Consider the following 115343-nt stretch of genomic DNA (forward strand, 5'->3'; position numbering starts at 1 on the left):
GCCAAAGACAGGGATAAGCTCTTATCAGAAGCCGATGACAGAAAGATATATGATAACCTTAAGAGCTACGATATGGAAGCATTTTCTATGCATGCAGAATAAGAAGTGAGGAATAAAATGAGATTTGAAGGTATCAAGAAGGTTTTAGACGGACATTTTATTAACAGATATGATATTACATATACAACAGAGGATAACAGAACCAAGGTATATGAAATAATAAGCCGTAATGATAATGTGAGTTCATTGGCTGACCTTCATAATGACAGACCTGACGGGGTTGTTATAGTTGCGACAGATATTGATGGCGGGAAAATACTTATCAATAAGGAATACAGAATGTCCGTAGGAGATTATGTATACAATTTCCCGGCGGGACTTATTGATGAGGGCGAAACGGCGGAGGTTGCGGCTAAGAGAGAGCTGAAGGAAGAAACAGGACTTAATCTTATAAGGATTGATGATAAGCTTTATGACAGCTACAGTGCAATAGGTTTTTCAAATGAAACTAATCAGGTAGTCATTGGAAAGGCAGAAGGAACATTTTCTAAAAGTACATCAACTATGGAAGAAATAACAGCTTCGTGGTACACTAAAGAAGAAGTGAAAGAACTTCTTAAGAATTGCAGATTTGCGGCAAGAACACAGGCATTCTGCTATATGTGGGCTAAGGGAGGCTGTTAATGAAGATACATAAGAAAATGTTGGTGGCAGGCTTGATACTTATTATGTTATTAGCAATATCAGGCTGTGGTAGAAAGAATATTAAAATTGCTCTTTACCAGTATACAGAGAATGAAGACGGAACGCTTACAATTACTGCTCTTACAGATAAGGGCAGGTCGGAAGATGAACTTGTTGTTCCAGCAGTTCTTGACGGTAAAAGTGTATCCACAATAGGCGATGGTGCATTCAGGGACGATACGATGATTAAAAAAGTAACTATAGAGCAGGGTATAACCTACATATCTTCAAATGCTTTTTTATCTTGTTATAACCTTGAAGAAATAGTCATACCAGAGTCAGTTGAAGATATAGGCACACACGCATTTACTGAAACCAGATGGAGGGCAGAAAAATTAAAAGATTCTAATGATATAATTGTTAATAATATTCTTTATGAAGCTGACCAGAATAAAGAGAATTACTCTATTAAAGATGGAGTTGTAACAATTGCCTCAGGTGTATTTTATAACAATACCAATCTTAAGAGTGTGACAATACCATCATCAGTTAAGAACATTGGTACATATGCTTTTTCAGGCTGTACTAATCTTACAGAGGTGATACTTCCAGATGGTTTGGAAAATATAGGCTATGCGGCATTTATGTCAAGTGGAATTAAAGAGATAACAGTGCCAAAGAGCGTAAAGAATATCGGACAGGATGCATTTCTTAATATAACGGTTAATAGGTAATTGTCTGTTACAGATATCAGTGGTGGTAGGCAGTTTAATTGATACTAAGAATATTGTTAAATTATTGCGATAATATTTTAAGAACATAAAAACTGCGGGATATATTATATAGATGATATTTGAGTATCATTTATGTATGTCCCGCAGTTTTTATTTAATTATATGGTATATTACATAAAAGACACTATGTGCCGATTATGCGCACCCGCACGAAAAGGGTCTAAAATCCAATACATTAATTGTAATGCGGTTAAGCAAGAAAATCTTTTCGCATAGGATTGAACACATCGACAAGTATGCCGTCTTCAAGTGCAGTAACGCCGTGCTCAACATTAGATGGCATATACACACTGTCGCCTTGATTTACAATCTTGGTTTCGCCACCAATTGTAAATTCAAAGCTTCCCTTGGCAATATAAGTAATCTGTAAATGTTCGTGCTTATGAAAGTTCCCCTTAGAGCCTTTCTTAAAAGTAATCTCGCACATCATAAGGTCATCAGAATAACAGAGAATTTTGCGTGTGACTCCTGGTTCACAATCAGTAGGTATAACATCTTTATTATATTTAAACATAAAAACTCCTTTTCCGCCTGACAAGCCCTAAAAAATTATATTATATAGAGGAAATCAGACATATTAATTGTATTAATTAAAGTGTATAAATCTTTAAAACCAGTGTCAATACAATTAATTATCAAAAAATAGACAAAAAGACAAAATATCTGTATGATTATAACTAATAAATTAATCAGGTATAGCTAATAAGAAATTATTGTGTTTTGACAAAGCAATTTTTATCTTATTTAATTATACCCCGATAGTAAATAGCGAGCAGGCTTTAGAAATCAAAGATTTCTAAAACCTGCAAAGCGGCCCTCCGGATTATTTCCATTAAATACAGCCGCTATCCAGTTATGTAACTTTACTATATTGCAAGCTGGGTGCTTTTGCAGCCGTCGGCACTTAGCGGCTGTCCTTTAGCCGCTTAGTGTCCGCTACGGCTACAAGCAGCGAAAGCGTGCCCAGCGGTAATATAGTAAAGTTACCTAACGTCCGTCCGCCACCAAACATTAAATTAAGAAACAATCCACCAAACAGTAAAGGAGCACTAAGTGAAACCACATATGAGATATATATGCTTAATTTTATCCATAATATGCCTTGCCTACTATATACTATGTGTATCATATGCAGGTCGTAAATCTTCATTTATATGGATATGGCTTTTAGGTACAATTTTCTTTGCAGGCTTATACATAGCAGGAACACTAGATGCCAAAGGAATTATAGATATCCCACAGCTTGTCAAGAATATTGTAAGAGTTGTCATAATAACAGGATTTGTTATATTTGCAATACTTGAGAGCCTTATAGTTATAAGTATGAAGCAAAAGCCAGATTATAATTGTGAATATGTAATAGTGCTTGGCTGTCAGATAAGAGGCGACCGAATAACACGTTCACTTAAAAGAAGACTTGACTCTGCCTATGATTACGCATGTATTAATACAGAATGTAAGATAATAGTATCGGGTGGACAAGGACGTGGCGAGAATAAGACAGAAGCACTTGCAATGTATGAATATCTATGCGAAAGAGGTATAGATAGTGATAGAATAATTATGGAAGATAAGTCAACAGATACTAATGAGAATATGAAATATTCCGTACAATACATTTCAGATTTCAGCTCTCCGGTAGGCATTGCAACGAATAATTTCCATATATTCAGGTCTAAGCTTTTAGCTAAGGGACAAGGCTTGACACATGTAAGTGGAATAGCAAGCGGGAGCGATGATGTGTTGTTTGTTAATTATATGGTCAGGGAAGCGATAGGAATAGTGAAAGACTTTGTATGCGGGAATTATTAAGATGTTAATGTATGCACTCCATTTTCTGAAGAATAAACAGAGTGTATACATTAATAATAAGCGGATTATGTGGAATTATTTAATTCCATAAAATTATTTAATTTCATAGAATTCTTTGATGGTATCCAGCAGTTCATAGCACTGGTTGTAGCCGTCATTGTACATAGAAAGGATTTTGTTCTTATCCTTTTCAAGACGTGAAAAGCCCTTGCTTGTTGTAGGTTGTATAGTTATGATACGTCCCTCTTTAACATATTGGTCAAGACCTTTTAGGCTTTCATTGTAGCGGCTGGCTCTTGTAAGCATAGTTTCTGTAAGCTTAGGGTACTGGTTTCTATAAGAATATGCAATAGCCTTAGTAGAGCGTGAAGTTGTCTTAGTGTAGCCTGACTGTCTTGTAAGAACGACAATTATTCTGTCACAACCATCCTCAATGGCTTTAAGATAAGGTATTGAGTCTGATAAGCCGCCGTCCATATAAGGAACATCGTTAATAATAATTGGCGGAAACAGCATAGGCAGTGCACAGGTAGCTTTAAGCACGGTGTTAGTCCTGTCATCACCGGTGTATTTCATATATTCAGGCTGACCGGTAAGAAGATTAGTAACTACACAGTAGAAATCACCCTTATACTGCTTAAAAGCATCATAATCAAACAGATTAAGTTCATTAGGGATTGTTTCATAGGAGAATTCCAATCCATAGATAGACTTGTTATCTTTATCAATCATATTACTAAGACCGAGATATCTTTTGTCATTGCGGTATTTCATAAGTACATCAAGATTACGGCGGGGCTGTTTTGAAGCCATTGATACGCCGTATGCCGCACCGGCAGATACACCAATCATATAATCTGGCATAATATCATTTTCAACAAGAGCGTCCATAACACCACAAGAAAATATGGTTCTGAATGCGCCGCCCTCAAATACAATTCCTGTTTTCACTTTAGTTACCATCCTTTATAGCATATATTTTCCAATTATCATTTTTATACTAAAATTATGGATTGTCAATAAAATATATGTTAAGATTAATATTAAGATTATAAAAATAAGCATATATGTCTATGATTTTATATGGATTGGTTAAATGCTTTGCAGTTTAATACAATTTTAACATAGCATATTGAATTAAGAGGAAAGGTAAGAGTATATGAAGAAAGTCAGTAATGGATTGAAGCTTATTATGGCGTTTGTTGTTATTGTTGTTGCAGCAGTGTATTACTATATCAAGCTACCGGCAATTAATATACATTCACAGGGATTTTGGGGATTTATTATATTTGTTATGATAATAATTACAATTGCCCAGTGGATAATGAATCATAAGGAGGGAAGCACCAGATATAAAGACATTAATAATAATACAATAAAAGTCCCTCATTTTGAATTTAAGACTAAGGCAGGTAGTATTATATTTAAGGTGCTTCTTAATGTTACGATTGCATTTGTTGTTGTATATGTAGTTGGCAATGTATTATCTTCGCCAATAATTAATGCGGCAAAGTACCGGAATCTCTTAACAGTGGAGAACAGAAGCTTTACAGATGATATCAGGGAAGTTTCGTATGACCAGATTCCACTGCTTGATAAGGAGTCAGCTTCAATAATAGGAACAAGAGTAATGGGAACTATGGTTGATATGGTTTCCCAGTATGAAGTTGCGGATATGTATTCCCAGATTAATTATAAAGAAAAGCCAGTCAGGGTTACACCACTTGAATATGGTAATCTTATTAAATGGTTTGCTAACTATAAGAAGGGTATTCCAGCATATATAAGAATTGATATGACAACACAGGAGGCTGAATGTGTAAGGCTTTCAGAGGGGATTAAGTATTCGGAGTCGGATCATTTTTCAAGATATATATACAGGCATTTAAGATTTGCATATCCAACATATATTTTTGATAGTATTAACTTCGAGATTGATGATGAGGGAACGCCTTACTGGGTATGCCCTGTTAAGAAGTTTAATATAGGACTGTTTGGCGGACAGACAGTAGGCAGGGTTGTGCTTTGTAATGCAGTTACAGGCGAAATGACAGATTATAAGGTGGAAGATGTTCCAACGTGGGTTGATAAAGTGTATTCAGCAGAGCTTCTTATTGATTTGTATGATTATAACGGAAGTCTTAAGCATGGATTTATTAACAGTATTTTAAGCCAGAGGGACTGCCTTAAGACAACGGATGGTTATAATTATATAGCACTTGAGGACGATGTGTGGGTATATACAGGAATCACATCAGTTGGACAGGATAATTCCAATGTAGGATTTGTGCTTATGAACCAGCGTACAATGGAGACACGTTATTATGAGGTTTCGGGAGCTGAGGAATATTCGGCTATGGATTCAGCCAAAGGACGGGTGCAGAATCTTGGATATAAAGCGACATTTCCACTTTTAATTAATGTAAGTGGACAGCCGACATATTTTATGGCATTAAAAGATGATGCAGGGCTTGTAAAATGTTATGCAATGCTTAACATAGAGAAGTACCAGAATGTGGCAATTGGTGATTCTGTTCTTCAATGTGAATCTAATTATATCCAGCTTCTTAAGGATAATGGAATTGTTGATAAATCTACGCAGGAGATTACTAACACAGAAAGTGTAACAGGTGTTATATCAAAGATTATGCCTGTTGTAGCTGATGGCAACACACATATGTATATTATGCTTGACGGACACAATGATATATATGATGTTAATGCTGCGGACAATATTGACATTATAAGATATGAGGCAGGAATGAATATTAAGCTTGAATATATCAAAGCTGGCAATGTCAATACAGTTACTTCAATTATCAGAAATACCGATGGTATGGGAGTATCATATAAAGCTGTTGTTCCTGATAATGCTGTTATCTGCTATTAATTCTTTAGAAAATATTAATCAGTTACCTTTTCTGACAGAATACGACAAGAGAGTTTAGGTATAATAAATCTATAAACAAATTGTATTTTATGACAAAAAATGTTGTAAAATTGGACGGAATTTGATACAATTATAACAAATTGAGAATGTTAAGGAGAAACGTGATGGATATTATTGTAAAGTATATTGATGAATTGCTCGAAAAGAGCACACCAGAAGCACCTATGTGGAATATTGAAAAGATAAGACAGGGTCTTAAGTCTAACTGGAATTATATTGATGGAGTTATGATTAAGGCTGTGCTTCAGATGTATGATGTGACTAAGGATGAGAAGTATCTTAAGTTCGCAGATAATTTTATCGATTACAGAGTTCACGAAGATGGAACAATAGATGGATACAACATTGGAGAGAAGAATATTGATAATGTCAATGCTGGTAAGACTTTATTTGAACTTTATGACCTTACAGGTAAAGAAAAGTATAGAAAGGCAATTGATTTAGTATATTCACAGATTGAGATTATGCCTAGATGTAACAATGAAGCAAGATCTTTCTGGCATAAGGATATATATCCTAATCAGGTATGGCTTGATGGTATGTATATGGGACAGCCATTTTACCTTGAATATGAGACTAAGTTTAATAATAGAAAGAATTATCCAGATATATTTGCACAGTTCAAGTATGTTATTGAGAATATGAAGAATCCTCTTAATGGATTATATTATCATGCTATTGATGTCAGCAGGGAAGCATTCTGGTGTGACAAGGTTACAGGACTTTCACAGCATTGCTGGCTGAGAGCAAGCGGATGGTATGCTATGGCATTACTTGACACTCTTGATAAGGTTGATAATTCAGACCACAAGTATGATGCAGAATGTAAGATGCTTGAGGACGCATTTGTTGAACTTATGGATTCAATGCTTAAGTATCAGGATGAAAGCGGAATGTGGTATCAGGTAGTTAATTATGGTGGTATGGAGAAGAACTATCTTGAGACAAGTGGAAGCTCGATTATGGCATATGCAATTCTTAAGGGTGTAAGATTAGGATATCTTCCAGAAAACTATAGAGAATATGCAGAAAAAGCTATTAATGGAATATGTGATAAATATCTTAACATTAAAGATGGTGAGATGTCACTTGGTGGCATCTGTCTTGTAGCAGGACTTGGTGGCAAGGGTAACAGACCAGGTACATATGATTATTATATGTCAGAGCCAATCGTTGAAGATGATGCTAAGGGTGTTGGACCATTTCTTCTTGCTTATACAGAGATGCTTGCATATAAGAACAGATAATAATTAATTATATAAAGTCAAGTGGGGTCGGTGTTCAGGCATTGACTCCATTTTGTTTAATAGGAGGATTAGATTATGAAGCCATATGTAACTATGGAAGAAGTTATCAGTACACAGGGAGCGGACAGCAGAACACACAGATTCCTTACAGCAGAGAATGGCTGTACTAATGGGTGTGCTTCAGGAACAACAATATATGCTTCTAATGAATTTTCAGATAAACCAGGCGTGCATAATGACCAGGAAGGCTTTTATGTGTTAGAAGGAGAGGGGTATGCCAAGCTTGATGATCTGGTATTTCCGATTAAGGCGGGTGATTCATTTGTTGCACTCGCAGGAGTGGCCCATACGATAAGAACCAAAGAGGGATGTCAGCCTGTTAAGGTGTTCTGGTTTCATAGTGCAAAGTAATTATTAGAGAGGGTTGTTTATGGATGAGAAAAAGTTTGAAACTCTTAGTGAACAACAACAGAAGAAATTTCTGTTCAAAGAGAATATAAGATTGAATGAATTAAGCCAGTCTCTTGAAGAGGACAGACAGCTTATTGATATACAGAAGGGTATGTTAAGAAGCCAGCAGAGAAAGAACCAGCTTATGAAGAAACAGCTTGAGAGCCAGCAGTCTTTATTTGATCAGAAGTGGACTATACTTGAAAAAGAGACAAGACAGCTTGCAATTGACAAGGAGAGGTTTAACAGAGAAAAGCTTATGTACAGGGATAAGGTGTATCGCGAAGCACGAAGAACTATGGCTGATGCAGAAAATGTCAAGATATTCTTTAAAGGTGTTAATGATACTGACTCTGTTAAGAAACGTTACAAAGATTTGTTGAAAATATATCATCCTGATAACACACACGGAGATAATAACATTGTGCTTGCAATTAATGAAGAATATGAAAGATTATTAAGATTTTATCTTGGGACATAGCGGTAAATGTATAGTAACGGTTATTATTATTAGGTTTATTATCCTTTATATTGTTGTTAGAATAATAGTAGTGTATAATACTTGCAAATGATTTATGTATAGGATAAGGAGAGAGAAGAATGTTTAAGATTAATGAGAATTATTTAAAGCTTCCAGGAAGTTATCTGTTTTCAACAATTGCCAAGAAGGTAAGTGCTTACAGTGCAGCTAACCCAGACAAGGAGATTATCCGCCTTGGTATCGGAGATGTTACACTTCCACTTGCACCAGTAGTTATTGATTCATTACATAATGCAGTTGATGAGATGGGTAAGGCAGAGACATTCCACGGATATGCCCCAGATCTTGGTTATGAGTTCTTAAGAAATGCTATTGTAGAGCACGACTATAAGAAGAGAGGTGCAGATATATCTGCTGATGAAATATTCGTAAGTGATGGAGCTAAGTCTGATTCAGGTAATATCGGAGACATCTTCTCGGTTGATAATAAGATTGCAGTATGTGACCCTGTATATCCGGTATATGTAGATACTAATGCTATGGCTGGCAGAACAGGTGATTATATTCCAGAACAGCAGAAGTGGAGCAATGTTATCTATATGCCTTGTACAGCAGAGACTAACTTTGCACCAGAACTTCCCAAGGAAACACCTGATATTATATATCTTTGTTTTCCTAATAACCCAACAGGTTCAACAATAACTAAAGATGAACTTCAAAGATGGGTTGACTATGCTAACAAGGTAGGTGCAGTTATTATATATGATGCAGCTTACGAAGCATATATTTCAGAAGAAAATGTACCACATACAATATATGAATGTGAAGGAGCAAGAACTTGTGCCATAGAACTTCGTTCATTCTCTAAGAATGCAGGATTTACAGGTACAAGACTTGGTTTCACAGTTATTCCTAAGGATTTAAAGAGTGGAGATGTTATGCTTCACAGCCTCTGGGCAAGAAGACATGGCACTAAGTTTAACGGTGCTCCATACATTATCCAGAGAGCAGGAGAGGCTGTATATACAGAAGAAGGACAGAAGCAGACAGGAGAACAGATTGCATATTATATGAATAATGCAAAGACTATTCTTGAAGGCTTAAAGTCAGCGGGTTATACAGTATCAGGTGGTGTTAATGCACCATATATCTGGTTAAAGACTCCGGATAAGATGACATCTTGGGAATTCTTTGATTATCTTTTAGAGAAAGCTAATGTAGTAGGTACACCAGGTTCAGGATTTGGACCAAGCGGTGAAGGATACTTCAGACTTACAGCATTTGGATCTTATGAGAATACTGTTAAGGCACTTGAGAGAATTAAGGCGTTATAATTTTTGTGAAGCTTATACAACTGTGGTGGTATAGGTTTGGGTTATATTTTATTACGGACGGCAGGGGAGCGGGCTTGCTGATGGCGGGGTGCGGTGCTGTGTAATAAGACAATTGGATATTCTTAAGCTATTCTTAATGCAGGTGGTGAGGACGGACGCATACGCTCCTATTCGCCATCGTGGCTCAGTAGTCGCTTGGCAGGACATCGTGTCCTGCCATTGCTGTTTATTGTAAGAATAGCTTGGAATATTCGCCAATTGTCTTATAAAACACAGCACCACACCCCGCTATCAGCAAGCCCCTCCCATGCCTGTATTGCGATAAAATGCAACAGCTGTACAGCCGTAGTTGTATAGAGCTTCATAATTTAGAGGAAAGCCAGAACTATATGTAAGAGTTATGCTGTTCCGATGATAAGTCAGCGTACATAATGATACAACCAGCAAAATGGTGAGCGAATACGCAATGCGATGAGCGAGGCGGGCGGGTGACACAGCTAAAGAGGATGATTTATAAAGACAACTGAGATATTCTTAGCCTTTCTTCCCCATAAACCAGCAATGGCAGGACACGGTGTCCTGCCAAGCGACTACTGAGCCACGATGGCGAATAGGAGCGTATGCGTCCGTCCTCACCACCTAAATAAGAAAGGCTTAGAATATCCAATTGTCTTCATACAATACCGTAGCTGTGTCACCCGTTCGTCCGCTCATCACAGCGTGTATTCACCCACCATTTTACGTCCGTCCGCCACCCAATAAAGGTAGAAATCAATCATCAAATGACACATTATTTATATTTGAAGCCCTCCTAATTAAGCCTCAAATCTATCAAACTTAGGCATAAGTGCAACCCCAAGTGCAGTAGGACCTGTATGGCACGAAGTAACAACACCGATACGTGTCTTGAATTCAACTCCTGACTCTAGAAGCTTAGTGCTTATAGCTTCCTCAACTTCTTTTCTGTATTCACTTGCTTCTTCAGGGTTAGTACAATATCCAACTGTTATATCATAATCATTGATATTAAGTCCTGACTCCTGAAAATGCTTGCATAATAATTCGATAACCTTTGCTTTAGCTTTCTTTCTTGTTCTAAAGAAACCGCCAACGCCTATTTCCCCACCCTTCATAATAATAATAGGGCGAAGATTTAACTTGCTTGTAATCATAGTAGCTGTCTTTACAAGACGTCCACCTTTAGTTAAGTAATCAAGAGATTCTGTTGTGAATATAATTCTTCCAAAAGGACGCATAGCTTCAAGCTTCTTAACTGTATCTTCATAAGAATATCCAGCATCTCTCATACACATAGCTTCATATACGAATAAAGACATAGAAGCTGAATTCTGTAAGGAATTGATAACGGTAATCTTAGCATCCGGATAATCTTCAATAATCATATCCCTTGCAGTGCAGGCTGAGTTGTATGAACCAGAGAAATATGTTGTTATACAACAGCATATAATAGGTACACCAGCCTCAACTGATGGCATAAATGCATCAACATAATCTTGAATAGAAGGAAGAGAAGATTTAGGAAATGCGTTCTCATCTGTCATTTTTCTATAGAATTCATCATAGCTGATTTCAAATTGCTCTTTATAATAAGTCTGTCCGTCAAATGTAGTATATAACGGAACTAATGTAACATTATGTTCTTCTGCGTACTCCTTAATCCAGTCACATGAAGTATCACTTATAAGTTTAAACATATGTGCCTCCAACATTCAAATATTTATTTATATATGATAACACATAGTATTCAAAACCACAAGACATAATGATAAAAATGTTTTCAGCTTGACTAAAAAATAATCAGTTATAATTGAATTAAAGTTGTAATTAAAGTGTTATAAAGTATGGTATGAAATAACAAAAAGTGATATACTATAAAATAAATTGATTTAATTAAAATTTTATAAAAACAATACGCTAATAAATAACATTTTATAAAATATCGGTAGATTAAGACATTTAGTAGAAATGGAGATTAATAAATGAAAGTTTTAGCTTTTTTAACAGATGGATTTGAAACTGTAGAAGCACTTGCAGTTATAGATATATTAAGAAGAGCGAATATAGGTGTTGACACTGTATCAATTACTGGTAATAAATCAGTAAAAAGTGCACAGAATATTATAGTTGAAGCTGATAAGCTTATTGAAGATATTAACTGTAACGATGAAGATGTATGCTTCCTCCCAGGAGGACCGGGACACAAGACATATTATGATTGTGACAAGCTTATTGATATGCTTAAGGTGCATAATGAAGCTGGTGGCAGAATTGCCGCAATATGTGCCGCACCAAGCGTACTTGGAAAGTTAGGCTTCCTTAAAGGAAAGAGAGCAACAGCTTTCCCGGGCTTTGAAGATATGTTAGAAGGGGCTGAGGTTGCACCTAAGACAGAGAGAGTTGTTACAGATGGTAATATAACAACTTCAAGAGGAATGGGAACTTCTGTTGATTTAGGACTTGAACTTGTTACTCTTATTAGGGGTAAAGAATTAGCCGATGAACTTGCTGTCAGTACACAGTATATTAATGATTAATTGTATCTGGGGGCAGTATGAGTGAGTATTTAGATTATGATGAAGCTGTCAGAGCCAATAGAGCAAGAAAGAAGAAGGCTATGGCAATGAAGAGAAAAAGACAGGCACAGATAAGACTTATCAAGAGAAATTTATTTGCAGCTATATTACTGTTAGTAATATCGGTTGTCGTCACCAAGTCAGTTAAAGCAATAAGTTCGCACGCAGATGATGGTAATGCACAACAGCAGGCAGTGCTTACAGATAATGTTATAGAAGATAATAATATAACAGTTATACAGCAGGAACCGGTATTTAAGTATGCTGCAAAGTCACCAGACTATAAGGAAATGCTTGATGGTGATATACAGTCACCTTATGTGGCACTTCTTGATGTTACCAATAACCAGCTTATTGCAGGCAAACAGGCAGATACAAGAATATATCCAGCCTCTATGACAAAGGTAATGTCACTTATAATAGCAGTTGAGAATATACAGGATTTGAATAAAACGTACCGTTTTGGTTTTGAAGAGCTTAATAATCTGTATATACAGCAGGCATCAGTTGCAGGTTTTAGTGTTGATGAAGAAGTGACAGCCAATGATTTATTATATGGACTTGCACTTCCCTCAGGAGCAGATGCGGCATACGGAATAGCACAGATAACTGCTGGTTCAGAAGAAGAATTCGTTAAGCTTATGAATGAGAAATGCGAAGAAATGGGATTGAAGAATACACATTTCTGCAATCCGTCAGGACTTCACGATGTTAATCAGTATACAACGCCGGCAGAGATGGCAATGATTATGGAATATGCTATGAGTAATGAGGTGTGTGCAAAGGTTCTTGGAACATACCAGTATACAACTGCGTCTACACCACAGCACCCTGAGGGAATACATCTTACAAGCACAATGTTCTCAAGAATGGTCGGTAATGAAGTGCCGGGAGTAACCATTAAGGCAGGAAAGACGGGCTATACAGATGAAGCCCATAACTGTCTTGTTAATTTTGCAGAAAAAGATGGAAAAGAATATGTAACAGTTATGGCTGCGGCAGGCAACCGCTGGTATGTAATATTTGACGGTTTTAAGATATATGAAAGATATCTTCCATAAATTGGTATAATAAACAGACGGTATAAGCACATAATAATACCAAGATAAGCAATGAAGCTTATCTAATAAAGAATATGTCTAAGGACATAAGGACGGAGGTTTATTATGGCTAGTTCAAATTCAAGTTCAACTTCATCAAAGACTAAGAAGAATGCACAGGATGCACTCGACAGATTTAAGATGGAAGTAGCATCAGAAATCGGTGTCAACTTAAAGGAAGGCTACAATGGTGACCTTACTTCCGCTGAGGCTGGTTCTGTAGGTGGTAATATGGTTAAGAAAATGATCAGAAAGCAGGAAGAACAGATGTCACAGGGTGGCAACTAGGTAAAAGCCATATATTAGATAAATCTAATAATGACATTTTTAAACTGCTGATACGCTTAACTAAACAGTATCAACCAATTTAATAATAAAAGCCGTCTTGCAGGCAGAAATTTGATAATACAGTAATTGTTATATGATAAATAACAATTGCTGGCTCAGTTAATCAATGAACTACTTGTAAGGCGGCTTTCTTAAATATATTAATATTAATCTAAAAATTTATCTACCCAGCATTTCCAGGAAAAATGCTTATGTGCGTAAGCTCTTGCATTATCAGACAATGAATTAATATTTTCCAGAACACAATCTTTATCGGATAATGAATTAATAATTTCAGGAACACAATTATCATCAGCTGTGTTATTTAGAATATCCATAATGATATCAGGCACAGCTTCGATATTTTCAAGAGAGTATGTGTATACACCTTCATTTTCACCAATATTCAGAATATCAGTTAAATAGGTGCTTGCGTCAGTCAATGAAAGACAGCCATTCATAAGTGCAAGTGGAATTCTGTCGTGCATACCGCCTTTAAACCAGGGCATCTGGTTTAAAGACAGACGTGCATTTGAATATATGGCTGGAAGCCTGTTATAAGTAACTTCCTTTCGTATATCAAGATACTTAGTGTACTCGGGAATTAAGATATCACATTTATCGGCAAAAGCATCCCAGCCGTGTCCGTATATAGTTATTGGAATTCTGTTTTTAATTATTGTGCTTATAATCTCCTCACGGATAATACATTGCAGATATACATCTATTAGGAAATTATTGTGAAGATATTGTATTGTTGAAGAAGAATTGTCTAATATATTAAGGCTTCTAAGATATTGGACGGCTTTCTCCTGCGTAAATGAAGGATTATTAAGAAGTGCATTAAGCAGATAATCGTTATCTATATCCTTAATTAGTGTATTTTTAGTGCTATTATCGTTGATATCTTTATCGTTAATATTATTATTTTGAATATTTAAGCCACTTTTGTTATATAAAAGTGCAACCTTTACAGGGTCAGTGTAAGTGCTTGTAAATAGCAGTTTTACCGCACGTTTACTACATTTATGGTATGATAAAGTGTTGTAGCTGCTGTCTGAATTAGTATCAGCCATATTGTCCTGACAGTATTTTTTAGAAATATTACTGATGGAATATTCATCAGCACTTAACGGAATAACCTTTACTTCCCTGATATGTGGGAAACTTTCCCTGATTAGTTTTGCGTGAAATGTATCAAGGCATATTACATTGTAATTGTTAAGCTGCACTTTAAGAGCCTTATAGTGGTAGAGTGGGTGGTCAAGAATGTAATGCCATACAGGAATATCAAAATTATTAAGAATGTATCCATTGTTATATTTAATACAGGGAATAGTCGTATTAATATCAATTATGGCATCTAAATCTGCGTTAAAATAAGGCTTAAGCAACATATATGCTGTATCAGCTAATGTGCCGCTTAAACCTTTGGCTGGCTTTGGAATATTAAGATGTGTAACTTTAATACCAGCATTGATGAGTTCTTCTGATATACGCTGTTCAAAATATGATGTTGAGTTGTAGCATATATCTTTATAACTTAAGAATAGAATATGTCTGTATTTGCAATTATCCATATTAATCCTCATTATAATTATAAAAGTCTGTGCATTATAAAGTCATATATATCCTGGCTTGAGTCTTTCCATTTGTCACACATATCTTTAGCCTGGTCTTCTAAAGGTACTCCAAGGTTAAGCTCAATAAGTGTGCTGTCCCCTTCTTTAACCAGAAGATGTGCGATATAAGTTCCATTGGTAGTACGATAGTAGTCAGAAGTAGTTCCAACCTCGGATTTTAGTTCGTATTTGTTCCTTGCAAGATATGAATCAATATCTTCACGTATTGCAGGTGAAATCTTAGTATAGAAAAACGCTACAGTATCTTCGCCTTCCTGTGTGAGTTTGTACTGTGTACTGTTTCTGTAATTCATTTGCTGGATAAAGGAATCTTCAACTAATGAATTAATTGTTTCCTGAAATGTAAAATATGAAGTATATTCATTATCGAGCATAAAAGTTGATATCTGTACATTGGAAAGCGGAAAATTGACCTTGCTTAACATATACAAAATCATCAGCTTATAAAGCGTTGTCGAATCGGTATTCATACATAGTTCCGTCCTTGATAAATATTATTATCTTTGAAGTGTTTATTGAGTGAGTTCAATACAAGCTTCTTGTTAGAACTCCATAAAGGAGCTTTAAGTATTGATTTGGGACCATCGCCCGTTATTCTATGGACAACCATATCAGGTGGCAGATGAGTTATTATCTGTCCTGCAATATCCATATATTCTTCTAGTGAAAGCACATTAAAAAGACCTTTATCATAATCCTGGCAAAGGTCAGTACCTTGTAAAATATGTAAAAGCTGTATCTTAATTCCTGATGCACCACAGTGTGCGATGTAGTCAGCAGTATTTAACATATCAGTCATATTTTCATTGGGAAGCCCTGCTATCATATGGACAATTGGACGTATTCCAATAGAACGAAGAGTGCTTACACACTCATCAAATGTCTTAAGAGGATACCCACGCCTTATATAACGGGCAGTGTTCTCGTTGGTAGTCTGTAAGCCTAATTCAACCCATACAGGTTTTATTAAGGAAAGCTCAGCTAATAAATCAAGAACTTTATCATCTATGCAGTCAGGTCTTGTAGCTATAGATAAAATGTCTATGTCATCACGCCTGATAACCGGCATATAAAGATTACGCAGATAATCTATATCAGCATAAGTATTAGTAAAGGACTGGAAATAGGCGATAAAATGACCGCCATTATATTTGTTCTTTATTAATGCTTTGGCATTATCTATCTGTGTGTTAATATCCATATCGGATTTTCTGCCGCCTGCGAAGTCGCCTGAACCTCCGGCACTACAGAATATACATCCTTTTGTATCAATTAGCCCGTCACGGTTAGGGCAAGTCATTCCACCGTTCAGGGCTAATTTGTAAAGCTTATGGCCATATTCTTTTTGAAGAAATTCGTTAAGGGAATAGTAATATGGTAACATATATTACTTAATTAAGTCCATAACGGCTTTGGCAACAACATCGGTTACCTTAGGGTCAAATGCTTCTGGTAAAATATTAGTATCTGAAAGTTCTGAATCTGGAATAAGGTTAGCAATTGCTAAAGCTGCTGCAAGCTTCATCTCCTCAGTTATCTGTGTAGCACGTCCCTGTAATGCACCCTTGAATATACCAGGGAATGCAATAACATTATTAACCTGATTAGGAAAATCTGAACGGCCTGTACCGACAACTCTTGCACCAGCGGCTTTCGCAACATCTGGCATAATCTCTGGAACAGGGTTAGCCATAGCAAATATAATAGCATCCTTATTCATAGTCTTAATCATATCAGCAGTAACGATATTAGGAGCAGATACACCTACGAATACATCAGCGCCGACTAAAGCATCAGCAAGTGAACCAGTCTTACCTTCAAGGTTAGTAACGTCCATCATAGATTTCTGCATCCAGTTAAGACTTTCACTATTCTTAGAAAGAATACCAGATTTGTCGCACATAGTAACATTTTTAAAGCCGTAGGTAAGAAGAAGCTTAGTAATAGCAACACCGGCAGAACCAGCACCATTTATTACAACTTTACATTCTTCCTTGGTCTTTCCTGTAACCTTTAAACCATTGATGATACCAGCTAATACAACGATAGCTGTTCCGTGCTGGTCATCGTGGAATACAGGAATATCAAGAAGCTCTTTTAATCGGCTTTCTATTTCAAAGCATCTTGGAGCCGATATATCTTCAAGATTAATGCCGCCAAATGCAGGTGCAATATTAACAACAGTCTTAATAATCTCCTCTGTATCCTGAGTATCAAGACAGATAGGAACTGCATTAACACCACCAAATGATTTGAATAACACAGCTTTACCCTCCATAACAGGCATAGCGGCGTGTGCACCGATATTTCCAAGACCAAGAACGGCACTTCCGTCAGATACAACAGCAATAGTGTTAGACTTTATTGTATATGTATAAGCGGCTTCTTTATCTTTGGCAATAACCTTACAAGGTTCTGCTACACCAGGAGTATATGCTAAAGCAAGGTCTTCCCTTGTTGTAATACTCATCTTAGGAGTTGTTTCAAATTTACCATTCCATTCTTTATGAAGCTGTAAAGCTTTTTCTGCATTAGTCATAAGATATATGTTCCTTTCATGAATAATATTATAGAATAATCATATAGACTATATAATAACACAAGCTGAAATTATCATCAATATAAGTCTTTTATTTTTGGGAAAAATAATGTATAATAAATTACGAAATCTAAGATACATATTCGTATCGTTTCCCAGATTAATTTGTTATATATAGTTATTTTACAATTGATATTAGATTTAATCATAGTGTATATCCGGTATTTATGGGTAATAGCATTTTTATAATCAATAAATACTGGAATAAGTAAGGAGGTTTAGATGCGTGAGAAATTAGAAACACTTTCAGTAAGCGTATTAAGAGATTTTGCAAAAGATAAGAAGATAAAGAACATATCTGCTATGAGAAAGAGTGAGCTTATTGATGCTATTATTGCAGCAGAGGAAAATGAGAGTACTGTGGGATATACTGATAATGAGGCAACTGTTAATACTGTTACTGAACGGACAGTTAATAATTCTGAAACAGCTAATACTAATAATGAAGCAATAAATAATACTAATAATAATGAAGCGGTGAATAATAATCACAGACAGCACCAGAACGAAAGATATGAGAAACGCCCATATCAGGAGCGTCAATATCAGGAACGTACATATCAGGAGCATACAGTTAATGAAGGTAAGGCTTCTTATGATGAAGCAAAAGAGCCAGAGATGGCGGATGGAATACTTGAAGTATTACAGGAAGGCTACGGATTTATAAGATGTGAGAATTTTCTTCCTGGCGAGAATGATGTGTATGTAGCACCATCACAGATAAGAAGATTTAACTTAAAGACAGGTGATATAATAAGAGGACCTAAGAAAGCCAAGACACAGGCTGAGAAGTTCTCCGCAATAATGTATGTTGAGTCTGTAAATGGACTTAATCCGGTTGTTGCACAGAGAAGAAAGGCGTTTGAAACGCTCACACCAATCTTTCCTAATGAAAGAATTCATCTTGAGAGGAATTCCAATACAATAGCGATGAGAATGGTTGATCTTATATCACCTATAGGCAAGGGGCAGCGTGGTATGATAGTATCACAGCCTAAGTCAGGTAAGACAACACTTCTTAAGCAGATTGCCAATGCGGTTACTAAGAACAACCCGGAAATGCACCTTATGATTCTTCTTATTGATGAAAGACCAGAGGAAGTTACAGATATTAAAGAGTCAATAACAGGTGATAACGTAGAGGTAATATATTCAACATTTGATGAACTTCCGGAAAGACATAAGAGAGTATCTGAGATGGTTATAGAAAGAGCTAAAAGACTTGTAGAACAGAAGCAGGACGTAATTATTCTTCTGGATAGTATTACAAGACTTGCAAGAGCCTATAATATGACAGTTCAGGCAAGTGGACGTACATTATCAGGTGGTCTTGACCCGGCGGCACTCCATATGCCTAAGAGATTTTTTGGTGCAGCACGTAATATGAGAGAAGGCGGAAGTCTTACAATACTTGCAACAGCACTTGTTGAAACAGGAAGTAAAATGGATGACGTAGTATTTGAGGAATTCAAGGGAACAGGTAATATGGAACTTGTACTTGACAGAAAGTTATCCGAGAAGAGAGTATTCCCGGCAATAGACATAGCCAAGTCGGGTACAAGAAGAGAAGACCTTCTTCTTGATAAGGAAGAACTTGAGGCAGTAGACATAATGAGGAAGGCCCTTAACAGCCTTAAGACAGATGAAGCTGCAGAAAGAATACTTGACCTGTTCACCAAGACAAGAAATAATGATGAATTCGTAAAGACAATCATCAAGAACCGTTATGTATAAAAATATTATATATAAAATATAAAAGCTGCGTTTGTTAATTCGTATTAATATATGGAATATATGGAAGTTAAAAAATTGGTAAGTTTTTTGTAAGTTTTTAAAATTAGTACTTGCATTACATATATGTGTATGATACAATAACAAAGCTGTTTATCAAAATGATAAAAAGAAATAAGGATAAATCATATAAAGATATTGTAAAGAGGTGAAAGTAATGAGAGAAGGAATACATCCAGCATACTATCAGGCAAAGGTTGTTTGTAACTGTGGTAACGAATTCGTAACAGGTTCTACAAAGGAAGAAATTCACGTAGAAATTTGCTCAAAGTGCCATCCATTCTATACAGGACAGCAGAAGGCTACATCAGCTCGTGGACGTATTGATAAGTTCAACAGAAAGTATGGTGTTAATAACTAGTTATGAACATAAAGTTGAGGTTGTCAAGACCTCAACTTTTTTTTGCGCGAGTAACGATGAGAATAGGAATATATAATGCTGTGAATCCTGCTTGCAGGAATTCACGGTATTATATATTTCTATTCGAGGAGCACCGCGACAGTGACAGAAGCTTTTGCTTCTGGAACGGCATCGTTACGAGTTAGCCACAACGTAAACCGATCACCTACCGCTATAACAGCCCCAAAGCTCTATAGCGAAGCGCCTAGAGCTTGTCCGACAGGTCAATGAACAGGCACTCTACAGCAAAGCACCTAGAGCTTGTCCGACAGGTCAATGAACAGGCACTCTACAGCGAAGCGCCTAGAGCCCGTCCGTATATCTAAGCCCGTCCGGTTTACACACATTGTCCGCTAACCTCACCAATATTCCATCAAACAAATTGGAGGTCCAAACTATGAAACCATCAGGTATAGGTGGTCAGGCAGTCATCGAGGGGATTATGATGCGCAATAAAGACAAATACTCTATTGCCGTAAGAAAGCCTGACAATGAAATCGAAGTTACCGTTAGAGAAAGTAAGGTTCTTACTGAAAAACATAAATGGATGAGTTACCCTGTAATAAGAGGTGTAGTAAGTTTCATAGACTCACTCATAACAGGAATATCAACAATCAACTACTCAGCATCATTTTATGATGATCCAGATGAGCAGAAGAAGACCAAGGCTGATGAAATCGGCAAATCAATATTCAAAGACAAGTTTGAATCAGTACTTATGGCACTTACAGTTATAGTGTCAGTATTTCTTGCAGTTGGTTTATTTATGCTTCTGCCATACTATGTATCAAGACTTGTTAAAGGATACGTTGCTTCAAAGACACTTCTTAATCTTATAGAAGGCCTAGTCAGAGTTGCAATATTCATACTATATCTTGTTCTTATATCATTGATGAAAGATATTAAAAGGACATTTATGTATCATGGTGCTGAACACAAATGTATCAATTGCATTGAGAATGGTGCAAGGCTTACAGTAGAAAATGTTATGAACAGTTCAAGATACCATAAAAGATGTGGAACAAGCTTTTTATTTATAGTAATGTTTATAAGTGTTGTATTCTTCATTTTCATAAGAGTTGACAATACAGCACTACAGATTGTTATAAGACTGCTTTTAGTTCCTGTAATTGCAGGCGTATCTTATGAATTTATAAGATGGGCAGGACGTAATGATAATGGGTTTACAGTTGCTTTAAGCAGACCGGGAATGTGGCTTCAGAAGCTCACAACAAGAGAACCTGATGAGGATATGGTAGAAGTTGCCATAAAGGCAGTTGAGGAAGTATTCGACTGGGAAGCATTTTTGAAGGAATATTATCAGACTTCACTTGATATGGAAGCTGATATTAAGGCGGCAGAAGCCAAGCTTGCCCTGACAGGTGAATTAATACATAAGCCTAAGAAGACAAGAAAGATTGATGCCAGGGAAGTTGCTATGGCAGAAACTTTGAAATCTGTTGAAAGCAAGTCGCTTGCAGGTTCGGATAAAGCAAAGCCAGCAGATACCAATAAAACCGCTGATAAGCCAGACAATAAAACAGGTGAAACAGATAAGCATAATTGGGATAACAGCAATAATAATAAAGCTGTTAATGAAAATGCAGAGTCTGCTGATAAAGACAGTTATAATTCAGATACAGATACTGTGAAGACTGATACAACTGATACAGGCAATGTTGAAGCTGAGCCAGACACAGTAAATGCTGTTGATGACACAGACAATGGCAATTCAGATGAGGATAATGCTAAGTCAGACGGTGAGGCATTACAGGAAAATGCAGAGTCAGATGATAAAGCACAAGAAAGCACAGAAGCTGATAATGAAACGTCACAGGAAAATGCCGATGATGATTTACCTGAGGGCTTTGAGATAGAAGACCACTACGAAACTGTTGAAAAAATCAAGACAGAAACTGGAAGCAAATATGCTTTTACAACAGAAAACGTTCAGGAAGATATTGACGAGTCTGAGAATATGTCTGTTGAAGAAGTAGAAGCAGCTTTCGAGATAGAAGAGACAGAACAGGAAGAAGAAAATATCAGTGCTGACGAAGTGCCATTATTTAAGCAGAGAGATAGAGAATAAGGTAGATATATGCAGTTAGATAATGTTAAGACTTTAAGGGATGCTGTTAATTATGGAAAACAGTTTCTTGAGGATTTCGGTATAGAAAATGCCCAGTATGATGCAACCGAGCTGCTATTGCTTGTGATGGGCATTAGTAGAACACAATATCTTATTAATTCAATGGATAAGATAGATAGTGGAAAGCTTGCAGAATACGCAGAACTTATTAATAAAAGGGCAGAGCATATTCCTTTACAGCACATTACCGGAATTGTGAATTTCTATGGCAGGGAATATAAGGTTAATGCCAATGTGCTTATTCCAAGGCAGGATACAGAAATTCTTGTAGAAGAAGTTATGAAGCTGACTAACTCTGAAAGCCGTGTGCTTGATATGTGTACAGGTTCAGGCTGTATAATTATATCACTTGCTGCATCAGGGCATACTTCTGAAAATGGAGCTGTTGCCATAGATATATCAGATGATGCACTAAAAGTAGCTGACTATAATAAAAAGTATAATAATGCAGATTATATTAAGCTTATAAAGAGTGATATGTTTAGTTCTTCGGAATGTGAGCAATATAAAAATGAGGATAACAGATTTGATGTTATAGTATCTAATCCACCATATATACCTACTAAAGATATAGATGAATTATCAGAGGAAGTAAGGCTGCACGACCCTGTGCTTGCACTAGATGGTGATACGGACGGCCTTAAATTCTACAAGGCGATAACTAAACAGTCTGTAAATTATTTAAAAGAAAATGGATATTTATGTTATGAAATAGGTTATAATCAGGCAGAAGATGTCCGTAATATAATGGAACAGTGCGGCTATTCTGGCATTAAGGTTATAAAAGATCTTGCAGGACTTGACAGAGTTGTAATTGGCAGGCTTAATAATATTAATTAATACCGTTAAACGGAGAAATGGAGAAATACAGCAATGAGTATGTTTGACAGATTAGAAGATACATTACGCCGTTATGAAGATGTAACAGCGGAACTTGGCAATCCGGATATTGTAACTGATCAGGACAAGTTCAGAAAATATATGAAAGAACAGAGCAATCTTGCACCTATCGTTGAAGCTTACACAGAATATAAGGCAAGCAAGCAGAATATAGAGGACAGTCTTCAGATGATAAGTGAAGAAAGTGATGAGGAACTTTTAGAGATGGCAAGAGAAGAGCTTGCTGACTCTAAGAAGAAGGTTGAAGAATTAGAGAAGAAGCTTAAAATATTACTTCTTCCTAAAGATCCTAATGATGATAAAGATATCGTGGTTGAAATCAGAGCTGGTGCAGGTGGAGAAGAAGCAGCACTTTTTGCCGCAGAACTTTTCCGTATGTACTCACACTATGCAGATACTAAGGGCTGGAAGATAGAAGTAGTTAATGCTGATGAAACTGGTATCGGCGGTATGAAGGAAGTAGAATTTATGGTTAAGGGACAGGGTGCATACTCTGTTATGAAGTACGAAAGTGGTGTACACAGAGTACAGAGAGTTCCTGTAACAGAATCTAACGGAAGAATTCAGACTTCGACAGCTTCTGTAGCAGTTATGCCAGAGGCAGAGGAAGTTGATATCCAGATAGATGATAAGGATATCCGTATTGATGTTATGCGTGCCTCAGGTAATGGTGGACAGTGTGTCAACACAACTGACTCAGCAGTCCGTCTTACTCATTATCCTACAGGTATAGTTATCTACTCACAGACAGAAAAGTCACAGATACAGAACAAAGAAAAGGCTTTCGCACTCTTAAGGGCTAAGTTATATGACCTTGAAACACAGAAAGCACACGATGCAGAAGCAGATGCAAGAAGAAGCCAGATAGGTACTGGAGACAGAGCTGAGAAGATAAGAACTTACAACTTCCCACAGGGACGTGTAACAGACCATAGAATAGGTCTTACACTTTATAAGCTTGATAAGATTATGAATGGTGATATTCAGGAAATTATCGATGCCTGCATAGCAGCCGACCAGGCGGCTAAGCTTGCTAAGATGGGTGAGGAATAAAATATATAATAACAAGTTGTAATATATGCAGTAATTGCAGTTGTGTCTATGGGTGTAATCGTGTTTGTAAAAAGACGTAAGACAGCTTAATTGAAACACATCTATTCACATATATATGAATATATATTTATAAATGTATATCAGACCAGTAAATTCTTAGTAGTTTACTGGTCTTTTTTATATTTAATAAAAAGTAATCATTTTAAAAGGCAGACTCTATTGTAGCTAGTGGAAAGAATACATAGCATAATGTCAGACCTTTTTGCATTATTATATATTAATTATTGTATATTAAATGAGACTTATCGTACAAAGTGGCTATATTAAATAATTACAATATTAGCACAATCCATATCTTCGCCAAGATTGTATACACGACCGCTTGTTATGCCGACTACAGTAGGGCGCAGTATATAGCTGTTGTTGTTGCTTACAACCTTGGCTTTCTCGCCATTGCTTAATTCCACGATTGAGTCAACAGGGTACAGAATAATACTCTCAAGAAAGCTTTTCATAGCCTTGATGTCAAGCTCCTCTGTCATAGACATAATAAGCTCGATTGCATCTTTCTGGGAAAATGCTTTCTTGTAAGGACGTTCTGTGACAAGTGCATCATATATATCGGCAACTGCAAGTATTCTTGCATAAGGAGTTATTCTTGGAGCGTCAAATCCAAGAGGGTATCCATTGCCGTTAATCTTTTCATGGTGCTGTAGGACAGCCATACATATATCGTTATTAAATTCATTACGTTCCTGTAACATATGGTATCCAAATACAGAGTGCTGTTTCATAACAGCGAATTCTTCATCTGTAAGTCTGGCAGGTTTGTTAAGTATTGAAGCTGGTACTTTAGTCTTTCCGATATCGTGTAGAAGTCCGGATACACCAAGCTCATATATCTGCTTATCAGGCAGACACTGTTGTTTGCCGATAATCATAGCCATAGTTGCCACGTCAACACTGTGCTTGAAAGTGTATTCATCACTTGTCTTGAGTGTGCTTATATCAATTGCTATTGCATTGTTGGCATTAATAGCGTCCATCAGGTTAGAAGCGATGCTGTCAGCAGTGTCTGAGAGTTTTTCAGATTCTGTGTTAGCATATATGTATTGAATTCCTTCAGCGACACGGTTCTTGACACTGTCAGAAAGCTTTACCTTGGCAGGGTCATCTTTGTGGAGTCGTTCAATATGTTTCTTAGCCTCAGGAGTTATCATCTGCTCGATATTATCAGGTTCAGGTTCACCCTCCTGTATGTATACGTTCATAATGCCCATTCGTAAAAGAGAGTCAATTACATAATCGTCAAGAATAGAACCTCTCATAACGAGGTTTCGTCCTGTACGGTCCAGAATTGTCTGGTCAAGCTTCATTCCTGGTTTAAGCTGCCTGGTTCTCATAAAATGTCTAGTAATCATATTACTCCCCAATTCCTAATATAAATACTTAATTAAATGTCAAATCTTAGCTTAGTATGAGTTTATTATACAATAGAATACCTGTGTTTTCTATAGAAGCAGTTCATTAATTTTCCACAAATTTTCCATTATTCAATCACAAATTTTAGTTAACATATGTTCAAACAAAAATATCTAAGTAAAAACAAACAATTTTTACATAGAAACGGAGGATTACAATGAGAAAAAAGATTAGTGCAAAAATACTTGTGCTTGTTGGCGTATTGTTCGCGGCAGGTGCGGCAGGAATAATAATGGGAATGATACTTATTAACAGTATGAATGATAAGAGCCAGAATATATCCAATGAGTGTATGCAGGCAGTAACATTGATGGCAGATACACAGACATCAATTGAAAAGGTGCAGAAATATGCCAACAGCTCGGCAGCATTCAGAATGCAGAGCCGTGTTAATGGCGGCAGTAATAACAATGCAGCAGGCAGTAACAGTGATAATAGTGGAAATAATATAACTGATAACAACAGTAATAATGCTGGTGGCAACACACAGCCAGCAGGAGCTGCTGATAACAGTGCAGGACAGTCGGGAACAGATACAGCAAAGCAGGGTATGGCACAACAGTCAGGTGATACTAAGGATAATGCTACAGATATGCAGGAAAATATGGAGAATGTAATTCAGACATTGACAGATACATTTGATGAGCTTGAAGCTGTAATTAATAAGTTCGGCAATGCAGAGGTTCTTGAAGGACTTAGTGAATATAAAGAAGTATATGATGAATACAGCAGTAAAATCCAGTCAATCTTAAGTGGTGACAGTTCAAGTATGGATGATTTCTTTGAGCTTACAGCTGAAGGTAATGATGGCATAACAACTAAGCTTGAAAATGCGGCAGATAACCTTAACGCTTTAATAAGTGCACAGGTAAGCAGTGCCTCAGATGAACTTAACAGCCAGTATTCTTTATCAGTAAAAGCATTTTCTGCAATACTTGTAGTTATGATTATTATGGGTGTGGCAATTACTTTAATGATATTTGCAATTATAAGACCTCTAAAGTCAGCAAGCAGCCAGCTTAATAATATCATAGAAGATATTGAGGATAATAATGGCAACCTTACAGCAAGAATTAATGTTATGTCGGATGATGAAATTGGCATATTGGTAGACGGAATTAATATATTTATTGAGAAGTTACAGCTCATAATGAAGGATATTAATGTACAGTCTGAGGTGCTTAGGACATCATCAGATAATATGAACTTACAGGTGGCAGATGTTAATAACAATGCTAATGAGGTATCAGCGGCAATGCAGCAGATGGCGGCTTCTATGCAGGAAGTGTCTGCAACAGTAGAACAGATTAATGCAGGTGCAGATAATATATTTGAGGCAATTGTCAATGTCAATGAGCAGATAGAACAGGGCAATAAGATAACTGGTGATATACAGAACAAATCCGTTAAATATATGCAGGATACTAATCGTGGCAGGGAAGCAGCTAATGCTATGGTACAGAATATAAGAGAAGGACTTACAGGTTCTATTGAGAACAGCCGTCAGGTTGAAAGAATACAGCAGCTTACTGATGATATTTTAAATATATCATCACAGACTAATATGCTTGCACTTAATGCAAGCATAGAGGCGGCAAGAGCCGGAGAAGCAGGAAGGGGATTTGCGGTTGTTGCAGAGCAGATAAGAAATCTTGCTGATGAGAGCAGAAATATAGCTAATAATATTCAGGAGATAAGTCTTATTGTCACAGAAAGCGTATCAGCACTTACAGGCGATTCACAGCGACTTATAGATTATGTTGATGAAAGCATACTTGCAGATTATGAAAAATTTAGCGGCATTACCAATGATTATAGAAATGATGCTTCAAGAGTTAATGATATATTAAAGAATTTTGCAGAAAATGCCAGAACTTTAAAGAACACAATGGCAGAGATGAATTCAGGAATTAGTGATATTTCAACTACAATAGATGAAAGTACTAAGGGTATTAATGAAGCGGCTGATGGTGTGAGCGGAATTGTCAATTCTATAGATGATATAGAAAAAGAGGCAGAGAATAATATTATTATAGGACAGAAGCTTCAGGGTTATGTCCAGGTATTTAAGAAATTCTAATATATAAATTTAATATATAGCAGCTTCACACTATACTTAATCTTCCAAATGTAATATAATAGTTTAGATTAAGATAATTTAACTATATATTATGTTTGGAGGATTTTTATTTTGAAAAAGTCTAATGCAACAGCATTATTGCCGGTTTTAGTATTTCTGGTGCTATACCTTGGACTTGGCATTATATTTGAATATATATGTAAGATACCAATGGGATTTTATAACATACCTATTATTGTAGCATTTCTTGCGGCAATACTTGTAGCGTGTATACAGAACAGAGATGTATCTTTTGATGAAAAGTTACAGATTATGGCAGGCGGGCTTGCTGATAAGAATATTATAACTATGCTTCTTATATTCCTGACAGCAGGTGTGTTTGTAGGTGTTGTTGGAAGAAGCAGTGCAGAAAGTGTGGCATATTTTATGCTTAATCTTATACCAGCTAAGTTTGCAGTTGCAGTGCTTTTTATTGTTGCATGTTTTGTGTCAACAGCGATGGGTACATCAGTTGGGACGATAACGCTTATAACACCGATTGCGGCTGCGGTATCAGAGGATTCTGGATTTAATATGGCACTATGTGTTGCATCTGTTATGGGCGGTGCGATGTTTGGTGATAACCTATCATTTATATCAGATACAACAATTGCGGCGTGCAATGGACAGGATTGTGCTATGAGAGACAAGTTCAGGGAGAACTTCTGGATTGCATTTCCGGCAGCGGTTGTCACACTTGTAATTATACTTATACTTTCATTTGGAACAGATATTTCAGGAAGAGTAACACACGAGTATAATCTTGTTCAGGTAATACCATATGTATTCGTGCTTATTGGTGGAATAGCAGGAATAAATGTATTCGTTGTGCTGCTGATAGGAATTGTAACAGGAACATTTATTATGCTTGTGACAGGTCATATTGGTGTATTTGAATTAATAACAAGTATGGGTTCGGGCGTATCTGGAATGTTTGAAACCTGTATGGTTGCCATTCTTGTGTCTGCTATGTGTGCCTTAATAAGGGAATATGGCGGATTTACGGCACTTTTAGGCTGGGTTAAAAGAACCTTTAAAGGAAAGAAAGGCGGACAGCTTGGTATGGGGCTTCTGGTCGGGGCTATGGATATTGCAACAGCGAATAATACAGTAGCGATAGTTATGGCTAATCCAATTGCTAAGGAGATGTCAGCAGATTATGGAATATCCAATAGAAAAGCAGCTTCACTTCTTGATACATTTTCGTGTGTATTTCAGGGGATTATTCCTTATGGAGCACAGATGCTTGTTGCTATATCAGCGGTTAATGAGCTTGGTTATGAGATGTCAGCATTTCAGATACTTCCGGTTCTTTTCTATCCGATGATGCTGCTTATAAGCTCGCTTATATGGATATTTATAATTCCTGCAGACAGATAAACTTAACTGGTAACTTTTAACTTCACGCCAATTAATATGGAGGATTTTCTCATGGCTAAAGACACTAAGGATGGTAACAATTTAAACGAAAAAAGCTATGTTAATAAAAAGCTGCTGCAGTGCTACTTGATTATATCAATGGTACTTTTGGCGGCATATATAATGGAACTTGTTAAGGGAAATAGAACGGCAGGATATGTGTTTGTATTTTCGATTATTCTTATTGTGCCGGTTATTATGGCAGTATTCGCATATAAGAAAAATGCTGAGAGTAAAATAGTCAGGTCAATTACGGCAATAGGCTATGGAATATTATATGCCTTTGTATTATGGACATCAGTAAGTATTCTTTCATTTACTTATGCAATTCCTATGATAATTGCAATATCTATGTTTGCAGATAAAAAGTATACCTTAAAGGTTGGTATTGCAAGTGCACTTATTAATATTGTATATATTATTATCCAATATGTTAATGTTGGAATAACAAGCAGTGATATGGTTGATTATGAAATACAGATTGCATTTATGACACTTGTTGTAGCATTTTCTTATATTACAACAGATGTACTTGGACATATATCAGCTTATAAGCTTGAGACAATTGAAGCAGAGAAGGCTAAGACTGATGATATGCTTGATAAGATAATCAAAGCTAATGATAACCTCTGCAAAGAGATTGACAATATCAATGATGAGTCAAAGAATATGCAGGAACAGGCGGAAGGAAGCCAGCTTGCAGTATCACAGATGGTATCAGGTGCTAATGAGCTTGCAGGAACAGTGCAGAACCAGCTTGAGATGACAGAGAGTATTGGGGAGCTTACAGAGAATGCAAGAACGATTATTGAGGATATCAAGAAGCAGTTCGATACAACAACAGATATTACTAAGACAGGCAATATCAATATGGAACAGCTTGAAAATGTATCAAAGAACAGCAGTGATATTGGCAGTGATGTAAGTGGTGCCATGAATGAGCTTACAGCTAAGACAGAAGAAGCTAAAGTGATTCTTGGAATGATTAACGGAATTACAAGACAGACAGCACTCCTTGCACTTAATGCAAGCATAGAAGCTGCGAGAGCAGGTGAGGCAGGAGCTGGTTTTGCAGTAGTTGCACAGCAGATTAAGCAGCTTGCAGAGGAGACACAAAAGTCAACAGAGGAGATAGAGAATATTATCGTAGCACTGGTAGAGCAGGCTGAGAAAGCTGGGTTTAGTGTTAATAATCTTCTTTCGGCCAATGAGAACCAGATGGAATTAGTGAACCAGTCAAAGAAATCATTTGATGCGATAAGAGATGACATAAGGGATATTCAGGTAAAGATAGACGAAGAATACAATTATATGGATAATATCACAACAAGCAACAATGAGATTACACAGCAGATAGAAAGCCTTAGTGCATTCAGTGAAGAGCTTCTTGCCAACACAGAGAATACACGGGAACTCAGTAATAAGACTATTAATGGAAGCAGGAATATTAATAATCTTTTAGATGATGTAATGAAAGAAGTCAGCATTTTGCAGATGATAATAGACAGTAAAGATGAATAGAGAATAGTACTGTAACGCTGCGTTAAGTTGCAGGAAGGAACGAGGAGTAAAATGTCAAAGAACAATATTATACTTATAGGTATGCCGGGAAGCGGTAAAAGCACACTTGGAGTTGTACTTGCCAAGAAGATAGGATATTCATTTATAGACTCTGATATTGTGATTCAGGATACATATAAAAAGACGCTTGAGCAGCTTATAGAAGAAAATGGCGATACTGGCTTTATTAAGATTGAGAATGATGTGAATTGTTTAATATCTCCAGAGCATACAATTATAGCAACAGGTGGAAGTGCTGTATATGGAGATGAGGCTATGGAGCATTTTAAGCAGATAGGAACAGTTATATATTTAAAAGTTTCAGAAAAAGAGCTTGAGAGCAGATTAGGGAGCCTTAAAGAAAGAGGTGTTGTATCCAACGGCAAGTCTACAGTAGAAGAAATCTTTGAGGACAGAAAAAGGCTCTATGAGAAATATGCAGATATAACAATTGTTCAGGAGGGCCGTGATATAAGAATGATTGTTGAGGATATGTATAAGAAGCTTACAAAGCTGATATAAAAGTGAGAAATAATTGAAATAATTATAAAACTATAGAAAAATATCTCCTTTTGTGGTACTATTAAAGATAGTAACATACGGAGGAGGTATTTTTTTAATGCAGGATAAATATAAATACATAGATGTGAGTGAAAGAAACAGAAGAATGAATAGGTTCTATATAGTGGCGACTTCTCTACTTGGTTTGATGTTTCTTTTTTATCTGTGGATGAAGCAGTTTAATCACAATATTCCATCAGTAGTTGTGTATTGTAACACAGCACTTATTGCTGTATTTGTAGCTGTTAATGTCATAGTTTACAGAAAGAATACAGCGACAAGATATTTAAAGGTTATGTCAACTATTGAGATTGGAATAGAATATCTGTTAATTGGTGTGCAGACAGATGCAAGCTTTATCAGTTATGCTATTCTTGGAATATTTATACTTCAGATTCCTTATTATGAGAAGAAGTCGTTGAAAAGAACTGCGGCAGGAATGTTGATTTTATACATAATTGTAACTGCTGTGCAGGCTTCAAAGGGAATATATGGACAGGACGTTAATGCAGTATGTTCAATATTTATGATAGTGCTTATAGGTGTTGTTATATTGGAAGTTGGTAAATTAACAATTCTGTTTAATGATGATGCTGTTAATTCGGCTAAAGATGAACATAGCAGAATAAAAGAGATTTTAGATAATATAATTATGGTATCAGGTGTTGTCAGCAATGAAACTAAGAAGAGTGATAAGCTTATCAATGAACTCGTTGATACAACTAATACAGTAACTAACAGTATGAAAGAGATATCTGCGGCAACTAATATGACAGCGACAAGCATAGAAGAGCAGAGCAGTATGACAACAACTATACAGGAGGCTATTGAACATACAGGAAAGGCTTCTGATCAGATGGTTGAGCTGGCTGTTAATTCTAACGACAGTATACAGAAGAATATTGTTGTTATGGACGAATTAAGAAAGCAGTCTGAGCAGATAACAGATACTAATAAGTCTGTTACTGAGTCTATGCAGAGATTACAGGAAAAGACTAAGAACGTGGAAAATATTGCTGGAATGATACTTAATATATCAAGCCAGACTAACCTTTTAGCACTTAATGCTTCAATTGAAAGTGCAAGAGCTGGTGAAGCAGGAAGAGGCTTTGCGGTTGTTGCTGAGCAGATAAGACAGTTAGCAGAACAGACAAAGAATTTTACAGAAGATATTACTAAGATAACTAATGAACTTAATGATAATGCAGATGAAGTTGTTGTATCTGTTAATTCTTCCGTTGAGGCAACTAAAGAGCAGGGCGAGAGAATAATTGAAGCGGCACATACATTTGAACAGCTTAACAAGAATATAGAAACACTTATAGAGCATATTGATGTTGTTAATAAAGAAATAGCAGGTCTTTCAGACTCTAATAATAAGATTGTAGAGAATATTTCACAGTTATCAGCAGTTACGCAGGAAGTAACAGTCAATGCCGAGCAGGTACATAATATGAGTGAACAGAACCTTGAGTATGCAAAGCAGGTTAAAGAAGCTGTTGGCAATATTAGAATTACATCAGAGAAAATGGAAATAGAAGAATAAAAGTATTTGGATGTACAAAATGATTGTTATAAATTTATCGAAAATTATACGAAAAACGATTAAATTGTTGAAAAAAATATTAAAATGTTGTAAAATATTGATAACATATAATCAATTATTTGATCGGAGGCGTGTAATATGTTGTTTCAGATTTATGGCGAAGGTGCCATTTACCAGTTATTAGGCTGTGTTCTTGTCTTTGCAGGACTCGTTATCTGTAACGAATTTGCAAGACGTTCTAAATTTGGTGGATTGTTATTCTTTATTATAATTCCAATCGCACTTACAATCTATTTTGTGGCTATCCAGATAGGAGCTGCACAGGGTGCTTCATGGGCACTTAATAATACTACATATAGATATATGAATGGATGGTTCCATTATGCTAAGCTTTATGCCGCTACAGCAGGCTGTATCGGATTTATGATGCTTAAGTATAAGTGGAGCATAGGTAAGACAGAATGGTTTAAAGTATTCCCATTCTTAATCGTTGCCATTAATATTCTTATCGCTGTTTGTAGTGATTTTGAATCAGCAATCAAAGGTGGAATTAATGGCGGCTGGTGGTTCTCTAACGAGGGTGTATGGCTTTACGGTGGCTGGTGGAACTGGCTTAACGGTATCGCAGGCTTAATCAATATCTTCTGTATGACAGGCTGGTGGGGGATTTACTCATCAAAGAAGCAGGATGATATGTTATGGCCAGATATGACAATATGGTTCATTGTTGCATATGATATATGGAACTTCACATATACATATAACAACCTTCCAACACATACTTGGTATTGTGGTGTTGCATTACTTCTTGCTCCTACATTTGCTAATGCGTTATGGAACAAGGGTGGCTGGATTCAGAACCGTGCTAATACACTTGCAATATGGTGTATGTTCGCACAGGTAGTTCCATTATTCCAGGTTGACGGAATATTTGCTACACTTCCAGTCCTTTACAAGTACACAGGAGCTAAGTCAGGAATGGAACTTACACATTATACATTAGAGCAGATGAATGCCGCAGGTGCATATCCAGTTGCTCAGGGTGTAATGGCTATTCTTGCAGTAGTAGCTAACGTAATCTGTATCTCAGTTATCATTAAGAGAGCTATTGAACAGAAGAAGAATCCATACAAGAACGAAATCTTTGCAGGAACTAGAGATTTTGAACAGGCTATGGATAGAGCATAATATATGCGGGTTAATATATCAGTATTGTGATAATTATATATAGATATTGATATATATGGATACATTAAGTATCAAAAGATAAAACAACAAAATACAATGATTATATGAAGATAAGAATACCTTTCTGTTGCAGGGACAATCCTTAACAACAGAAAGGTATTTTTGCATTATAATTATTGCCGTAGTTATATAGTAAGTTGCTAAAGAATACTTTGCTGTGCTATACTAATAATATTAATATGCACCTTTGATGGGTGTAGGAATGGAGGCACATTATGATTAAAAAGATTAGGGGAATTAAAATCGAACTTATAATTATATCAATAGCGTTATTTGTGTTAGGTCTTTTCCTTACAATATTTCCTGAGGTATCACAGATTATCATATGCAGGGCAGTAGGAATTGCATTATGCGTATGGGGAGTGTTAAGGCTTATGACATATTTCAGAATGTCAAGGGAAGATGTATTCGTATCATTCGGACTTGTACAGGGTATATCATTACTTGCATTTGGAATATTCTTTGTTATGAGACCAGAAGCTATTGCAGTATTTTTTGGAACAGCTATTGCCATAATAATTATTATTGACGGTATATTAAAGCTTCAGTATGCAATAGAATTCTATCATATGGAAGCACAGCGCTGGTGGATAGAGGCAATTGTTGCAGCATTAATGGTTGTTATGGGTGTTGTTGCATTATTTAACCCATTTGGTTCATCAACTGTACTTATGATGTTTGTTGGAATTGTGCTTATGGTTGAGGGCCTGAGTGACCTTATATCTATTATAAGAATATCTTCGTTTATTAAGAATTTAAGAGGATAGTGTATTGTCGGGAGGCGGAATAGAATTTGTCTCTGGCATAATTAAGATTAATACAATTATTGAAGTGGTAATCGTAACTGCTGTTATTAATGAATTATTATAATGAAATTATATTGCTGTGGCGGCAGCCAGGCCTTATAAATGTAAAAATATGGAGGAAATAATTAAAATGTCGGATAAAGTAATATACGCAGCTATACTTGGAGCAGGAACAGTAGGACTTGGAACATACAAATTATGTGAGGCTATGAGTGATGAGATAAAGCATAAGACAGGAGCAACACTTGTTATTAAGAAGGTTCTTGTAAGAAATTTATCTAAGAAAAGAGAAGGTATTCCAGATGAAATTCTTACAGATAAGTGGGAAGATATAATTAATGACAAGGATATCAGCATTGTTGTTGAGCTTATGGGTGGAATTCATCCAGCTAAGGATTATGTTCTTGAGGCGCTTAAGGCTGGCAGGCAGGTTGTTACAGCTAATAAGGATCTTATTGCTGAGTATGGAGAGGAAGTTGGCAATGCGGCTAATAAAGCAGGAGCAGACCTTCAGTTTGAGGCGGCTGTAGCTGGTGCAATACCAATTATCAGACCATTAAAGCAGAGTATGACTGGTAACCATATCACAGAGATTATGGGTATTGTTAATGGTACGACTAATTATATTCTTACTAAGATGACAGAGAGTGGAATGGACTACAAGGAAGCTTTGGCAAAGGCTACAGAGTTAGGTTATGCAGAAGCAGACCCGACAGCAGATGTGGAAGGATACGATGCAGGAAGAAAGATAGCTATTATGGCTTCTATTGCATTTAACTCAAGAGTAACATTTGCTGATGTATACACAGAAGGTATTACTAAGATTTCCGCAGATGATATTAAGTATGCCAAGGAATTTGGCTATGTAATCAAGCTTTTAGGTGTTGCCAAGAATACAGAGGACGGAATTGAAGTAAAGGTTCACCCAATGCTCATACCTAATAATCATCCTCTTGCAAATGTTAATGATGCTTTTAATGCTGTATTTGTACACGGTAAGGCTATGGATGATGCAATGTTTATGGGACGAGGTGCAGGACAGATGCCGACTGCCAGTGCAGTTGTAGGTGATATAATTGATGTATGCAGAAATATAGTACACGATTCCTGCGGAAGAATTGGCTGTTGCTGTTATAAGAATCTTGAAGTGAAGGATATAACAGATACTAAGAGCAAATTCTTCTTAAGACTTGAAGTTGCAGACAAGCAGGGCGTTCTTGCCAATATTGCAAGCGTTCTTGGTAACAGCGGTGTAAGCATAGCACAGGTAGTTCAGAAGAGCGGCAAAGACGGAGTTGCTGAACTTGTTATTATAACAGCAGAAGTTCTTGAGAAGAACTTTAATGATGCTATGGCTGTATTTAAGGGACTTTCAGCAGTTAAGAATATAGCTGGTGTTATAAGAGTGTATTAAGATTAACAGAAAGGCAGTTAATAATGGCGGCTAAATATTATGCAGTAAGAAAAGGCAGAAATACAGGAATATATAGAACATGGGATGAATGTAAAAGTCAGGTGTTCCAATATGCCGGAGCTGAATATAAAAGCTTTACAACTGAACAGGAAGCTCTTGAATATATTGGCAGGCTTAAGAATAATGATGTCCAGAGTGAGAGCTATGCGTATGTTGATGGTTCTTTTAATATAGTAACGGGTGTCTATGGATATGGCGGATTTCTTGTATATAATAATGAAAAATATATCATTACAGGAAGTGGCAGTGATAGTGAAATGGCTTCGATGCGTAATGTAGCCGGTGAAATTCTTGGAAGTATGGCGGCAGTAGAGAAAGCAATAGAACTTGGCGTTAAAAGTGTAGATATATATTTTGATTATATGGGAATAAGAGCGTGGGCACTTGGAGAGTGGAAGCGTAATAAGAAAGGTACTATAGCTTATTATGATTATATGCAGTCAGTAAAAGATAAGATAGCCATTAATTTTGTTAAAGTTAAGGGACATTCAGGTGTTGAAGGTAATGAGGAAGCCGACAGGCTGGCTAAGAAAGCTGTAGGAATATTATAAATAGATAAAAGATAGACAAAAGATTGTCAGATAATAATTGACATATAACATTAATATATGATATTATTTACTCGTGTGAGTTAGGAAGTATATGATTTCATACAAATATGACCACTTGTATCTTAGGTGTGCAGTAATTATACAGCATATTAGGATAAAGTTAAGCCTAACGGACAGGCGGGTCGGTTGCCGGTGTGGTAGAACCACATTATTATTATTGATTGAGCATTAAGCTCTGTTTTTTAAGTTGATTACTTTATAATCTGTGCCAAGCACATCATCTTGTGAAACGGTCAATAAAGAGTGACGCATATTTGTATGACATAGACAAGTCGTCTATGAAATATATTCGCTGATTTCGTATATATTATGACATTATATTGTATAGTTACAGATATATTTTAATGTAATGATATTGATATTATATTATGACTAATAAGGTGGTAAGTGTGTAAGCACTGCCACCTTTTTTGTGTAATTTAGGAAGCTTTGTGTGATTAAGAAAAACTGCACTGTTTATGAAGTTTAATTATAAGATTTTACATAATTATGGAAATTTTCTGGCAGTGCTTAAAGAAATTATTTTTAATGTATGTGAGGTAAGGGAGATGTCTAATGATCAGACAAGAGCACCAGTATATGAAGCACTGGAAAAGCTTAGAAGAAAAAGAGTAGTACCATTTGATGTTCCGGGTCATAAAAGAGGAAGGGGCAATCCTGAATTAGTGGAATTATTAGGAGAAAAATGTGTTGGAATAGATGTTAATTCTATGAAGCCATTAGATAATCTGTGTCATCCGGTATCAGTTATAAGGGATGCAGAAGAATTAGCGGCCAGGGCATTTGGTGCAGAGAACGCATTTCTTATGGTAGGTGGAACGACATCTGCTGTGCAGGCGATGATATTATCGAATTGTAAGAGAGGAGATAAAATAATACTTCCAAGGAATGTGCATAAAAGTGCCATTAATGCTTTAGTGTTATGCGGTGCAATTCCTGTATATGTTAATCCGGAGGTTAATCATCAGCTTGGTATTTCACTTGGTATGAATCTGGAGTCAGTACGAAAAGCTGTAAAAGAAAATCCTGATGCGGTTGCAGTGCTTGTAAATAACCCTACATATTATGGAATATGCTCTGATATATGTTCAATAGTGAAGCTGGCACACGAACACGGAATGAAAGTGTTAGCTGATGAGGCACACGGAACACATTTATATTTCCAGCCGCAATTACCAGTTTCTGCTATGGCAGCAGGGGCTGATATGGCGGCAGTATCTATGCACAAATCGGGTGGTTCTTTAACACAAAGTTCGATACTTCTTACGAATAAAGGTGTTAATGCTGATTATGTCAGACAGATTATCAATCTTACGCAGACGACAAGTGGTTCATATCTTTTGCTTGCCAGTCTTGATATTTCAAGAAGAAATCTTGCCTTAAGGGGTGAAGAGTCATTTGCAAAGGTAATGGATATGGCAGAATATGCACGCATGGAGATTAATGAAATAGGCGGATACTATGCGTATGGAAAAGAACTTGTTAATGGAACAAGCGTATATGATTATGATGTCACCAAATTGTCAGTTCATACGCTTGGATTGGGACTTGCTGGAATTGAAGTATATGATCTGTTAAGAGATGAATATGATATCCAGATAGAATTCGGAGATGTAAGCAATATCCTTGCTTATATATCTATCGGAGACAGATTACAGGATATAGAAAGACTTGTCGGAGCTCTGGCAGATATAGCCAGAATATATAAAAAAGACAGTACTGGAATGTTAAGCGGAGAATTCATAAGTCCAATAGTAGCCAGATCACCTCAGGAAGCTTTCTATTCTGCCAAGGAGTCCCTGCCAGTTGAGAAGACTGAGGGAAGAATATCAGGAGAATTTGTTATGTGTTATCCTCCGGGAATTCCGATATTAGCACCGGGAGAGATGATTACAGACGAGATTATACAGTATATTCTGTATGTTAAAGAAAAAGGATGTTCAATGCAGGGAACAGAAGACAAGAGCGTTAATAAATTAAAGGTTCTGGTATAGACAGATAATTGTGGAAGAGCCATATGAAAGTATATACAGGAAATGAGGATTATTTAATATGGAGATGTGGTTTTCAGAGCTTCATACAAGCAATGTGAAGCTTTCAATGAGAATAGAAGAACAATTGTGTTCGGTGGAGAGTGACTGTCAGAGGATTGATGTGCTTGTTTCAGATGAATTTGGTAAATTCCTTGCATTAGACGGAGAGATACTATTTTCTGAAAAAGACGAGTTTATATATGATGAGATGGTAACCCATATTCCAATGGCAGTCCACCCTGATGTAAAGAATGTATTAATAATCGGTGGAGCCGATGGCGGAGTTGCAAGAGAACTTATCAATTATAAATGTATAGAAAGAATAGATGTTGTTGAACCGGATGAAATGCTTGTTGAAGTATGTAGAAAGCATTTTCCTGAGCTTACCTGTGGACTGGATGATGACAGGGTTAATGTGTATATTCAGGATGCATTAAGATTTTTAAGAAATAAGACGGGTGATTATGACCTGATAATTAATGATGCGACAGATCCATTTGGATATACAGAAGGTTTATTCACCAAAGAATTTTATGGAAGCTGTTATAAGGCACTTAAAAGCGATGGAATTATGGTATATCAGCATGGAAGTCCGTTTTATTCAGAAGATAAAGAGGAATGTGTGAAAATGCACAGAAAGGCATATCAGGCATTCCCTGTAAGCCGTGTATATCAGGCACATATACCAACTTGTTCATCAGGATATTGGCTGTTTGGATTTGCTTCCAAGAAATATCATCCGCTTGATGATTTCAGACCGGAGGAATGGAAGAAGTTAGGTATAAAGACAAGATATTATACAACTAATCTTCACAGGGGAGCATTTATGCTTCCGGGTTATGTAGAGCAGATGCTTGAAGAAGAAGAAAATGAGAAGAGAGCCTGAAAAGAGTAATAGACAGTGTTTAAAAGGAAAGCCTGAAAAGAATTAATAGACAGTGTTTAAAAAGAAAACGTGAAAAGAATTAATGAACAGGGCTTAAAGAATGGAGGATAATTATGAGCAGAGTATTAATAATAGGTTGTGGTGGAGTTGCAACAGTGGCAATTAACAAGTGCTGTCAGAACAGTGATGTATTTACAGAGATATGTATAGCAAGCAGGACTAAAAGCAAATGTGATGCTTTAAAGGATAAATTACAGCCTGATACAAAGACAGTAATTACAACAGCAAAGGTTGATGCAGATAATGTAGAAGAGCTTGTAAAGCTTATTGAAAGCTATAAACCAGAGGCAGTGCTTAACCTTGCACTTCCATATCAGGATTTAACAATAATGGATGCCTGCCTTAAGACAAAGGTGCATTATATTGATACAGCCAACTATGAAGCTGAAGATACAGAAGATCCTGAGTGGAGAGCTATATATGAAAAAAGATGTAAGGAAGAAGGTTTTTCAGCTTATTTTGATTATTCTTGGCAGTGGAATTATAAGAAGCAATTTGAAGAAGCTGGAATAATGGGACTTTTAGGAACGGGCTTTGATCCTGGTGTAACAAGTGTATTTTCAGCATATGCACTTAAGCACTACTTTGATGAAATAGACACAATTGATATTCTTGACTGCAACGGCGGAGATCACGGCTATCCTTTTGCGACTAATTTTAATCCTGAGATTAATTTAAGAGAAGTATCAGCACCTGGCTCATATTGGGAAGATGGACACTGGGTAGAAGTACCAGCTATGTCTATAAAGAGAGAATATGATTTCCCACAGGTTGGAATGAAGGATATGTATCTTTTACATCACGAGGAGATAGAATCGCTTGCTAAAAACATTCCGGGAGTTAAAAGAATAAGATTTTTTATGACATTTGGACAGAGCTACCTTACACATATGAAATGTCTTGAGAATGTTGGAATGTTAAGAACTGACCCTGTAAAAGTCAATGGTGTTGAAGTTGTTCCTATACAGCTCTTAAAAGAACTTCTTCCAGATCCTGCTACACTTGGAGAAAGAACAGTAGGAAAGACTAACATTGGCTGTATATTCAGGGGAAGAAAAGATGGAAAAGAAAAGACAATATATATTTATAATGTATGTGACCATCAGGAATGTTACAGGGAAGTTGAATCACAGGCAATATCATATACAACAGGAGTTCCTGCAATGATAGGAACAATGATGGTTGTCACAGGAATGTGGAATAAAGCAGGTGTATACAATGTGGAAGAATTTGATCCTGATCCATATATGGAAGCACTTAATAAATGGGGACTTCCTTGGGTAGTTGAGGAAAATCCACAGCTTGTAGAATAGAGGATATAAGAGTTGATGACAATAGATGATATTACAACACCAGCATATATTATAGATGAGAATATTCTGGTTCATAATCTTGAAATTTTAAAATATGTTGAAGACAAAACAGGATGTAAAATATTGCTTGCACAGAAAGCATTTTCAGCATTTTATGAATATCCGTTAATTGGCAGATACATAAGTGGCACAACAGCAAGTGGATTGTATGAGGCAAGGCTTGGCAGGGAAGAGATGAATAAAGAAAATCACGTCTATGCTCCTGCTTACAAAGAAAAGGATATAGATGAACTTGTAAAAATATGTGACCATATAATATTTAATTCCATAGGGCAGCTTATGCGTTATAAGGAAAAATGTATAAGAAGCGGTATCAGCATAGGACTTAGAATTAATCCGGAAATATCTACGCAGGGTGATAATGCAATATATGACCCTTGTGCGTATGGTTCAAGGCTTGGAGTAACTATTGATATGTTAAACAAGGCAGATGAGGAAGTTCTTAATGGAGTTGAGGGACTTCATTTTCATACTCTCTGTGAGCAGAATTCAGATGCACTTGCAATTACACTTAAAGCAGTTGAAGATAAATTCGGGCATATTATGAAGAATATGAAATGGATTAATATGGGCGGTGGACATCATATAACAAGAAAAGATTATGATATAGATACACTTATTGGCTGCGTTAATCACATAAAGAGTGAATATAATGTACAGGTGTATTTAGAGCCGGGCGAAGCTGTCGCACTTAATGCAGGTTATCTTGTTACAGAGGTGTTAGATAAGGTTGATAATGGAATTGAAACACTTATACTTGATGCCTCTGCCGCGTGCCATATGCCAGATGTCCTCGAAATGCCATATACACCACCACTTCGGGGGGCACAGATAATTAAAAATATCAAAGAATATAAAGATGTTACTGCTGGTAAAGATATTCAGGAAAATGAAGATATTAGGAAGCATAAAGATAAAAAAGAATACAGAGAAAATGTATACAGGCTGTCTTCATATACCTGTCTTGCAGGAGATATTATAGGTGATTATAAGTTTGACAGTAAGATTAATATAGGGGACAGGCTTGTATTTGAGGATATGGCGATATACTCAATGGTAAAGAATAATACATTTAATGGAATACCACTTCCGGCTATAGCGGTAATGAAAGATAAAGAAGTGCGGATTATTAAAGAATTTGGTTATGAAGATTTTAAGTGGAGGCTTTCGTGAGAATAACAGATACTACACCTATAGAAGATGGCTATTATATGCCGGCAGAATATGACAGGCACAAGGCTACAATTATGATATGGCCTGTAAGGACAGGCTCGTGGCCTTATAATGCTGTAGCTGCACAGAATGTATTTGTGGATATTGCACATATAATATCCAGACACGAAAAAGTGTATATATTAGCAGATGAGAAGCACTATGCACAGGCAGAAGCAAGATTTATGAAAATAAAAGACGCTGTAACAGGAGAATGTAATAAAGCCAGTGAAGATATTAAAGCTGCCTGGAATATTGAAGTAGTCTGCATCGAAACAGATGATGCGTGGGCAAGAGATGTATGTCCCACGTTTGTAAAAAACGGACATACAGGTGATGTACGTGGGATTAACTGGAAATTCAATGCGTGGGGTGGCGATTATGACGGACTTTACAAGAATTGGGAAAAGGACGATAAAGCAGCTCTGCAATTCTGTAATATGACAGGATATGATTGCTATGATGCCAATCCGTTTGTGCTTGAGGGAGGTTCTATACACAGTGATGGTGAAGGTACGGTTATAGTAACTGACAGCTGTCTTTTAAGCAAGGGAAGAAATCCAGATATGAGCAGGGAACAGATTGAGCATAATCTTAAGAAATATCTGGGGGCAAAGAAAATTATATGGATTCCATATGGAATATATAATGATGAAACTAATGAACACGTTGATAATGTGTGTGCATTTACCTCACCAGCTAATGTAGTTCTTGCGTGGACGGATAATGAGGAAGATCCTCAATATGCAATGTCTTTGGCTGATATGAAGGTGCTTGAAAGAGAAACTGATGCCAGAGGACGTAAGTTTAATGTTCATAAACTGCATATACCGGATGTCCCAGTGTGCATAACTGATAATGATTTAAAGGGTCTTGTGTTTGAAGCAGGAGAAGATATGCGTGAAGCGGGAGAGCGGCTTGCGGCCAGTTATGCTAACTTCTATATAGCCAATGATATTGTGCTTGTTCCACAGTTTGGCGATGTTAAAGATAAGCAGGCAGTAGATCTTATTCAGAATCTTATGCCAGAGTATGAGGTTATTGGTGTGTATGCAAGAGATATAATTGTTGGTGGAGGCAATATACATTGTATTACACAGCAGATACCGCAATAACAGGATATATTAAAGTGGTATATATGTTACAGATTAGTGCTGCTGGCACAATTAAGGTATAAAAAGAAGTCAAAGCGTAATAGGTTATAGATTGGTTTTAGTGTGACAGACACGGAAATGAGGTAATATGAGCAGAAAAGTAAAAGCTGCGGCAATTCAGATGCGGTGCAGTAATAATGTCGGAGATAATATAAAAAAAGCTGATGAAATGACAAGAGAAGCAGTAAAAAAAGGAGCTAATATAATTCTTCTGCCAGAATTATTTGAAAGACAGTATTTCTGTCAGGAGAGAAGATATGAATATTACGCCTATGCCAAAAGCGTACAAGAAAATGATGCTGTCCAGCATTTTACACAGACTGCTAAGGAACTTGGAGTTGTTATAATTGTAAGTTTTTATGAAAAAAACATAAATGTGTTGTATAATACAGTTACGGTTATTGATGCTGATGGAAGCAATCTTGGAATATACAGAAAGACACATATTCCAGATGACCATTACTATCAGGAGAAATTCTATTTTACGCCGGGTAATACAGGATTTAAGGTGTTTAATACAAGGTTTGGCAATATAGGTATAGGAATATGCTGGGATCAGTGGTTCCCTGAAACGGCAAGAGCATTAGCGGTAAAGGGTGCAGAGATATTATTCTATCCTACAGCTATAGGAAGTGAGCCTATACTTGAATGTGACAGTATGCCTCATTGGAGAAGGTGTATGCAGGGACACGCCGGCTGTAATCTTGTTCCTGTGGTGGCAGCTAACAGAATTGGAATAGAAACAGTAGACCCTTGCGAGGCAAATGGTGGACAGAAAAGTTCACTCAAGTTCTATGGTTCATCATTTATAACAGATAATACAGGTGAAGTCATATGTGAAGCAGGAAGAGATACAGAAGAAGTACTTGTTGCACAGTTTGATTTAGATGAATATATGACAGACAGATTATCGTGGGGATTATTCAGAGATAGAAGACCGGAAATATATAACTGAATTGGAGATAAACGTAGTGAAGAAACTTGTTATAGGTATGCTTGCCCACGTTGATGCAGGTAAGACAACATTATCTGAGAGCATATTGTATACATCGGGAGCTATAAGAAAGCTTGGAAGAGTAGATAACAAAGATGCGTTTCTTGATAATAATGATTATGAAAGACAGCGTGGAATAACGATATTTTCCAAGCAGGCAGTATTTACCTACAAAGATTTAGATGTTACATTGCTTGATACACCCGGACACGTTGATTTTTCGGCAGAGATGGAGAGAACGCTCTGGGTGCTTGATTATGCTGTTCTTGTTATTAACGGAATGGATGGGGTTCAGGGACATACAGAGACACTTTGGGGACTTTTAAAGAGATTAAAAGTCCCTGTGTTTATATTTGTCAATAAAATGGACCAGCAGGGAACAGACAGGCATAGAATATTAGAACAATTAAAGAATAAGTTATCATCAGGATGTGTGGATTTTGACAGGCTTGATTATGAAGAGCTTGCTGTGTGCAATGAAGAAGCATTAGAGCAGGTGTTAGAGGAAGGCATTGTTGATGATAAGCTTATAGGAAATATGATAAGCCAAAGAGAAGTATTTCCTGTAATATTCGGCTCTGCATTAAGACTTGATGGAGTGGACAGACTTCTTGATATTATGAATAAATATTGTGAGGTATCTGAAAATGGTGATGATAAGCAGTCGGATATGTCAGCAAGAGTATATAAAATATCAAGAGATGACAAGGGTGAAAGGCTTACACACATTAAGGTTACAGGCGGAAGCCTTAAAGCTAAACAGCTTATTAATGGTGAGAAGATTAACCAGATCAGAATATATTCAGGTGAGAAGTACACTTCGGTAAATGAAGCTGTATGTGGAAGTATATGTGCAATAACAGGGCTGGAGGGCACCTATGCAGGACAGGCATTAGGCAGGGAGAATAATGATAATGCACCGGTGTTATCCCCTGTGCTTAATTATAAGATTAATCTTCCAGCAGGAACAGACCCGCTTATGATGCTTCCTAAACTTAAGATGATTGAGGAGGAAGAACCACAGCTTCACATTGAATGGAATGAGAGCTTTAAAGAAATACATGTGCAGGTTATGGGACCTGTTATGATAGAAGTCCTTCAGAATATTATTAAAGAACGTTTCGATTGTGATGTGACATTTTCTGAAGGAAGCATTGTATACAAGGAAACCATAGCTGATAAAGTTGAAGGAATCGGACATTTTGAGCCTTTAAGACATTATGCGGAGGTGCATCTTATATTAGAGCCGGGTGAAGCTGGGAGCGGTATGCAGTATGAGCTTGATTGTAGTGAGGATATGCTTGCCAAGAACTGGCAGAGGCTTATATATACACATCTGTGTGAAAAGACACATAAGGGTGTGCTTACAGGTTCAGCACTTACTGATGTTAAGATAACGGTTGTTGCAGGCAGGGCACATAACAAGCATACAGAGGGCGGAGATTTCAGGCAGGCTACATACAGGGCAGTAAGAAATGGACTTATGCAGGCAGAGAGTGTACTGCTTGAGCCATTTTATGAATTCACTCTAATACTTGACAGACAGTATATAGGCAGGGCTATGACTGACTTTGAGAGAATGGGTGCACAGTTTGAGATTAACGATAATGGTGATGAAGCAGTAATAAAGGGTGCTGGTCCTGTTGCCACTGTTGGTAACTATCAGGCAGAGGTTAATGCGTACACTAGGGGAAAGGGAGTATTAAGACTTAAAATGTCTGGCTACAGACCTTGTCATAATACAGATGAGGTTATTGAACAAATCGGATATGAAGCCGAGAGAGATACAAGAAATCCAGCAGATTCAGTATTCTGTGCGCACGGTTCAGGTTTTAATGTGCCTTGGTATGAAGTCAAAGATTATGCACACGTTGACAGCGTGCTTAATCCAGTGGGAACTAATGAAAATGTAGTTCTCACACCAAAAGAAGCAGCAAGAACGGTATCTGATGAATGGATTGGAACAGATGAAGTCGACAGAATACTGGCACAGACGTACTTTGCTAACAGCAGGGGTGATAATGAAAGACGTAAGATGTCTAAAAGAAAAGCCTCTGATGAAATGGGAAGATATGTAACAGCCTCTGGCAGTGGAAGCTATAATAATGGACAGTATAAAGCTTCGCAGTCTAAGAAGCAGACAAATTCAATATCGTATCTTCTTGTAGACGGCTATAATATAATACACGCGTGGAGCGAGCTTGAGGAATTGTCAAGAATTAATATGGACAGTGCAAGGGATAAGCTTCTTGATATAATGTGCAATTATCAGGGTATGAAGAAGTGTGAGCTTATCGTTGTATTTGATGCTTACAGGGTATCAGGACATCATGAAGAATATATGGACTATCATAATATTCACGTTGTATACACGAAAGAGGCAGAAACGGCAGACCATTATATAGAAAAGTTTGCACATGAGAATGGAAAGAAATATAATATAACAGTTGCTACATCAGATGGACTTGAGCAGGTTATTATCCGTGGAGCAGGCTGTCTTTTGTATTCAGCAAGAGAATTTGAGAAAGAGGTAAAAGCTATGGAGGAGCATATCCGCAGCGATTACCTTAACAGGACATATTAATTAATGGAAATCGAGGTTATGGATTATGAGTACATTATGGGTTATAGGAGATTCAACAGTAAGCAGTTTTGAGGATAAATACTACTATCCAAGATATGGTTATGGAACAATGCTTGATAAGTACCTTAATGATAATGTCAAGGTTGTCAACATTGCATTATCTGGCAGAAGCAGTAAGAGTTATCTTTCAGAGCCTGAATATAATACGCTTATTAATGGAATGAAGCAGGGTGATTATCTTTTAATAGGTTTTGGACACAATGATGAAAAGACAGAGAAGGAAAGATATACAAGTCCTGTTGGTGACTATATGACAGAAGGAACATTTGCTAATACTTTATATGTTAATTATATCAGGAAAGCAAGGAATGCAGGCTGTTATCCTATACTTTGTACTCCTATTGTAAGAAGAAGTGCATCTGGCGAATGGAAAGCCACAGAACTTCATATTACACAGGACGTTGCACAGTATAAAGGCGGAGATTATGCACTTGCAGTAAGAGAATTAGGAAAAGCCGTTGGCGTTCCGGTTATAGATATGACACAGCTTACCAGGGATGAATATGAAAAGTTAGGATCTGATAATACAATATATCTTCATGCGTGGCCATCTAATAATAAGCTGAGCGTTGATAATACACATACTAACATATGGGGAGCAAGGGTTAATGCTTATATGATAATGTCAGCAGTGAAAGAACTTAATATAAGTGGTCTGTCGGAAAATGTTGTGAACATTGATAACAACCCATTAGATTATAAAGAAAAGTTTCTTGTATCTAATAAAGATTATGTTCCAGTTGTATTCAGCGATAAGCTTCCAGACAGCAGATTGTTTAAGGATTATGGAGAGTACAAGGCGGCTGTATTTGGTGATGTATTAGGAGAAGTTGATGATACAGACTTTACTCTTGGAACAGATGCTAATGGAGATATGAACATAGCTGTCAGAAATAACAGAGGCAAGATATCTGCTGTAACAGACGGCATTGCTATGTATTATAAAAAAGTTGATATAACAGAGCATTTTACTCTTACAGCAACAGTTAAGGTTAATAAAATATTTGCTAATGACCAGGTATCTTTTGGGCTTATGGTAAGAGATGACTGCTATATTGATAAGAATATGCCTGACATATTAGGAGATTATGTTGCCGCCGCACCATTATTTATAACAAAGGGTGAGAAGGCGACAGCTACATTTGCAAGACGAAGCGGACAGCTTGTGCTTGGAAAAGATACGAATGAGGTTATAAAAGAAGGTGGGGAGTATGAGCTTATGCTTTCATCTTCTTCTGACGGATATGCGGCTAAGTTTGGAAAGGGTGATGTTATTACAGGCGGATATGATTTTAAGCTTACTGCAATTGACCCGGCTCATGTATATGTAGGAATGTTCGTATCAAGAAATGCAGATGTTATATTTTCTAATATTAAATATACAAAGAATGAATAAAATGTTATAATAAATCTAACAAAATATAGAACATAGAAGAAGGCTGTGTTTCATATATTAAACAGGATTGTGTTAATTGAATATTGGACTGGGGGTATGCTTATGAGAATAACATTTTTAGGAGCAGATCACGAGGTGACAGGAAGCTGCCATTATCTACAGGTGGCAGACAAGAACATTTTAATTGATTGCGGAATGGAGCAGGGCAATGATGTGTATGAGAATCAGGAGCTTCCAATTCCAGCGTGTGATGTTGATTATGTGCTTCTTACCCACGCACATATTGACCATTCAGGACTTATTCCACTTCTTTATGTGAATGGTTTCAGGGGAAAGATATACTGTACAGAGGCGACAGTACAGCTATGTGACATAATGTTAAGAGATAGTGCACATATACAGATGTTTGAAGCTGAGTGGCGTAACAGAAAGGCTAAGCGTTCTAATGGCACTTTAAAGGAATTTATTCCATTATATGATGCAAAAGCAGTATATGAGGTTATGAAGCAGTTCGTTGGTCTTGAATATGAGAAGATTGTAAAGATTGATGATAATGTGAGCATAAGATTAAGAGATGTAGGACATCTGCTTGGTTCTGCCAGTATTGAAGTATGGGCATCAGAAGATACACCAGAGGGCAGGGTTGAAAGAAAGCTTGTATTCTCTGGAGATATAGGCAATGTTCATAAGCCGATAACCAAGGACCCTGCAACAGTTGCAGATGCAGATTATGTTGTTATGGAGTCAACTTATGGCAACAGAAGTCATAATGGAACACCTGATTATGTGGCTGAGCTTGTCAAAGTATTCAAGCGTACATTTGACAGAGGCGGTAATGTTGTTATACCATCATTTGCGGTTGGAAGAACACAGGAGCTTTTATATCATATAAGAAAGATAAAAGCGGATGGACTTATGGACAGGGATTTTGATGTGTATGTCGACAGCCCTCTTGCAATTGAAGCTACAGAGGTGTTTAGTAAGAATGTAGAGCAGTGCTTTGATGAAGATGCGATTGAACTTGTAAGACAGGGGATTAATCCTTTATCTTTTCCGGGGCTTAAATATGCCATATCAAGTGAAGAGTCCAAGATGATTAATTTTGATACTAATCCTAAGGTAATCATATCAGCATCTGGTATGTGTGAGGCCGGACGAATAAGACATCATTTAAAGCACAATCTGTGGAGACCAGAGTGTACGATACTTTTTGTAGGTTATCAGGCCAATGGTACAACAGGACGAATTATTGTTGACGGAATTGACGAGATTAAGTTATTTGGTGAGCCAATTCAGGTAAAAGCAGAGATTGCACAGCTTCCGGGTTCAAGCGGACACGCTGATAAAGACGGTCTGATTCATTGGGTGAATGCATTTACCAATAAGCCAAGAAAGGTATTCGTTGTACACGGTGAGGACAGTGTGTGTGAAGAATTTACACAATGTCTTAAAGAAGAATATGGTTTTGATGCGTATGCTCCATATACCGGCACTTCATTTGACCTGATTACAGGACAGATGATTGCTGAGGGCAATAAGGAGAAGAAGAGCAGAAGAACAACAGTTAATAAGCGTAATAAGAGCGTATTTGACAGGCTTGTTGCGGCTGGTAAGAGACTTATGAGTGTTATTGCACACAATGAGGGCGGTGCGAATAAGGATCTTGCGAAGTTTACAGACCAGATTAATTCACTTTGCGATAAATGGGACAGATAAGAGAATAATTTAAGATGAAATAATTATAAATATAATAATAGTAAATTATTATTAATAATATAATTATATATAATTTAAGCGATTAGATAAGAATGGAGATTATTATGAAAAAAATGCTTTTTGTATTCAATCCTAATTCTGGTAAGGCTCAGATTAAGAATTCTTTGTTAAAGATTATTCAGATATTCTCCAATGCGGACTATGAGGTTACTGTGTATCCTACGAAAGCAGCACTGGACGGATTTGAGAGAGTTAAAGCTGATGAAGGACGATATGATGTTATTGTATGCAGTGGCGGCGATGGTACTCTTAATGAGATTGTCAGTGCTGTAGCAGGATATAGTACAGTTAAACCACCGATAGGTTATATTCCAAGCGGTTCTACTAATGATTTTGCCAGGAGTCTTGGAATACCGTCAGATAAGATCAGGGCTGCTTGCAATATAATCAATGGTGAAAGCTTTCCATGCGATATAGGAATTGCCAATGACCATAAATATTTTAATTATGTGGCAGCTTTTGGTGCATTTACAGATGTTGCCTACGAAACACCGCAGGATCTTAAGAATGTGTTAGGTCATCAGGCGTATGTTATTGAGGGTGTTAAGAGATTATCTAATCTTAAGGCTTGCAGAATGAAGATTAAGAGCGATGAACTTAATGTGGAAGATTCATTTATATATGGAATGGTTAGCAACGCAAGCTCAATAGGCGGAATGAAAGGCCTTATAGCAGAAGGAGTTGATTATCAGGACGGAATGTTTGAAGTTACCCTTATAAGGGAGATTAAGAATCCTATGGATTTACAGGCAATAGTTAATGCTTTTATAACACAGAAGATAGATGACTGCGATATGGTATATACATTTAAGACCAAGGATATAACATTTGAGTCAAAGGAAGAAGTTAAGTGGACACTTGACGGAGAATTTGGAGGCATACATAATAATGTCAACTTAAAAGTCTGCCAGAAAGCGGTGGATTTCATAGTTAAGAAAAGAAGGAAAAAAGAAGAAAAAGATTTATTAAATTAATAAGCGGATTGATAAAGTTAATTAAATTAATAATTGTTTGTAAAAAATATGTCGAAATATTAAATAATTAAAGTGATAAAAGCTATCAGCAAGGGTATATGGCTTTTATCACTTTATTTTTTTACAACTTTAGTTTTAAGGGCAGAAAATGGAACTTAAAAGATAAACAATTTAGACACAATTTTAAATTTTATGATAAAGTGATGTTGGAATATGGGCTGATAGAAAGATGACTTGATATATAAAATGTATTAATATGTTTGCGTATAATATATTTTAAGTGCTGATTCAATGAAATAGTCAGATAATAATGTATTAAATTACAAATAATTGAATAATCTGATAATTTAACCAAATAAAAAGTTTACAAGATAAAAAAATAGGAGTATATTAAGCACAAGAAAAACAAGTCTACCACATTTGTGGGTTAAATCAGACGATTGTTAATTATACAAATCATACGATAAGACTTGCATTACAGATTATATATGAAAGGATGAGCAGACTATGGAAAATCAAAATAATCAGCCTGGACTTTACAGCCCACAGTTTGAACACGATAACTGTGGCATCGGTGCAGTTGTAAGCATCAAGGGAGTAAAGACACATCAGACAGTATCAGACGCATTAAGCATCGTTGAGAACCTCGAACACAGAGCAGGTAAAGATGCAGAGGGGAAGACTGGTGATGGTGTAGGTATCCTTCTTCAAATATCACATAAATTCTTTAAGAAAGCAGTTAAACCTCTTGGAATTAAGATTGGTGAGGAAAGAGAGTATGGTGTAGGTATGTTCTTCTTCCCACAGGACGAACTTGCAAGAAACCGTGCTAAGAAGATGTTTGAAATCATCGTTGAAAAAGAAGGTCTTGAGTTCTTAGGCTGGAGAGAAGTTCCAACATTTCCTAATGTACTTGGTAAAAAGGCAGTTGACTGTATGCCATACATTATGCAGGGCTTTGTAAAGAAACCTAAGGATGTTAATAAGGGAATTGACTTTGATAGAAAGCTTTATGTTGCAAGACGTGTATTCGAGCAGACAGCAGAAGATACATATGTCTGTTCGCTTTCAAGCAGAACTATTGTATACAAGGGTATGTTCCTTGTTGGACAGTTAAGAACATTCTTTAAGGATCTTGTAGATGAAGATTATGAGTCAGCTATTGCACTTGTTCATTCAAGATTTTCAACTAACACTAACCCAAGCTGGGAACGTGCTCATCCTAATAGATTTATTGTTCATAATGGTGAGATTAATACAATCAAAGGTAACGCAGATAGAATGTTATCAAGAGAAGAAACTATGGTTTCTCCATATCTTGAAGATGAAATGTCTAAGATAACACCAGTTGTTAATACTAACGGTTCAGATTCAGCTATGTTAGATAATACTCTTGAATTCTTTGTAATGAATGGTATGCCACTTCCACTTGCTGTTATGATTACAATTCCAGAGCCTTGGAGCAATAATAAAGCTATGGAGCAGGAGAAGAAAGACTTCTACCAGTATTATGCAACAATGATGGAGCCTTGGGACGGACCTGCTTCAATCCTCTTCTCAGATGGAGATATTATGGGAGCAGTTCTTGATAGAAATGGTCTTCGTCCTTCAAGATACTATATTACTAATGATGGTTATCTTATTCTTTCATCAGAAGTAGGTGCACTTCCAATAGATGAGAGTAGAATTAAAGTTAAGGACAGACTTCATCCAGGAAAAATGCTTCTTGTAGATACAGTTAAGGGAGAGCTTATTGATGATGACAAGCTTAAAGAGCAGTATGCAACTAAGCAGCCTTATGGTGAATGGCTTGATAACAATCTTATAAATCTTTGTGATTTAAAGATTCCTAACAAGAAAGTTCCAACACATACTAAGGAAGAAAGAGCAAGATTACAGAAAGCTTTCGGTTATACATATGAAGATTTCAGAACATCAATACTTCCAATGGCACTTAATGGAGCAGAGTCAATTGGAGCTATGGGTATAGATACACCACTTGCGGTGCTTTCTAACAGACACCAGCCTTTATTTAACTATTTTAAGCAGTTATTTGCACAGGTTACTAATCCACCTATTGATTCGATAAGAGAAAAGATTGTAACTTCAACTACTGTATATCTTGGTAAAGATGGAAATGTGCTTGAGGAAAAGCCAGAGAACTGTAAGAACTTAAAGATTAACAATCCTATTCTTACTAATACAGATCTTTTAAAGATTAAGAATATGAAAGTTGAAGGCTTTAAGGTAGAGACAATTCCTATTACATATTATAAGAATACATCAATTGAAAAGGCTATTGACCATATATTCGTAGAGGTTGACAGGGCACACAGAGAAGGTGCTAACATCATTATCCTTTCAGACAGGGGTGTTGATGAGAATCACGTTGCAATTCCATCACTTCTTGCAGTAGGTGCTGTACAGCATTACCTTGTACAGACTAAGAAGAGAACAAGTATGGCAGTTATACTTGAAAGTGGTGAGCCAAGAGATGTACATCATTTTGCAACACTTTTAGGATATGGTGCATCAGCTATCAACCCATATCTTGCACAGGAGAGCATACAGGAGCTTATCGACCTTAATATGCTTGACAAGGATTACTATGCAGCAGTCGATGACTACAACAATGCTATTATAAGTGGTATTGTTAAGATTGCAGCTAAAATGGGTATTTCAACAATCCAGTCATATCAGGGTGCTAAGATATTTGAGGCAATTGGTATTAACTCAGATGTAATTAATAAGTACTTCACTGGTACTGTATCAAGAATTGAAGGAATCGGACTTAAGGATATTCAGGAAGATGTGGAAACACTTCATTCTAAGGCATTTGATCCACTTGGACTTTCAACAGATACAACTCTTGACAGTGAGGGCGCTCATAAGATGAGAAGTGGAAAAGAAGAACATCTTTACAATCCACAGACAATACATCTTTTACAGCTTGCAGCACGTACAGGTGATTATAATACATTTAAGGAATATACAGCTCTTGTTAATAAAGAAGAGGGCGTTAAGAACTTAAGAGGACTTATGGATATCAAGTTCCCTAAGAAGGGAATAAATATAGATCAGGTAGAGAGTGTTGATTCTATCGTTAAGAGATTTAAGACCGGTGCCATGTCATACGGTTCCATCTCTAAGGAAGCACACGAGACTATGGCTATTGCTATGAATATGCTTCACGGCAAGTCTAACTCAGGTGAAGGTGGAGAAGATGAAGACAGACTTACAGTAGGTGCTGACGGACTTAACAGATGTTCAGCTATCAAGCAGGTAGCTTCAGGACGTTTTGGTGTTACAAGCAAGTATCTTGTAAGTGCTAAGGAAATCCAGATTAAGATGGCACAGGGTGCTAAGCCAGGTGAAGGTGGACATCTTCCAGGAAAGAAGGTATATCCTTGGATTGCAAAGACACGTCTTTCAACACCAGGTGTATCACTTATATCACCACCACCTCATCACGACATTTATTCTATCGAAGATTTAGCACAGCTTATATATGATTTAAAGAATGCCAACAAGAATGCAAGAATATCAGTTAAGCTTGTATCAGAAGCAGGTGTTGGTACTATAGCTTCTGGTGTTGCCAAGGCAGGTGCACAGGTTATCCTTATATCAGGTTATGATGGAGGTACTGGTGCAGCTCCAAGAAGTTCTATACATAATGCAGGACTTCCTTGGGAATTAGGACTTGCAGAAGCTCATCAGACACTTACAATGAACGGACTTCGTAATAAGGTTATAATCGAGACAGATGGTAAGCTTATGAGCGGACGTGATGTTGCAATAGCAGCTATGCTTGGTGCAGAAGAATTCGGTTTTGCAACAGCTCCACTTGTAACAATGGGCTGTGTAATGATGAGAGTATGTAACCTTGATACTTGTCCAGTTGGTATTGCTACACAGAATCCTGAGCTTAGAAAGAGATTTGCAGGCAAGCCTGAATATGTTGTCAACTTTATGAGATTTATCGCACAGGAGCTTCGTGAATATATGGCAAAGCTTGGTGTTAAGACTGTTGATGAACTTGTAGGAAGAACAGATTTCCTTGAAGCAAGAGAAGATGTAGAGGGAAGCGGAAGAGCTTCAAAGGTTGACCTTTCTAATATACTTAACAATCCTTATGTTAAGGAAGCTTCTTCAATTAAGTATGATAAGAAGAATGTATATGACTTTGAACTTGAGAAGACAGTAGATGAGAAGATTCTTATTAAGAAGCTTTCGGATGCTATGGATAAGAAGCAGAAGAGAAGTGTTGAGGTTGATGTAACTAATACAGATAGAGCATTAGGAACACTTCTTGGTGCAGAGATAACAAGAAGATTTGGTGAGAGCCTTGCAGAAGATACTTATACAGTTAAATGTACAGGTGCTGGCGGACAGAGCTTCGGTGCATTTATCCCTAAGGGACTTACACTTGAACTTGTCGGTGACAGCAACGATTACTTCGGAAAAGGTCTTTCAGGTGGTAAGCTTATTGTATATCCACCAACAGGTGTATCTTATAAGGAAGATGAGAATATCATCATCGGTAACGTAGCACTCTATGGAGCAACAAGTGGCAAGGCATTTATCAATGGTGTAGCAGGTGAGAGATTCTGTGTACGTAACTCTGGTGCAACAGCAGTTGTTGAAGGTACTGGCGACCATGGTTGTGAATATATGACAGGCGGAAGGGTTGTTGTACTTGGTAGAACTGGTAAGAACTTCGCAGCAGGTATGAGCGGCGGTGTTGCATATGTTCTTGATGATGACACAACACTTTATAAGAGAGTCAACAAGCAGCTTGTATCACTTGAACCTGTAACTAACAAGTATGATGTACTTGAACTTAAGCAGATGATTACAGAACACGTTGCTTATACTAATTCTAAGAAGGGTAAAGAAGTGTTAGACAACTTTGGCGAATATCTTCCTAAGTTTAAGAAGATTATGCCACATGATTATAAGAAGATGCTTAATATGATTGTTCAGATGGAAGAAAAAGGTCTTAGCAGTGAACAGGCTCAGATTGAAGCATTTTATGCAGCAACTAAGTAAGATAGAAATGTACAATAACAGATATGTATTAGCAGATTATAAGTCTGCTGGTACATATTTGTGAAAATGTGTATTTGAAAGGAGATAATCATGGGAAAACCAACTGGATTTTTAGAATATGAACGTGTGGAAGCTAAAGCAGTTTCACCAAAAGAAAGAATAAAGAATTTTAATGAATTTCATACACCACTTTCAGAAGCTGAGCAGAGATGCCAGAGTGCCCGCTGTATGGATTGTGGCGTGCCATTCTGCCAGTCAGGTATGAATATAAAAGGAATGACAAGTGGCTGTCCTCTTAACAACCTTATTCCTGAATGGAATGACCTTGTATACACGGGCAACTGGGAGCAGGCTTATAACAGATTACATAAGACAAGCAATTTTCCTGAATTTACAAGCCGTGTATGTCCTGCACTTTGCGAGAAGGCTTGTACCTGTGGACTTAATGGTGATCCAGTATGTACTAAGGAAAATGAGATGGCTATAATTGAGCATGCATATGCCAATGGACTTGCTGGTCCTAAGCCACCTAAGGCAAGAACAGGAAAGAGAATTGCTGTAATAGGTTCAGGCCCTTCAGGACTTGCAGTAGCAGACCAGTTAAACCAGAGAGGTCATCTTGTGACAGTATATGAAAGAGCTGACAGGGTAGGCGGTCTTTTAAGATACGGAATACCTAATATGAAGCTTGAAAAGCATATAATTGACAGAAAGATAGATGTTATGAAGGAAGAAGGAATTGAATTCATAACAGAAGCTAATATTGGACAGAATATTAAAGCTAAGAAGATAATGGAAGATTATGATGCTGTTGTGCTTGCTGTAGGTGCTTCTAATCCTAGAGATATCAATGCACCTGGAAGAGATGCCAATGGAATACATTTTGCAGTAGATTTCCTCGCAGCTACAACTAAGAGTCTTCTTGATTCAGATCTTACAGATGGCAAATATATCAATGCCAAAGATAAGAATGTTATTGTAATTGGCGGTGGTGATACAGGTAATGACTGTGTCGGAACTTGTATAAGACACGGCTGTAAGTCGGTAACACAGCTTGAAATGATGCCAAAAGCACCAGATGTAAGAAGAGATACTAATCCTTGGCCACAGTGGCCTTTAGTCTGCAAGACTGATTATGGTCAGGAAGAAGCTATAGCAGTATTTGGACACGACCCAAGAATATATACAACAACAGTTAAGGAATTTAAGAAGGATAAGAAGGGCAATCTTGAAAAGGTTGTAACTGTCCAGCTTGAATCTAGGGTTGATGAGAAGACAGGAAGAAGAATGATGGTTCCGGTTGAGGGAACAGAAAAAGAACTTCCTTGTGAGCTTGTTCTTATAGCTGCTGGTTTCCTTGGAACACAGAAGTATCTTACAGATGCATTTGGTGTTGAGGTTAATGAGAGAACTAACATAAAGACAGATGTAGACAAGTTCGCTACTAATGTAGCAGGAGTATTCGCTGCCGGCGACTGCCACACAGGCCAGTCACTTGTTGTAAAGGCTATCAGACAGGGCAGGGACTGCGCTAGGGAAGTTGATAAGTATCTTATGGGATATACTAATCTGTAATTCTTAGTCTGTAAGTAAAGATTACATTTTATAAAACTATTAAAATAAGTAAGAAGCCCGCAAAGACTAGCGTATGGTCTTTGTGGGCTTTTTGAAGTGAAGTTGTATTGCTATATGTGGGATTTTTTCGTATACTTAATATTGTTTAAATTAAAGCCTGTAATTCGATATATAATTAAATTTATATATTGCAGGGATGAGTGTTGTTCAGGTTATTGGACTAAACTGCGGGTTTGGATACCAGTAATGGAATATGAATAAATAAATAGAAAGGTCAGAGATATATGAAGAACAAAGTAAATGGAATATTCAGAAAAGTATGCAATATACTTGAATGGATAATATCGGCAATTCTTGTGGTTGTCGTTGCAGTTATGTGTGTGAGGTTTGTGTTTGATCTTGGTGGAATGTTTGATAGTGCACCAGTGGAATTCTTTGAAACTTTTGTTGCAGATATAATGACGCTGGCGGTTGGAGTTGAGCTTATTAAGATGTTATCACAGCATACGCCGGCAACAGTTGTTGAAGTGCTTATGTTTGCAATAGCAAGGGAGATGGTTACACATCATGATTCGGCACTTAACACAGCATTAGGTGTATTATCTATATGTGTGTTATTTGCTACAAGAAAGTTCTTCTTCTGCAAGAATGATTATGATGATAATAATGCAAAGGAAGAAGTTGATGCCAAGGACGAAATATTAAAATAAACATAAATAAATATAAATTATAAAAAATATATTGGCAAATTAATACCTGATGTGATACAATTCATTAGTATGTACATTGTACGAATAGAAAAGAGACTTCATATATATATTTAAGGAGGAATTATTAACAATGAGTTTTAAAGTTGAGAATATGGAAGAAAAGAATATGGTCAAGCTTGTAATCGAGGCTACAGCTGAAGAATTCGAAGCAGGTCTTAATACAGCTTTTAATAAGAATAAGAATAAGATTAGTGTTCCTGGTTTCAGAAAAGGCAAGGCTCCAAGAAAGATGGTAGAAAAGCTTTACGGAACAGAAATCTTCTACGAAGATGCAGCTAATGCAATTATTCCTGATGCTTATGCTAAGGCAGCAGATGAAAGCGAATTAGAGATAGTTTCACAGCCTAAGATTAATGTAGTTCAGATTGAAGCTGGAAAGCCTTTCATATTTGAAGCTGTTGTAGCTGTTAAGCCAGAAGTGGAACTTGGACAGTACAAGGGTGTAGAAGTAGAGAAGTGTGATACAGAAGTTACAGATGCTGATGTTGAAGAAGAATTAAAGAAGGTTCAGGATAAGAATTCAAGAGTTGTTACTGTTGAAGACAGAGCTGTTAAAGATGGCGATATGACAACAATTGACTTTGAAGGATTTGTTGATGGTGTAGCATTTGAAGGCGGTAAGGGTGAGAACTATCCACTTACAATCGGTTCACATTCATTCATTGATAATTTCGAAGAGCAGATTATAGGTATGAACATTGGTGATGAGAAAGAAATCAACGTAACATTCCCAGAAGAATACCACGCTGAAGAATTAAAGGGTAAGCCAGCTATGTTCAAGGTAAAGGTTAACGAGATTAAGGAAAAGGTTCTTCCAGAACTTGATGATGATTTCGCTCAGGACGTATCTGACTTTGATACACTTGCAGAATACAAGGATGATTTAAAGAAGACAATAGCAGAACGTAAGGCTAACGAAGCTAAGGCTAAGAAGGAAGACGAAGCAATCGCTAAGATTATCGAATCTTCTAAGATGGATATTCCAGAAGCTATGGTTAACACACAGGTTAACAGAATGTTAGAAGATTTCGCTCAGAGATTACAGATGCAGGGATTATCAGTAGAACAGTACTTCCAGTATACAGGTGTAACTGCTGAGAAGATTATTGAAGATATGAAGCCAGAAGCAGTTAAGAGAATTCAGTCAAGACTTGTTCTTGAAGCAGTTGTTAAGGCAGAAGGTCTTACAGCTTCAGAAGAAGAATTCCAGGATGAGCTTAACAAGATGGCTGAGCAGTACAAGATGGAAATCGAAAAAGTTAAAGAATTTATGGGTGAATACGAAGAAAAGCAGATTAAGGAAGATATCGCAATCCAGAAGGCTGTTGATGTTATCGTTAACTCAGTAGTAGAAAAGTAATTAATACTTAATATACGAAAGCAATATAGACGGATTTAAGTGCAGGCTGCCTGTGTGCTACGGCATATAAGCAGCTATTGCCTGTCTGTATGCGGAATTTGTGTCAGTGCGCACTTGACACAGGTTTATATGCGCAATATGTTATATAATCTGTGCGCAGAAATGAGGATTAAGATGAGTTTTGTACCTTATGTCATTGAACAGAACAGCCGTGGAGAAAGATCTTATGATATTTATTCACGTTTGTTAAAAGACAGAATTATTTTTTTAGGTGAAGAGGTTACAGATGTGTCTGCAAATCTTGTGGTTGCGCAGATGTTATTCCTTGAAGCAGAAGATCCAAGCAAGGATATACATTTTTATATTAACAGCCCAGGTGGTTCTGTGTCTGCAGGTTTTGCAATATATGATACTATGCAGTACATTAAGTGCGATGTGTCTACAATCTGCATTGGTATGGCAGCTAGTATGGGAGCATTTCTTCTTTCAGGCGGAACTAAAGGCAAAAGACTTGCTCTTCCTAATGCTGAGATTATGATTCATCAGCCATCAGGTGGTGCAAGAGGACAGGAAACAGAGATCAGAATAGTTGCAGAGAACATTTTAAAGACAAGAAACAAATTGAATGAAATACTTGCAGCTAATACAGGTAAATCAGTAGAAGAAATCTCTCGAGATACAGAACGTGATAATTATATGACTGCACAGGAAGCTGTTGCATATGGTTTGATTGATAGTGTTGTTGAAAAGAGATAGTTGCTTAACGGGACTGTAGCTTTTCGCACAGTCCCGTTTTTTAAGACAATAATACAGTGGGTACATTTGTTAATCAGGTGTATAAAGCTGTTATAGTAATTGTGGAGGAAGTATGGCAGGCAGAAATGTAGATGAAAAGCTAAGATGCTCATTCTGTAATAAAACACAGGATCAGGTTAAGAAGCTTATAGCTGGCCCTAATGGGGCGTATATATGTGATGAGTGTGTAGGAATATGTGCTGACATTCTTGACGAAGAATTTGAAAATGAGGAAGATGTTCAGGAAGATGCTGAGGGTATGAATATCAACCTTTTAAAACCTAAAGAAATCAAAGAATTTCTTGATGATTATGTGATTGGACAGGATGAGGCCAAAAAGGTATTATCAGTTGCTGTATATAATCATTACAAGAGAATATTATCAGCCAAAGATGTCGATGTAGAGCTTCAGAAGAGTAATATTCTTATGTTAGGACCTACAGGTTCAGGTAAGACATTTCTTGCCCAGAATCTTGCAAGGCTTCTTAATGTACCATTTGCAATTGCAGATGCTACAACACTTACAGAAGCAGGTTATGTAGGTGAGGATGTAGAGAACATTTTATTAAAGCTTATTCAGGCGGCTGATTATGATGTTGAAAAGGCACAATATGGAATTATCTATATTGATGAGATAGATAAGATAACTAAGAAGTCGGAAAATGTATCTATAACAAGAGATGTATCCGGCGAGGGCGTACAGCAGGCACTTCTTAAGATATTAGAGGGAACTGTTGCTTCTGTTCCACCACAGGGAGGAAGAAAGCACCCACAGCAGGAGCTTATTCCGATTGACACAACTAACATTCTCTTTATATGTGGTGGTGCTTTTGACGGACTTGAGAAGATTATAGAAGCAAGAATGGATCAGAGTACAATCGGATTTAATTCACAGATTAAAGATAAGACAGCAACTGAAGATGTTGGAGAGATGTTCCATAAGGCACTTCCACAGGATCTTATTAAGTTCGGTCTTATTCCTGAATTTGTAGGAAGAGTACCTGTTGTTGTTGCACTAGATTCGTTAGATGAGGATTCGCTTGTAAGAATTCTTAGAGAACCTAAGAATGCTATACTTAAGCAGTATAAGGCATTATTAAGCCTTGATGAAGTGGATCTGGAATTCGATGATGATGCAGTTAAAGCTATTGCACATAAGAGCTTTGAAAGGAAGACTGGAGCAAGAGGATTACGTTCTATATTAGAAGCTGTTATGAACGAAGTTATGTATGAAGTGCCATCTGATGAAACGATAGCAAGATGTACAATAACTAAGGATGCAGTTATGGGGACAGGAAAGCCTGTTATAGAGTATAGAACTGATGAAGTTAAGAAAGCACAATAAATTATGAATATGATTACAATACCAGTAATTGCGTTAAGAAGTATGACCGTGTTACCCGACATGGTCATACATTTTGATATAAGCAGAAAAATATCAATTAAAGCAGTAGAAGCTGCTATGGAAAATGATGAGAAGGTACTGCTTTTAACACAGACTGATTCAACAGTTAAAAGTCCTACAGCTAAAGATTTATATATGACAGGAACTATAGCTTCTGTTAAGCGGGTTATAAGAATGCCTAATAAGTTAGTAAGAGTGCAGGTTGAGGGACTTAAGAAGGCTGTAGCCGCAGACATTAATACTGAGGGTGATTACATATATGCAGATGTACAGGAGTGCAGTACATTTATAGAAGAAACGGATAAAGTATCAGATAAAGCTATTGTCATTGGAATGAATGAATTATTAAGACAATATGCGGCTGCTAATCCAAGATGTAATAAGGAGATGCTTAATCACTGGCTGGCGATTGACAATGCCAGAGAACTTATGAGCAGTGTAATCTGTGATTTTCCTATGGAATATACTGACCGTCAGAAGTTCCTTGAGATGAATAATATACTTGATATGTATGAATATATTGCAGGGATACTTATAGAGCTGACGCAAGCGTATAGTATTAAAGAAGAAATATCTGGTAAAGTCAGGGCTAAAGTAGATGAGAACCAGAGAGAATATATATTAAAAGAACAGCTTGAAATTCTTAATAAGGAGCTTGGGCAGGATGAGTATTCTGAAACGAATGAATTAGAAGAAAAGATAGATAAGCTTAATGCTTCTGATGAAGTAAAGGATAAGCTTCATAAGGAGGTAAAAAGGCTTAAGAACTTATCTAAGGGTTCATCAGAGGTCAATGTTGAAAGAACATATATTGAGAATTGTCTTGAACTTCCTTGGAATAATATGTCAGAGGATAACAATGATATTATTAATGCAAGAAAAGTGCTTGATAATGACCATTATGGAATGAAAGATATTAAAGACAGAATAATAGAGGCACTTGCTGTAAGAAATATAACTTCTAATACAGATGCTCCGATATTATGTCTTGCAGGACCTCCGGGAACAGGAAAGACTTCAATAGCACGTTCGGTGGCGGCTGCCCTTAATAAAGAATATGTAAGGATATGTCTTGGCGGAGTAAAAGATGAAGCAGAGATAAGAGGACATAGAAAGACATATGTCGGTGCAATGCCGGGAAGAATAATAGAGGGTTTAAAGAAGGCAGGAACAGCCAATCCATTAATGCTTCTTGATGAGATTGATAAGGTGAGCAATGATTATAAATCAGATACAGCCTCGGCTCTTCTGGAAGTGTTAGACAGCGAGCAGAATTCACATTTTACGGATCATTATATAGAAATGCCTGTAGATTTATCTAAGGTATTATTTATAGCAACGGCTAATGATTTATCAACACTCAGCAGACCGCTGCTTGACAGAATGGAGATTATAGAAGTATCTGGCTATAGTGTTAATGAGAAGCTTCATATAGCAAAGGAACACCTTGTTGGCAAGCAGCTTCGTAAGAACGGGCTTGCCACATCACTTTTAAAGATATCAGACTCAGCATTAAAGCATATAATTCTTGGTTACACTAAAGAGTCAGGTGTGAGGGAGCTTGAAAGACAGATTGCCAAAATATGCAGAAAAGCAGTAACCAAGCTGTATGAGGCAGGAGTTTTTAATGCTGATGGCACAAGAAACAAAGAAGTCAAGGTGTGCATAAGAATAACGGACAAGAATTTGACTGATTATCTTGGCAATATTAAATATAAGACTGACAAAGCATACAAGAAGCCACAGGTAGGAATTGTAAGAGGACTTGCATGGACAAGCGTTGGTGGTGAAACTCTTGAAATAGAAGTTAATGCAATGCCGGGAAGTGATGATTTGAGGCTCACAGGCAATATGGGAGATGTTATGAAAGAGTCTGCTATGATTGCGTATTCTTATGTGAGAGCTATTACTGAGAGTGGAAAATATAAAGTTGATATGAAGTATTTTGATGAACATATGCTTCATCTTCATATACCAGAAGGAGCAGTTCCTAAAGATGGTCCATCAGCAGGAGTGACAATGACAACGGCTATGTTGTCGGCAGTTACAGGTATACCGGTAAGACCAGATGTCGCTATGACAGGCGAGGTGACTCTTAGAGGAAGGGTACTTGCAATAGGCGGGCTTAAGGAAAAGCTTCTTGCGGCCAAGCTTGCTGGTATGAAGAAAGTGCTTGTGCCAGAAGAAAATGTATCTGATGTAGAAGAGTTAGATGCAGAGATAACTGACGGCTTAGAACTTGTATATGTAAAGGATATGTCAGAGGTTCTTAATAATGCACTTGTATTATAGAGCATAGAAATGAGGATAAATATGGTAATTAAAAAGGTTAATCTTGATATAGTAATAGGTGTGACAAGTGCTATACCAGATACAGAGTTTCCAGAGGTAGCATTTGCGGGCAAATCAAATGTTGGTAAGTCATCTTTGATTAATGCTCTTATGAATAGAAAATCATATGCAAGAACATCGTCACAGCCTGGTAAGACACAGACTATTAATTTCTACAATATTAATGATGCGATGTATCTTGTTGACCTTCCGGGATATGGCTATGCTAATGCCAGTCCTGCGGTAAAGGCAAAATGGGGTAAGATGATAGAGAAATATTTAAGACAGTCTGCTAATCTAAAGCAGGTGTTCTTATTAGTTGACATAAGACACGACCCATCAGAGAATGATAAGATGATGTATAACTGGATTGTTGATAACGGCTTCAGACCGGTTATAATTGCAACAAAGCTTGATAAATTAAAGAGAAGCCAGATAGCAAAGCACGTTAAAGCTGTAAGAGCAGGTCTTGGTCTTAAAGAAGATGATATACTCATACCGTTTTCTTCACAGACAAAGCAGGGGCTTGACGAACTGTGGAATACAATAGAGGGCTACATCGGGCAGTAATTATTAAAGATGCACATTATGCAGTAACAACTGGTATGGCATAAAAAGTAACAGCTGGAATATTATAAAAAGTCAGATAATCGCAGTAACAGATATATTAAACTGGTTGTAATTATTTATGAAAAGTAGTATAGTTGTTGGTGTTGTGGGTTGATTAATTACATTTGAAGAATTGTAGGATAATTTACAGGAGGATTATTAGTATATGTTGACAGTAACAATTTTACTTGATTCAGTTGAGAAAGTTCAAAGATTTGTGAGCAAAATAAGCAGATATTCGTGTGGATTCGATGTCGAATGTGGCAATAGCTGTGTTGATGGTAAGTCTCTTGTTGGATTATTCAGCCTTGATATAAGCAGACCACTCCAGCTGACAGTTAATGGCGGCGAGAGTGAGATTGAAGATGTGTTAAGAGATATTAACGAATTTATGCAGTATTAAGGAAGCAGAATTTCTTGGACTGGAATGGAGAAAGAATTGAAGAAGATACTAAGTATATTAATTGCAATGATGTTATCAGTGTCTTTAATGGCCTGTGGAAAAGCTGCTGACAGCCAGACACAGACTAAAGAAGAGGATAATCTTTTATCAGGAAAACATCACGTTACAATTACAGTGCAGGATTATGGTGATATTAATGTGGAATTAGATGCTGACGTGGCACCTATTACAGTGACTAATTTTATTAATCTTGCTAATGATGGATTTTATGATGGACTTACATTTCATAGAATAATCAAAGGTTTTATGATACAGGGTGGTGATCCACTTGGCAATGGAACAGGTGGCTCGGATAATAAGATAAAGGGCGAGTTCAGCAATAATGGAATTGAGAATAATCTCTCGCATACAAGAGGAGCAATCTCAATGGCACGTTCAAGTAATAATGACAGTGCAAGTTCACAGTTCTTTATAGTTCATAAAGACAGTACATACCTTGATGGTAATTATGCCTGTTTTGGTTATGTAACAGATGGTATGGATATTGTAGATAAGATATGTGCAAATGTTAAGGCAACAGATGACAATGGTACGGTTGCTAAGAATAACCAGCCGGTTATAACTAAGATAGCAGTTATTGATTAGGAATAATATCGGATTATAGAAATAACAATGGATTGTAATAACTGGAGTTATAGATTTAGGTAACAATTGTAATAACCTGTGTTACAGGTCTTGATTACAATTGTAAATATGAAATGTAAAAAAAGGTGTGATAGGAATTAATCTTATCACACCTTTAAAAATATTAATTAATGCGGAAAATGGGACTTGAACCCACACGTGGTAACCCACACAAGAATCTGAATCTTGCTCGTCTGCCATTCCGACATTTCCGCTAACTATGTTATTGTATTCTAAGGCAGGGATTTTGTCAAGGCATAAAGAAGTACTAGTTAGCAGACATACTTAATTTAAAAAAGATTAAAAATCAATAGTAAGAATTTGAAGATAGATTTAATATTATTTTTAAAAAGTGACAGTTATACAACAAAATTAAAGACGAATTAAAAAATAATAGAAAAAATTGTAAAAAGCTGTTGACAAAGTGTTACGCAGATGATAATATAATCAAGTCGTTGGGAAACAGCGATTAACTAAATAAGCAGTCGTGGCGGAATTGGCATACGCGCTAGACTAAGGATCTAGTCCATATTGCTTGGGTGCGGGTTCAAGTCCCGCCGACTGCACTTTATTGAGGGAAGCTGGTCAGGCTTCCCTTTTTCTATATCAATATATAGATATAGAAAGTAAATATGTATGCAGATTGTGATTATGAAAATATCTGTTTATGCAAAGGCATCAGTGTCTTATATAAAAGGTTAAGTGTATTTATAGGAAAATAATAATATATTACACAGAATATTAATTGGTAAAATATAAAAAATGATAAATAAGGAAATAAGGATATTATGAAAAAAGTATTGACAATAGCGGGAAGTGATTGTAGCGGAGGTGCTGGAATACAGGCGGATTTAAAGACATTTGCCGCACACGGTGTATATGGAATGAGTGTTATTACATCACTTACAGCACAGAATACAACGGGCGTATATGGAATAATGAATTGTAAGAAAGGCTTTACAGCAAGCCAGATAGATGCGGTATTTGAGGATATAAGACCAGATGCGGTAAAGATTGGAATGGTGTCTGAACCATACATAGTAGAGGAGATAGCAGAAGAATTAAGAAAATACAAAGCGGTTAATATTGTGTTAGATCCGGTTATGGTGTCAACAAGTGGTAAGAAGCTCATCACTAAAGAAGCAGAGGAAGTGCTTATTAAGAAGCTTATGCCGCTTGCAACAGTTATAACACCTAATATTCCAGAAGCTGAAAGTCTGTCAGGCATAACTATTAATGACAGATATGATATGGAAAAAGCGGCAGAAATCATCTATAAAAAGATAAATATTAATGATGAAGGACCGGCAGTTCTTGTAAAAGGCGGACATTCCATTAATTGTGCTAATGATTATCTGTATACAGAGATTGGAACAAGCTGGTTTGAGGCAGAAAGAGTAGATAATCCTAATACACACGGAACAGGCTGTACGCTGTCATCTGCTATTGCATGTAATATAGCAGAGGGGTATAGTGTTAAGGAGTCAGTTGCAAGGGCGAAAGAATACATAACAGGTGCTCTTAAGGCTGGACTTAACATAGGTAAGGGAAGTGGACCTCTTAATCATATGTATGTGCTTGATAAGTAAAATAGTGTGGATAGGAGATTGGTAATGGATAGTTTTATATATAGTATTAATGCAACAGTTCCTATATTTCTTGTGATGATTATAGGGTGGTTTATTAAACAGATAGGCCTTATTGATGACCATTTTGCCAATGTTGCTAACAGATATGTGTTTAAGGTGGCATTGCCAGCATTACTGTTCAGGGATTTGTCAAAGTCTGATTTTAAAGGTAAATTTGACCCGCAGTTTGTATTGTATTGCAGTATAGTAACAATACTTATGTTCTCATTAGTGTGGATAGCAACTGAGATATTAATGAAAGACGATACACAAAAGGGAGCGTTTGTGCAGGGTTCGTGCAGAAGCAGTGCAGCAATTCTTGGAATGGCATTTGTGCAGAATATGTATTCAGATACAGGAATGGCACCGCTTATGATTGTTGCAGCAGTTCCGTTATTTAATATATTTGCAGTCGTTGTACTTACATTTAAGGCACATCCGGCAGACAGCAGTGAAGCTGTTAAGGCTGGAAGAGGTAATAATATAAAAAAAGCATTTGTTAATATATTAAAAAATCCAATTATTATAGGTATAGTTCTTGGTTTTATATCATCAATGCTTAATATGAAGTATCCTGCAATTATTAATAAGACTATAGAAAGCCTTGCACAGACAGCAACACCTATAGCTTTAATATGCATTGGTGCAGGTTTTGAGGGGAGAAAAGCATTAAAGAAGATAAAGCCTACTATTATAGCAACATTTATTAAACTTATAGGACTTGCGGCAGTGTTTATTCCGGTTGCAGTATTTCTTGGCTTTAGAAATCAGGAGCTTGTGGCGGCTCTTATAATGCTTGCATCTCCTACTACAGTTACAAGCTATGTTATGGCAAAGAGTATGGATAATGATGAGGTATTATCATCAAGCATAATTGTTTTGACGACAGTATTATCAAGCATAACATTAACAGGCTGGATATTTATTTTAAGAGCATTAGGCTTGATATAAAGTTGTTGAAAATGTAATAGCTATATGTTATACTTCTAATAGTTATGAACAAAAAGGAGGTATTGTTGTGAAGCATATTAAGACAATCAGCAATCGCGTATTAAAGGATACAATGAAGCACGGTGGATGTGGCGAATGCCAGACATCATGTCAGTCAGCTTGTAAGACATCTTGCACAGTTGGTAACCAGAGCTGTGAGAATAAGAATAACTAATAATTAGTTAATTGGTTAGTGAAGGGTAAGAGAGTGCTAAAGCATTTTAGACACTCTCTTATTTCTGTTAAGACAGTTCATAGTTAGTGTATGTCTGATAGCTACAGGTATATTAGTTAACTGTGATTAAGAATAAATGGCTGTATACAGCCAATAGAAATTGAGGATAATTATGATACATCAGTATAAGAATAATGGATATAACATCGTGTTAGACGTAAATAGTGGTTCTGTACACGTTGTTGATGATATAGTATATGATATAATCGCACTTTATGAGAATTCAAGTGTTGATGATATAGCAGATAAGCTTAAAGATAAATATAAGGAAGAAGATATCAGGGAAGCCTGTCAGGAGATAGAAGAATTAAAAGAAGAAGGACAGCTTTTCACAGAAGATATATATGAGCCATATATAGATTCATTTAAGGACAGACCTACAGTTGTTAAAGCTCTATGCCTTCATATTGCACACGACTGTAACCTTGCCTGCAGATATTGTTTTGCAGAAGAAGGTGAGTATCACGGAAGAAGAGCTCTTATGAGCTTTGAAGTTGGTAAGAAGGCATTGGATTTCCTTGTTGCTAATTCAGGCTCAAGAAGAAATCTTGAGGTTGACTTCTTTGGTGGTGAGCCAACAATGAATTTTGAAGTTGTAAAGCAGCTTGTAGAATATGGAAGAAGCCTTGAAGAAGAGCACAATAAGAAATTCCGTTTTACACTTACAACTAATGGTATACTTCTTAATGATGAGATACTTGATTTTGCCAATAAAGAGATGAGCAATATCGTATTAAGCATAGATGGACGTAAAGAGATTAATGATCTTATGCGACCAACAAGAAATAACCACGGAAGTTCATATGACATTATAATGCCTAAGTTTAAAAAGGTTGCTGAAAGCCGTAACCAGATGAATTATTATGTCAGAGGTACATTTACACATAACAATCTTGATTTTTCAGAAGATGTTCTTCACTTAGCAGACGAAGGTTTTGAGCAGATTTCGGTAGAGCCGGTTGTTGCACAGCCTACAGACTCTTATGCGATAAGAGAAGAAGACCTTCCAATTATATTTGAGCAGTATGATAAGCTTGCCAAGGAAATTATTAAGAGAAAGAAAGCAGGCAATGGGTTTAATTTCTTCCACTTTATGATTGATCTTAACGGCGGTCCTTGCGTGGCTAAGAGATTATCAGGATGTGGCTCAGGATGTGAGTACCTTGCTGTTACTCCTTGGGGTGATTTCTATCCATGTCATCAGTTCGTAGGTAATGAAGATTTCCTTATGGGTAATGTTGATGAAGGCATAACCCGTAATGATATAAGAGATGAATTCAAGAGTTGTAATGTATATTCAAAAGAAAAGTGTAAGAACTGTTTTGCCAAGTTCTACTGTAGTGGTGGGTGTGCCGCTAATTCTTACAACTTCCATGGTAACATCAATGATGCATATGATGTTGGCTGTGAGATGCAGAAGAAGAGAATTGAATGTGCAATTATGATAAGAGCTGCGATGGCAGAAGATTAAAAGGAATGTTGAAGGGAGTATTAATAGTAAAATGAAGTACAATTTAACTAAGAAGATAAGCTATAGCATTATTATTCTTGTATTGCTTGTAGGACTTTCGCTTACAGCTATATTCGGAATGAACGGCAAAGGCTATGGCAGTGCTAAGGACATCAACTTAGGTCTTGACCTTGCAGGTGGTGTCAGTATTACTTATGAGATTAAAGAAGATAACTCAAGTTCCCAGGATATAGAAGATACTATATATAAGCTTGAGAAACGTATCGAGGGAAGAAGTACAGAATCTCAGGTCTACAAAGAGGGCGAGAACAGAATTACAGTAGAAATTCCAGGTGTTACAGATGCTAATGAAATTCTTACAGAATTAGGAACACCAGGTTCACTTGAATTCCTTGATTACACAGGTTATACAGCGTGGTCACAGGGAGAGGATTACACACCACTTCTTACAGGTTCTGACGTAAAGACAGCACAGGCTTACACAGATACATCATCTAAAGACAGCACACCATATGGTGTATCGCTTACATTTACAGATGAAGGTGGAGATAAGTTCGCTGAGGCAACAGCTAACAATATAGGAAGCAGAATATACATAGTATATGATGGTTCGGTTGTAAGTTATCCAACAGTTAATCAGGCTATAACAGGTGGTAATGCTTCAATTACAGGTATGGAAACATTTGATGCGGCAGATAATCTTGCTACATACATAAGAATTGGATCTATTCCTCTTACACTTAATGAAGTAAGCTCTAATATCGTAGGTGCACAGTTAGGACACGATGCAATTCATACAAGTCTTATAGCAGCAGCTATTGGTTTTGCATTGTTATGTGTATTTATGATTGCTATATACAGAGTACCAGGTGTTGTTGCAACACTTTCGCTTATTATATACACAACATTAGTATTATTCCTTGTAAGTGTATATGATCTTACATTAACACTCCCGGGTATTGCCGGTATCATACTTGGTATTGGTATGGCGGTTGATGCCAATGTTATTATCTATACACGTATCAGGGAAGAGATAGCCGCAGGAAAGAGTGTTGAGAATTCTATTCTTGCAGGTTATAACAAAGCTACATCAGCTATCGTTGATGGTAACGTAACAACACTTATTGCAGCTATTGTACTTTATATATTCGGTACTGGTCCTGTTAAGGGATTTGCAACAACTCTTGCAGTAGGTAACATAGTTTCAATATTTACAGCACTTGTGATTACTAAAGTTATTATGAAGCTTCTTTATAACTTTGGTCTTACTAAGCCATCGATGTATGGAAAGACAACACATAGAAGAACTTATGATATTCTTTCAATTAAGAAATGGACTATTACGGTTTCAATTGTTCTTATTGTTATTGGTTTTATAACAATGGGAGTACAGAGTGCACTTGGTAACAGAGCACTTAATTTCAGCCTTGAATTTGTTGGCGGTTCAACAACAAGCTTTACATTTGACAAAGAATATTCACAGTCAGAGATAGAGAATGATATTATTCCTGTAATCAGGGATGCTGCAGGTATAACAGAAGTACAACAGCAGAAGGTTCAGAACTCAACTAAGGTTTCATTTAAGACAACAGACCTTTCACTTGAGCAAAGAGAAGCTGTTGAGGAAGCTGTAACAGCTAAGTTCCCTATTGAAGATGGTTCGATAGTTGAGACAGACACAATCAGCTCATCTGTCAGCAGTACTATGAAGAAGAATGCTATTCTTTCAGTAATTCTTGCTACAATAGCAATGCTTATATATATCTTTGCAAGATTCAGGGATATCAAATTCGCGCTTGCAGCTGTTATGGCTCTTTTACAGGATGTATTAGTAGTTATTACATTCTATGCAGTATTCAGAGTGCCAGTAGGTAACACATTTATTGCCTGTATGCTTACAATAGTAGGTTACTCAATTAATGGTACAATCATTATATTTGACCGTATCAGGGAAATGTTAAAGGGTGCTAACTCTAAGACTAATATTACAGAGCTTGTTAACTCAGCTATAACAAGTACATTAACAAGAAATATTAATACAACAATAACAACTCTTATTATGCTGGTTATGTTATACATACTCGGTGTAACATCAGTTAAGGAATTCTCACTTCCACTTATTGTTGGTATTATCGTAGGTTTCTACTCATCAGTATTCCTTACAAGTTCATTCTGGTATATGCTTGGTGGAAAGAACAGAGGAGTTATTGATGAAGCAGTTAATAAAAGAAAAAAAGCAGAAAGCATAGGTAAAGACGGAGCTCAGGTATAATAAATAATTAATATAATGGCTTTGTAAAGCAGTAAAATGGTGCATCATCAAACGATGCACCATTTTTAATACAAGCAATATTGCCATAAGAATGGAGAACAAACGTGAACAGCAAATGGATGGTATACGCCAAAAAAGCAGATTTTAAGCAGATAGCCTCTGAATACGGAATAGATCAGGTTCTTGCCCGTATAATAAGAAACAGGGATATATGCGGCAGTAAAGATATAGATATGTATCTTAATGGGAATCTTAACGATATACATAATCCTCATAGTATGAAAGATGCCGATAAATTTGTTGATATTATTACTAAGAAAATAGAGGAACATAAGCCTGTAAGAATAATCGGAGATTATGATATTGATGGAATATGTTCTATTTATATATTATTCTGCGGCTTAAAGGCGGCAGGAGCAGATGTGGATTATGTTGTGCCGCATAGGATAAATGATGGTTATGGAATTAATGAGCATTTAATAGACAATGCAATCAATGAAGGGATTGATACAATTGTTACCTGTGATAATGGAATAGCTGCATATAATCAGGTCAGGTATGCAAAGGATAATGGAATTACAATGATAGTGACCGACCACCACGATGTTCCATTTGAGATAAAGGACGATAAAAAGGTATACATTGTACCTCCGGCAGATGCAGTTATTAACCCTAAACAGGCAGATTGTGATTATCCATTTAAGCTGTTATGTGGAGCAGGCGTTGCATATAAGCTTATAAGCCTGTTATATGACAGATTAGGGCTTGATAAGAAAGAGCTTGAAGATTATATTGAATTTATGGCAATAGCCACTGTAGGTGATATAGTCGACCTTATTGACGAGAACAGAATAGTAGTTAAATATGGCCTTAAGCATATTGCACATACAAAAAATACAGGGCTTAGGGCACTTATAGAGGAGTGCCAGCTTGATATTAATAATATAAGCTCATATCATATAGGCTTTGTAATAGGACCATGTCTTAACGCCAGTGGACGTCTTGATACAGCAAGACAGGCAATTGAACTTATGCTTTGCAAGGATAATGAAAAGGCACATAATATGGCAAAAGAGCTTATAGCCCTTAATAATGAAAGAAAGTCAATGACAGAGCAGGAGACGCAGAAGGCAATAGAATTAGTAGAGAATACTGGTCTTCTTAAGGATAGAGTGCTTGTTATATATTTAAAGGACTGCCACGAGAGCATAGCTGGAATAATAGCAGGCAGAATTAAAGAAAGATATTACAGGCCTACATTTGTTATTACTAATGCTGAGGACGGGGCAAAAGGCTCAGGACGTTCAATCGAAGGCTATAATATGTACGAAGAGATTAATAAATGTAAAAATGTTCTCACTAAATATGGTGGACATCCTATGGCGGCTGGTTTATCATTAGCAATATCTGATATTGACATATTCAGAAAAATGCTGAATGATAATGCGATACTTACAGATGAGGATTTAATTCCTAAAATGTGGATTGATGTTCCAATGCCTGTATCGTATGCCAATATCCGGCTGGTTAACCAGTTAAAGCTGCTTGAACCATTCGGAAAGGGTAATGAAAAGCCGGTATTTGCAGATAGGAACTTATATGTAAAGACAGCTTCAGTTATTGGAAAGAATAAAAATGTTCTTAGATGCCAGTTAGAAACAGAGGACGGAACTTATGTACCTGCTGTACAGTTTGGAATTAATAATATAGATGATATTCCAAGGGCAGGAATGAGAATTTCTATAATATATTATCCGGATATCAATACATTTAACGGAATAATGTCATTACAGATAATTATAAAGGAATGGAAGGAAACAATATGAGAGAGAGAATGAGGAAACTGACAGCTGCTATTCTTATGCTTGTAATGGTCAGCGTAATGTTTACAGCCTGTGGCAGTAACAGCAGTGATAAGTCAGACAATGCAACACAGGAAAGTACAAGTGAGTATGTAAGCGAAGACATAAAAGTAGCTGCACTTAAAGGACCTACAGCTATCGGAATGGTTAAGCTTATGAGCGATAATGAGTATAATAAAACAGCTAATAATTATACATTTCAGATAGAGGCGGCAGCAGATGCATTTACAGCAGACCTTATAAAGGGCGATGTCCAGATTGCAGCTATGCCTTGTAATGCGGCGGCAACACTTTATAATAAGAGTAATGGCAAGGTATCTGTTGTAGGAATTAATACACTTGGCGTGTTATATATACTTGATAATAAGGGCGAGGTAACTAATGTAAGCGACCTTAAAGGACGTACAATATACACAACAGGTAAAGGAACTACACCTGAATATACATTAAGATACCTTTTAAATACCAACGGAATTGACCCTGATAAGGATGTACACATTGAATTTAAGTCAGAGGCTTCCGAGGTTGCGGCTATTATGGCATCAGCGAAGGAAGAAACTGTAGCTATGCTTCCACAGCCATTTGCTACAACAGTTCTTATGAATAATAAGGAAGCAAGAATAGCTCTTGATGTTACTAAGGAATGGGAAAATGTATCAAAGGACGGAAGTACAGTAGTAACAGGTGTAATAGTTGTCAATACAGAATATTACAATAACCATAAGGCTGCGGTTGACAAGTTCCTTGAGGAATATAAGCTTTCAGCAGATTATGTTAATGCAAATGTAGATGAGGTTTCAACACTTGTAGAAAAATATGGTATAACAAAAGCCGCAGTTGCAAAGCAGGCAATACCTAAATGCAACATAACAATAATAACAGGCAGTGATGCCAAAGACAAAATAAGCAAATATTTAAATGTTCTTTACGAAGCAAATCCAGCTTCAGTTGGTGGAAAGCTTCCAGAGGACAATTTCTACAAATAAAATATATAAGAATGATGCATAGTTAAAGCAGTAAAAGCGGTAAAAGCAGTAAAAAGGCAATTCATTAGCAGAAAAATCGGTAGATATGATAATTCTGTATGAATTGCCTTTTTTATTATAATTAATGTGAATGTCTGTTAATATATTCTGTCTTGTATTTAGAGTAAACAATCTTCTGGCTGTTATAAAGACTGTAGTAGCCAGAGAGCATATAACTTATTGCTACGCATATAATTACGAATTTCATTGAACCAGCACCAAACATTTCAATTGATAATATGAAAGAAGTGAGTGGGCAGTTAGTTACGCCACAGAATACGCTTACCATACCGCACGCGGCACATAAGCCGATTGGAAGTCCGAATACAGGAGCCAAAAAGCTTCCAAGAGTTGCACCGACAAAAAGTGTAGGGACAATCTCACCGCCTTTAAATCCACCACCTAATGTAATGGCTGTAAACAGCATTTTTAAAATAAAGACATACCACGAACAGCTTGTTATAAAGCTTGCCGCAATCATAGGAGCACCAGCACCAAGATAATCAGTAGTACCGGTTATATATCTTAAAATAATAACAAGCACACCAGCTATTATAATACGGATATATGGGTTGCTTAAGTATTCAGAATATATTTTGGCTGATGAATGAAGCATATAACAGAATACAATGCTTGCGAGGGCAAATATTACTGACATTATCATAAATCTTATTCCGGTAGATATGCTTAGTTCACATATTTCGCTTATTATAAACATAGTTGGTGTTATATTGAATAACCCAGCTACGCCGGAAGCAATAAGTGCGGATATAATACAGGGAACAAGTGCGGCGTAATACATAACCCCCACACTTATAACCTCCATAGAAAATATGGCTGCGGCTATAGGAGTTCCGAAAAGAGCAGAGAAACAGGCACTCATTCCGCACATAATCATAATTCTTGTATCTTTGTCGTCAAAATGTAATATTTTGGCGATAAAATTGCTTAAGGAGCCGCCAACCTGCAGGGCTGCACCTTCTCGTCCTGCTGAACCACCGCAAAGATGTGTAAGCAGTGTTGATATTATAATAAGAGGAGCAACACGGACAGGAACTTCTGCATTGGACTGGATTGCTGTTATTACAAGATTAGTTCCTGTATTCTTGTCTTCGTGCGTAAAATGGTACATAAGAACGATTATTATACCGGCAGCAGGAAGAAAGAATAAAGTGTAAGGGTGTTGGATCCGAAAGCTTGTTACATATTGTAAAGCTTTATAAAATAATGCTCCGATAAGTCCTATAAAGCTTCCTGTAAATAAAGAGCAGAGAAGCCATTTGATAAGTGTTAAGGCTGCCATTCTTGCTCTTTGAAGTGTTTCAAGAGTAATATCAGGACTTATATCTAATATATCAGAGAGTTTTTTCATCAGGTTATCCTCTTTTCTTAGAGTGTTCACGTTAGTCGAACTTCTTTTTACTCATATTGCTGTTGTGATATTCAGGGTTATTAGTTACATCTTCTGTAAAAAACTCTGGCATAATGTAATTGTCAGCTTCTTCTATAGTGTTAAATTCAACTTCTGCAATAACAGTGCCGTTGAATGCTCCTTCAAATATGTCAAGTTCAATAGTGTATCCGTTACCATCTGGAATTTCATAACGCTTTTTGGTTATTATATTACCGTCAGCTTTTTTAATCAAATGTTCATACGAGTCTTTGGTGAGTGGAAGATTGTATTCTTCACGTGCTATCATACCACTGCCTTTGTAAGTAAGATAATAATCATCATTATCACGTCTTACCCTGACTACAGGTTTAGTTGAAAGATAACCCTGTTCAATATATCTGCAATTATAATTGTCCAGATTATCTGGCAATTGTGCAACTAAGAATTTACGTTCTATTTCCATAGTGTGTCTCCGTTTTCTGAATTTCATTGATAATATTTATATGTATCTATAAATACATATAAAAAAGACTGTCACCTAAGTGACAGTCGCAATATCCACTATCGAATATTAATTATTTAGCTGAGTTAACAGTATCCTTTAAAGCCTTACCAGCCTTAAACTTAGGTGCCTTAGAAGCAGGAATTTCAATAGCCTTACCTGTCTGAGGATTCTGACCTGTTCTAGCAGCTCTTTCAGCAACTTCGAAAGTACCGAAACCAACTAACTGAATCTTGTCACCATTCTTTAACTGTTCAGCAACAGTTTCTGTGAAAGCCTTTAAAGCCTTCTCAGCATCCTTCTTTGAAAGTTCAGCCTTCTCTGCGATTGCAGCAACTAACTCTGTCTTATTCATAATAAACTACATCCTCCTTAAATGAAATAAGTAATAATAAGTATAGGTTATTTATACTCCATATAGGTAATTTTGTCAATAAAAAACGCTTAAGAATTGCCTTATTTCGGCATTTTTCGCTGTTTTTGGTATTGGAATTATAATGTTAATTCCCCCCATTTATCATATAGCTCATCAAGCTCTTTGCTAAGAGCTTCCTTCCTGGTGTGTATTTCCATAAGTTTGGCAGTATCACTGCTTATGGCAGGGTCGGCGTACATATTATCAAGTTCCTCAATCTCAGCCTCAATTAAAGCCATGCGTTCTTCAGTACGCTTGATTTCGTTTTTAATCTTCTTTTGCTGTGCCTGCTTTACCTTTTCTTCCTGCCAGTTAAGCTTTGAAATGGCTGAACTGCTGGATTTAGAAGTGTTATTGGTTATTGGTTTTGCTCCTAGTATATCCTTTTTTTCAAGATAATAGTCATAATTACCAATATAATTAACAACCGTTTTATTGGCAAGCTCAATAATTCTTGTTGCAGTAGAATTAATAAAGTATCTGTCGTGTGATACGAACAGGACAGTACCTGTGTAACTATTAAGTGCATTTTCAAGAATTTCCTTTGAAGTGATATCAAGGTGGTTAGTAGGCTCATCTAATATAAGGAAGTTGGCATTAGAGAGCATAAGTTTGGCTAATGATACACGTCCGCGCTCGCCACCGCTTAAGTCTTTTATATACTTAAATACATCTTCATTGGTGAATAAAAATGCTGCAAGGGTATTTCTTATCTGTGTATTATTAAGGTCTGGATAAGCATCCCTGATTTCATCAAAAATGGTCTTGTCAGGGTCAAGAACGTGGTGTTCCTGATCATAATAACCAATATTTACTTTAGCACCAAGATATATCGAGCCTGAATCGGCAGGTATAATTCCATTAATTAATTTTAATATTGTTGTCTTGCCTGTTCCGTTACTTCCGATAAGTGCTACGCGTTCACCACGTTTAATCTGGAAGCATATGTTATCAAAAAGAACAGTTCCGTCAAAACCTTTAGTAAGGTTGTCTACAGTAAGGACATCATTACCGCTTATTACATTAGGTTCAAGCTTAATATCCATTTTGTCGTTTAAAATTTCAGGCTTATCGACAAATTCCATCTTGTTAAGCATTTTTTCACGGCTTTCAGCTCTTTTAATAGATTTCTCACGGTTGAACTGCTTAAGCTTTGTTATAACCTCCTCCTGATGTTTGATTTCACGCTGCTGGTTAAGATATTCCTTTAGCTGCATATTGCGCAGGATAGCTTTCTTTGAAGCGTAATCAGTATAGTTGCCTGAGAATACAGTTGCATTGCCATTGTCTAACTCGATAATCTTGCTTACTATCTTGTCAAGGAAATATCTGTCGTGGGCAACTATAAGTACAGCACCACTGTAGTTAAGCAGATAGTTCTCCAGCCAGCTTATAGACTCCATATCAAGGTGGTTGGTAGGCTCGTCAAGAAGTATAATATCAGGCTTTGATAATAAAAGCCTGCCAAGTGCAACCCGTGTCTTTTGTCCGCCTGATAAAGTATTAACATTAAGTGTGAAATCTTCTTCTGCAAAGCCAAGGCCTTTAAGAACACCAGTTATCTCGCTTTTGTAAGCGTAACCGTTGTTTAATTCAAACTCGTGGTTAAGGTCTGAATATTTCTTCATAAGTGTTTCAAGAGCTGTATCATCTGCTGATTTCATCTGGTTCTCAATACTTCTTAGCTGTGCTTCCATATCAAGGATATATTGCTTCACAGATAAAAGCTCATCATAAATTGTGTTGTCTGAATTAAGATTTTGCTGCTGTGAAAGATAACCTAAAGTCTTGTCCTTAGCTAACGTTACAAGTCCTGTGTCAGCAGGTTCAATTCCGGTTATAATCTTTAAAAGAGTAGACTTTCCAGCACCGTTGATACCAACGATAGCTGCTTTTTCGTGGTCTTCAATATTAAAAGAACAGGATTTGATAATAACATCTGTTCCAAAAGATTTACTTATATTATTACAGGAAAGAATCATAATAACAGTGTTCCTTTCTTTAAATTAATTAGTTGAATTATACTTGCTTTAAGAATAAATTGCAATTTTTTTGACTTATTTCTTCCTATAATGTATTATTAAAAAGTTAGACTAAGATAAGTGTATTAAATTTAAGAAATGAGGAAATGAATGAAATTTGACGAGTTAAACATTGATGAAAGAATATTAAGAGCTATTGAGGATATGGGATTTGAGGAAACTTCACCTATACAGACACAGGCAATTCCAGCTGTATGTGAAGGTATTGATGTTGTCGGACAGGCACAGACAGGTACTGGTAAGACAGCAGCATACACAATTCCTATGCTTATGAAGATAGACCCACAGATAAAAAAGCCTCAGGCAATCGTACTCTGCCCTACAAGAGAGCTTGCTGTACAGGTGGCTGAGGAGATAAGAAAACTTGCCAAATATATGAGTGATATTAAAGTTCTTCCAGTATATGGAGGACAGGAGATAGTAAGACAGATAAAGTCATTAAAGACGGGCGTACAGATTATTGTTGGAACTCCTGGAAGAGTTATGGACCATATGAGAAGAAAGACTGTTAAGTTTGATAATATTAATATGGTTATTCTTGATGAAGCTGATGAAATGCTTGATATGGGATTCAGGGAAGATATGGAAACAATTCTTACAGAAACGCCAGAAGACAGACAGACAGTAATGTTCTCAGCTACTATGCCAAAGGCTATTATGGATATTGCAAGAAATTTCCAGAAAGATGCCAGGATTATAAAGGTAGTAAGAAAAGAACTTACAGTATCTAATATAGAACAGTTCTATTATGAGGTAAGACCTAAGAATAAGACAGAAGTATTGTGCAGGCTTATTGATATATACAATCCAAGACTTTCAGTAGTGTTCTGTAACACTAAAAGACAGGTTGATGAGCTTATATCAGAGCTTAAGGGCAGAGGTTATTTTGCTGATGGAATACATGGTGATATGAAACAGCAGCAGCGTGACAGAGTAATGGATGACTTTAGAAGCGGCAAGGTAGACATACTTATAGCAACTGATGTAGCAGCAAGAGGAATTGATGTTGATGATGTAGATATGGTATTTAACTATGACATTCCTCAGGATGAGGAATATTATGTTCATAGAATTGGAAGAACAGGGCGTGCAGGAAGATCTGGAATGGCACTTTCATTTATAAGTGGCAAGGAAGTGTATAAGTTAAAGGATATCGAGCGTTACTGTAAGACTAAGATACTTGCAAAGCCTGTTCCATCATTGGATGATGTTAAGAACACCAAGCTTGATAATATGTTTGATAAAATCAGACAGACAATCGAAGAGGGTGGACTTACAGATATGGTTAATCTTGTTGAAGAACACGTTAATCAGGAAGAATATACATCTATGGATATGGCAGCAGCACTTTTAAAAATGCTTATAGGTGATACCCTTGACAGAGAAGATGAAGTAGAAGAATTCCATTTTGATACAGATAAAGATGATTCAAGAATGGTAAGACTCTTTATTAATATTGGAAAAAAGGATAAAATAAAGCCAGCTAATATTCTTGGAGCTATTGCAGGTGAATCTGGTATGCCTGGCAAGCTTGTAGGCGCGATAGATATGATGGACAACTATACATTTGTTGATGTACCAGCTATACACGCAGAGAAAATTCTTAAGGCAATGAATGATAACGTGCAGATTAAGGGACGCCGTGTTAATGTTGAGAAGGCTAACCAGTCAAGAGGCAAGGGCAGAGGAAAAGGCAAGCATAAGGACAAAGCAAGAAAGAATAAATAAATGAAAAAACAGGTGACATTAAGCAGTATAAACAGGGCAGAAGTATTAAGGTACTTAGGATACAAGGGAATAGGGGCAGATGAGACAATAAACAGCCTTATAGATGAATGTGAGGCAGAGGTCTTAAAAGCGGCAGTTCCAAGATATGTATACAGGGTAGTGGATGTGACACAGGTCGATGAGGGCGTAAGGCTTGAAGGGACTTCTGTTACATTAAAAGGAAACTCAATTAAAGAACATCTTAAAGGCTGTAATAAAGCGGCACTTATAGCAGTGACAATCTCTGATGGAATAGACAGGATGTTAAGGGTGATGCAGGCCTCAGACCTTGCCAAGGCTGTAATATCAGACAGTATGGCAAGTGCAGCAATTGAACAGGTATGCGATAAGGTTGAGGCTGTTATTAAAGAGGAACTTCCAGAGTATAACCAGACATTCAGGTTTGGAATAGGATATGGTGATCTGCCTTTGTCACAGCAGGGCGAATTCTTAAAAATACTAAATGCACCTAAGCTTATAGGGCTTAATATAGGAAAGACTGATATGATGACACCAACCAAGTCTGTAACAGCAGTTATTGGGCTTACAACCGGAGAGGTCAGTTCAAAGAAAAAAGGCTGTATGTCGTGTAACCTTAAAGGTACATGCAGATTCAGGGAAGCAGGAGGACATTGTAATGAATAAATTAAAAGAACTTTTACAAAAGGATTATGTGATTCTTGATGGTGGAATGGGTACTATGCTTCAGGCGGCAGGAATGAAGATGGGTGAAACACCAGAGATGCTTAATATTACAGAACCGGAACTTCTCATTTCCATACACGAGCAGTATCTAAAGGCAGGTGCAGACATAATATATGCCAATACATTTGGTGGCAACAGATATAAGCTTGAAGAATGTGGGCATTCAGTTGATGAACTTGTAACAGCGGGAATTAAAAATGCAAAGAAGGCGTGTGCCAATGTGAATCCACGAGCACTTGTAGCACTTGATGTAGGACCTATAGGACAGCTTCTAGAGCCAACAGGTACATTAAGCTTTGAGGAAGCTTATGAGATGTATGCTGAGATAGTCAAGGCTGGTGAGGCGGCAGGTGCAGATCTTGTTGTATTTGAGACAATGACAGATCTGTTAGATGTGAAAGCGGCAGTGCTTGCAGCAAAGGAGAATAGCCAGCTTCCAATAATGACGACTATGACATTTGAAGAAAATATGCGTACATTTACAGGATGTCAGATATCTTCATTTGCACTTACAATATCAGGACTTGGAGTTGATGCCTTAGGTGTCAACTGTTCACTTGGACCTAAGGAACTTGAGCCGGTTATTAAGGAACTTACAGGCTGGACTAATCTTCCGGTTATAGTAAAGCCTAATGCAGGACTTCCCGACCCTGTTACTAATGAATATAATGTGACAGCAGAGCAGTTTGCTGAATTTATGAAGGATTTAAGAAAGTATGGCATTAAAATATTCGGTGGTTGTTGTGGAACAACTCCTGAATTCATAAAGTGCTTATCAGATATGTTACATAAAGAAGGCAATTTAGCAAAAGAGCCAGTGAAAATGCCATCGGCTGTATGCTCAGCTACAAGCACAGTTATAGTTGACCAGCCAAGAGTTGTAGGAGAGAGAATTAACCCAACAGGTAAAAAGGTATTTAAGCAGGCACTCTTAGATAATGATATGGATTATATACTTGGACAGGCATTAGAACAGACAGGTGCGGGTGCTGATATTCTTGATGTCAATGTAGGACTTCCGGGAATTGATGAAAGACAGATGATGGTTGATACTGTGAAAGCACTTCAGTCAGTTGTGGATGTGCCTCTCCAGCTTGACTCAACTATACCTGAGGTTCTTGATGCTGCATTAAGAGTATATAATGGTAAGCCGATTGTCAATTCAGTTAATGGAGAAGAAGACTCTCTTAATAACATTCTGCCAATAGTTAAAAAATATGGTGCGGCAGTAATTGGCCTTGCTCTTGATAAAGATGGTATTCCTAAGAAAGCAGAAGACAGAGTTGCCATAGCAAGAAAGATTATGGACAGGGCAATAGCTATAGGAATTCCTAAAGAGGATATATATATAGACTGTCTTACACTTACAGCCTCAGCCGAACAGGAGGGGGTAATGGAAACGCTTAATGCACTTTATGAGGTTAAGCATACTCTTGGCTTAAGGACGGTGCTTGGTGTATCGAATATATCTTTCGGACTTCCTAACAGAGTGCTTGTCAATCACATTTTCTTAACAATGGCTATGCAGAATGGTCTTGATCTTGCGATTATTAACCCTAACATATATGAGATGATGGGGGCAGTAAGGGCATATAAGCTTCTTGCCAATATAGATAAGAATTCTGTTGATTATATTAAGGCTTATGCTTCAATGCCTAATATAAGCAAGATTAATCCAATGAATACAGCGGCAAATGCAGTACAGGGTGGTCAGACAGCACAGGCAGGTGGAAGTGTTAATCTTAAGGATAAGAAGGGCAGTTATACCTGTGATGACTTATTCTATGCAGTAGAGAAAGGTCTAAAAAATGAAGGTGCAGCAATAACAGAAGAACTTCTTGCAGGTATGGATTCTATGGACATTGTTAATAATGCCTTGATTCCTGCACTTGATAAGATAGGTGAGGAGTTCGAGAAGGGAACATTATTCCTGCCACAGCTTATAATGGCGGCTGGCGTTGCACAGGGAGCGTTTGAGGTTATAAGAAAACATATGATTATGAGCAATAATGCACCTGTAAGCAAGGGAAAGATTGTTATTGCGACGGTTAAGGGAGATGTCCACGATATTGGAAAGAATATCGTAAAGGTACTTCTTGAGAATTATGGTTATGAGGTTATTGATCTTGGAAAGGATGTTGAATATCAGGTTGTTGTAGATGCGATTAAAGAAAATGGTGCGAAGCTTTGTGGTCTGTCAGCACTTATGACAACAACACTTGTTTCAATGAAAAAGACAATAGAACTTATACATAAGAACAATCTTGATTGTAAGGTTATGGTAGGAGGAGCAGTGCTTACTCCTGAATATGCTAAGGAAATACATGCGGATTTCTATTCAAAGGATGCAAAGGAGTCTGTGGATATTGCTAAGAGAGTGCTTGGATAGAGTACATTTCTTTACTTTTTAGCAAAATAGTTATATAATTAACATTAATTTTGAAGGCTGATGGGAAGCTGGTAATTACAGGTTTCCCATCTCCTTTTCGTAGCAGTATTGCACAGGAATGGAGAATGTTATGGAAGAGAATAAGAAGATTTCATCGGCTGTTATAAGAAGATTGCCAAGATATTACAGATATCTGGGCGAACTTATAGAAAGTGGTGTTCAGAGGATTTCATCTAAAGATTTAAGTGTGAGAATGAAAGTTACAGCATCACAGATAAGACAGGACCTCAATAATTTCGGAGGTTTTGGACAGCAGGGATATGGATATAATGTGAAGTATCTTTATGATGAGATAGGCAAGATACTTGGAATAGACAGGAAGCATAATATGATAATAATAGGTGCTGGTAACCTTGGACGTGCTATTGTTAATTATACAGACTTTGAGAAGCGTGGTTTTGTTATATGCGGCGTATTTGATAACAATCCAGAGCTTAAAGGTGAAAGCATTCACGGAATAGATATAATGATGATGGATCAACTTGCCGATTTTATACATAAGAACGATATAGAGATAGTTGCACTGACAATACCAAAGCAGGCGGCTAAGGAAATCGGAAAGCAGGTTGCAGATGCAGGAATTAAGGCTATATGGAATTTCGCACATACAGATCTTAATCTGCCAGATGACGTAATAGTTGAGAATGTACATTTATCAGAAAGCCTTATGAGACTTTCTTACACAATTGCCAATAAGCACTCATAAAGATATTAAATCCAAAGGGGGAATTGATGGTGTCTAAGATAACTTATGAATTGTTAAAGAATAGTGATGTATTTAAGAATATTCCGATTCTTACGCTTGATGAGCGATGGTATCACCTTATTAACGAGAAGAATAAGACAGATGAGATTGCGTATTGGGAGAAACAGGTTAATGAACTGCTTAAGAAGCAGGGAAGAATTAATAATGACATTAAAGACATCAAGAAGCTTAAAAAGCAGCTTATCAATGATGTTGTTGAGAATATGGAAGATGATGATTCAAGCAGGCAGAAGCAGAAGCGTATGAGCCAGAACCAAAGACTTATACAGGAGTCTAATGACAAGATAGCTTCGCTTGAAGATGAACTCTTAGAAGTACCAAGAGAATTGGCAAGGGCTAACGAGAAGCTTCTTACAGAGACACTTAAAGCCTGCTATGACAGAATGAATGCCAATACAGAGGATATAGAGGTACTTGATAAGTGGATTAATGCTACAAGAGTCAAGCTTAAGAAGAATATTCTTATAAAACAGGATAAAGAAACTGTTAATAATAATATGTATTCTCTTATACACGATATTATCGGACCTGAGAATTGTAGTGCAGTTGACAGAATTAATGAAGGCAATGTAGGAGATAAGCAGGAATGAGATATGTATTAGATGCGGCTTCTATGAAGAATGTGGATTCTTATTCAATTAATACTCTTGGTATACCATCAGTTGTGCTTATGGAAAGAGCCGCACTCTCAGTGACAGAAGCTATTGAAAGCAAGGTTAAAGGAAATATACATACAGACATTATATGCGTATGTGGACGTGGCAATAATGGGGCAGATGGACTTGCGGTGGCAAGACAGCTTTATCTTAAGGGCTACAATGTGGATGTGTATATAATTAACTCACACGCTTCTACCAAAGAATTCGATATACAATTGAACATAATAAAGAATCTGGGCATAGAATGTATTAATAGCCCGGATTTTTCTAAATATGGGGTTATTGTAGATGCCTTATTTGGCAATGGCTTATCAAGAGAACTGGCAGGAGAGGCCAGAATAGTAGTAGATACAATTAATAAATGCAGTACATCAGTGCGTTCACAGTATACACAGAATAGCGACAATAATGGAAACAGGCTTGTTGTGGCTGTTGACATACCATCAGGTATAAGTGCATCGACAGGTGTGGTTATGGGATCTGCGGTTAATGCTGATATAACAGTTACCTTCGGATTTGAAAAAATCGGACATATATTATATCCAGCAGCTTCATATTGTGGGAAGATTATAAGAAAAGATATAGGTTTTGCACAATATCCGGATATGACAAGGGATATTTTCACATATGATTATAGTGATATATCTGATATGCTTCCGCTAAGAAAGCCTGATGGCAATAAAGGAACATTTGGAAAGGCACTTGTAATAGCTGGTTCAAGGCTTTATGGAGGTGCAGCAGTATTAAGTTCAAGAGCGGCGGCACGTATAGGTTCAGGGCTTGTAAGAACCCTTACGCATATAAGCAACCGTACAGCAGTTATAACGGGCAATATGGAATGTATTGTTGATACATATGATACTGATGAGGAATGTGGCGATTTTGTTAAGAATACAGAGACATTAGTGGATAAATGTATCTGCTGGGCAGATGTTGTGTGCATAGGTCCGGGGCTGTCTATGGAAGAAAGTGCAGTAAAGCTTGTAAGAAGTGTGTCAGCAAAGAAGAATATTAAAAAGCTGTATGATGCAGATGCCCTTAATATAATCGCCCAATATAAAATTGAACTTGATGGCAGTAATGATGATGTAGACTATGAAGCTGGCGGCAATAGTTGTAATGCTTCATATAAAGATGATATGTCAGATAAGAATGTTGTCGTTACACCACACATAGGAGAAATGTCACGTCTTACAGGACTTGATATTGCGGTGATAAAGAATAATCCTATAGATACAGCAAGAACATATTCAAGAGAACATAATTGCGTATGTGTATTAAAAGATGCAAGAACTATTGTTTCTGATGGAGAAAGAGTGTATATTAATATGTCAGGCAATGATGGAATGGCAACAGGAGGTTCGGGAGATGTGCTTTCAGGCATAATAACAGGACTTATGGCACAGGGACTTACTACTTTTGAAGCTTCAGCACTTGGCGTATATATACACGGCTGTGCAGGAGATGAAGCTGCCTTAAGTAATGGTAAGTATTCTATGGTTGCGGGCGATATTATTGACAATATAAAAAATGTGCTTATAAAAGCAAGAGGTGAATAATGAGTAAGTATTACAGAGTATATGCAGATGTAGATCTGGATGCAATCAGGGCTAATTGTATTGAGCTTATGAGCAAGACAGAACCTTCAACAAAGGCACTTGCAGTTGTTAAAGCAGATGGCTATGGACACGGAGATGTGGCTGTATCCAAGGCAGTAAGAGATTTAGTATATGGATATGCAGTTGCTACGCTGGATGAAGCTGTTAATTTAAGAGAAAATGGAATTAATAAGCCAATACTTATATTAGGCTATGTTGAGCCTGAGGAATATGAGGCATTGGTTAAGAATGAAATAGATGCAACAGTATTTGACTATGAGACAGCCAAGGCACTTAATGATGTTGCCTTAAGGCTTGGAAAGGTAGCTTTCTGCCATATCAAGGTTGATACCGGAATGAGAAGAATAGGTCTTGAGCCAGATGAAAGTGGTGTTGAGATAGTTAAAAAGATAAAGAATTTAAAGGCACTCAATGCAAGAGGCCTGTTTACACATCTTGCAACTGCTGATGAGAAGGATAAGACCGCTGCATTAAGACAGATTGCAAAGTATGATGCTTTTGATGATGCGTTGAAGAAAGAAGGTATATCATTTGAGATAAAGCATGTATCCAACAGTGCAGCTATTATAGATATGCCACAGGCTAATCATGGAATGGTGCGACTTGGAATTGCTTTATATGGTATGTATCCATCAGATGAAGTGGATAAGTCAGCAGTAGCACTGAAACCAGCACTACAGCTCAAAAGCCATGTAGCTATGGTAAAGACAGTTCCAGCAGGAGAAAAGATAGGTTACGGCGGAACATTTGAAACTAAGAGAGAAACAGTGCTTGCAACTGTAACAGTGGGATATGGCGATGGATATCCAAGGTCATTATCATCAAAGGGATATGTGCTTATTAATGGTAAGAAAGCTCCTATAACAGGAAGGGTATGTATGGACCAGATGATGGTAGATGTTACAGATATAGGTCCTGTAAATCGTGGTGATGTTGTAACATTAGTAGGAAAAGACAAGGATGCAGAGATTACAGTTGAAGAGATTGCTGCTTTAGCAGGAACATTTAATTATGAATTTGTGTGTGACCTTGGCAAGAGAATTCCAAGAAATTATTATCTTAATGGACAATATATTGGAAGTCATGATTATTTTCATGAGAACTGGAAGTTAATAACAGATTAAGAAGTAGTGTAATATACAGCATTTTCATAAAATTATTAAATAACAAACCTGCAAAATAATTGAATACACGTCCGAAACCTTGGCAATACTTTGAGTATAAACAATTAAGTAAATGCTTTGGGAGTGTGATATAAGTGGTAATTAAACGTGGGGATATATTTTATGCAGATTTAAGACCTGTGGTAGGTTCTGAACAGGGAGGTATAAGACCTGTTCTTATAATTCAGAATGATACAGGCAACAGGCATAGTCCGACAGTTATATGTGCAGCTATAACATCCAAGATGAATAAAGCTAAGCTGCCAACGCACGTTGAGATTGATGCGTGTCATTACGATATCGTAAAAGATTCAGTTATATTGCTGGAACAGTTAAGAACAATAGACAAGAAAAGACTCAAAGATAAAGTATGTCATCTTGATAATGAGATAATTAATCAGGTTGACAAGGCATTGAGGGTTAGTCTTGAGATGAACCTGAAACAAGATTGACGATATAATAGAATATATGGTATTCTATAGGGAATAATTATATAATAATATAATTATCTAAATAACGAAAGGAAATGGATATAACTATGAATGATGGTCATCCCGCGGATGGGAACCAAGGATTGTTTTCTGGCTTATTTAAGAAGCTTACTAAAGGAAAACGCGACGAAGATGTAACAGAAGAGATTATGGATATGGTTAATGAAAGCCATGAACAGGGAGTTATAGCTGAGAATGAAGCTGAGATGATTGGCAATATATTTGAATTTGCCGAGAAGCAGGCATCAGATGTTATGACCCACAGGAAGAACATAGTAGCACTTGATGCCTCACTTACAGTTAAAGAGGCATTTGATATAGTGATGGAAGAAAGCTACTCAAGATATCCTGTATATGATGATGATATTGATAACATAATTGGCATATTACATATCAGAGATCTTCTGAAGGTATACGTTAAAGGCAGTGATAAGGATAAGAAGCTTTATCAGGTTAAAAATCAGGTTATGTTTGACCCATTCTGTATTCCAGAGACAAGAAGCATAAGTGTATTGTTTAAGGAAATGCAGTCAAAGAAGAATCATTTTGCTGTTGTTGTTGATGAGTATGGACAGACAACAGGAATTATTACAATGGAAGATATACTTGAAGAGATAGTAGGTAATATTTTTGATGAATATGACGAGGAAGAGGAGCAGATAAGACAGCTTTCTGATGGAAGTTACGAGATGGACGGCCAGACACCTCTTGAAGATATTGAAGAGAAGCTTGATATTAAGTTTGACTGTGAAGATATTGATACTATCAATGGATATCTTATATATAAGCTTGGTAAGATTCCTGATGAGAATGAAGAGTTTGAAACAGAGTGTGGGGGATATATATTCCGCATATTATCTGTTGGCAATAAGATGATTCAGAAGGTGCTTGTGAGTAAAGCTGATAAGAAGGATAAGGGTAATGAAGCCGGATAAGATTAATAAGCTTATAAAAAGGCTGGCGGCAGTATCTTTGTGGCTGATAATATGGCAGATTGCCAGTGTGATGACAGGACTTGAGCTTTTGCTTGCAAGTCCTGTTACTGTATTAAGGACACTGGCGGGTATGCTTGTTACAAGGCAGTTCTATGGGATACTGTATTTAAGTGTTATGCATATTATGTCGGGTATGCTTGCTGGCTGTCTGATTGGAATATGTGCAGGAATATTGTCTGCACGGTTTGATTTTTTAAAGGAGTGGCTCGGCATTGCCGTACAGTTAATGAAATCACTTCCGGTTGCGGCATTTATAATACTTGTGCTTATGTGGTGGGGTTCTAAAAATGTTACATTTATTATCAGTGCAATGGTTGTAATACCAATGATTACGACAGGTGTAAAAGAAGGCATTGATAATACAGATAACAAGCAGATAGAACTTGCCAGAGTATATGATATGACTGCATTTAACACATTCAGATATGTATATCTTACAGGTGTATATCCGTATATTACAGCACAGTTAAAGGTGGCAGCCGGAATGTGCTTTAAAGCTGGAATATCGGCAGAGATAATAGGGCTTGTGACAGGGACAATCGGTACGCAGATGTACTATGCCAAAATGTATCTGTTATCTGCTGAGTTATTCTCGTGGAGCATAGTTGTAATTGTGGTGAGCCTTGTTATAGAAAAATGTATAATATGGCTTGCGAAGATGCTATATAAGTGCATACAGCATATATAAAATTATTAAATTGGTAAAAATATGAAAACATTAAAATTATCAGATATATCAAAGAAGTACAATGACATCACAGTCCTTGCTAATGCTAATGCAGAATTTACTTCATCTAAGATAATCTGTATCAGGGGACAATCAGGAGCTGGAAAGACTACACTCCTTAATATTATAATGGGAGTTGTTAAAGCGGATAAAGGCATAGTGGAATTCGTTAATGATAATGGACAAAGTGTTAAGCCAGGGTTTTCAGCAGTATTTCAGGATTGCAGGCTTATAGAACACCTGTCACCAGTGATTAATGTAAAAATGGTGCTAAAGAAGAATAAGAAGAATTCTGTGGGAGATGTGGCTTTTGCTGTAAAGAGTGAGCTTTTAAAGCTTCTTGACAAAGAGGCACTAGATAAGCCTTGTAGTGAATTAAGCGGTGGCATGAAGAGGCGTGTTGAGATTGTAAGGGCAGTGATGGCTGAATCGGATATAGTTATTATGGACGAGCCATTTGCAGGTCTTGATGAAGTTACCAAAGATAATGTTATTAATTATATAATTAATAATATCAATAATCGTATTGTGATAATATCCACACACGATGAGGAAGATGTAAAAAAATTAAGAGCTAATGTGCTTTTTGTTGACAATAAAGCTGGCAGTTGCTACAATAATGTGTGATTTTAGATGACTGTCATATATTGGCAGTATGGAGGAAAGAGATATGAGAAGAGCAGTATTTTCAATTCTAGTAGACAATTCATCAGGTGTTCTTAGCCGTGTAGCAGGCTTATTCAGTCGAAGAGGCTATAATATTGACAGTCTTACAGTTGGTGAGACACTTGACCCTAAGCTTTCAAGAATGACAATAACAGTAACAGGTGATGATGATATTCTTGAGCAGATTGAAAAGCAGCTTGCTAAGCTTATTGATGTAAAGGAAATCGTAGAACTTCCTCATGATGAATCTGTATGCAGGGAACTTGTTCTTATCAAGGTATTATGTACAAGAGAGGAAAGACAGCAGATAACAACTATGGCAGATATATACAGGGCTAATATAGTAGATGTTGCTAAGAATTCTCTTATTATTTCGCTTACAGGAAGCCAGAGCAAGATAGATTCATTTATCGCATTACTTGATGGTTTTAAAATTACAGAACTCGCAAGAACTGGAATAACTGGACTTGCTCGTGGTGCTGCAAATTTAAAATAAATTATTTATTACATTCGGAGGTATTTGTAAGATGGCAGAGGCTAAGATTTATTATCAGTCAGATTGTAATTTATCATTACTTGATGGAAAGACAATCGCAATCATCGGTTACGGCAGCCAGGGACATGCACATGCATTAAACTTAAAGGATTCAGGATGCCACGTAATTATCGGTCTTTATGAAGGATCAAAGTCATGGAAGAGAGCTGAAGAGCAGGGCTTTGAAGTATTCACAGCAGCAGAGGCAGCTAAGAAAGCTGATATTATTATGATTCTTATCAACGATGAGAAGCAGGCTAAATTATATAAGGAAGATATTGAACCAAACCTTGAACCAGGCAATATGCTTATGTTTGCTCACGGTTTCAATATTCACTTCGGTTTAATTAAGGCTCCTAAGGGCGTTGATGTTACTATGATCGCTCCTAAGGCACCTGGACATACAGTACGTTCTGAATATCAGGCTGGTAAGGGAACTCCTTGTCTTGTAGCTGTAGAACAGGATGAGACAGGTAAGGCTCTTGATATGGCACTTGCTTATGGTCTTGGTATTGGTGGAGCAAGAGCAGGTCTTCTTGAGACAACATTCAGAACAGAGACAGAAACAGACCTCTTTGGTGAGCAGGCAGTTCTTTGTGGTGGTGTATGTGCACTTATGCAGGCTGGTTTTGAAACACTTTGCGAAGCTGGTTATGATCCACGTAACGCATACTTTGAATGTATCCATGAGATGAAGCTTATCGTAGATCTTATCTACCAGTCAGGCTTTGCAGGTATGAGATATTCTATCTCTAACACAGCTGAATATGGTGATTACATAACAGGTCCTAAGATCATCACAGAGGATACAAAGAAGGCTATGAAGAAGATTCTTTCAGATATCCAGGATGGTACATTTGCTAAGGAATTCTTACTTGATATGAGTGAAGCTGGCGGACAGGTTCACTTCAAGGCTATGAGAAAGCTTGCATCAGAGCATCCATCAGAGCAGGTTGGTGCAGAGATAAGAAAGCTTTATAGCTGGAACAACGAATCAGACAAGCTTATCAACAACTAATAATTATAAGCAGAATATAACCCCTCCTTACTGTATTGGTAAGGAGGGGTATTTTTATGTAATAGGGAATTCTGATGGCTTACTGCTTATTCTCGAATTCGTCCTTGTTCGCATCATATTTTTTCTTATATAAATTCCTGGTTCTATATGCCTGGGCTATAATAACAACTCCGATTATAATAATAGCAATTATTGTAATTGCTGATTGTTTGATATCAGGCTTGGTGTTTGCGGCATTATCGGCAGTATCTTCTTGGTCAATGCCGAATTCAACATCTATAGGTTCGTCCGTCTTGGTAGCAGCCTGTTCTTTGTAAGGTGTAACATTTTCCATCATATTATTAGTTGTATCCAAGCCGACAAAAGTTCTGTAAAGTCCGAATGAACGTGTATCGAATTGTCCATTAAAGGTTATTGCATAACCGCTGTCAAGCATATTAAATGAATAAGATATCTGTGATACATGTTTTTTGAAAGCGTCCTGTAATACCTGTACAGAAGTGCGGCTGCCAAGCTTATCAAGCGGTGTATCTACATCAAGAGTTATTGTATTATCACCATAAAGATGATAATAGGCCTTTGGAACGTCCCATAAGCCATACTTGGAAGCAGAATCAGGATACATATCAGCGTTATTGGAAGCTTCTAATGCTTCCTGTATTGCGGCGGCATATATACGGTGTCCGCCGTGTCCATATTCACCATTGAAATCCTGTGATACACATACTAAAGGCTTGAACTTTCTTATACATTCTGTTGAATATGAGATAATATCATCATATACATACTGTGATTTGGCTTTTTCAAGGCTTAAGGAGTATAAGTCCTCAAATGTTCCTTTAACAGGATAATTCTTAATTCCACATTCCCACAGACCATCAAGTTCCTCGTGCTGTCTTACAGGTTCAGTGAGAAAGAAATCGCACATATAGGCAATCTGTACATTAAGATTTTGCTCACCGCCATAGTTAGTAAGAACTCCACCTAAGAATAATATCTCATCATCAGCGTGTGTTGAGAATACAAGAATATCTGTCATTCCATACAGAGGTGCTTCCCATCTTTGCACATTGTCAGGAAGATTTCCCCTGGAATATGCGTATATGTCTGATATCTGCATACCCTCTGGTACATTTATTGTAATATCACGGCTTCCGTCTTTGATATCCATATAATCGTGAAGAAATCCATTTTCTCCACACTTAACAGTCTGGCTGTTATAAGTAATCGTATAATTAGTGACTTCACTGCTCCATATGATGTAAAGCCCATAAATGTTCTCATCTGCTTTGACATTTACTGTGGCATTAGGGACGAGATTAATAGTTGTGTCATATGAGCCGTCTGTTAAATTCTTAGTGTAATCAGATACACTGCCATTATTATTAACGGATACGGTTATGCCTATATTATGTGCTGTATCATTGTCAGTTGTGGCAGAATTTCCAGATGTGATGTCCGGTGCATTTGCAATATTAGCAGTACTGCTGTCTGCCGCATAGGAAATGGTGTGTGAAGACAACACTATTCCGATGGCGGAAAATGCAATGACAGCAGATTTAAGTAGCAGTTTCATTATTAATCTCCAATCTGTATATATTTAATGTTTATATTGTTTTTACCATATGGTAAAATAACATATTATGCACATACTTTCAAGAAAAGATGCAAAATGGCACGTTTAAATAGATACATTTAATTAGAATAGATATTTTTAATAGATAAATGGATATAAGGAAAGAAGATATTAGTAAAATGAGGCTGAGAGTTGGAATATGTAATAACGAAATAATAAATGCCCAGACAGAGCTTGTCATAAGCCATATTAAAAAGGTACACAAGGATGTGAGCTTTACTAAGTTTGATATAGGCGGTGGCAGGCATTTTAATACATCAGGAATAGCAGGGGTGCCTGAAAATGTATTATGTAATATGAATGATGTTGTGCCGTGGTCAGTAGCTGTATCTGATGCAATATCAGCAGGTTATATAGATGTGGGAGTTACAGGTCTTAATGAACTTTTTGCTAATGATATGTCTGAAATATTAAAACAAGGTGTCACACTTAGTGCAATAACAAAAAGGCGGGACACAAGGGCTGTGCTTATAACTAAGAAGAAACGAAGAAGTGCTGATACAGATAATAAAGTAAAGCTTTATACGGACAATTACGATAAGCTTAAAAGGTGCAGATACATTTATGATAATACCGGGTGCCAGCTTTTAGATACAATAGAGGACTGCATTGATATGCTTATGGAAAATGAGTGTGATGGGGTATTTGCAGGAAGCGATAATATAAGAATGTTAAGGCTCAACCACATAAGAGGCTGTGATTATAATTATGTGGAGAATAATATATATATACCGGATACAGGGGAGGCAGTGTCTGCAATACTTACTGCTGATGATGAGGAAATATGCAGTATTATAGGGAAGGCAAGCGATGAGCAGACTATAAAGATAATAGATATTGAAAGTGCATTAATAGGGCGGATTAAGTCTTACGGAATGGTAGATGATGCAAAGGTGATTGTATCATTTAATGGTAAAAATGCTGTTATTGCAGCCAATATATACAGGGGTGATAAGAGCTTCCGATGTGAGGTGAAAGGCGAAGATGTATATATTGAGAGAATGATGGATAAACTTGTAAGACAGATTTTGCATAAATTAGCGTGATTAATATTGACAGATATGTTATTATTAAAATGTTGAATTATATATAGACTAGATGGGAATGGTAATTTATGGAATTTAAGAAGATAAATGAAGACAAGTTTCAATGCCTGTTATACGAAGAGGATCTTGAATATAATAATATAACACTTGATGATTTCTTTAGAAATGACACAGAAAAGATACATAATCTGTTGGAAGTTATTATGGACGAAGCACATAAGAATATAGGAGTTGAACTTGGTGGCGGCGTTATGTCATTACAGCTTGCACCACAGCCAGACCATTCAATCCTTCTTACTGTATCATCAGGAAAGGAAGATTTTGGTAATATGTTAAAGCAGGCAGGCGAGAGAGCTGCAAAAGCTTTAGGTGACAGGTCAAAGAGTGAGAGTAATGTTATAAAGAATGGCGGTGAGGATCTTAAAGCTCCGGAGTTTGCGGCATTTGATAAGTTGAAGGATATATTTGACCAGATGAAAGACATACCTGAGGCAGAGAAATTTATAAAAGAAGCTAAGAAAGCGAAAGATAATAAGCCAAAGGTCAGTGATGTTGTGACTGTAGGCTATGGCGTATATATTCTTGACAGCTTTGAGGACTTTGAAGATATGTGTATGGTATGCCCTAAGGTATGGGGAGTTGCCAATGGAATATATAAGAAGGACAACCGGTATTATCTTGTGCTTGAGAAGGGAAGATGTGCCAGGGAACGCTATAACTCAATATGTAATGTTATAAGCGAGTATGCACGCCTTGACTCAGAGAAAGAGCAGAGAGTTATATGGGTTAAGGAGAATTGTGAGGCGGTTATAAAAGCCAACGCGATTAATAAAGTTAAGAAGTATTTATAATTAAGGGAGAAGAATATGAGGTATCCGCATTTTCTTGCCTGTAATGGAAATATAGGCTTCGTTGCACCATCATTTGGCTGTGCAACGGAGCCTTATATTACAGGTTTTAAAAAGGCACAGGAGAGATTTAAAAATCTAGGTTATGGAATAGTTAATGGTCCTAATGTATATGAGGCAAATGGAATAGGAATAAGCAATACGCCAGAGCTTTGTGGACAGGAGCTTACTGATATGTACACATCTGACAAGTCTGATGCATTAATATCATGCGGCGGAGGTGAGCTTATGTGTGAAATTCTTGGTTATGTTGACTGGGATAAGATTGTTAAAGCAGAACCTAAGTGGTTTATGGGATATTCAGACAATACGAATTTTACATTTCTGCTTAATACAATAGCTGATACTGCAAGCGTATATGGACCTTGTGCGGCGGCATTTGGTGTAGACAAGCTTCATAATTCCCAGCTTGATGCAATCGGCGTGCTGACGGGAGAAAAGCTTAATATAAGTGGTTATGATATGTGGGAAAAGGAGTCTTTAAAGACAGAGGACAATCCCACGCCAGCGTATAACCTTACTGAGAAAAAGGTGCTTACAGCTTATATAGGAGATAAGAAGCTTGATAATAGTTCAGAAAGCTTTAATAATATAAAGGCATCAGGCAGGCTTATAGGCGGATGTATGGACTGCCTTGTCAACCTTTTAGGAACTAAATACGACAAAGTTAAGGAATTTAATAGTAAATACAGCGATGATGGCATTATATGGTTTCTTGAAAGCTGCGACCTTAATGTATTTTCAATAAGAAGGGCTATGTGGCAGATGGACAATGCTGGCTGGTTTGAGAATGTTAAGGCATTTGTAATTGGAAGGCCACTTGTATATGGACAGGAAATGATGGGACTTGACCAGTACAGTGCTATTATTAAAACAGCAGGAAGATACAATGTTCCGGTAATTATGGATGCAGATCTGGGGCATCTTCCACCAGCAATGCCTGTAATAAGCGGTGCATATGCAGAAGTTTCTGTTAAAGATGATAATATACATTTTTCATATGAGTTAAAGTAATATATAAAATGTATATATTATGATGAAAAGTGTAAAATGTACCAGATATGATGAAATATGTAAAAATTTTATGCTTATAAAACATAAAAACGTATAGAATTCAGATATCTTGCAAATGTATGGAATATACTGTAAAATAAATAAGATTAAGCGTTAAATATATAAGTATATACTTCGCGGATAAAGGAGGATTTATAATGGGAATGACAATGACACAGAAGATTCTTGCGGCTCACGCAGGTCTTTCTGAAGTTAAAGCAGGACAATTAATTGAGGCGGACTTAGACCTCGTACTTGGTAATGATATTACATCTCCAGTTGCCATTCATGAAATGGATAAGATGACTGTTAAGACAGTATTTGATAAGGATAAGATTGCACTTGTTCCAGATCATTTTGTGCCTAATAAGGATATTAAGTCAGCAGAGCACTGCAAATGTGTAAGAGAATTCGCAGCAAAGCATGATATTACTAACTACTTTGAAGTAGGACAGATGGGTATTGAGCACGCTCTTTTACCAGAGCAGGGACTTACAGTAGCTGGCGATGTTATTATCGGTGCTGATTCACATACATGTACATATGGTGCACTTGGTGCATTCTCAACTGGTGTAGGTTCAACAGATATGGCAGCAGGTATGGCAACAGGTAAGGCCTGGTTTAAAGTACCATCAGCTATTAAGTTCAATCTTACAGGAAAGCTTAACCCTTGGGTAAGCGGTAAAGATGTGATTCTTCATATTATCGGAATGATAGGTGTTGACGGAGCTCTTTATAAGTCTATGGAATTTGCTGGTCCGGGAGTATCTACACTTACTATGGATGATAGATTTACTATTGCCAATATGGCTATAGAGGCAGGTGGAAAGAACGGAATATTCCCTGTTGATGATCTTGCAAGAGAGTATATGAAGGAACATTCTAAGAGACCATTTGTTGAATATACAGCAGATGACGATGCAGAATACGATCAGGTGATTGATATTGACCTTAGCACAATTAAGTCAACAGTAGCATTCCCACATCTTCCAGAGAATACACACACAGTTGATTCTATAGATGATATCAAGATTGATCAGGTAGTTATCGGTTCATGTACTAATGGACGTATTGATGATTTAAGATGTGCCGCTAAGATATTAGAAGGCAGAAAGGTAGCAAAGGGCTTAAGAGTAATCGTTATCCCAGCTACACAGAAAATATATATGCAGGCTATAGAAGAAGGTCTTGTACAGACATTTATTAAAGCAGGAGCAGTTGTCAGCACACCAACCTGCGGACCATGTCTTGGTGGATATATGGGTATCCTTGCAGAAGGCGAGAGATGTGTATCAACAACTAACAGAAACTTCGTTGGACGTATGGGACACGTTGATTCAGAAATATATCTTGCAAGCCCTGCTGTTGCAGCAGCAAGTGCAGTTACAGGCAAGATAAGCCAGCCATCTGACCTTGGTTTATAATATATTGTAATCAGCACACTGAATATATTTAGAAGATACATAATTATTATGAATTATAAATGTGTACGAATACACAGGAAATGAGGAGTATATGAAAGCAGAAGGAAGAGTTTTTAAATTCGGCGATAATGTAGATACAGACGTTATTATTCCTGCAAGATATCTTAATTCTTCAGACCCAGCAGAGCTTGCTACTCACTGTATGGAAGATATCGATAAGGATTTTGTGAAAAATGTTAATAAAGGCGACATAATTGTTGCTAATAAGAACTTTGGATGTGGTTCATCAAGAGAGCACGCACCTATAGCTATTAAGGCAGCAGGTGTAAGCTGTGTTATTGCAGAGACATTTGCAAGAATATTCTACAGAAATTCAATTAACATCGGACTTCCTATTATAGAGTGTCCAGAAGCAGCTAAGGCTATCAATGCAGGTGATGATGTAGCCATAGACTTTGACAGCGGCGTTATCACAGATAAGACAACAGGACATACATTCCAGGGACAGGCATTCCCAGAATTTATGCAGAAAATCATAAAGGCTGAGGGACTTGTGAATTATATCAATAATAAATAAAAAATGCATTACACACCGGTGCTGCTTAATGGACAATAATTCTAATTCTATTGAGCTTTGTGGCAGACGGACGAAATACAACAAAATAGCGGCTATATATCAACATCAGGCACGCTCCCGCTACTCTCAAACGCAGCGGATACTAAGGTGCTAAAGGACAGCACCTAAGTACCGGCGTTTTCAAAGTACCTGATTAACGATATATAGCCGCTATTTCGTTGTATTTCTGGGTGCTGGCAGAAGATAGATGCAGAGGGTTTAGTGGCAAGCACAATCTGTATGTCATATAATATGTATTTGCCTATAAGATGGATGTAGAGAGCATTGGCAGGAGACAGGTGCGTATTGTATATGAGAGGTATAGGTGTAGTCGGAACATAGATTATAGAATATATTCTATATGAAGGGGGGTCTGACCGCCTGGATTGCAGTGGATAGTTAGTTGCTGGCGATTGTAGTTCACAGTAGGTAGATTGCACAGATTAGCTGGTTATAATATAGTATTGCAATATAGAATATAGGAATAAAAATAACAGATATAACACAATTACACCAGTTGAAATAATTACAATGTAATTTTGTTATATCTGCTATATCTGTTATCTATTAAGAAGCCAAGTGAATAAGACAAATACCCTTTAAATGAATAGACACCCAGCGGGCGGAATAGCCAATATATCAAAAGTCAGGTGCTTTGAAAACGCCGGTACTTAGGCGGTGTCCTTTACCGCCTTAGTATCCGCTGCGTTTGAGAGTAGCGGGAGCGTGCCTGATGTTGATATATTGGCTATTCCGCCCGCGTCCGTTGTCAATTAAAAGCTATCCGTTGTCAATTGAAAGCTATCCGTTGTCAATTAAATTTATAACCCACTAATTGTCAATTATTTCACTTTTTCCGCCAGCCTCTTAACATACTCAATCACCCTCTTAGAAATCTTCACACTATTATAAGCAGCCGCATAAGTAATGTGCGATATATCCTCAATATAATTCCTTGTATAACTCACCGGAAACACCGGTTCTAGCATATCAGCTGCCTTATTATAAGCAATAGCTGCCTCATATTCCGTCCCATAAGTCCCTATTATAAAATCACCATTAATGTGAATTCTGCTCTGGAACATTATACGTCCGTTTTTTACAATCTGGCTCACGCCATTATATTTATTGACTACACACACATTTTCATATCTGAAATCGTGTTCGTCATTATTCCTGAAAATGTAATCTTTTCCTTTAACGGAATGACTGCGTATTCCAAATCTGGATAAAATGCTTGTCTGCATACCATAATCATTTACGAAATAATAACCGCCGCGGCACATAATTGTGTGGTGCGAATAATAGAAAAGGTCATCAATGGAAAATATAAGAGTATTCCCGGGTTCAAGAAAATACAAAAATGCCTTGTTGCACAGGTATATGGGTGTCTTAATATATATGCCATTGTCGCGGAAATTAATAAGACTTATGAACTTAGAATAAGGAAAATCAATATGACATTCGGCGTATGATGAAGTATGAAGGTCAATATTAACATAATATATATCAGGCTTAAAAAGTATATCGCAAGCAGTACAGTAAACCTGTGAGGCTGTATTTTCATCATCATAACTTCCGATACTTATATGTTTATTCTTATATGTTATTGAAACCCTGTAATATACAGAGCCGTCTTTTTTATTGGTCTTGTAAACACCTTTAGCCAAGTTGTGGTTCTCCTTTAACGTATCTTGATTATTATGCTATCATATATTAGTGATATGTTAATTTGATTTTATAATAAATACATTGCTATCTTAATAATATTGTATATATTACTGTCAGCCGGAAATTGTCTAATATTTATCAATCCTATAAATTATATGATAAAATTAGTAATAATTCAATATACCTATTGTTTTTCGTATCATTCCTGTTGTATAATGGTTTCTGTTTAAAGCATTTTTAACAGGAATCCGGTTAGTGATGATAAAGCTGTTCCATTTACCAGATGTTGTTCTGGCAGGTACATATGTATGTGGGAGACGGTTATGCATCAGATTGACTGTGATTCACCCCAATAAAATAAGAAGGTGGAATAAGAGATGAGTTTATTTTACAGAAGTACAAGGGATGATAGTGTAAGAGTAACAGCCTCACAGGCTATATTAAAGGGACTTGCTCCAGATGGTGGATTATTCGTACCAGAATCTATTCCTTCATTAGATAAGAGCTTAGAAGAACTTTCAAAGATGTCTTATAAGGAAGTTGCTTATGAAGTTATGAAGCTTATGCTTGATGACTTTACAGAAGAAGAGTTAAAGAACTGTATTGACAAAGCTTATGATTCTAAGTTTGATACTGAAGAGATTGCACCATTAGTTAAGGCAGAGGGTGCATATTTCTTAGAGTTATTCCATGGTGCAACTATTGCATTTAAGGATATGGCTTTATCTATATTACCACACTTACTTACAACATCAGCTAAGAAGAATGATGTTAAAAATGAAATAGTAATACTTACAGCAACATCAGGAGATACAGGTAAAGCAGCTCTTGCAGGTTTTGCAGATGTTCCAGGAACAAGAATTGTTGTATTCTATCCTAAGAACGGTGTAAGCCCTATTCAGGAAAAGCAGATGGTTACACAGAAGGGTGCTAATACTCACGTAATTGGAATTAAGGGTAACTTTGATGATGCACAGACAGGTGTTAAGAATATATTTGGTGATAAGGAACTTGAAAAGGTTATGAACAATGCCGGCTTCCAGTTCTCATCAGCTAACTCAATCAATATAGGACGTCTTGTTCCACAGATTGTATACTATGTATATGCATATGCAAGACTTCTTGCTAACGGAGAAATCAAGGCAGGTGAAAAGATTAATGCAGTAGTTCCTACAGGTAACTTTGGTAATATCCTTGCTGCATTTTATGCTAAGAATATGGGACTTCCTATTAATAAGCTTATATGTGCTTCTAATGAGAATAAGGTGTTATACGATTTCTTTACAACGGGTGAGTATGACAGAAACAGAGATTTCGTTCTTACAACATCACCATCTATGGATATTCTTATCTCAAGCAACCTTGAAAGACTTATCTATAGAATAGCAGGCAACAGTGCTGAGAAGAACAGCGAGCTTATGGCTTCACTTAAAGAAACAGGTAAGTATGAGATTACTGCTGATATGAAAGCACAGCTTTCAGATTTCTATGGCAATTATGCTACAGAGGCGGAAGATGCTGCTACTATAAAGGATTTATATGAAACTTGTGGATATGTTATAGATACGCATACAGCAGTAGCTGCTACAGTTTATAACAAGTACAAGGCAGACACTAAGGACGAAACTAAGACAGTTATAGCTTCAACAGCAAGCCCATACAAGTTTACAAGAAGCGTAATGGAAGCAATCGACCCTAAGTATGCTTCAATGGGTGACTTTGAACTTGTAGATAAGTTAAGCGAACTTGCTAAAGTAAAAGTTCCTAACGCTATCGAAGAAATCAGAACAGCTCCAGTCCTCCACAACACAGTATGTGAAGTAAGCGAGATGACCAATGAAGTAAAGAAATTCTTAGGAATATAATCTAATCCTAAGTAATTTCTATTAAGAATAATTTTAACCTCAATAAAACTGCTGTGTAAATCAGGCAAAGCCCCAGATTTACACAGCAGTTTTTTATGTAATAGGAAATTCTGATAGAATTATCGCACACGGATGTGCGATGGAGCGAATACGCAACAGGACGTTGCGTCTGAGCGTTTGTGTCCATCATAACCACAACAAAAGGAAAGTCTTAGAAATATCCAATCAGCTTTCTGGTGCCCGAAGCCCCACCCCCTTCTCCAAACACTTAATAAAGTTTATAATTTATTTATACAAAAAATTAAATTAATTGTTGACATCACCCTTGCAAAGTGATACCTTAATTATGTTGATATTAGCACTCCTAATTATTGAGTGCTAACAACAAAGAAAAGGAGGTATGTCATGGGGCTTGATGAACAGCTTGATGAGCGTAAAGTAAAGATACTTAAAGCAATCATTAAGAACTACTTAGAAACAGGCGAGCCAGTTGGTTCAAGAACGATATCTAAGTTCACAGACATGAAGCTTAGTTCCGCGACAATAAGGAATGAGATGGCAGACCTGGAAGAGCTTGGGTATATAGTTCAGCCACATACATCAGCAGGAAGAATTCCTACAGATAAAGGCTACAGATTATATGTAGACGATATGATGTCTGAGAAAGAACAGAACATAACCAACAGAGAGAACGAGGTTGCTGTTAAAGAACAGGAATTAAGTTCAATGAAGGATATGTTAGGTGAGAAGGTTGAAAAGGTAGAAGAGCTTCTTCAGAATGTTGCCAAGGTTCTTGCCAAAGATACTAATTATGCAACTATGGTAACGACACCTAAGGTAACAGGCAATAAGCTTAAGTTCGTTCAGTTATCACAGCTTGAAGCCAATAAGATATTAGCCGTAATAGTTATGGAAGGCAATCTTATAAGGAATAAGGTGATAACAGTAAGCGAGGATTTGTCACAGGAGAATTTGTTAAAGCTTAACATTCTTATTAATACAACACTTACAGGGCTTACTCTTGAACAGATGAATTTGAGCATTGTTTCAAAGATGGAAAATCAGGCAGGAGAACATATTAATCTTGTCAAAGAAGTTCTTGATGCGATTGTTGATACAATAAGCAGCGCAGATGATTTAAAGATATATACAAGCGGTGCAACCAACATATTCAAGTATCCAGAACTTAGTGATTCAACCAAAGCCAGTGAGCTTATATATGCCTTGGAGGAAAAGCAGAGCCTGTCAGATCTTGTTGTTGATGATGACAATAGTGTTGATGAACAGGATAGTAGTTCCAACAATGGTATTCAGGTATATATAGGAAATGAAACACCGATTGAATCTATGAAAGACTGTAGCGTTGTAACAGCAACATATGAATTACAGGATGGAATGAAGGGTACAATTGGTATTATTGGTCCAAAGCGTATGGATTATGAAAAGGTTGTGGAAACCTTGAAGAATATGAGGACGCAGTTGGATGATGTATTCAAGAAATCATAGAAAGGTGAGGAGATAAGGTGTCTAAGAAAGATAATAACATTAATAATGTTGATGAAGCAGATGTTAATATTAATGATACAGATGTTACATCAGATACAGATAAAGACGCTGATACTGTAGAAGCTCAGGGCTCGTCTGACGCAGATGTGAAGGCAGAGAAATCTGACAACGCAAGTGATGCGCAAGGAGCGGAGGAAACAGTTGATATAAATAATAAAAAGGACCAGAAGGACGCTGTGATTGAGGATTTACAAGATCGTTTGAAGCGTCAGATGGCTGAGTTTGACAACTACAGAAAGCGTACTGACAAAGAAAAGTCAGCAATGTTCGAGATGGGAGCTTCGGATGTAGTAAAGAAACTTCTTCCGATAGTAGATAATTTTGAACGCGGCTTTAAGTCAGTGACAGAGGAAGAGTTACAAACACCATTTGCCAAAGGTATGGATATGGTTTACAAGCAGACAATTAAGATGCTTGAAGACTTACAGGTTAAGCCAATCGAGGCAGTTGGTTCAGAGTTTAATCCTGAATTTCATAATGCAGTTATGCACGTGGAAGATGACTCTCAGGGCGAGAATATTATCGTTGAAGAGTTCGAGAAGGGTTACACATATAGAGATGTGGTTATCCGCCACAGTATGGTAAAGGTTGCTAACTAATACATCAGAATATTTAGTTGATGTATAATGGTATGAGCTTTTACCAGAAGTAAAGTATGTGGGTAGTTGTGATATAGAAAGAAGTCGTTTACAGGCTTAGGGCTTATCAGAACAATACACACACTTGTAACAAATAGAATTGATATTATTAAACAGTATGTCTATATAAGACATAGAAAGGAAGATAATTATGAGCAAGATTATTGGTATAGATTTAGGTACAACTAATTCATGCGTAGCTGTTATGGAAGGTGGTAAGCCAGTTGTTATTACTAACACAGAAGGTATCAGAACTACTCCATCAATAGTTGCATTTACAAAGAACGGAGAAAGATTAGTAGGTGATCCTGCTAAGCGTCAGGCAGTTACTAATGCTGATAAGACAATTTCTTCAATCAAGAGACATATGGGTACAGATTACAAGGTTGATATTGATGGTAAGAAGTACACACCACAGGAAATATCAGCTATGATTCTTCAGAAGTTAAAGGCTGATGCTGAGAGCTATCTTGGTGAGACAGTTTCAGAAGCTGTTATCACAGTTCCAGCTTACTTCAATGATGCACAGAGACAGGCAACTAAGGATGCTGGTAAGATTGCAGGCCTTGATGTTAAGAGAATTATCAACGAGCCTACAGCTGCTGCTTTAGCTTATGGTCTTGATAATGAACACGAGCAGAAGATTATGGTATATGACCTTGGTGGTGGTACATTCGATGTATCTATCATTGAAATCGGTGATGGTGTAATCGAAGTTCTTGCTACTGCTGGTAACAACAGACTTGGTGGTGATGATTTTGATAATGCTATTACACAGTATATGTTAGATGACTTCAAGGCTAAGGAAGGCGTAGATCTTTCTACAGATACAATGGCACTTCAGAGATTAAAGGTTGCTGCTGAGCAGGCTAAGAAGGAATTATCAAGTGCTATGCAGACTAACATCAACCTTCCATACATCACAGCAACAGCAGAAGGTCCAAAGCATTTTGATATGACACTTACAAGAGCTAAGTTCGATGAACTTACACACGACTTAGTAGAAAAGACAGCTGAGCCAGTTAAGAACGCACTTTCAGATGCAGGTCTTACAGCTTCAGAACTTTCAAAGGTATTATTAGTTGGTGGTTCTACAAGAATTCCAGCTGTACAGGATAAAGTAAAGCAGTTAACAGGTCACGAACCTAACAAGTCACTTAACCCAGATGAATGTGTTGCTATCGGTGCTTCTATTCAGGGTGGTAAGCTTGCTGGTGATGCCGGTGCTGGTGATATCCTTCTTCTTGATGTAACACCACTTTCACTTTCAATTGAGACAATGGGTGGTATTGCTACAAGACTTATCGAGAGAAATACAACTATTCCTACAAAGAAGAGCCAGATATTCTCCACAGCTGCTGATAACCAGACAGCCGTTGATATCAACGTAGTACAGGGTGAAAGACAGTTTGCCAAGGATAACAAGTCACTTGGACAGTTCAGACTTGATGGTATACCTCCAGCAAGAAGAGGTGTTCCACAGATTGAAGTTACATTTGATATCGATGCTAATGGTATCGTTAATGTATCTGCTAAGGATCTTGGAACAGGCAAGGAGCAGCATATTACAATAACAGCTGGTTCTAATATGTCTGATGAAGATATCGATAAGGCTGTTAAGGAAGCTGCTGAGTTCGAAGCTCAGGATAAGAAGCGTAAGGAAGCTATCGAAGTTCGTAACGAAGCTGACTCTATGGTATTCCAGACACAGAAGGCTCTTGATGAAGCTGGCGACAAGCTTGATGCTAACGACAAGGCAAATGTTGAGGCAGACCTTAACGCACTTAAGTCACTTGTTGAATCAACAGATGCTGAGAATATGACAGATGCTCAGGTTGATGAGATTAAGGCAGCTAAAGAAAAGCTTATGACATCAGCACAGAACCTCTTTGCTAAGATGTATGAAGCAACTCAGGGTGCAGGCACAGCCGGTGCTGGTTCTGATATGGGAGCTGGCGCAGGTGCTGATAATGCACAGGGAAGCGCACCTTATGGTGATGATGTTGTAGATGGTGACTACAAGGAAGTATAATTAAGTGATATATATGATGTGGTCTATGATTATTGAAGGTTATAATATCAGAGTTAATGCAATTAACAATGATTAATTATGGAGTTATATAAAGACTTCTTAAGACTTGACAATTATAGATGAAATCAGAAAGGAAGTCAGGACTCATATCAGGGTACCTGACTCCTTTCGGGTATAGAAAGGCGGAACCTATATGGCAGAAAAGAGAGATTATTACGAGGTCCTTGGTGTGCCTAAGGACGCAGATGATGCAGCAATTAAAAGAGCATATAGACAGTTAGCTAAGAAGTATCACCCTGATATGAATCCGGGAGATAAAGAGGCTGAGGCTAAGTTTAAGGAAGCATCAGAAGCATATGCAGTTCTTAGTGATGCAGATAAGAGAAGACAGTATGACCAGTTCGGACACGCAGCATTTGAAGGCGGTGCAGGTGGAGCTGGCGGTGGCGGCTTTGATTTTGACTTCGGTGATATGGGCGATATATTTGGTGATATATTCGGTGGCATGTTCGGAGGAGGTTCAAGCAGCAGACGTAACAGCAACGGACCAAGACGTGGTGCAGATATAAGAGTTAATGTAAGAATTACATTTGCTGAGTCAGTTACAGGAACTAAGAAGAAGATAGATGTAACACTTAAGGATGAATGTTCTAAGTGTCACGGAACAGGTGCAAAGCCGGGAACAAGTCCTGAAACTTGTAAGAAATGTGGCGGACGTGGACAGGTAACAGTAACACAGCAGTCATTCCTTGGAATGATGAGAAGCGTACAGCCTTGCCCAGATTGTCACGGAACAGGTAAGATTGTTAAAGAAAAGTGTCCAGACTGCTATGGAACAGGTTATATAAGCAGCAAGAAGACAATTGAAGTTAATATACCTGCTGGTATTGATAATGGACAGTGTGTCCGTATTCAGGGCAAGGGCGAGCCAGGTACTAATGGCGGTCCAAGAGGAGATTTATTAGTAGCTGTAATGATATCAGCAGATCCAGCATTTGAGAGAGATGGATATAACATTTTCTCAGATGTTGTAATAAGCTATCCTACAGCAGTTCTTGGCGGAGAAGTCAAGGTAAAGACTGTTGATGGTGAAGTTATATATGAAGTTAAGCCGGGAACAGCTTCTGGCACAAGAGTAAGGCTCAGAGGCAAAGGTATGCCAACATTAAGAAATCCTCAGACAAGAGGAGATCATTATATTACACTTATTGTTGATATTCCTACAAAGCTTAATAATGAACAGAAAGAAGCACTTATGGAATATGATAAGACACTTACAGGAGAGGAACACAAACATCCAAAGAAGAAGGGCTTCTTTAAATAAATGCATAAAGTTCTTATAAAAATACAAACGAAATATATCATTTCATTGTTGTTTTTAAAGAATTATGATATAATCAAAGACACTGAGAAGTATCAGTCGAATAATTAAAAGAAAGGGGCTATTATTATAATGAGTAATATAGCAGATAAGTTTGAAGAACTTGGAGTAATTCCAGTAGTAGTATTGAATGATACAAAGGACGCACTTCCATTAGCTAAGGCATTAGTAGAAGGTGGTCTTCCATGTGCAGAAGTTACATTCCGTACAGAAGCAGCAGAGGAATCTATCCGTCTTATGCACGAAGCATATCCAGATATGGTACTTGCAGCAGGTACAGTACTTACAACAGAGCAGGTTGACAGAGCTGTAGCAGCTGGTGCTTCAGTTATCGTAAGCCCAGGTTTTGATCCAGAAATCGTTGATTACTGTATCTCTAAGAATATTCCTGTAATGCCAGGTATCGTAACACCATCTGAACTTGCTCAGGCAGTTAAGAGAGGTCTTACAAGAGTTAAATTCTTCCCAGCTACAGCAGCAGGCGGAATTAAGATGATTAAGGCTATGTGTGCAGCTTACACAACAGTAAGAATTATGCCTACAGGTGGTATCAATACATCTAACCTTGAAGAATTCTTATCTTGCGATAAGATCTTCTGCTGTGGTGGTTCTTGGATGGTTAAGGGTGACTTAATCAAGGCTGGAGAATTCGATAAGATTAAGGATATGACAGCTGAGGCAGTTGCTTTAGTTAAGGAAATCCGTTCTAAGTAATTAGTTCAGGCTACATAATTCAGATTATCGCTAAGATGACAATTGAATAATATTATTTAAAAGGGCTTCATATATCTGTGTGACAGGTATATGAAGCCCTTTTGCTCATAATATTAATAAATATTTATTGATAATTAGTTATCTACAGTAACATCAGAATTAAAGGTTTCTTTATTGACAAGGCCTTCCTGATTAGCAACGATAGTTGTACATACAGCATCACCAGTGATATTAACGGCTGTTCTTAACATATCAAGAATTCGGTCAATACCCATAATAAGGGCAATACCTTCTGTTGGAACACCTACGCTCTGGAATACCATTGCAAGTGTTATAAGACCTACAGATGGCACACCACTTGTTCCGATTGAAGCAAGTGTAGCTGTTATAATTACTGTAACAAGGTCAGATGGAGAAAGTGTAATTCCAAATATCTGTGCTACGAATATTACGGCAACACCCTGCATAATTGATGTACCGTCCATATTAACGGTAGCACCAAGTGGTATTGTGAAAGATGATATTTTCTTGCTTACACCAAGCTTTTTATCAAGTGTGTTGATTGAAAGCGGAATTGTTGCATTTGATGTAGCTGTTGTAAATGCGAAGTTCATAACTGGGAAGAACTTCTTTAGAAACTTAAATGGATTAAGTCTTGTAAAGAGAAATAAAAGTAACTGGTATACTACGAAGCACTGGATAGCAAGTGCGAGTATTACGCAGCCCATATATTTAAGCATTGGAACAAATGCGTCAAAACCAATATTAGCAAATGTTCTTGCGATAAGGCAGAATACACCGATAGGAGCTGCCTTCATAACTGCCATAGTCATTTCCATCATAAGGTCATTGAACTGACTGAAAAAGTTAGCTACAGTTGATGCCTTATTACCCATTTTCGCTAAAAGAATACCTACGAATAATGCAAATACGATAATTGGAAGCATATCAGCAGTTGCAAGTGATTCAACAGGATTCTTAGGTATTATGTTAAGAAGTGTTTGTGTAAGTGGTTGTTTCTCAGTGATAGTTACACTGCTTGTAGATACATTTTCAATTGTAACGCCAATACCAGGATTGATGAGCATAGCAACTGATAATGCAACTGATACAGCAACAGCAGTAGTAAGAAGATAGAAAAGAATAGTTTTAATACCTACTTTACCAAGTGTCTTAGTATCACCGATAGCCATACTTCCGCATATAAGTGAGCAGAATACAAGTGGAACTACAAGCATCTGCATAAGGCGGATAAAACCTTGTCCAATTACATAGAGGACACCCTCAACGATAACTGAATCACGGATATAGCCTGCTGGCATAAAATAGTGGATTAAAACACCACTTATTGCACCGGCTATAAGTGCTATGAATATCTTAGTAGAAAGCCCCATAGGCTTTTTTGTGTTTTTTAAAGATTTTTCCATTCTTTAGCAGCCTCCTGATAAATTAATATATTCTTTAAGCGCATCTTTCCAGTTCTTAGGCTGTTCAATGTGTTCAAGTCTTAACATCATATTATCAAGAACTGAATATACTGGTTTATTATTGTTGGCAGGAACAAGTTTTAACTTGTCTGTTGCATTGGCATATTCAAGAATAGTCCTGGCATATTCAAGACGGCTGCAAGAGCCCTGACATACAGCATGGTATATTCCAAGACACTCATTTTTAATGAAATATTCAATAATTCTGGCTAGCTCAGAAGCGCTTGTAGGACACGCATATTCATATTCAGATACAGTGAGTTCATTTACAGAAGGATCTTTAACTGCTGAAAGTACAGTGTTAAGGAAATCCTGTCCTATTCCATATACCCAGCTGCTTCTTAGTATCACATAACGCGAACAGAAAGACTGTATATAAGCTTCGCCGGCAAGCTTACTTTTACCATATATATTTCTAGGATTAGGTGTATCAAATTCATTATAAGAATGATCCTCTGTACCAGAGAATATATCATCTGTAGATATGTGAATTAGCTTTGCACCGATAGACTGTGCCATAACAGCAAGGTTTCGTGTTCCTACAGCATTTACCGCAAATGCTTTGTCAGGATTAGTTTCGCAGCCTGCAACATCACTGTAACCAACGCAGTTGATAATGATATCAGGACGATTAACTCTTGCATAATTGTTGACAGCTTCAAGGTCTGTAACATCGACTTCGTCAACATCAGTAGGGAATATTTCATACTCACGGCAGTCTAAGAGAGCAGAAAGTGCAGTACCAACGTGGCCTTTGGCACCGGTAATCCATATTTTTTCCATATAACCTCCATTCCAGCACTAACGCTTTCGCATAGTGCATTAAATATAATTTGTAATTTAGCTGCATATAATATATGTTAAAGAATAAGTGGGACAGCTTATATTATAATATGTTTATATGCAAACAATTAATTATACAATAAACTTGGTATTTGGCAAGTATTTTAAAAATGAAAATTATGCCATAAGATTTTAACAGGTTATAAATAATTGCTGGTTATAAAAATTATATAAATAGATTACAATATTGGCAAGGTATGGTACAATATATAAGTATATTGATTTTATTGATTAGATGAGGTTATGAGATGAGTTTTGACGTTAAAAAGAAGATAGAAGAATTGAATAAATCAGACATAATAAGTGGCAGTAATGCAAGATATGATATTGTCCATGAAGAAGAATTGAAAGATCTTAATTCAGCAGGTATTATATTAAGACATAAGAAATCAGGAGCGAGGGTTGTCGTTATATCTAATGATGATAATAATAAGGTATTTTCAATAGGTTTTAAGACACCACCTTTTAACGATACAGGAATGCAGCATATAATTGAACATTCAACATTGTGTGGTTCAAGAAAATATCCTGTTAAAGATCCATTTGTTGAATTGTGCAAGGGTTCACTTAATACATTTCTTAATGCTATGACTTATCCAGACAAGACAGTATATCCAGTGGCAAGCTGTAATGATACTGACTTTAAGAATATTATGGATGTATATATGGATGCAGTGTTCTATCCTGCAATGTATGAAAAGCCAGAGATATTTATGCAGGAAGGCTGGCATTATGAACTTGATAATGCAGATGATGATATCAAGTATAATGGCGTTGTATTTAATGAGATGAAGGGGGCATTTTCATCACCAGATGACGTGCTTTCAAGATATACATTTGTATCATTATTCCCAGATACTGTATACAAGAATGAATCGGGCGGTGACCCTGAGATTATAACAGAACTTAAGTATGAGGATTTCCTTAAGTACCACAAGGAATATTATCACCCATCTAACAGCTATATATATATCTATGGCGATATGGACGTTAATGAAAGACTTGAATATCTTGACAGGGAATATCTATCAGACTTTGATGTATCAGATGTTGATATTCATGCCAATATAGAAAGACAGGCAGCATTTGACAAGCCTGTATATGAAACAAAGCCTTATGCCATAACAGAAGATGAGTCATTAGAGGATAATACTTATCTTTCATATAATGCAGTTATTGGAACTTCTGTTGATGCCAAGCTTTATCTTGCATTCCAGATACTTGATTATGCACTTGTTATGACACCGGGAGCACCTGTTAAGCAGGCACTTTTAGATGCAGGTATAAGCACTGATGTATATTCAAGTTATGAGACATCACTTTACCAGCCTGTATATTCAATAGTTGCCAAGAATTCTAATTCTAAGGAGCAGGACAGATTTGTATCAGTTATCAATGACACATTAGAAAAGCTTGTTAAGGACGGAATTAATGAAAGAACAATAGAAGCTGGAATTAATTATTACGAATTCAAATACAGGGAAGCAGATTATGGTCCATATCCAAAGGGACTTATGTATTATCTTACTATGATGGATAGCTGGTTATATGATGAAACAAAGCCATTTATCCATATAGAGGCGGGAGATACATTTGATGAGTTAAAGAAGAATGCCAGAAATGGATATTTTGAGAAGCTTATAAAAGAATATCTTCTTGATAATAACCACAAGTCAATTATAAGCCTTGTGCCTGAATATGGACTTGAGAAGGAAAAGGAACAGAAGGAAGCGGACAAGCTTGCAGAGTATAAGAGCACATTGACTAATGACGAATTAGAAGAGCTTGTTAAAAAGACAAAGGAGTTAAAGGAATATCAGGATACTCCATCAAGTCAGGAAGATCTTGAAAAGATACCAATGCTTGAGCTGTCAGACATTAAAAGAGAGCCTGCTAAGGATTATAATGATGTCAAGAGTGTTGATGGAATTAAGATAGTACACCATAATATATTTACTAATAAGATTGCATATATTAATATGTCATTTGACACTAAGTGTGTTCCAGATGAACTTATACCATATATGGGCTTGTTAGGCTCAACATTAAGTCTTATGGATACTAAGAATTATACTTATCCAGAGCTTACTAACGAGATTAATATTAACTGCGGTGGTCTTGCAACAGGAACAGCTCTATATAGCGATAAGGTTGATTTTAGTAAGAATACAATTGTATATGAGGTTAAGAGTAAGGCATTATATGAGAAAGTTCCATTTGTTCTTGGTATGATGGAAGAGATTATGTATAATACCAGATTTGATGACTATAAGAGATTAAAGGAGATAATTGCAAGAATTAAATCAAGACTAGAAGCTTCTCTTATGGGGCAGGGTCATTCAATTGCTATGTTAGAGTGCTGCGCACAGTTCTCAGAGTCGGCTTATTACTCAGATATATTAAGGGGTTACAAATATTATGAGTTCATTAAGAAGCTTGATGAAGAATTTG

General features: G+C 36.9%; 94 protein-coding genes and 2 tRNA genes (2 of these 96 cut by a window edge). 79 read left to right on the plus strand and 17 right to left on the minus strand.

Annotated elements, in window-relative coordinates:
* The 3 genes in view from C7390_RS05300 to C7390_RS05310 are tightly spaced (at most 15 nt apart) and all read left to right on the plus strand, a layout consistent with a single transcriptional unit that may run on beyond the window.
* Positions 1–102 carry the end of a 4Fe-4S dicluster domain-containing protein gene (locus tag C7390_RS05300; RefSeq protein WP_055174073.1) on the plus strand. It extends 1371 nt beyond the left edge of the window, so only the last 102 of its 1473 coding nucleotides appear in the window; its start codon lies off the left edge, out of view; its stop codon occupies positions 100–102.
* A gap of 15 nt (positions 103–117) precedes the next feature.
* Complete coding sequence (locus tag C7390_RS05305) at positions 118–684, plus strand: NUDIX hydrolase (protein ID WP_055174074.1); 567 nt, start codon at positions 118–120, stop codon at positions 682–684.
* Complete coding sequence (locus tag C7390_RS05310; RefSeq protein WP_055174075.1) at positions 684–1418, plus strand: leucine-rich repeat domain-containing protein; 735 nt, start codon at positions 684–686, stop codon at positions 1416–1418. The genes C7390_RS05305 and C7390_RS05310 overlap by 1 nt, the downstream gene beginning before the upstream one ends.
* A 250-nt stretch (positions 1419–1668) precedes the next feature.
* On the opposite strand, the gene C7390_RS05315 is transcribed toward C7390_RS05310, so the two are convergent.
* On the minus strand, positions 1669–1992 hold the full coding sequence (locus C7390_RS05315; RefSeq protein WP_022502582.1) for a cupin domain-containing protein: 324 nt from the start codon (positions 1990–1992) through the stop codon (positions 1669–1671).
* Positions 1993–2531: 539 nt separating this feature from the next.
* Here C7390_RS05315 and C7390_RS05320 point away from each other — a divergent pair.
* On the plus strand, positions 2532–3290 hold the full coding sequence (locus C7390_RS05320; RefSeq protein ID WP_116443741.1) for a YdcF family protein: 759 nt from the start codon (positions 2532–2534) through the stop codon (positions 3288–3290).
* Positions 3291–3383: 93 nt separating this feature from the next.
* Here C7390_RS05320 and C7390_RS05325 read toward each other — a convergent pair whose 3' ends face one another.
* Entirely contained in the window at positions 3384–4241 is an 858-nt protein-coding gene (locus C7390_RS05325; protein WP_116443841.1) for a patatin-like phospholipase family protein, read from the minus strand.
* Between the two features lie 208 nt (positions 4242–4449).
* Between C7390_RS05325 and C7390_RS05330 the strand changes: the two genes are divergently transcribed.
* From C7390_RS05330 to C7390_RS05350, 5 genes are all read left to right on the plus strand, one after another.
* Complete coding sequence (locus tag C7390_RS05330) at positions 4450–6180, plus strand: hypothetical protein (RefSeq protein ID WP_055174078.1); 1731 nt, start codon at positions 4450–4452, stop codon at positions 6178–6180.
* Between the two features lie 164 nt (positions 6181–6344).
* Positions 6345–7487 (plus strand): glycoside hydrolase family 88/105 protein, encoded by a 1143-nt coding sequence (locus tag C7390_RS05335; protein WP_055174079.1) that lies wholly within the window; start codon positions 6345–6347, stop codon positions 7485–7487.
* 75 nt (positions 7488–7562) lie between these two features.
* Positions 7563–7898: a cupin domain-containing protein gene (locus tag C7390_RS05340; RefSeq protein WP_055174080.1), complete on the plus strand. Its 336-nt coding sequence runs from the start codon at positions 7563–7565 to the stop codon at positions 7896–7898.
* Between the two features lie 19 nt (positions 7899–7917).
* Positions 7918–8418: a hypothetical protein gene (locus C7390_RS05345; RefSeq protein WP_022502588.1), complete on the plus strand. Its 501-nt coding sequence runs from the start codon at positions 7918–7920 to the stop codon at positions 8416–8418.
* Between the two features lie 119 nt (positions 8419–8537).
* Positions 8538–9752: an LL-diaminopimelate aminotransferase gene (locus tag C7390_RS05350; protein WP_022502589.1), complete on the plus strand. Its 1215-nt coding sequence runs from the start codon at positions 8538–8540 to the stop codon at positions 9750–9752.
* Between the two features lie 815 nt (positions 9753–10567).
* Here C7390_RS05350 and C7390_RS05355 read toward each other — a convergent pair.
* The gene (locus tag C7390_RS05355; RefSeq protein WP_055306178.1) at positions 10568–11467 is read right to left on the minus strand and encodes a DegV family protein; all 900 of its coding nucleotides are present in this window, start codon (positions 11465–11467) and stop codon (positions 10568–10570) included.
* 285 nt (positions 11468–11752) lie between these two features.
* Between C7390_RS05355 and C7390_RS05360 the strand changes: the two genes are divergently transcribed.
* From C7390_RS05360 to C7390_RS05370, 3 genes are all read left to right on the plus strand, one after another.
* Positions 11753–12307, plus strand: a complete 555-nt coding sequence (locus C7390_RS05360; RefSeq protein WP_116443742.1) for a DJ-1 family glyoxalase III — start codon at positions 11753–11755, stop codon at positions 12305–12307.
* Between the two features lie 17 nt (positions 12308–12324).
* On the plus strand, positions 12325–13407 hold the full coding sequence (locus C7390_RS05365; RefSeq protein WP_116443743.1) for a D-alanyl-D-alanine carboxypeptidase family protein: 1083 nt from the start codon (positions 12325–12327) through the stop codon (positions 13405–13407).
* Positions 13408–13512: 105 nt separating this feature from the next.
* A complete protein-coding gene (locus C7390_RS05370) occupies positions 13513–13734 on the plus strand; it encodes an alpha/beta-type small acid-soluble spore protein (protein WP_022502593.1) in 222 nt (73 codons plus the stop codon).
* A 206-nt stretch (positions 13735–13940) separates the two neighbouring features.
* Here C7390_RS05370 and C7390_RS05375 read toward each other — a convergent pair whose 3' ends face one another.
* From C7390_RS05375 to C7390_RS05390, 4 genes are read right to left on the minus strand one after another with little or no spacing between them, the layout of a single operon-like run.
* A complete protein-coding gene (locus tag C7390_RS05375; RefSeq protein WP_022502594.1) occupies positions 13941–15353 on the minus strand; it encodes a CgeB family protein in 1413 nt (470 codons plus the stop codon).
* Between the two features lie 17 nt (positions 15354–15370).
* Entirely contained in the window at positions 15371–15886 is a 516-nt protein-coding gene (locus C7390_RS05380) for a DUF4364 family protein (protein ID WP_022502595.1), read from the minus strand.
* Positions 15883–16800 (minus strand): TIGR01212 family radical SAM protein, encoded by a 918-nt coding sequence (locus C7390_RS05385; protein ID WP_055174083.1) that lies wholly within the window; start codon positions 16798–16800, stop codon positions 15883–15885. The genes C7390_RS05380 and C7390_RS05385 overlap by 4 nt, the downstream gene beginning before the upstream one ends.
* Positions 16801–16803: 3 nt before the next feature.
* The gene (locus tag C7390_RS05390) at positions 16804–17955 is read right to left on the minus strand and encodes an NAD(P)-dependent malic enzyme (RefSeq protein ID WP_116443744.1); all 1152 of its coding nucleotides are present in this window, start codon (positions 17953–17955) and stop codon (positions 16804–16806) included.
* Between the two features lie 282 nt (positions 17956–18237).
* Between C7390_RS05390 and rho the strand changes: the two genes are divergently transcribed.
* The 5 genes from rho (at position 18238) to prfA (ending at position 24308) form a co-directional block, all read left to right on the plus strand.
* Positions 18238–19749 carry a transcription termination factor Rho gene (gene rho, locus C7390_RS05395; RefSeq protein ID WP_055174085.1) on the plus strand — a complete coding sequence of 504 codons (1512 nt, stop codon included), beginning with the start codon at positions 18238–18240 and terminating at the stop codon, positions 19747–19749.
* Positions 19750–19963: 214 nt separating this feature from the next.
* Positions 19964–20167, plus strand: coding sequence for a 50S ribosomal protein L31 (gene rpmE, locus C7390_RS05400; protein ID WP_022502599.1), 204 nt, complete (start codon positions 19964–19966; stop codon positions 20165–20167).
* 436 nt (positions 20168–20603) lie between these two features.
* Positions 20604–22295, plus strand: coding sequence for a DUF1385 domain-containing protein (locus C7390_RS05405; protein WP_116443745.1), 1692 nt, complete (start codon positions 20604–20606; stop codon positions 22293–22295).
* A gap of 9 nt (positions 22296–22304) precedes the next feature.
* The gene (prmC, locus tag C7390_RS05410) at positions 22305–23195 is read left to right on the plus strand and encodes a peptide chain release factor N(5)-glutamine methyltransferase (protein ID WP_022502601.1); all 891 of its coding nucleotides are present in this window, start codon (positions 22305–22307) and stop codon (positions 23193–23195) included.
* 33 nt (positions 23196–23228) lie between these two features.
* A complete protein-coding gene (gene prfA / locus C7390_RS05415; protein WP_022502602.1) occupies positions 23229–24308 on the plus strand; it encodes a peptide chain release factor 1 in 1080 nt (359 codons plus the stop codon).
* Between the two features lie 323 nt (positions 24309–24631).
* Here prfA and C7390_RS05420 read toward each other — a convergent pair whose 3' ends face one another.
* The gene (locus C7390_RS05420) at positions 24632–25729 is read right to left on the minus strand and encodes an HD-GYP domain-containing protein (protein ID WP_070101440.1); all 1098 of its coding nucleotides are present in this window, start codon (positions 25727–25729) and stop codon (positions 24632–24634) included.
* 218 nt (positions 25730–25947) lie between these two features.
* Between C7390_RS05420 and C7390_RS05425 the strand changes: the two genes are divergently transcribed.
* From C7390_RS05425 to C7390_RS05565, 29 genes are all read left to right on the plus strand, one after another.
* Complete coding sequence (locus C7390_RS05425; protein WP_116443746.1) at positions 25948–27870, plus strand: methyl-accepting chemotaxis protein; 1923 nt, start codon at positions 25948–25950, stop codon at positions 27868–27870.
* A gap of 111 nt (positions 27871–27981) precedes the next feature.
* The gene (locus C7390_RS05430) at positions 27982–29289 is read left to right on the plus strand and encodes a Na+/H+ antiporter NhaC family protein (RefSeq protein WP_116443747.1); all 1308 of its coding nucleotides are present in this window, start codon (positions 27982–27984) and stop codon (positions 29287–29289) included.
* A gap of 51 nt (positions 29290–29340) precedes the next feature.
* Entirely contained in the window at positions 29341–30849 is a 1509-nt protein-coding gene (locus C7390_RS05435; protein WP_318295575.1) for a methyl-accepting chemotaxis protein, read from the plus strand.
* Positions 30850–30900: 51 nt separating this feature from the next.
* Complete coding sequence (locus C7390_RS05440; protein WP_055174089.1) at positions 30901–31410, plus strand: shikimate kinase; 510 nt, start codon at positions 30901–30903, stop codon at positions 31408–31410.
* Between the two features lie 97 nt (positions 31411–31507).
* A complete protein-coding gene (locus C7390_RS05445) occupies positions 31508–32995 on the plus strand; it encodes a methyl-accepting chemotaxis protein (protein WP_116443749.1) in 1488 nt (495 codons plus the stop codon).
* Positions 32996–33133: 138 nt separating this feature from the next.
* Positions 33134–34183: a DUF5692 family protein gene (locus C7390_RS05450; protein WP_116443750.1), complete on the plus strand. Its 1050-nt coding sequence runs from the start codon at positions 33134–33136 to the stop codon at positions 34181–34183.
* A gap of 275 nt (positions 34184–34458) precedes the next feature.
* Complete coding sequence (locus tag C7390_RS05455; protein WP_022502610.1) at positions 34459–35010, plus strand: HdeD family acid-resistance protein; 552 nt, start codon at positions 34459–34461, stop codon at positions 35008–35010.
* Positions 35011–35179: 169 nt separating this feature from the next.
* Positions 35180–36463: a homoserine dehydrogenase gene (locus tag C7390_RS05460; RefSeq protein WP_022502611.1), complete on the plus strand. Its 1284-nt coding sequence runs from the start codon at positions 35180–35182 to the stop codon at positions 36461–36463.
* A gap of 23 nt (positions 36464–36486) precedes the next feature.
* Positions 36487–37074 carry a ribonuclease H1 domain-containing protein gene (locus tag C7390_RS05465; RefSeq protein ID WP_022502612.1) on the plus strand — a complete coding sequence of 196 codons (588 nt, stop codon included), beginning with the start codon at positions 36487–36489 and terminating at the stop codon, positions 37072–37074.
* Positions 37075–37682: 608 nt separating this feature from the next.
* Positions 37683–39128, plus strand: coding sequence for an aminotransferase class I/II-fold pyridoxal phosphate-dependent enzyme (locus C7390_RS05470; protein WP_116443842.1), 1446 nt, complete (start codon positions 37683–37685; stop codon positions 39126–39128).
* Positions 39129–39186: 58 nt separating this feature from the next.
* Positions 39187–40053, plus strand: a complete 867-nt coding sequence (speE, locus tag C7390_RS05475; RefSeq protein WP_116443751.1) for a polyamine aminopropyltransferase — start codon at positions 39187–39189, stop codon at positions 40051–40053.
* A 113-nt stretch (positions 40054–40166) separates the two neighbouring features.
* On the plus strand, positions 40167–41426 hold the full coding sequence (locus tag C7390_RS05480; protein WP_022502615.1) for a saccharopine dehydrogenase family protein: 1260 nt from the start codon (positions 40167–40169) through the stop codon (positions 41424–41426).
* 15 nt (positions 41427–41441) lie between these two features.
* Positions 41442–42659 carry a carboxynorspermidine decarboxylase gene (gene nspC, locus C7390_RS05485; RefSeq protein WP_116443752.1) on the plus strand — a complete coding sequence of 406 codons (1218 nt, stop codon included), beginning with the start codon at positions 41442–41444 and terminating at the stop codon, positions 42657–42659.
* The gene (gene aguA, locus C7390_RS05490; RefSeq protein ID WP_022502617.1) at positions 42656–43813 is read left to right on the plus strand and encodes an agmatine deiminase; all 1158 of its coding nucleotides are present in this window, start codon (positions 42656–42658) and stop codon (positions 43811–43813) included. The genes nspC and aguA overlap by 4 nt, the downstream gene beginning before the upstream one ends.
* A 127-nt stretch (positions 43814–43940) precedes the next feature.
* Positions 43941–44807: an N-carbamoylputrescine amidase gene (aguB, locus tag C7390_RS05495; protein WP_055306168.1), complete on the plus strand. Its 867-nt coding sequence runs from the start codon at positions 43941–43943 to the stop codon at positions 44805–44807.
* Positions 44808–44823: 16 nt separating this feature from the next.
* Positions 44824–47430, plus strand: coding sequence for a translation factor GTPase family protein (locus tag C7390_RS05500; protein ID WP_318295576.1), 2607 nt, complete (start codon positions 44824–44826; stop codon positions 47428–47430).
* A 25-nt stretch (positions 47431–47455) separates the two neighbouring features.
* The gene (locus tag C7390_RS05505; RefSeq protein ID WP_055174097.1) at positions 47456–48886 is read left to right on the plus strand and encodes a GDSL-type esterase/lipase family protein; all 1431 of its coding nucleotides are present in this window, start codon (positions 47456–47458) and stop codon (positions 48884–48886) included.
* Positions 48887–48988: 102 nt separating this feature from the next.
* Positions 48989–50602: an MBL fold metallo-hydrolase RNA specificity domain-containing protein gene (locus C7390_RS05510; protein WP_055174098.1), complete on the plus strand. Its 1614-nt coding sequence runs from the start codon at positions 48989–48991 to the stop codon at positions 50600–50602.
* Between the two features lie 104 nt (positions 50603–50706).
* The gene (locus C7390_RS05515) at positions 50707–51636 is read left to right on the plus strand and encodes a diacylglycerol/lipid kinase family protein (RefSeq protein WP_242854088.1); all 930 of its coding nucleotides are present in this window, start codon (positions 50707–50709) and stop codon (positions 51634–51636) included.
* 507 nt (positions 51637–52143) lie between these two features.
* Positions 52144–56685, plus strand: coding sequence for a glutamate synthase large subunit (gltB, locus tag C7390_RS05520; RefSeq protein WP_055174100.1), 4542 nt, complete (start codon positions 52144–52146; stop codon positions 56683–56685).
* 90 nt (positions 56686–56775) lie between these two features.
* Positions 56776–58260 (plus strand): glutamate synthase subunit beta, encoded by a 1485-nt coding sequence (locus C7390_RS05525; RefSeq protein ID WP_116443753.1) that lies wholly within the window; start codon positions 56776–56778, stop codon positions 58258–58260.
* A 284-nt stretch (positions 58261–58544) separates the two neighbouring features.
* Positions 58545–58970, plus strand: a complete 426-nt coding sequence (locus C7390_RS05530; RefSeq protein ID WP_055306165.1) for a hypothetical protein — start codon at positions 58545–58547, stop codon at positions 58968–58970.
* Positions 58971–59100: 130 nt separating this feature from the next.
* Complete coding sequence (gene tig / locus C7390_RS05535) at positions 59101–60390, plus strand: trigger factor (protein WP_022502626.1); 1290 nt, start codon at positions 59101–59103, stop codon at positions 60388–60390.
* Between the two features lie 174 nt (positions 60391–60564).
* On the plus strand, positions 60565–61146 hold the full coding sequence (gene clpP / locus C7390_RS05540; RefSeq protein ID WP_022207568.1) for an ATP-dependent Clp endopeptidase proteolytic subunit ClpP: 582 nt from the start codon (positions 60565–60567) through the stop codon (positions 61144–61146).
* A gap of 112 nt (positions 61147–61258) precedes the next feature.
* Positions 61259–62530, plus strand: coding sequence for an ATP-dependent Clp protease ATP-binding subunit ClpX (gene clpX / locus C7390_RS05545; RefSeq protein WP_055174102.1), 1272 nt, complete (start codon positions 61259–61261; stop codon positions 62528–62530).
* A 3-nt stretch (positions 62531–62533) separates the two neighbouring features.
* A complete protein-coding gene (gene lon, locus C7390_RS05550; protein WP_318295577.1) occupies positions 62534–64882 on the plus strand; it encodes an endopeptidase La in 2349 nt (782 codons plus the stop codon).
* Between the two features lie 21 nt (positions 64883–64903).
* On the plus strand, positions 64904–65491 hold the full coding sequence (gene yihA, locus C7390_RS05555; protein ID WP_022502629.1) for a ribosome biogenesis GTP-binding protein YihA/YsxC: 588 nt from the start codon (positions 64904–64906) through the stop codon (positions 65489–65491).
* 205 nt (positions 65492–65696) lie between these two features.
* A complete protein-coding gene (locus tag C7390_RS05560; RefSeq protein WP_022502630.1) occupies positions 65697–65933 on the plus strand; it encodes an HPr family phosphocarrier protein in 237 nt (78 codons plus the stop codon).
* A gap of 36 nt (positions 65934–65969) precedes the next feature.
* Positions 65970–66578, plus strand: coding sequence for a peptidylprolyl isomerase (locus tag C7390_RS05565; protein ID WP_055174104.1), 609 nt, complete (start codon positions 65970–65972; stop codon positions 66576–66578).
* Between the two features lie 171 nt (positions 66579–66749).
* Here the strand turns inward: C7390_RS05565 and C7390_RS05570 are convergent.
* Positions 66750–66832 (minus strand) — tRNA-Leu (locus tag C7390_RS05570).
* Between the two features lie 266 nt (positions 66833–67098).
* Between C7390_RS05570 and C7390_RS05575 the strand changes: the two genes are divergently transcribed.
* The 8 genes from C7390_RS05575 (at position 67099) to C7390_RS05610 (ending at position 76061) form a co-directional block, all read left to right on the plus strand.
* Positions 67099–67183: transfer RNA gene (locus tag C7390_RS05575), tRNA-Leu, on the plus strand.
* Positions 67184–67405: 222 nt separating this feature from the next.
* The gene (thiD, locus tag C7390_RS05580) at positions 67406–68206 is read left to right on the plus strand and encodes a bifunctional hydroxymethylpyrimidine kinase/phosphomethylpyrimidine kinase (RefSeq protein ID WP_055306161.1); all 801 of its coding nucleotides are present in this window, start codon (positions 67406–67408) and stop codon (positions 68204–68206) included.
* A 24-nt stretch (positions 68207–68230) separates the two neighbouring features.
* On the plus strand, positions 68231–69196 hold the full coding sequence (locus tag C7390_RS05585) for an AEC family transporter (RefSeq protein WP_022502633.1): 966 nt from the start codon (positions 68231–68233) through the stop codon (positions 69194–69196).
* A 67-nt stretch (positions 69197–69263) separates the two neighbouring features.
* Positions 69264–69410 carry a six-cysteine ranthipeptide SCIFF gene (gene scfA, locus C7390_RS05590; protein WP_012739622.1) on the plus strand — a complete coding sequence of 49 codons (147 nt, stop codon included), beginning with the start codon at positions 69264–69266 and terminating at the stop codon, positions 69408–69410.
* A 172-nt stretch (positions 69411–69582) separates the two neighbouring features.
* Positions 69583–70941: a thioether cross-link-forming SCIFF peptide maturase gene (scfB, locus tag C7390_RS05595; RefSeq protein ID WP_116443755.1), complete on the plus strand. Its 1359-nt coding sequence runs from the start codon at positions 69583–69585 to the stop codon at positions 70939–70941.
* 31 nt (positions 70942–70972) lie between these two features.
* Positions 70973–73213 carry a protein translocase subunit SecD gene (gene secD / locus C7390_RS05600; protein WP_116443756.1) on the plus strand — a complete coding sequence of 747 codons (2241 nt, stop codon included), beginning with the start codon at positions 70973–70975 and terminating at the stop codon, positions 73211–73213.
* 104 nt (positions 73214–73317) lie between these two features.
* Complete coding sequence (recJ, locus tag C7390_RS05605) at positions 73318–75039, plus strand: single-stranded-DNA-specific exonuclease RecJ (protein WP_318255791.1); 1722 nt, start codon at positions 73318–73320, stop codon at positions 75037–75039.
* Positions 75036–76061, plus strand: a complete 1026-nt coding sequence (locus tag C7390_RS05610; protein ID WP_318295578.1) for an ABC transporter substrate-binding protein — start codon at positions 75036–75038, stop codon at positions 76059–76061. The genes recJ and C7390_RS05610 overlap by 4 nt, the downstream gene beginning before the upstream one ends.
* A 121-nt stretch (positions 76062–76182) precedes the next feature.
* Here the strand turns inward: C7390_RS05610 and C7390_RS05615 are convergent, their stop codons facing one another.
* The 4 genes from C7390_RS05615 to abc-f form a co-directional block, all read right to left on the minus strand.
* Positions 76183–77472 (minus strand): chloride channel protein, encoded by a 1290-nt coding sequence (locus C7390_RS05615; RefSeq protein ID WP_172677767.1) that lies wholly within the window; start codon positions 77470–77472, stop codon positions 76183–76185.
* A gap of 31 nt (positions 77473–77503) precedes the next feature.
* On the minus strand, positions 77504–77956 hold the full coding sequence (locus C7390_RS05620) for a CYTH domain-containing protein (RefSeq protein ID WP_022502639.1): 453 nt from the start codon (positions 77954–77956) through the stop codon (positions 77504–77506).
* Positions 77957–78068: 112 nt separating this feature from the next.
* Positions 78069–78350 (minus strand): HU family DNA-binding protein, encoded by a 282-nt coding sequence (locus tag C7390_RS05625; protein ID WP_022502640.1) that lies wholly within the window; start codon positions 78348–78350, stop codon positions 78069–78071.
* A gap of 137 nt (positions 78351–78487) precedes the next feature.
* On the minus strand, positions 78488–80392 hold the full coding sequence (gene abc-f / locus C7390_RS05630) for a ribosomal protection-like ABC-F family protein (protein WP_055174108.1): 1905 nt from the start codon (positions 80390–80392) through the stop codon (positions 78488–78490).
* A 150-nt stretch (positions 80393–80542) separates the two neighbouring features.
* Between abc-f and C7390_RS05635 the strand changes: the two genes are divergently transcribed.
* The 13 genes from C7390_RS05635 (at position 80543) to ilvC (ending at position 94012) form a co-directional block, all read left to right on the plus strand.
* Entirely contained in the window at positions 80543–82180 is a 1638-nt protein-coding gene (locus tag C7390_RS05635; protein WP_022502642.1) for a DEAD/DEAH box helicase, read from the plus strand.
* Positions 82181–82864, plus strand: coding sequence for a methionine synthase (locus C7390_RS05640; RefSeq protein ID WP_116443757.1), 684 nt, complete (start codon positions 82181–82183; stop codon positions 82862–82864). It begins immediately after the preceding gene.
* Entirely contained in the window at positions 82857–85313 is a 2457-nt protein-coding gene (locus C7390_RS05645) for a homocysteine S-methyltransferase family protein (RefSeq protein WP_022502644.1), read from the plus strand. The genes C7390_RS05640 and C7390_RS05645 overlap by 8 nt, the downstream gene beginning before the upstream one ends.
* A 130-nt stretch (positions 85314–85443) precedes the next feature.
* Positions 85444–86079 (plus strand): redox-sensing transcriptional repressor Rex, encoded by a 636-nt coding sequence (locus C7390_RS05650; protein WP_022502645.1) that lies wholly within the window; start codon positions 85444–85446, stop codon positions 86077–86079.
* A gap of 26 nt (positions 86080–86105) precedes the next feature.
* The gene (locus C7390_RS05655) at positions 86106–86729 is read left to right on the plus strand and encodes a hypothetical protein (RefSeq protein ID WP_022502646.1); all 624 of its coding nucleotides are present in this window, start codon (positions 86106–86108) and stop codon (positions 86727–86729) included.
* Positions 86726–88357: an NAD(P)H-hydrate dehydratase gene (locus tag C7390_RS05660; RefSeq protein WP_116443758.1), complete on the plus strand. Its 1632-nt coding sequence runs from the start codon at positions 86726–86728 to the stop codon at positions 88355–88357. Before C7390_RS05655 ends, C7390_RS05660 begins: the two co-directional genes overlap by 4 nt.
* The gene (gene alr, locus C7390_RS05665) at positions 88357–89541 is read left to right on the plus strand and encodes an alanine racemase (protein ID WP_022502648.1); all 1185 of its coding nucleotides are present in this window, start codon (positions 88357–88359) and stop codon (positions 89539–89541) included. Before C7390_RS05660 ends, alr begins: the two co-directional genes overlap by 1 nt.
* A 134-nt stretch (positions 89542–89675) precedes the next feature.
* Entirely contained in the window at positions 89676–90032 is a 357-nt protein-coding gene (locus tag C7390_RS05670) for a type II toxin-antitoxin system PemK/MazF family toxin (RefSeq protein ID WP_022502649.1), read from the plus strand.
* Positions 90033–90118: 86 nt separating this feature from the next.
* Positions 90119–91006: a hemolysin family protein gene (locus tag C7390_RS05675; RefSeq protein ID WP_022502650.1), complete on the plus strand. Its 888-nt coding sequence runs from the start codon at positions 90119–90121 to the stop codon at positions 91004–91006.
* Positions 90993–91754 (plus strand): ABC transporter permease, encoded by a 762-nt coding sequence (locus C7390_RS05680; RefSeq protein ID WP_022502651.1) that lies wholly within the window; start codon positions 90993–90995, stop codon positions 91752–91754. The genes C7390_RS05675 and C7390_RS05680 overlap by 14 nt, the downstream gene beginning before the upstream one ends.
* 21 nt (positions 91755–91775) lie before the next feature.
* Positions 91776–92420 carry an ATP-binding cassette domain-containing protein gene (locus C7390_RS05685; RefSeq protein WP_055174113.1) on the plus strand — a complete coding sequence of 215 codons (645 nt, stop codon included), beginning with the start codon at positions 91776–91778 and terminating at the stop codon, positions 92418–92420.
* Between the two features lie 43 nt (positions 92421–92463).
* Complete coding sequence (gene ilvN / locus C7390_RS05690; protein ID WP_022502653.1) at positions 92464–92955, plus strand: acetolactate synthase small subunit; 492 nt, start codon at positions 92464–92466, stop codon at positions 92953–92955.
* A 31-nt stretch (positions 92956–92986) separates the two neighbouring features.
* The gene (ilvC, locus tag C7390_RS05695) at positions 92987–94012 is read left to right on the plus strand and encodes a ketol-acid reductoisomerase (RefSeq protein ID WP_055174115.1); all 1026 of its coding nucleotides are present in this window, start codon (positions 92987–92989) and stop codon (positions 94010–94012) included.
* Between the two features lie 79 nt (positions 94013–94091).
* Here the strand turns inward: ilvC and C7390_RS05700 are convergent, their stop codons facing one another.
* Positions 94092–95588 (minus strand): PIG-L family deacetylase, encoded by a 1497-nt coding sequence (locus tag C7390_RS05700; protein ID WP_116443759.1) that lies wholly within the window; start codon positions 95586–95588, stop codon positions 94092–94094.
* Between the two features lie 179 nt (positions 95589–95767).
* On the opposite strand from C7390_RS05700, the gene C7390_RS05705 reads away from it, so the two are divergent.
* The 5 genes from C7390_RS05705 to leuD all read left to right on the plus strand — a co-directional run bounded on the left by C7390_RS05705 (position 95768) and on the right by leuD (position 100656).
* Positions 95768–96694 carry a hypothetical protein gene (locus C7390_RS05705; protein ID WP_055174117.1) on the plus strand — a complete coding sequence of 309 codons (927 nt, stop codon included), beginning with the start codon at positions 95768–95770 and terminating at the stop codon, positions 96692–96694.
* Positions 96695–96762: 68 nt separating this feature from the next.
* Positions 96763–97545 (plus strand): adaptor protein MecA, encoded by a 783-nt coding sequence (locus C7390_RS05710; protein WP_116443760.1) that lies wholly within the window; start codon positions 96763–96765, stop codon positions 97543–97545.
* A 15-nt stretch (positions 97546–97560) separates the two neighbouring features.
* Positions 97561–98616 (plus strand): S66 family peptidase, encoded by a 1056-nt coding sequence (locus C7390_RS05715; protein ID WP_116443761.1) that lies wholly within the window; start codon positions 97561–97563, stop codon positions 98614–98616.
* A gap of 197 nt (positions 98617–98813) precedes the next feature.
* Positions 98814–100079: a 3-isopropylmalate dehydratase large subunit gene (gene leuC / locus C7390_RS05720; protein ID WP_022502659.1), complete on the plus strand. Its 1266-nt coding sequence runs from the start codon at positions 98814–98816 to the stop codon at positions 100077–100079.
* A gap of 91 nt (positions 100080–100170) precedes the next feature.
* The gene (gene leuD / locus C7390_RS05725) at positions 100171–100656 is read left to right on the plus strand and encodes a 3-isopropylmalate dehydratase small subunit (protein WP_116443762.1); all 486 of its coding nucleotides are present in this window, start codon (positions 100171–100173) and stop codon (positions 100654–100656) included.
* Between the two features lie 881 nt (positions 100657–101537).
* On the opposite strand, the gene C7390_RS05730 is transcribed toward leuD, so the two are convergent.
* A complete protein-coding gene (locus tag C7390_RS05730; protein WP_116443763.1) occupies positions 101538–102365 on the minus strand; it encodes an AP2/ERF family transcription factor in 828 nt (275 codons plus the stop codon).
* 378 nt (positions 102366–102743) lie between these two features.
* Here C7390_RS05730 and thrC point away from each other — a divergent pair, with 378 nt between their 5' ends.
* The 6 genes from thrC to C7390_RS05760 all read left to right on the plus strand — a co-directional run bounded on the left by thrC (position 102744) and on the right by C7390_RS05760 (position 110562).
* The gene (gene thrC, locus C7390_RS05735) at positions 102744–104231 is read left to right on the plus strand and encodes a threonine synthase (RefSeq protein WP_055174122.1); all 1488 of its coding nucleotides are present in this window, start codon (positions 102744–102746) and stop codon (positions 104229–104231) included.
* A 405-nt stretch (positions 104232–104636) separates the two neighbouring features.
* Complete coding sequence (gene hrcA / locus C7390_RS05740; protein WP_022013297.1) at positions 104637–105737, plus strand: heat-inducible transcriptional repressor HrcA; 1101 nt, start codon at positions 104637–104639, stop codon at positions 105735–105737.
* A 17-nt stretch (positions 105738–105754) separates the two neighbouring features.
* Positions 105755–106396 (plus strand): nucleotide exchange factor GrpE, encoded by a 642-nt coding sequence (gene grpE / locus C7390_RS05745; RefSeq protein WP_022013298.1) that lies wholly within the window; start codon positions 105755–105757, stop codon positions 106394–106396.
* Positions 106397–106586: 190 nt separating this feature from the next.
* Positions 106587–108467, plus strand: a complete 1881-nt coding sequence (dnaK, locus tag C7390_RS05750; RefSeq protein WP_116443764.1) for a molecular chaperone DnaK — start codon at positions 106587–106589, stop codon at positions 108465–108467.
* A gap of 193 nt (positions 108468–108660) precedes the next feature.
* The gene (gene dnaJ / locus C7390_RS05755) at positions 108661–109791 is read left to right on the plus strand and encodes a molecular chaperone DnaJ (RefSeq protein ID WP_022503199.1); all 1131 of its coding nucleotides are present in this window, start codon (positions 108661–108663) and stop codon (positions 109789–109791) included.
* 129 nt (positions 109792–109920) lie between these two features.
* On the plus strand, positions 109921–110562 hold the full coding sequence (locus C7390_RS05760) for a bifunctional 4-hydroxy-2-oxoglutarate aldolase/2-dehydro-3-deoxy-phosphogluconate aldolase (protein ID WP_022503200.1): 642 nt from the start codon (positions 109921–109923) through the stop codon (positions 110560–110562).
* A gap of 134 nt (positions 110563–110696) precedes the next feature.
* On the opposite strand, the gene C7390_RS05765 is transcribed toward C7390_RS05760, so the two are convergent.
* Complete coding sequence (locus tag C7390_RS05765) at positions 110697–111989, minus strand: dicarboxylate/amino acid:cation symporter (RefSeq protein WP_022503201.1); 1293 nt, start codon at positions 111987–111989, stop codon at positions 110697–110699.
* A gap of 3 nt (positions 111990–111992) precedes the next feature.
* Positions 111993–112832, minus strand: coding sequence for a dTDP-4-dehydrorhamnose reductase (gene rfbD, locus C7390_RS05770; protein WP_022503202.1), 840 nt, complete (start codon positions 112830–112832; stop codon positions 111993–111995).
* Between the two features lie 308 nt (positions 112833–113140).
* On the opposite strand from rfbD, the gene C7390_RS05775 reads away from it, so the two are divergent.
* A protein-coding gene (locus C7390_RS05775; protein WP_116443765.1) for an insulinase family protein crosses the window boundary here: on the plus strand, positions 113141–115343 show its 5' portion. The gene runs 773 nt beyond the window's last position; the window shows 2203 of its 2976 coding nt (coding positions 1–2203); its start codon is at positions 113141–113143; the stop codon falls past the right edge of the window.

The sequence above is a fragment of the Bacteroides galacturonicus genome (genome assembly GCF_003096855.1).
In the GTDB taxonomy this organism is placed as follows: domain Bacteria; phylum Bacillota; class Clostridia; order Lachnospirales; family Lachnospiraceae; genus Lachnospira; species Lachnospira rogosae.

Coding starts and splice junctions, on each gene's coding strand:
- C7390_RS05375 (WP_022502594.1), bottom strand. CDS start 15,353: ATGGATAATTGCAAATACAGACATATTCTATTCTTAAGTTATAAAGAT.
- C7390_RS05765 (WP_022503201.1), bottom strand. CDS start 111,989: ATGGAAAAATCTTTAAAAAACACAAAAAAGCCTATGGGGCTTTCTACT.
- C7390_RS05685 (WP_055174113.1), top strand. CDS start 91,776: ATGAAAACATTAAAATTATCAGATATATCAAAGAAGTACAATGACATC.
- C7390_RS05715 (WP_116443761.1), top strand. CDS start 97,561: ATGAGGTATCCGCATTTTCTTGCCTGTAATGGAAATATAGGCTTCGTT.
- C7390_RS05380 (WP_022502595.1), bottom strand. CDS start 15,886: ATGAATACCGATTCGACAACGCTTTATAAGCTGATGATTTTGTATATG.
- scfB (WP_116443755.1), top strand. CDS start 69,583: ATGATACATCAGTATAAGAATAATGGATATAACATCGTGTTAGACGTA.
- yihA (WP_022502629.1), top strand. CDS start 64,904: ATGGTAATTAAAAAGGTTAATCTTGATATAGTAATAGGTGTGACAAGT.
- C7390_RS05760 (WP_022503200.1), top strand. CDS start 109,921: ATGAGTAATATAGCAGATAAGTTTGAAGAACTTGGAGTAATTCCAGTA.
- C7390_RS05625 (WP_022502640.1), bottom strand. CDS start 78,350: ATGAATAAGACAGAGTTAGTTGCTGCAATCGCAGAGAAGGCTGAACTT.
- C7390_RS05635 (WP_022502642.1), top strand. CDS start 80,543: ATGAAATTTGACGAGTTAAACATTGATGAAAGAATATTAAGAGCTATT.
- C7390_RS05330 (WP_055174078.1), top strand. CDS start 4,450: ATGAAGAAAGTCAGTAATGGATTGAAGCTTATTATGGCGTTTGTTGTT.
- gltB (WP_055174100.1), top strand. CDS start 52,144: ATGGAAAATCAAAATAATCAGCCTGGACTTTACAGCCCACAGTTTGAA.
- C7390_RS05515 (WP_242854088.1), top strand. CDS start 50,707: ATGAAAAAAATGCTTTTTGTATTCAATCCTAATTCTGGTAAGGCTCAG.
- dnaJ (WP_022503199.1), top strand. CDS start 108,661: ATGGCAGAAAAGAGAGATTATTACGAGGTCCTTGGTGTGCCTAAGGAC.
- C7390_RS05315 (WP_022502582.1), bottom strand. CDS start 1,992: ATGTTTAAATATAATAAAGATGTTATACCTACTGATTGTGAACCAGGA.
- nspC (WP_116443752.1), top strand. CDS start 41,442: ATGACAATAGATGATATTACAACACCAGCATATATTATAGATGAGAAT.
- C7390_RS05675 (WP_022502650.1), top strand. CDS start 90,119: ATGAATGATGGTCATCCCGCGGATGGGAACCAAGGATTGTTTTCTGGC.
- C7390_RS05305 (WP_055174074.1), top strand. CDS start 118: ATGAGATTTGAAGGTATCAAGAAGGTTTTAGACGGACATTTTATTAAC.
- C7390_RS05355 (WP_055306178.1), bottom strand. CDS start 11,467: ATGTTTAAACTTATAAGTGATACTTCATGTGACTGGATTAAGGAGTAC.
- alr (WP_022502648.1), top strand. CDS start 88,357: ATGAGTAAGTATTACAGAGTATATGCAGATGTAGATCTGGATGCAATC.
- C7390_RS05435 (WP_318295575.1), top strand. CDS start 29,341: ATGGCTAAAGACACTAAGGATGGTAACAATTTAAACGAAAAAAGCTAT.
- C7390_RS05640 (WP_116443757.1), top strand. CDS start 82,181: ATGAAAAAACAGGTGACATTAAGCAGTATAAACAGGGCAGAAGTATTA.
- C7390_RS05680 (WP_022502651.1), top strand. CDS start 90,993: ATGAAGCCGGATAAGATTAATAAGCTTATAAAAAGGCTGGCGGCAGTA.
- C7390_RS05455 (WP_022502610.1), top strand. CDS start 34,459: ATGATTAAAAAGATTAGGGGAATTAAAATCGAACTTATAATTATATCA.
- C7390_RS05340 (WP_055174080.1), top strand. CDS start 7,563: ATGAAGCCATATGTAACTATGGAAGAAGTTATCAGTACACAGGGAGCG.
- C7390_RS05645 (WP_022502644.1), top strand. CDS start 82,857: ATGAATAAATTAAAAGAACTTTTACAAAAGGATTATGTGATTCTTGAT.
- C7390_RS05360 (WP_116443742.1), top strand. CDS start 11,753: ATGAAAGTTTTAGCTTTTTTAACAGATGGATTTGAAACTGTAGAAGCA.
- C7390_RS05510 (WP_055174098.1), top strand. CDS start 48,989: ATGAGAATAACATTTTTAGGAGCAGATCACGAGGTGACAGGAAGCTGC.
- hrcA (WP_022013297.1), top strand. CDS start 104,637: ATGGGGCTTGATGAACAGCTTGATGAGCGTAAAGTAAAGATACTTAAA.
- leuC (WP_022502659.1), top strand. CDS start 98,814: ATGGGAATGACAATGACACAGAAGATTCTTGCGGCTCACGCAGGTCTT.
- leuD (WP_116443762.1), top strand. CDS start 100,171: ATGAAAGCAGAAGGAAGAGTTTTTAAATTCGGCGATAATGTAGATACA.
- C7390_RS05370 (WP_022502593.1), top strand. CDS start 13,513: ATGGCTAGTTCAAATTCAAGTTCAACTTCATCAAAGACTAAGAAGAAT.
- abc-f (WP_055174108.1), bottom strand. CDS start 80,392: ATGATTCTTTCCTGTAATAATATAAGTAAATCTTTTGGAACAGATGTT.
- C7390_RS05660 (WP_116443758.1), top strand. CDS start 86,726: ATGAGATATGTATTAGATGCGGCTTCTATGAAGAATGTGGATTCTTAT.
- C7390_RS05365 (WP_116443743.1), top strand. CDS start 12,325: ATGAGTGAGTATTTAGATTATGATGAAGCTGTCAGAGCCAATAGAGCA.
- C7390_RS05585 (WP_022502633.1), top strand. CDS start 68,231: ATGGATAGTTTTATATATAGTATTAATGCAACAGTTCCTATATTTCTT.
- C7390_RS05620 (WP_022502639.1), bottom strand. CDS start 77,956: ATGGAAATAGAACGTAAATTCTTAGTTGCACAATTGCCAGATAATCTG.
- clpP (WP_022207568.1), top strand. CDS start 60,565: ATGAGTTTTGTACCTTATGTCATTGAACAGAACAGCCGTGGAGAAAGA.
- C7390_RS05460 (WP_022502611.1), top strand. CDS start 35,180: ATGTCGGATAAAGTAATATACGCAGCTATACTTGGAGCAGGAACAGTA.
- prmC (WP_022502601.1), top strand. CDS start 22,305: ATGCAGTTAGATAATGTTAAGACTTTAAGGGATGCTGTTAATTATGGA.
- clpX (WP_055174102.1), top strand. CDS start 61,259: ATGGCAGGCAGAAATGTAGATGAAAAGCTAAGATGCTCATTCTGTAAT.
- C7390_RS05655 (WP_022502646.1), top strand. CDS start 86,106: ATGGTGTCTAAGATAACTTATGAATTGTTAAAGAATAGTGATGTATTT.
- C7390_RS05610 (WP_318295578.1), top strand. CDS start 75,036: ATGAGAGAGAGAATGAGGAAACTGACAGCTGCTATTCTTATGCTTGTA.
- C7390_RS05650 (WP_022502645.1), top strand. CDS start 85,444: ATGGAAGAGAATAAGAAGATTTCATCGGCTGTTATAAGAAGATTGCCA.
- C7390_RS05505 (WP_055174097.1), top strand. CDS start 47,456: ATGAGTACATTATGGGTTATAGGAGATTCAACAGTAAGCAGTTTTGAG.
- C7390_RS05705 (WP_055174117.1), top strand. CDS start 95,768: ATGAGGCTGAGAGTTGGAATATGTAATAACGAAATAATAAATGCCCAG.
- C7390_RS05450 (WP_116443750.1), top strand. CDS start 33,134: ATGTTGTTTCAGATTTATGGCGAAGGTGCCATTTACCAGTTATTAGGC.
- C7390_RS05385 (WP_055174083.1), bottom strand. CDS start 16,800: ATGTTACCATATTACTATTCCCTTAACGAATTTCTTCAAAAAGAATAT.
- C7390_RS05335 (WP_055174079.1), top strand. CDS start 6,345: ATGGATATTATTGTAAAGTATATTGATGAATTGCTCGAAAAGAGCACA.
- aguB (WP_055306168.1), top strand. CDS start 43,941: ATGAGCAGAAAAGTAAAAGCTGCGGCAATTCAGATGCGGTGCAGTAAT.
- ilvN (WP_022502653.1), top strand. CDS start 92,464: ATGAGAAGAGCAGTATTTTCAATTCTAGTAGACAATTCATCAGGTGTT.
- lon (WP_318295577.1), top strand. CDS start 62,534: ATGAATATGATTACAATACCAGTAATTGCGTTAAGAAGTATGACCGTG.
- rfbD (WP_022503202.1), bottom strand. CDS start 112,832: ATGGAAAAAATATGGATTACCGGTGCCAAAGGCCACGTTGGTACTGCA.
- tig (WP_022502626.1), top strand. CDS start 59,101: ATGAGTTTTAAAGTTGAGAATATGGAAGAAAAGAATATGGTCAAGCTT.
- prfA (WP_022502602.1), top strand. CDS start 23,229: ATGAGTATGTTTGACAGATTAGAAGATACATTACGCCGTTATGAAGAT.
- C7390_RS05710 (WP_116443760.1), top strand. CDS start 96,763: ATGGAATTTAAGAAGATAAATGAAGACAAGTTTCAATGCCTGTTATAC.
- rho (WP_055174085.1), top strand. CDS start 18,238: ATGCGTGAGAAATTAGAAACACTTTCAGTAAGCGTATTAAGAGATTTT.
- C7390_RS05310 (WP_055174075.1), top strand. CDS start 684: ATGAAGATACATAAGAAAATGTTGGTGGCAGGCTTGATACTTATTATG.
- C7390_RS05350 (WP_022502589.1), top strand. CDS start 8,538: ATGTTTAAGATTAATGAGAATTATTTAAAGCTTCCAGGAAGTTATCTG.
- ilvC (WP_055174115.1), top strand. CDS start 92,987: ATGGCAGAGGCTAAGATTTATTATCAGTCAGATTGTAATTTATCATTA.
- speE (WP_116443751.1), top strand. CDS start 39,187: ATGGAGATGTGGTTTTCAGAGCTTCATACAAGCAATGTGAAGCTTTCA.
- C7390_RS05615 (WP_172677767.1), bottom strand. CDS start 77,472: ATGAAAAAACTCTCTGATATATTAGATATAAGTCCTGATATTACTCTT.
- C7390_RS05425 (WP_116443746.1), top strand. CDS start 25,948: ATGAGAAAAAAGATTAGTGCAAAAATACTTGTGCTTGTTGGCGTATTG.
- C7390_RS05480 (WP_022502615.1), top strand. CDS start 40,167: ATGAGCAGAGTATTAATAATAGGTTGTGGTGGAGTTGCAACAGTGGCA.
- C7390_RS05420 (WP_070101440.1), bottom strand. CDS start 25,729: ATGATTACTAGACATTTTATGAGAACCAGGCAGCTTAAACCAGGAATG.
- secD (WP_116443756.1), top strand. CDS start 70,973: ATGAAGTACAATTTAACTAAGAAGATAAGCTATAGCATTATTATTCTT.
- C7390_RS05525 (WP_116443753.1), top strand. CDS start 56,776: ATGGGAAAACCAACTGGATTTTTAGAATATGAACGTGTGGAAGCTAAA.
- C7390_RS05465 (WP_022502612.1), top strand. CDS start 36,487: ATGGCGGCTAAATATTATGCAGTAAGAAAAGGCAGAAATACAGGAATA.
- C7390_RS05440 (WP_055174089.1), top strand. CDS start 30,901: ATGTCAAAGAACAATATTATACTTATAGGTATGCCGGGAAGCGGTAAA.
- C7390_RS05445 (WP_116443749.1), top strand. CDS start 31,508: ATGCAGGATAAATATAAATACATAGATGTGAGTGAAAGAAACAGAAGA.
- C7390_RS05700 (WP_116443759.1), bottom strand. CDS start 95,588: ATGAAACTGCTACTTAAATCTGCTGTCATTGCATTTTCCGCCATCGGA.
- rpmE (WP_022502599.1), top strand. CDS start 19,964: ATGAGAGAAGGAATACATCCAGCATACTATCAGGCAAAGGTTGTTTGT.
- C7390_RS05470 (WP_116443842.1), top strand. CDS start 37,683: ATGTCTAATGATCAGACAAGAGCACCAGTATATGAAGCACTGGAAAAG.
- C7390_RS05345 (WP_022502588.1), top strand. CDS start 7,918: ATGGATGAGAAAAAGTTTGAAACTCTTAGTGAACAACAACAGAAGAAA.
- thrC (WP_055174122.1), top strand. CDS start 102,744: ATGAGTTTATTTTACAGAAGTACAAGGGATGATAGTGTAAGAGTAACA.
- thiD (WP_055306161.1), top strand. CDS start 67,406: ATGAAAAAAGTATTGACAATAGCGGGAAGTGATTGTAGCGGAGGTGCT.
- dnaK (WP_116443764.1), top strand. CDS start 106,587: ATGAGCAAGATTATTGGTATAGATTTAGGTACAACTAATTCATGCGTA.
- C7390_RS05530 (WP_055306165.1), top strand. CDS start 58,545: ATGAAGAACAAAGTAAATGGAATATTCAGAAAAGTATGCAATATACTT.
- C7390_RS05405 (WP_116443745.1), top strand. CDS start 20,604: ATGAAACCATCAGGTATAGGTGGTCAGGCAGTCATCGAGGGGATTATG.
- C7390_RS05560 (WP_022502630.1), top strand. CDS start 65,697: ATGTTGACAGTAACAATTTTACTTGATTCAGTTGAGAAAGTTCAAAGA.
- C7390_RS05390 (WP_116443744.1), bottom strand. CDS start 17,955: ATGACTAATGCAGAAAAAGCTTTACAGCTTCATAAAGAATGGAATGGT.